The sequence below is a fragment of the Streptomyces sp. NPDC028711 genome, from assembly GCF_055565415.1.
In genome coordinates this window covers 331,168-444,423 of the sequence record NZ_JBVHUJ010000004.1, presented here as the reverse complement: position 1 = coordinate 444,423, position 113,256 = coordinate 331,168, and the positions used below count along the sequence as shown (strand labels likewise).

Annotated in this window: 95 protein-coding genes and 1 riboswitch; of the genes, 41 read left to right on the top strand and 54 right to left on the bottom strand. The window is 72.6% G+C overall.

From position 1 onward, the window contains the following. Positions 1-11: 11 nt before the first annotated feature. Both ACZ4VK_RS16560 and ACZ4VK_RS16555 read right to left on the bottom strand, forming a co-directional pair. On the bottom strand, positions 12-650 hold the full coding sequence (locus ACZ4VK_RS16560) for a DUF4328 domain-containing protein (RefSeq protein WP_468352771.1): 639 nt from the start codon (positions 648-650) through the stop codon (positions 12-14). 117 nt (positions 651-767) lie between these two features. Continuing rightward, positions 768-2,390, bottom strand: a complete 1,623-nt coding sequence (locus tag ACZ4VK_RS16555; protein ID WP_468352769.1) for a beta-N-acetylhexosaminidase — start codon at positions 2,388-2,390, stop codon at positions 768-770. Between the two features lie 140 nt (positions 2,391-2,530). On the opposite strand from ACZ4VK_RS16555, the gene ACZ4VK_RS16550 reads away from it, so the two are divergent. From ACZ4VK_RS16550 to ACZ4VK_RS16525, 6 genes are all read left to right on the top strand, one after another. Next, positions 2,531-3,172 (top strand): 2-oxo-4-hydroxy-4-carboxy-5-ureidoimidazoline decarboxylase, encoded by a 642-nt coding sequence (locus ACZ4VK_RS16550; RefSeq protein ID WP_468352767.1) that lies wholly within the window; start codon positions 2,531-2,533, stop codon positions 3,170-3,172. A 192-nt stretch (positions 3,173-3,364) separates the two neighbouring features. Then, entirely contained in the window at positions 3,365-3,745 is a 381-nt protein-coding gene (gene sdhC, locus ACZ4VK_RS16545) for a succinate dehydrogenase, cytochrome b556 subunit (RefSeq protein WP_073809812.1), read from the top strand. 8 nt (positions 3,746-3,753) lie between these two features. Next, on the top strand, positions 3,754-4,233 hold the full coding sequence (locus tag ACZ4VK_RS16540) for a succinate dehydrogenase hydrophobic membrane anchor subunit (protein ID WP_468352765.1): 480 nt from the start codon (positions 3,754-3,756) through the stop codon (positions 4,231-4,233). Positions 4,234-4,258: 25 nt separating this feature from the next. Beyond that, positions 4,259-6,013 (top strand): succinate dehydrogenase flavoprotein subunit, encoded by a 1,755-nt coding sequence (gene sdhA, locus ACZ4VK_RS16535; protein ID WP_468352763.1) that lies wholly within the window; start codon positions 4,259-4,261, stop codon positions 6,011-6,013. Then, complete coding sequence (locus tag ACZ4VK_RS16530) at positions 6,013-6,771, top strand: succinate dehydrogenase iron-sulfur subunit (RefSeq protein ID WP_015035718.1); 759 nt, start codon at positions 6,013-6,015, stop codon at positions 6,769-6,771. The genes sdhA and ACZ4VK_RS16530 overlap by 1 nt, the downstream gene beginning before the upstream one ends. A gap of 82 nt (positions 6,772-6,853) precedes the next feature. Then, positions 6,854-7,378: a hypothetical protein gene (locus ACZ4VK_RS16525; RefSeq protein ID WP_468352760.1), complete on the top strand. Its 525-nt coding sequence runs from the start codon at positions 6,854-6,856 to the stop codon at positions 7,376-7,378. A 21-nt stretch (positions 7,379-7,399) separates the two neighbouring features. On the opposite strand, the gene ACZ4VK_RS16520 is transcribed toward ACZ4VK_RS16525, so the two are convergent. Continuing rightward, positions 7,400-7,984 (bottom strand): MarR family winged helix-turn-helix transcriptional regulator, encoded by a 585-nt coding sequence (locus tag ACZ4VK_RS16520; RefSeq protein WP_468352758.1) that lies wholly within the window; start codon positions 7,982-7,984, stop codon positions 7,400-7,402. A gap of 84 nt (positions 7,985-8,068) precedes the next feature. Between ACZ4VK_RS16520 and ACZ4VK_RS16515 the strand changes: the two genes are divergently transcribed. From ACZ4VK_RS16515 to ACZ4VK_RS16500, 4 genes are all read left to right on the top strand, one after another. Beyond that, entirely contained in the window at positions 8,069-9,373 is a 1,305-nt protein-coding gene (locus tag ACZ4VK_RS16515; protein WP_468352756.1) for an MFS transporter, read from the top strand. Between the two features lie 67 nt (positions 9,374-9,440). After that, positions 9,441-9,875, top strand: coding sequence for a hypothetical protein (locus ACZ4VK_RS16510; protein ID WP_389680779.1), 435 nt, complete (start codon positions 9,441-9,443; stop codon positions 9,873-9,875). A 36-nt stretch (positions 9,876-9,911) separates the two neighbouring features. Further along, positions 9,912-10,304, top strand: coding sequence for a thiol-disulfide oxidoreductase DCC family protein (locus ACZ4VK_RS16505; RefSeq protein WP_468352754.1), 393 nt, complete (start codon positions 9,912-9,914; stop codon positions 10,302-10,304). Positions 10,305-10,314: 10 nt separating this feature from the next. After that, positions 10,315-11,112, top strand: a complete 798-nt coding sequence (locus ACZ4VK_RS16500; protein WP_468352752.1) for a TetR/AcrR family transcriptional regulator — start codon at positions 10,315-10,317, stop codon at positions 11,110-11,112. On the opposite strand, the gene ACZ4VK_RS16495 is transcribed toward ACZ4VK_RS16500, so the two are convergent. From ACZ4VK_RS16495 to ACZ4VK_RS16485, 3 genes are all read right to left on the bottom strand, one after another. Further along, a complete protein-coding gene (locus ACZ4VK_RS16495) occupies positions 11,099-12,652 on the bottom strand; it encodes an ABC transporter substrate-binding protein (protein WP_468352750.1) in 1,554 nt (517 codons plus the stop codon). The genes ACZ4VK_RS16500 and ACZ4VK_RS16495 overlap by 14 nt on opposite strands. Before the next feature lie 191 nt (positions 12,653-12,843). Next, positions 12,844-14,151 (bottom strand): metallophosphoesterase, encoded by a 1,308-nt coding sequence (locus tag ACZ4VK_RS16490; protein ID WP_468352748.1) that lies wholly within the window; start codon positions 14,149-14,151, stop codon positions 12,844-12,846. A gap of 17 nt (positions 14,152-14,168) precedes the next feature. Further along, complete coding sequence (locus tag ACZ4VK_RS16485) at positions 14,169-14,414, bottom strand: SCO4848 family membrane protein (RefSeq protein ID WP_468352746.1); 246 nt, start codon at positions 14,412-14,414, stop codon at positions 14,169-14,171. 109 nt (positions 14,415-14,523) lie between these two features. On the opposite strand from ACZ4VK_RS16485, the gene ACZ4VK_RS16480 reads away from it, so the two are divergent. Continuing rightward, complete coding sequence (locus tag ACZ4VK_RS16480; protein WP_468352744.1) at positions 14,524-15,795, top strand: D-alanyl-D-alanine carboxypeptidase family protein; 1,272 nt, start codon at positions 14,524-14,526, stop codon at positions 15,793-15,795. Here ACZ4VK_RS16480 and ACZ4VK_RS16475 read toward each other — a convergent pair. Further along, on the bottom strand, positions 15,719-16,630 hold the full coding sequence (locus ACZ4VK_RS16475; RefSeq protein ID WP_468352742.1) for a YihY/virulence factor BrkB family protein: 912 nt from the start codon (positions 16,628-16,630) through the stop codon (positions 15,719-15,721). The two genes, ACZ4VK_RS16480 and ACZ4VK_RS16475, sit on opposite strands and share 77 nt — an antisense overlap. 188 nt (positions 16,631-16,818) lie before the next feature. On the opposite strand from ACZ4VK_RS16475, the gene ACZ4VK_RS16470 reads away from it, so the two are divergent. Beyond that, positions 16,819-18,207 carry an FAD-binding protein gene (locus ACZ4VK_RS16470; protein WP_468352740.1) on the top strand — a complete coding sequence of 463 codons (1,389 nt, stop codon included), beginning with the start codon at positions 16,819-16,821 and terminating at the stop codon, positions 18,205-18,207. Next, a complete protein-coding gene (locus ACZ4VK_RS16465; RefSeq protein ID WP_468352738.1) occupies positions 18,204-18,959 on the top strand; it encodes a decaprenylphospho-beta-D-erythro-pentofuranosid-2-ulose 2-reductase in 756 nt (251 codons plus the stop codon). Before ACZ4VK_RS16470 ends, ACZ4VK_RS16465 begins: the two co-directional genes overlap by 4 nt. A gap of 35 nt (positions 18,960-18,994) precedes the next feature. Here the strand turns inward: ACZ4VK_RS16465 and ACZ4VK_RS16460 are convergent, their stop codons facing one another. Together ACZ4VK_RS16460 and trpS are read right to left on the bottom strand one after the other, a co-directional pair. Continuing rightward, positions 18,995-19,591, bottom strand: coding sequence for a 2'-5' RNA ligase family protein (locus tag ACZ4VK_RS16460; protein ID WP_468352736.1), 597 nt, complete (start codon positions 19,589-19,591; stop codon positions 18,995-18,997). A gap of 203 nt (positions 19,592-19,794) precedes the next feature. Then, positions 19,795-20,808 carry a tryptophan--tRNA ligase gene (gene trpS, locus ACZ4VK_RS16455; protein ID WP_468352734.1) on the bottom strand — a complete coding sequence of 338 codons (1,014 nt, stop codon included), beginning with the start codon at positions 20,806-20,808 and terminating at the stop codon, positions 19,795-19,797. A 56-nt stretch (positions 20,809-20,864) separates the two neighbouring features. Here trpS and ACZ4VK_RS16450 point away from each other — a divergent pair, with 56 nt between their 5' ends. Next, positions 20,865-21,461, top strand: coding sequence for an RNA polymerase sigma factor (locus tag ACZ4VK_RS16450; protein ID WP_468352732.1), 597 nt, complete (start codon positions 20,865-20,867; stop codon positions 21,459-21,461). After that, complete coding sequence (locus tag ACZ4VK_RS16445) at positions 21,454-22,317, top strand: hypothetical protein (protein WP_468352730.1); 864 nt, start codon at positions 21,454-21,456, stop codon at positions 22,315-22,317. Before ACZ4VK_RS16450 ends, ACZ4VK_RS16445 begins: the two co-directional genes overlap by 8 nt. A gap of 38 nt (positions 22,318-22,355) precedes the next feature. Here ACZ4VK_RS16445 and ACZ4VK_RS16440 read toward each other — a convergent pair whose 3' ends face one another. Further along, positions 22,356-23,633 carry a serine hydroxymethyltransferase gene (locus ACZ4VK_RS16440; protein WP_468352728.1) on the bottom strand — a complete coding sequence of 426 codons (1,278 nt, stop codon included), beginning with the start codon at positions 23,631-23,633 and terminating at the stop codon, positions 22,356-22,358. Positions 23,634-23,707: 74 nt separating this feature from the next. After that, positions 23,708-23,798: riboswitch (ZMP/ZTP riboswitch) on the bottom strand. A gap of 122 nt (positions 23,799-23,920) precedes the next feature. On the opposite strand from ACZ4VK_RS16440, the gene rocD reads away from it, so the two are divergent. Next, complete coding sequence (gene rocD / locus ACZ4VK_RS16435; RefSeq protein ID WP_468352726.1) at positions 23,921-25,126, top strand: ornithine--oxo-acid transaminase; 1,206 nt, start codon at positions 23,921-23,923, stop codon at positions 25,124-25,126. A gap of 29 nt (positions 25,127-25,155) precedes the next feature. On the opposite strand, the gene ACZ4VK_RS16430 is transcribed toward rocD, so the two are convergent. After that, entirely contained in the window at positions 25,156-26,340 is a 1,185-nt protein-coding gene (locus ACZ4VK_RS16430; RefSeq protein WP_468352724.1) for a glutathionylspermidine synthase family protein, read from the bottom strand. Positions 26,341-26,353: 13 nt separating this feature from the next. Further along, entirely contained in the window at positions 26,354-26,650 is a 297-nt protein-coding gene (locus ACZ4VK_RS16425) for a hypothetical protein (protein WP_468352722.1), read from the bottom strand. Between the two features lie 141 nt (positions 26,651-26,791). Here ACZ4VK_RS16425 and ACZ4VK_RS16420 point away from each other — a divergent pair, with 141 nt between their 5' ends. Continuing rightward, a complete protein-coding gene (locus ACZ4VK_RS16420) occupies positions 26,792-27,664 on the top strand; it encodes a hypothetical protein (protein ID WP_468353295.1) in 873 nt (290 codons plus the stop codon). A 19-nt stretch (positions 27,665-27,683) separates the two neighbouring features. Here the strand turns inward: ACZ4VK_RS16420 and pdxR are convergent, their stop codons facing one another. Continuing rightward, positions 27,684-29,105: a MocR-like pyridoxine biosynthesis transcription factor PdxR gene (gene pdxR / locus ACZ4VK_RS16415; protein ID WP_468352720.1), complete on the bottom strand. Its 1,422-nt coding sequence runs from the start codon at positions 29,103-29,105 to the stop codon at positions 27,684-27,686. Between the two features lie 46 nt (positions 29,106-29,151). Between pdxR and ACZ4VK_RS16410 the strand changes: the two genes are divergently transcribed. Next, entirely contained in the window at positions 29,152-29,667 is a 516-nt protein-coding gene (locus ACZ4VK_RS16410) for a carboxymuconolactone decarboxylase family protein (protein WP_468352718.1), read from the top strand. Beyond that, on the top strand, positions 29,664-30,410 hold the full coding sequence (locus tag ACZ4VK_RS16405; protein WP_468352716.1) for an isocitrate lyase/PEP mutase family protein: 747 nt from the start codon (positions 29,664-29,666) through the stop codon (positions 30,408-30,410). The genes ACZ4VK_RS16410 and ACZ4VK_RS16405 overlap by 4 nt, the downstream gene beginning before the upstream one ends. A 112-nt stretch (positions 30,411-30,522) precedes the next feature. On the opposite strand, the gene ACZ4VK_RS16400 is transcribed toward ACZ4VK_RS16405, so the two are convergent. The 7 genes from ACZ4VK_RS16400 to ACZ4VK_RS16370 form a co-directional block, all read right to left on the bottom strand. Continuing rightward, positions 30,523-31,578, bottom strand: a complete 1,056-nt coding sequence (locus tag ACZ4VK_RS16400; protein WP_468352714.1) for a hypothetical protein — start codon at positions 31,576-31,578, stop codon at positions 30,523-30,525. A gap of 1 nt (position 31,579) precedes the next feature. Next, a complete protein-coding gene (locus ACZ4VK_RS16395) occupies positions 31,580-31,972 on the bottom strand; it encodes a hypothetical protein (RefSeq protein WP_468352713.1) in 393 nt (130 codons plus the stop codon). After that, on the bottom strand, positions 31,965-33,710 hold the full coding sequence (locus ACZ4VK_RS16390; RefSeq protein WP_468352711.1) for a hypothetical protein: 1,746 nt from the start codon (positions 33,708-33,710) through the stop codon (positions 31,965-31,967). The genes ACZ4VK_RS16395 and ACZ4VK_RS16390 overlap by 8 nt, the downstream gene beginning before the upstream one ends. 281 nt (positions 33,711-33,991) lie before the next feature. Then, the gene (locus ACZ4VK_RS16385; protein WP_468352709.1) at positions 33,992-34,981 is read right to left on the bottom strand and encodes a malate dehydrogenase; all 990 of its coding nucleotides are present in this window, start codon (positions 34,979-34,981) and stop codon (positions 33,992-33,994) included. A gap of 221 nt (positions 34,982-35,202) precedes the next feature. Beyond that, entirely contained in the window at positions 35,203-36,201 is a 999-nt protein-coding gene (locus tag ACZ4VK_RS16380; RefSeq protein WP_468352707.1) for a helix-turn-helix domain-containing protein, read from the bottom strand. A 241-nt stretch (positions 36,202-36,442) separates the two neighbouring features. Continuing rightward, positions 36,443-37,060: a DUF3017 domain-containing protein gene (locus ACZ4VK_RS16375; RefSeq protein ID WP_468352705.1), complete on the bottom strand. Its 618-nt coding sequence runs from the start codon at positions 37,058-37,060 to the stop codon at positions 36,443-36,445. Next, positions 37,002-37,862 carry a bifunctional methylenetetrahydrofolate dehydrogenase/methenyltetrahydrofolate cyclohydrolase gene (locus ACZ4VK_RS16370; RefSeq protein WP_468352703.1) on the bottom strand — a complete coding sequence of 287 codons (861 nt, stop codon included), beginning with the start codon at positions 37,860-37,862 and terminating at the stop codon, positions 37,002-37,004. The genes ACZ4VK_RS16375 and ACZ4VK_RS16370 overlap by 59 nt, the downstream gene beginning before the upstream one ends. 250 nt (positions 37,863-38,112) lie before the next feature. On the opposite strand from ACZ4VK_RS16370, the gene ACZ4VK_RS16365 reads away from it, so the two are divergent. Further along, complete coding sequence (locus ACZ4VK_RS16365; RefSeq protein WP_468352701.1) at positions 38,113-38,712, top strand: hypothetical protein; 600 nt, start codon at positions 38,113-38,115, stop codon at positions 38,710-38,712. 85 nt (positions 38,713-38,797) lie between these two features. Here the strand turns inward: ACZ4VK_RS16365 and ACZ4VK_RS16360 are convergent, their stop codons facing one another. From ACZ4VK_RS16360 to purN, 3 genes are all read right to left on the bottom strand, one after another. Next, the gene (locus ACZ4VK_RS16360) at positions 38,798-40,252 is read right to left on the bottom strand and encodes a DUF2079 domain-containing protein (protein ID WP_468353293.1); all 1,455 of its coding nucleotides are present in this window, start codon (positions 40,250-40,252) and stop codon (positions 38,798-38,800) included. A gap of 211 nt (positions 40,253-40,463) precedes the next feature. Next, entirely contained in the window at positions 40,464-42,029 is a 1,566-nt protein-coding gene (gene purH / locus ACZ4VK_RS16355) for a bifunctional phosphoribosylaminoimidazolecarboxamide formyltransferase/IMP cyclohydrolase (protein WP_468352699.1), read from the bottom strand. After that, entirely contained in the window at positions 42,004-42,630 is a 627-nt protein-coding gene (purN, locus tag ACZ4VK_RS16350; RefSeq protein WP_468352697.1) for a phosphoribosylglycinamide formyltransferase, read from the bottom strand. The genes purH and purN overlap by 26 nt, the downstream gene beginning before the upstream one ends. A 298-nt stretch (positions 42,631-42,928) precedes the next feature. Between purN and ACZ4VK_RS16345 the strand changes: the two genes are divergently transcribed. After that, a complete protein-coding gene (locus ACZ4VK_RS16345; RefSeq protein ID WP_468352695.1) occupies positions 42,929-43,675 on the top strand; it encodes a hypothetical protein in 747 nt (248 codons plus the stop codon). A 198-nt stretch (positions 43,676-43,873) separates the two neighbouring features. Here the strand turns inward: ACZ4VK_RS16345 and ACZ4VK_RS16340 are convergent, their stop codons facing one another. Next, on the bottom strand, positions 43,874-45,889 hold the full coding sequence (locus ACZ4VK_RS16340) for a cell division protein PerM (RefSeq protein WP_468352693.1): 2,016 nt from the start codon (positions 45,887-45,889) through the stop codon (positions 43,874-43,876). Between the two features lie 119 nt (positions 45,890-46,008). Here ACZ4VK_RS16340 and ACZ4VK_RS16335 point away from each other — a divergent pair, with 119 nt between their 5' ends. Continuing rightward, a complete protein-coding gene (locus tag ACZ4VK_RS16335; protein WP_468352691.1) occupies positions 46,009-47,388 on the top strand; it encodes a sigma factor-like helix-turn-helix DNA-binding protein in 1,380 nt (459 codons plus the stop codon). Between the two features lie 153 nt (positions 47,389-47,541). Here the strand turns inward: ACZ4VK_RS16335 and sucD are convergent, their stop codons facing one another. The 6 genes from sucD to ACZ4VK_RS16305 all read right to left on the bottom strand — a co-directional run bounded on the left by sucD (position 47,542) and on the right by ACZ4VK_RS16305 (position 55,366). Further along, a complete protein-coding gene (gene sucD, locus ACZ4VK_RS16330; RefSeq protein WP_015035673.1) occupies positions 47,542-48,426 on the bottom strand; it encodes a succinate--CoA ligase subunit alpha in 885 nt (294 codons plus the stop codon). 19 nt (positions 48,427-48,445) lie between these two features. After that, the gene (sucC, locus tag ACZ4VK_RS16325) at positions 48,446-49,624 is read right to left on the bottom strand and encodes an ADP-forming succinate--CoA ligase subunit beta (RefSeq protein WP_389680812.1); all 1,179 of its coding nucleotides are present in this window, start codon (positions 49,622-49,624) and stop codon (positions 48,446-48,448) included. A gap of 421 nt (positions 49,625-50,045) precedes the next feature. After that, on the bottom strand, positions 50,046-51,305 hold the full coding sequence (locus ACZ4VK_RS16320; RefSeq protein WP_468352688.1) for a vWA domain-containing protein: 1,260 nt from the start codon (positions 51,303-51,305) through the stop codon (positions 50,046-50,048). Beyond that, on the bottom strand, positions 51,302-53,593 hold the full coding sequence (locus ACZ4VK_RS16315) for a DUF5682 family protein (RefSeq protein WP_468352686.1): 2,292 nt from the start codon (positions 53,591-53,593) through the stop codon (positions 51,302-51,304). Before ACZ4VK_RS16315 ends, ACZ4VK_RS16320 begins: the two co-directional genes overlap by 4 nt. Further along, positions 53,590-54,747 carry an ATP-binding protein gene (locus ACZ4VK_RS16310; RefSeq protein WP_468352684.1) on the bottom strand — a complete coding sequence of 386 codons (1,158 nt, stop codon included), beginning with the start codon at positions 54,745-54,747 and terminating at the stop codon, positions 53,590-53,592. The genes ACZ4VK_RS16315 and ACZ4VK_RS16310 overlap by 4 nt, the downstream gene beginning before the upstream one ends. 205 nt (positions 54,748-54,952) lie before the next feature. Beyond that, the gene (locus ACZ4VK_RS16305) at positions 54,953-55,366 is read right to left on the bottom strand and encodes a hypothetical protein (RefSeq protein WP_468352682.1); all 414 of its coding nucleotides are present in this window, start codon (positions 55,364-55,366) and stop codon (positions 54,953-54,955) included. 147 nt (positions 55,367-55,513) lie between these two features. On the opposite strand from ACZ4VK_RS16305, the gene ACZ4VK_RS16300 reads away from it, so the two are divergent. Both ACZ4VK_RS16300 and ACZ4VK_RS16295 read left to right on the top strand, forming a co-directional pair. Further along, positions 55,514-56,860 carry an SWIM zinc finger family protein gene (locus ACZ4VK_RS16300; RefSeq protein WP_468352680.1) on the top strand — a complete coding sequence of 449 codons (1,347 nt, stop codon included), beginning with the start codon at positions 55,514-55,516 and terminating at the stop codon, positions 56,858-56,860. Between the two features lie 41 nt (positions 56,861-56,901). Next, positions 56,902-58,584 carry a DUF5691 domain-containing protein gene (locus ACZ4VK_RS16295; RefSeq protein ID WP_468352678.1) on the top strand — a complete coding sequence of 561 codons (1,683 nt, stop codon included), beginning with the start codon at positions 56,902-56,904 and terminating at the stop codon, positions 58,582-58,584. 203 nt (positions 58,585-58,787) lie between these two features. Here the strand turns inward: ACZ4VK_RS16295 and ACZ4VK_RS16290 are convergent, their stop codons facing one another. After that, entirely contained in the window at positions 58,788-59,195 is a 408-nt protein-coding gene (locus ACZ4VK_RS16290) for a cobalamin B12-binding domain-containing protein (RefSeq protein ID WP_468352676.1), read from the bottom strand. A gap of 304 nt (positions 59,196-59,499) precedes the next feature. Between ACZ4VK_RS16290 and ACZ4VK_RS16285 the strand changes: the two genes are divergently transcribed. After that, a complete protein-coding gene (locus ACZ4VK_RS16285; protein ID WP_468352674.1) occupies positions 59,500-60,291 on the top strand; it encodes an esterase/lipase family protein in 792 nt (263 codons plus the stop codon). A gap of 220 nt (positions 60,292-60,511) precedes the next feature. Beyond that, positions 60,512-62,212 (top strand): M23 family metallopeptidase, encoded by a 1,701-nt coding sequence (locus ACZ4VK_RS16280; protein WP_468352672.1) that lies wholly within the window; start codon positions 60,512-60,514, stop codon positions 62,210-62,212. A 73-nt stretch (positions 62,213-62,285) separates the two neighbouring features. Here the strand turns inward: ACZ4VK_RS16280 and pcrA are convergent, their stop codons facing one another. Continuing rightward, positions 62,286-64,739, bottom strand: a complete 2,454-nt coding sequence (gene pcrA / locus ACZ4VK_RS16275) for a DNA helicase PcrA (RefSeq protein ID WP_468352670.1) — start codon at positions 64,737-64,739, stop codon at positions 62,286-62,288. 122 nt (positions 64,740-64,861) lie between these two features. Then, entirely contained in the window at positions 64,862-65,215 is a 354-nt protein-coding gene (locus ACZ4VK_RS16270) for a hypothetical protein (RefSeq protein WP_468352668.1), read from the bottom strand. Between the two features lie 341 nt (positions 65,216-65,556). Between ACZ4VK_RS16270 and ACZ4VK_RS16265 the strand changes: the two genes are divergently transcribed. Beyond that, positions 65,557-66,672, top strand: a complete 1,116-nt coding sequence (locus tag ACZ4VK_RS16265; RefSeq protein ID WP_468352666.1) for a C40 family peptidase — start codon at positions 65,557-65,559, stop codon at positions 66,670-66,672. An 8-nt stretch (positions 66,673-66,680) separates the two neighbouring features. On the opposite strand, the gene ACZ4VK_RS16260 is transcribed toward ACZ4VK_RS16265, so the two are convergent. Both ACZ4VK_RS16260 and ACZ4VK_RS16255 read right to left on the bottom strand, forming a co-directional pair. Then, a complete protein-coding gene (locus ACZ4VK_RS16260) occupies positions 66,681-67,397 on the bottom strand; it encodes a LuxR C-terminal-related transcriptional regulator (protein ID WP_389680825.1) in 717 nt (238 codons plus the stop codon). Next, the gene (locus ACZ4VK_RS16255) at positions 67,394-68,656 is read right to left on the bottom strand and encodes a PspC domain-containing protein (protein ID WP_468352663.1); all 1,263 of its coding nucleotides are present in this window, start codon (positions 68,654-68,656) and stop codon (positions 67,394-67,396) included. Before ACZ4VK_RS16255 ends, ACZ4VK_RS16260 begins: the two co-directional genes overlap by 4 nt. A gap of 156 nt (positions 68,657-68,812) precedes the next feature. Here ACZ4VK_RS16255 and ACZ4VK_RS16250 point away from each other — a divergent pair, with 156 nt between their 5' ends. Next, positions 68,813-70,159: a PspC domain-containing protein gene (locus tag ACZ4VK_RS16250; protein ID WP_468352662.1), complete on the top strand. Its 1,347-nt coding sequence runs from the start codon at positions 68,813-68,815 to the stop codon at positions 70,157-70,159. Positions 70,160-70,315: 156 nt separating this feature from the next. Here ACZ4VK_RS16250 and ACZ4VK_RS16245 read toward each other — a convergent pair whose 3' ends face one another. The 4 genes from ACZ4VK_RS16245 to guaA all read right to left on the bottom strand — a co-directional run bounded on the left by ACZ4VK_RS16245 (position 70,316) and on the right by guaA (position 74,910). Continuing rightward, positions 70,316-70,915 (bottom strand): DoxX family protein, encoded by a 600-nt coding sequence (locus tag ACZ4VK_RS16245; RefSeq protein ID WP_468352661.1) that lies wholly within the window; start codon positions 70,913-70,915, stop codon positions 70,316-70,318. Between the two features lie 91 nt (positions 70,916-71,006). Next, entirely contained in the window at positions 71,007-72,239 is a 1,233-nt protein-coding gene (locus ACZ4VK_RS16240; RefSeq protein ID WP_468352659.1) for a hypothetical protein, read from the bottom strand. 175 nt (positions 72,240-72,414) lie between these two features. Further along, positions 72,415-73,203: a class II aldolase/adducin family protein gene (locus ACZ4VK_RS16235; RefSeq protein ID WP_468352657.1), complete on the bottom strand. Its 789-nt coding sequence runs from the start codon at positions 73,201-73,203 to the stop codon at positions 72,415-72,417. A 105-nt stretch (positions 73,204-73,308) separates the two neighbouring features. After that, positions 73,309-74,910 carry a glutamine-hydrolyzing GMP synthase gene (gene guaA / locus ACZ4VK_RS16230; RefSeq protein WP_468352655.1) on the bottom strand — a complete coding sequence of 534 codons (1,602 nt, stop codon included), beginning with the start codon at positions 74,908-74,910 and terminating at the stop codon, positions 73,309-73,311. 333 nt (positions 74,911-75,243) lie between these two features. Between guaA and ACZ4VK_RS16225 the strand changes: the two genes are divergently transcribed. Further along, entirely contained in the window at positions 75,244-75,534 is a 291-nt protein-coding gene (locus ACZ4VK_RS16225) for a chorismate mutase (RefSeq protein ID WP_389680832.1), read from the top strand. Positions 75,535-76,284: 750 nt separating this feature from the next. Here the strand turns inward: ACZ4VK_RS16225 and ACZ4VK_RS16220 are convergent. The 6 genes from ACZ4VK_RS16220 to ACZ4VK_RS16195 all read right to left on the bottom strand — a co-directional run bounded on the left by ACZ4VK_RS16220 (position 76,285) and on the right by ACZ4VK_RS16195 (position 89,564). Next, entirely contained in the window at positions 76,285-78,123 is a 1,839-nt protein-coding gene (locus ACZ4VK_RS16220; RefSeq protein WP_468352653.1) for a GMC oxidoreductase, read from the bottom strand. Between the two features lie 39 nt (positions 78,124-78,162). Continuing rightward, positions 78,163-79,821 (bottom strand): succinic semialdehyde dehydrogenase, encoded by a 1,659-nt coding sequence (locus ACZ4VK_RS16215; protein WP_468352652.1) that lies wholly within the window; start codon positions 79,819-79,821, stop codon positions 78,163-78,165. Positions 79,822-79,974: 153 nt separating this feature from the next. Further along, positions 79,975-81,810 carry a serine/threonine-protein kinase gene (locus ACZ4VK_RS16210; protein WP_468352650.1) on the bottom strand — a complete coding sequence of 612 codons (1,836 nt, stop codon included), beginning with the start codon at positions 81,808-81,810 and terminating at the stop codon, positions 79,975-79,977. Between the two features lie 145 nt (positions 81,811-81,955). Continuing rightward, positions 81,956-85,000 (bottom strand): protein kinase, encoded by a 3,045-nt coding sequence (locus ACZ4VK_RS16205; RefSeq protein ID WP_468352649.1) that lies wholly within the window; start codon positions 84,998-85,000, stop codon positions 81,956-81,958. A 159-nt stretch (positions 85,001-85,159) separates the two neighbouring features. Next, on the bottom strand, positions 85,160-87,667 hold the full coding sequence (locus tag ACZ4VK_RS16200) for a serine/threonine-protein kinase (protein WP_468352648.1): 2,508 nt from the start codon (positions 87,665-87,667) through the stop codon (positions 85,160-85,162). A gap of 190 nt (positions 87,668-87,857) precedes the next feature. Next, positions 87,858-89,564, bottom strand: coding sequence for a glycerol-3-phosphate dehydrogenase/oxidase (locus tag ACZ4VK_RS16195; RefSeq protein WP_468352646.1), 1,707 nt, complete (start codon positions 89,562-89,564; stop codon positions 87,858-87,860). Between the two features lie 296 nt (positions 89,565-89,860). On the opposite strand from ACZ4VK_RS16195, the gene ACZ4VK_RS16190 reads away from it, so the two are divergent. The 3 genes from ACZ4VK_RS16190 (at position 89,861) to ACZ4VK_RS16180 (ending at position 91,685) form a co-directional block, all read left to right on the top strand. Then, on the top strand, positions 89,861-91,102 hold the full coding sequence (locus ACZ4VK_RS16190) for a nucleotide sugar dehydrogenase (protein WP_468352644.1): 1,242 nt from the start codon (positions 89,861-89,863) through the stop codon (positions 91,100-91,102). A gap of 68 nt (positions 91,103-91,170) precedes the next feature. Next, the gene (locus ACZ4VK_RS16185; RefSeq protein ID WP_468352642.1) at positions 91,171-91,371 is read left to right on the top strand and encodes a hypothetical protein; all 201 of its coding nucleotides are present in this window, start codon (positions 91,171-91,173) and stop codon (positions 91,369-91,371) included. Beyond that, positions 91,368-91,685 carry a type II toxin-antitoxin system PemK/MazF family toxin gene (locus tag ACZ4VK_RS16180; RefSeq protein WP_468352640.1) on the top strand — a complete coding sequence of 106 codons (318 nt, stop codon included), beginning with the start codon at positions 91,368-91,370 and terminating at the stop codon, positions 91,683-91,685. The genes ACZ4VK_RS16185 and ACZ4VK_RS16180 overlap by 4 nt, the downstream gene beginning before the upstream one ends. A 74-nt stretch (positions 91,686-91,759) precedes the next feature. Here the strand turns inward: ACZ4VK_RS16180 and ACZ4VK_RS16175 are convergent, their stop codons facing one another. The 4 genes from ACZ4VK_RS16175 to ACZ4VK_RS16160 all read right to left on the bottom strand — a co-directional run bounded on the left by ACZ4VK_RS16175 (position 91,760) and on the right by ACZ4VK_RS16160 (position 96,091). Then, positions 91,760-92,884, bottom strand: coding sequence for a GuaB3 family IMP dehydrogenase-related protein (locus ACZ4VK_RS16175; protein WP_403591120.1), 1,125 nt, complete (start codon positions 92,882-92,884; stop codon positions 91,760-91,762). A 106-nt stretch (positions 92,885-92,990) separates the two neighbouring features. After that, complete coding sequence (gene guaB, locus ACZ4VK_RS16170; protein ID WP_468352638.1) at positions 92,991-94,493, bottom strand: IMP dehydrogenase; 1,503 nt, start codon at positions 94,491-94,493, stop codon at positions 92,991-92,993. A 140-nt stretch (positions 94,494-94,633) separates the two neighbouring features. Continuing rightward, a complete protein-coding gene (locus ACZ4VK_RS16165; RefSeq protein WP_468352636.1) occupies positions 94,634-95,236 on the bottom strand; it encodes a sigma-70 family RNA polymerase sigma factor in 603 nt (200 codons plus the stop codon). Positions 95,237-95,479: 243 nt separating this feature from the next. Next, complete coding sequence (locus tag ACZ4VK_RS16160) at positions 95,480-96,091, bottom strand: response regulator transcription factor (RefSeq protein ID WP_003948568.1); 612 nt, start codon at positions 96,089-96,091, stop codon at positions 95,480-95,482. Between the two features lie 435 nt (positions 96,092-96,526). Here ACZ4VK_RS16160 and ACZ4VK_RS16155 point away from each other — a divergent pair, with 435 nt between their 5' ends. After that, complete coding sequence (locus tag ACZ4VK_RS16155) at positions 96,527-96,874, top strand: WhiB family transcriptional regulator (protein WP_468352634.1); 348 nt, start codon at positions 96,527-96,529, stop codon at positions 96,872-96,874. 80 nt (positions 96,875-96,954) lie between these two features. Here ACZ4VK_RS16155 and ACZ4VK_RS16150 read toward each other — a convergent pair whose 3' ends face one another. Beyond that, complete coding sequence (locus ACZ4VK_RS16150; protein ID WP_468352632.1) at positions 96,955-97,848, bottom strand: LysR family transcriptional regulator; 894 nt, start codon at positions 97,846-97,848, stop codon at positions 96,955-96,957. Between the two features lie 81 nt (positions 97,849-97,929). Here ACZ4VK_RS16150 and ACZ4VK_RS16145 point away from each other — a divergent pair, with 81 nt between their 5' ends. Continuing rightward, a complete protein-coding gene (locus ACZ4VK_RS16145; RefSeq protein ID WP_468352630.1) occupies positions 97,930-98,613 on the top strand; it encodes an MOSC domain-containing protein in 684 nt (227 codons plus the stop codon). Between the two features lie 20 nt (positions 98,614-98,633). Next, positions 98,634-99,407, top strand: coding sequence for an SDR family NAD(P)-dependent oxidoreductase (locus ACZ4VK_RS16140; protein ID WP_468352628.1), 774 nt, complete (start codon positions 98,634-98,636; stop codon positions 99,405-99,407). A gap of 12 nt (positions 99,408-99,419) precedes the next feature. Here ACZ4VK_RS16140 and ACZ4VK_RS16135 read toward each other — a convergent pair whose 3' ends face one another. Continuing rightward, positions 99,420-101,276: a DUF2264 domain-containing protein gene (locus ACZ4VK_RS16135; RefSeq protein ID WP_468352626.1), complete on the bottom strand. Its 1,857-nt coding sequence runs from the start codon at positions 101,274-101,276 to the stop codon at positions 99,420-99,422. A gap of 206 nt (positions 101,277-101,482) precedes the next feature. Here ACZ4VK_RS16135 and ACZ4VK_RS16130 point away from each other — a divergent pair, with 206 nt between their 5' ends. The 5 genes from ACZ4VK_RS16130 to ACZ4VK_RS16110 all read left to right on the top strand — a co-directional run bounded on the left by ACZ4VK_RS16130 (position 101,483) and on the right by ACZ4VK_RS16110 (position 106,852). Next, complete coding sequence (locus ACZ4VK_RS16130) at positions 101,483-102,586, top strand: LacI family DNA-binding transcriptional regulator (protein WP_468352624.1); 1,104 nt, start codon at positions 101,483-101,485, stop codon at positions 102,584-102,586. Positions 102,587-102,749: 163 nt separating this feature from the next. Continuing rightward, positions 102,750-104,066 carry an ABC transporter substrate-binding protein gene (locus tag ACZ4VK_RS16125; RefSeq protein ID WP_468352621.1) on the top strand — a complete coding sequence of 439 codons (1,317 nt, stop codon included), beginning with the start codon at positions 102,750-102,752 and terminating at the stop codon, positions 104,064-104,066. A 4-nt stretch (positions 104,067-104,070) separates the two neighbouring features. Next, positions 104,071-104,961: a carbohydrate ABC transporter permease gene (locus ACZ4VK_RS16120; protein ID WP_468352619.1), complete on the top strand. Its 891-nt coding sequence runs from the start codon at positions 104,071-104,073 to the stop codon at positions 104,959-104,961. Beyond that, the gene (locus tag ACZ4VK_RS16115) at positions 104,958-105,812 is read left to right on the top strand and encodes a carbohydrate ABC transporter permease (protein ID WP_468352617.1); all 855 of its coding nucleotides are present in this window, start codon (positions 104,958-104,960) and stop codon (positions 105,810-105,812) included. Before ACZ4VK_RS16120 ends, ACZ4VK_RS16115 begins: the two co-directional genes overlap by 4 nt. A gap of 17 nt (positions 105,813-105,829) precedes the next feature. Continuing rightward, positions 105,830-106,852, top strand: a complete 1,023-nt coding sequence (locus ACZ4VK_RS16110) for a hydroxyacid dehydrogenase (protein WP_468352616.1) — start codon at positions 105,830-105,832, stop codon at positions 106,850-106,852. Here the strand turns inward: ACZ4VK_RS16110 and ACZ4VK_RS16105 are convergent. Continuing rightward, the gene (locus ACZ4VK_RS16105) at positions 106,829-110,320 is read right to left on the bottom strand and encodes a hypothetical protein (RefSeq protein ID WP_468352614.1); all 3,492 of its coding nucleotides are present in this window, start codon (positions 110,318-110,320) and stop codon (positions 106,829-106,831) included. The two genes, ACZ4VK_RS16110 and ACZ4VK_RS16105, sit on opposite strands and share 24 nt — an antisense overlap. Positions 110,321-110,367: 47 nt before the next feature. On the opposite strand from ACZ4VK_RS16105, the gene ACZ4VK_RS16100 reads away from it, so the two are divergent. Beyond that, positions 110,368-111,069 (top strand): ester cyclase, encoded by a 702-nt coding sequence (locus ACZ4VK_RS16100; RefSeq protein WP_468352612.1) that lies wholly within the window; start codon positions 110,368-110,370, stop codon positions 111,067-111,069. 106 nt (positions 111,070-111,175) lie between these two features. Here the strand turns inward: ACZ4VK_RS16100 and groL are convergent, their stop codons facing one another. Next, on the bottom strand, positions 111,176-112,804 hold the full coding sequence (groL, locus tag ACZ4VK_RS16095; RefSeq protein WP_468352610.1) for a chaperonin GroEL: 1,629 nt from the start codon (positions 112,802-112,804) through the stop codon (positions 111,176-111,178). A 130-nt stretch (positions 112,805-112,934) separates the two neighbouring features. Beyond that, positions 112,935-113,243: a co-chaperone GroES gene (gene groES / locus ACZ4VK_RS16090; protein ID WP_384108098.1), complete on the bottom strand. Its 309-nt coding sequence runs from the start codon at positions 113,241-113,243 to the stop codon at positions 112,935-112,937. Between the last annotated feature and the right edge of the window lie 13 nt (positions 113,244-113,256).

The following is a 113,256-nucleotide window of genomic DNA, read 5'->3' as shown; positions in this document are numbered from 1 at the left end:
GCGCTTTTTCGTCACTGCGCGGCCGGAATCATGCCAGTGGCCTTGGCGTGCTGCATAGAGGTCAGACGCCGGACGAAGAGGATGGCGAGGACGGCGGCGGTGATGTCGAGGACGTAGCCCCCGAGGGACCAGGAGGACGCCGTGACGTACGCCTCGGGAGTGTCGGCCGTCTTGTAGAGCTGCGAGGCGATCCTGTCCACGATCATGTCGGCGGCCCAGAAGAGCCACCAGCTGTTGAGCAGCAGCAGCTCGCGGGCTCCGTCGGCGCCGTACGGCCGCCAGCGGCTGGCGCGCCAGATGTCGGCGGCGATCCCGCGCGGGATCCACAGGTTGGCGAGGGGGATGAACCAGCCGCCGATGGCCCAGCCGGGCTTCCGGCCCTGCAGGTCACCGGCCCAGACCTCGGCGTTCTTCCGCAGGCGGTGGAACCAGACTATGAAGACGATCCCGGTCGCCACGTACAGCGTGAACGCCATGCTGTATGCCACGTTCAGGTCGACAACGCCGAACACGGCCGGGTCGAAGAAGTCCGTGGCGACGTCGGTGAAAAGGAAGCGGAGCTCGATCCCGCCGAGCAGCAGATCGAAGGCGATGTTGCCGGCGAGCAGAGCGATGACGGCATACGAAAGCCCGTTCGGATTGCGGAGCATGGGTGTGCGTGTCCCCCCAGGGATGTGCGGCGCCCCTCCCCGAGGTGCCGGCGGCGGCCGAGTGGCCGCCGCCGGGGGAACGTACGCGACCCGGAGCGGTCGCGTCCATGGCGAATGTCAGCGCACCCTCGCCGCCAGGCCCCGGAACTGGTCCCAGGTCAGGGGCGGTTTCGCCGGGTCCCAGACCTTCTGGGCCAGGGCTGTCAGCGGCATCCGGATGCCCTCCGCCACCTGCGCCTGGGTCTGCGCGCGGGACAGATCGCACCAGACCGCGAAGCGGGCGCCGAGGATCTGGGAGTCGTACCGGGCGGGGACCGGCGTCGTGCCGCGCAGGACGAGCGGCGTCCACTGCTCGTAGATGCGGCGGCCCGTGGGGTACGTGAACTGGTTCGGCTCGCCGAGGACGTAGTAGAGGTACTCGTCGTTGAGGTTCACGACCTTCCGGCCCTCGGCCAGGTACTCGGCCGGCGGCCGGGCGCCGATCTCCTTGCCGGTCCAGTACTCGACCTCGACGCGCTGGTCGGCGCTGACGACCCCGCCCCGGAAGAACCCGTCGTTCCAGGCCTTCGCCACCTTGCCCGTGCCGCGCACCACCGCCGCGCGGTCGTTCAGCCAGCCCTCCGCCAGGTCCTGGACGCCGGCCTGGGGCCCGTACCTCTGCCGGGCCGCCGTGGCGAGCTGCGGATAGGAGGTGGACGGGCTGCGGACGGTCAGCGCCTGGTACTCGTCGGCGCCGACGTGGAACCAGCCGCCGGGGAAGAGCGCGGCGTACTCGCGCAGCAGCTCGTCGACGAGCCGCGCGGAGGCGGGCTTGGAGATGTCGATGGCGCCCTGCCGCGGGACCCCCTGGACGTTGCGGAGCTGGAGGTCCGGGTGGGCGCGCAGGACGGCGCCGAGGTGTCCCGGCGAGTCGATCTCGGGCACGACGGTGATGTGCAGGGTCCGCGCGAGGGCGAGGATCCGGCGCACCTCGGCCTTGGTGAGGTGCTCGGCCGAGACGACCTCGGGGTGGGTGTCCGAGGCGATCCGGAAGCCCTGGTCGTCGGAGAAGTGCAGACCGAACTGGTTGAGCTTGAGGTCGGCCATCTCGCGCAGCCGGGCCTCGATCCACTCGGCGGTGAAGAACTTGCGGGCGATGTCGAGGTTCAGTCCGCGCTGGGGCTTCGCGGGGGCGTCGGTGACGGTGCCCTCGGGCATCGCGCCCGAGCCCTTCACCGACTGCTTGAGGGTGCGGGTGCCGTAGAACACGCCGGCCTCGTCGGGGCCGCTGATCCGGACCCGGTCGTCCCGGACGGTGAGGGTGTACGACTCGGGGGCGCCCTTCGCCCCGAGGGCCAGCTCGACGTCTCCGGGCCCGGCGGCGACGGCGCCGCGGTACGGGATGCCGAGCTCCCCGGCGAGGAGCCTGCCCTCGTCGGCGAGGCCCGCGCTGTTCGCGGCGACGACGACCCCGCCCGTCGGCGCGGGCTTCCAGCCGGGGCCCCGGGCGGCCTCGTGGTCGCGGACCGCGGGGACGGTGCGGGGCGCGGTGGAGAGCGGGTAGGTCCGGGTCGGCGTGGGTGTCGGGCTGGGCTGGACGCTGGTGGGCGCCGCGCTCGCGGACGTGCCGCCGGTCGGCGCGGAGGGGGGCGTGGGCGCTCCGGACGGAGATCCGTTGGAACAGGCCGTCACGGTGACCAGGGTCACCGCGGTCGCCAGGAACGCGTGGCCCCGGAGGGACCCTCGTATGGAGTACCGCATGATTCGGAATCCTCCCGTACGGCGGGCGGTCCGGCCAATCGGGGGAACAGAACCCGATCATCCGTCACTTGTTCCGAAACTCTCCCTTCCGGGTGAAATTCGCGCATCCGTCGGACACTTCCCCCGTACCGTCGATAACGTTGCGTCACGTCCACCCCACCCGTCCCGGAGTACCGGAGCCCACGCTGACCAGCGACACCCATCTCCCCTGCCGGAAGCCGGGCTCCGCGGACACGCCTGCCACTCCCGCCATACCCGCCCAGAACAAGGGCCCGGCGGACCGGGGCCCGCGCGGGCCCCGCGGACTCACCGGGTTCAACGCCGCCACGCCCGCCGAGGCCGAGGCGCTGCTGCTCTCCTGCTGCCACAGCCGCCGTTGGGCCGAACGGGTGGCGGCGCACCGCCCGTACCCGACCGTGGACGCCCTGCTCGCCGCCGCCGACGAGGCCGGGTACGACCTGTCCCGCGCCGACCTGGACGAGGCCCTGGCCGCCGAGTCCTCCGCCCCGCCCCATCCGGACGCCCCGCCGGCCGCCCGGACGGCGCTGCGGGCCGCCCACGCCGCGTACGAGAGCAGCTTCGGGCACGCGTTCGTGATCAGTCTCGACGGAGTGAGCCCCGGGGAGCGGCTCGACCAGGTTTTGGCAGGCATCCGGTCACGTCTCGGCAACGAACCGGAGGAGGAAAGGGTCGTCGCGGCCGAGGAACTGAGGCGGCTGGCCCGCGCCCGGCTGGCCTTCCGGCTCTCCGAGGTGCTCACATCCCGACACACCGGACCGTGATTACGTCCGGAATGGGGCGATTCCGGCTCCCGCGATAGCCCGTCCGTGCCTCTTTGATCACACCTATGGACCCCGCGCGAGCGAACCGACAAGTCGTCGCTACGATGACCGGGGCCGGAGGACCGTACCCGGCCGGGTCAGACCGACAGAGAAGCCGGCCGACCCTGATCCCCGCTCCCGGAGGGTTTTTCCGTGCCGGCTGGAACGCTGTACCGCGGCCGGGAAGGAATGTGGAGCTGGGTGGCTCATCGAGTCACCGGCGTCCTCATCTTCTTCTTCCTGTTCGTACACGTGCTGGACACCGCTCTCGTCCGCGTCTCCCCCGAGGCGTACGACGAGGTCGTCGCGACCTACAAGACGCCGATCGTCGCTCTTCTGGAGTACGGCCTCGTCGCAGCCATCCTCTTCCACGCGCTGAACGGCCTCCGGGTCATCGCCGTGGACTTCTGGTCCAAGGGCCCGCGCTACCAGAAGCAGATGCTCTGGACCGTCGTGGGCATCTGGGTCGTCCTGATGGCGGGCTCGCTGTACCCCATCCTCGGCCACGCCGCACGTGAACTGTTCGGGAGCTGACGCCAGACATGTCTGCTGACACCACCTCCGCCACGATCGGTCCCGTCGAGGGCGGCGCCCACTACGACGTGGACAACCCGGCCCCGTACATCGAGGCCCCCCGCAAGCGCACCGGCAAGACGCCGAAGGCGACCCGCGGCAACTTCGAGATGGCCGCGTGGCTCTTCATGCGCCTCTCGGGCATCGTCCTGGTCGTCCTGGTCCTCGGCCACCTGCTGATCCAGCTCTTCCTCGACGGCGGCGTCTCCAAGATCGGCTTCGCCTTCGTGGCCGGCCGCTGGGCGTCCCCGTTCTGGCAGGTCTGGGACCTGCTGATGCTCTGGCTCGCCATGTTGCACGGCGCCAACGGCCTCCGTACCGTCATCAACGACTACGCGGAGCGGGCCAACACGCGCCTGTGGCTCAAGGGCCTGCTGTACACCGCCACGGTGTTCACCATCCTTCTGGGCACGCTGGTGATCTTCACCTTCGACCCGAACATCCGCTAGGCACGGGGCTGAGGTAATCCACGTCATGAAGATCCACAAGTACGACACCGTCATCGTCGGCGCCGGTGGCGCCGGCATGCGCGCCGCCATCGAGTCGACGAAGCGCAGCCGCACCGCCGTCCTGACGAAGCTCTACCCCACCCGCTCCCACACGGGCGCCGCGCAGGGCGGCATGGCCGCCGCGCTCGCCAACGTGGAGGAGGACAACTGGGAGTGGCACACCTTCGACACGGTCAAGGGCGGTGACTACCTGGTCGACCAGGACGCCGCCGAGATCCTGGCGAAGGAGGCCATCGACGCCGTCCTCGACCTGGAGAAGATGGGCCTGCCGTTCAACCGGACCCCGGACGGCACCATCGACCAGCGCCGCTTCGGCGGTCACTCCCGCAACCACGGCGAGGCCCCGGTCCGCCGGTCCTGCTACGCCGCGGACCGCACCGGCCACATGATCCTCCAGACGCTGTACCAGAACTGCGTCAAGGAGGGCGTGGAGTTCTTCAACGAGTTCTACGTCCTCGACCAGCTCCTGGTCGAGGAGGACGGCGTCAAGAAGTCGGCCGGCGTGGTCGCGTACGAGCTCGCCACCGGCGAGATCCACGTGTTCCAGGCGAAGTCCGTCATCTACGCGTCCGGCGGCACCGGCAAGTTCTTCAAGGTGACCTCCAACGCGCACACGCTGACGGGTGACGGCCAGGCGGCCTGCTTCCGGCGCGGTCTGCCGCTGGAGGACATGGAGTTCTTCCAGTTCCACCCGACGGGCATCTGGCGCATGGGCATCCTGCTGACGGAGGGCGCCCGCGGTGAGGGCGGCATCCTCCGCAACAAGGACGGCGAGCGCTTCATGGAGAAGTACGCGCCGGTCATGAAGGACCTCGCGTCCCGTGACGTCGTCTCCCGCTCCATCTACACGGAGATCCGCGAGGGCCGCGGCTGCGGTCCCGAGGGCGACCACGTCTTCCTCGACCTGACGCACCTTCCGCCGGAGCAGCTCGACGCCAAGCTCCCGGACATCACCGAGTTCGCCCGTACGTACCTCGGCATCGAGCCGTACACGGACCCGATCCCGATCCAGCCCACCGCGCACTACGCCATGGGCGGCATCCCGACCAACGTCGAGGGTGAGGTCCTCGCGGACAACACCACCGTCGTCCCGGGCCTGTACGCGGCCGGCGAGGTCGCCTGCGTGTCGGTGCACGGCGCCAACCGCCTCGGCACCAACTCGCTGCTCGACATCAACGTCTTCGGCAAGCGCTCCGGCATCGCCGCCGCCGAGTACTCCGCCAAGCACGACTTCGTCGAGCTGCCGGAGAACCCGGAGTCCCTCGTCGTCGCGCAGATCGAGAAGCTGCGCAACTCCACGGGCAACGAGCGGGTCGCCGACCTGCGCCGTGAGCTCCAGGAGACGATGGACGCCAACGTGATGGTGTTCCGCACGGAGCAGACCATCAAGACGGCCGTCGAGAAGATCGCCGAACTGCGCGAGCGCTACGAGAACGTGTCCATCCAGGACAAGGGCAAGCGCTTCAACACGGACCTCCTTGAGGCCATGGAGCTGGGCAACCTGCTCGAACTGGCCGAGGTCATGGCCGTCTCGGCCCTGGCGCGCAAGGAGTCCCGCGGCGGTCACTACCGCGAGGACTACCCCAACCGCGACGACGTCAACTTCATGCGCCACACCATGGCGTACCGCGAGGTCGGCGAGGACGGCTCCGAGACCGTCCGTCTCGACTACAAGCCGGTCGTCCAGACCCGCTACCAGCCGATGGAGCGTAAGTACTGATGGCTACTCCCGTACTGGACAAGGTGGAGAAGGACTCCGCCGCCTCCCCGTACATCACGGTCACGATGCGGATCCGCCGCTTCAACCCCGAGGTGTCGGACGCGTCGGTCTGGGAGGACTTCCAGATCGAGATCGACCCGAAGGAGCGTGTGCTCGACGCCCTCCACAAGATCAAGTGGGACGTCGACGGCACGCTGACCTTCCGCCGCTCGTGCGCGCACGGCATCTGCGGCTCGGACGCGATGCGGATCAACGGCAAGAACAGGCTCGCCTGCAAGACGCTGATCAAGGACATCAACCCCGAGAAGCCGATCACGGTCGAGGCCATCAAGGGCCTGACGGTGCTGAAGGACCTTGTCGTCGACATGGAGCCCTTCTTCCAGGCGTACCGGGACGTCATGCCGTTCCTGGTCACCAAGGGCAACGAGCCGACGCGCGAGCGTCTGCAGTCCGCCGAGGACCGCGAGCGCTTCGACGACACCACCAAGTGCATCCTGTGCGCCGCGTGCACGTCGTCCTGCCCGGTCTTCTGGAACGACGGCCAGTACTTCGGTCCGGCCGCGATCGTCAACGCGCACCGCTTCATCTTCGACTCGCGTGACGAGGCGGGCGAGCAGCGCCTGGAGATCCTGAACGACAAGGACGGCGTGTGGCGCTGCCGCACGACGTTCAACTGCACCGACGCGTGCCCGCGTGGCATCGAGGTCACCAAGGCCATCCAGGAAGTGAAGCGCGCGCTGATCACGCGTCGTTTCTGACTCCTCGTTCGGCCGTCGAGGCCCGCTTCTGTACGCTGCGGCGTGCAGGAGCGGGCTTTTTCTTTCTGGAGGACGGGGACTCATGAGCGAGCCGAACCCTTACAAGTCGGAGTCGGAGGGGTACGAGTGGGGCCCCGGGCAGCAGGCGGGGACGCCGGGCTACGGGTACCCGCAGACTCCGGCGTACCAGCCGACGCTCCCCGAGGGAGTGCCGCTGCCGGTGCCGCCGCAGCAGCCCGCGTACCCGCCGGTGCCGACGGGAGGCGCCCCGCTGCTGTCGCTGGGGGACATCACCGTCGTCGGTGACCAGATCCTCACACCGGCCGGCCCGATGCCCCTGAAGGGCGCCGTGTGGAACGCGATGGACATGTCGCGGACCGAGGAGAAGATGCCCACGGTCGCGATCGTGCTCGCGGTCATCTTCTTCATCTTCTGCCTGCTCGGGCTGCTCTTCCTGCTGATGAAGGAGAAGCAGACGACCGGCTTCATCCAGGTCACGGTGACCAGCGGCGGCAAGCACCACTCGACGATGATCCCGGCGCGGGGCCCGGACACCATCCACTGGGTGATGGGTCAGATCAACTACGCGCGGTCGCTCAGCATGTGAGTGCCGGCCGGCCCGTCGGCGTCAGCCGTGCCAGGAGGTGCGGACGGGCTCAGCGGACTCCGCCTCGACCATGACCCGGCGCAGCATGTCGTTGAGGAGGGACCGCTCCTCGGGGGTGAGGACGCCGAGCAGCCGGTACTCCTCGTGGCCGAGGACGTCCATCGCGCCGAGCCAGGTCTCGCGGCCGGCGGCGGTGAGTTCGACGACGACCCGGCGCCGGTCGGTCGTGGACTGGGTGCGGCGGACGAAGCCGCGCTTCTCCAGGGCGTCGAGGCGGCCCGAGACGGACGCGGGGGCCAGGTCGAGGTCCTGCGCGAGCTCGGAGGGGGCGGCGCTGCCGCCGCGCCCGGCGATCTTGTGGAGCGTGTCGAACTCGTGGCGCTCCAGGTCGAAGTCGACGAGGGACTGCTCCCTGACCCGGCGGAGGTGGACGGAGAGCTTCTTCATCCGGGTGACGGCGCCTTCGACGACGGGGTCGAGGGCGGGCAGGACGGGCTGCCAGCGGGCGACGTGCCCGTCGGTCCAGTCGCGCGGTACGCCTGCCGCGCCCGGCTCGCTCGGGGGGCCCGGCTCGCTCGGAGTACGCGGTTCCTCGGGGTGCTCCATGGGGCGATCGTACGTCGGTGAGGCGAGAACCTCCCGAGATATAGTTCGTTGACGAATTATTCGGTACCGAAATAGCCTCGGTCCATGACCGCTGCCGCCACCACGGCCACCCCGCCCGCCCCTCACCCCCTCCGCACCCGCTCCTTCCGCCTCCTCTTCGCCGGCCGCACCCTCTCCCTCCTGGGCGATGCCGCCATCCCCGCCGCCCTCGCCCTCGCCGTCCTCGAAGCCACCGGCTCCACCTCGGCGCTCGCCCTGGTCCTCGCCTGCGCGATGGTCCCCAAACTGCTCCTGCTGCCGCTCGGCGGCGTCGTCGGCGACCGCTTCGACGCCCGCACGGTCGCGCTCACCACGGATCTCGTACGGTGCGCCACCCAGCTCGTCGTCGGCGTCCAGCTCCTCGGCGGCGCCCCGAGCCTCGCCGTCCTCGCGGTGGCCGAGGCCCTCGGCGGCGCCGCCGGGGCCTTCGCGATGCCGACCGTCTCGCCCCTGGTCAAGGGCACGGTGCCCCTGGACGCCCTGCACCGCGCCAACGCGGCCATGGGGGTCGCCCAGAGCGCCACCCGGCTCGGCGGACCGGCGCTCGCGGGCGCCCTCGTCCTGACCGTCGGCCCCGGCTGGGCGTTCGTCCTGGACGCGGCCACCTTCGCCCTCAGCGCCCTGCTCCTGACGGCCGTACGGGTGGAGCGGGTACCGATCCCGCGCCGCTCGTTCCGCGCCGATCTGGTGGAGGGCTGGCAGGAGGTCCGCTCCCGGGACTGGTACTGGACGAGCCTGATCGGCCACAGCGCCTGGAACGGCGCCGCGGCCGTCCTGATGACCCTCGGTCCCGCCGTCGCCGTGCAGCGGCTCGGCGGCGGCGCCACCTGGGTCGCCCTGCTCCAGGTCGGCGCCGTGGGCTTCCTGCTCGGCGCGCTGCTCGCCGGCCGGGCCAGGCCGCGGCGCCCCGTCCTGACCGCGAACCTCGGGCTCGCCACGTACGCCCTGCCGCTGGTCCTCCTCGCGGTCGCCGCGCCCGCGCCGCTGACGATCGCGGCCTACGGCCTCGCGCAGGCGGGGCTCGGCTTCCTCTCCCCCGTGTGGCAGACCGCCGTCCAGCGGGCGGTGCCCGCCCACGCGCTCGCCCGGGTCACCTCGTACGACTGGCTGCTCTCGCTCGCCGCGATGCCCCTGGGGTACGCCCTCGCCCCGCTCGCGGCCGCCGCCTGGGGTCCCGAAGTGCCCCTCCTCGCCGCCGCGCTCACGGTCGGCGGCTGCTGCCTGGGGACGGCGCTCGTGCCGGGGGTGCGGAGGTTCGGGACGGGGAGCCGGGCGGAGGGCGGCGAGCAGACCGCCGCGAGGTCGGGGAGCCGGGCGGAGGAGGGCGATCAGGCCTCCCCCAGGACTTGAACACGTTCAAAGAGAGGTCTACAGTCATGACTGCCAGCTTTTGAACGCGTTCAAGGGAGGGTGGGGCATGGACCTCACTGTCATCGCGTACATCGTCTACCTGCTGATCAGCGTCGCCCTGACCGTCTGGGTCGCGCGCACGCTCAGCCGCAACGGAAGGATCTTCCTCGCGGACGTCCTCCACGGGAACGAGAAGCTCGCCGAGGCGGTCAACCACCTCCTGGTGGTCGGCTTCTACCTCGTCAACTTCGGTTTCGTGGCCCTCTATCTGAGCCAGGACGAAGCCGTCCTCGACGCCCGCGCGCTCTTCGAGGCGCTCTCCGTGAAGCTCGGGGTCGTCCTGCTCGTCCTCGGCGTGATGCACCTCGGGAACGTCTACGTCCTGAACAAGATCCGCCGCCGCGGCGTCATGGAGCGCGAACAGGTGCCGCCGGTCGGCCCGCAGGGCTGGACCACCGCCCCCAAGGCCGGCCCCTGGGCCCCGCCCGCACCCCAGGGCTGACCCGCCGTGCCGGCCCCGACCGTGCCGACGACCCCCGTGGGACGTCTGACCGTGCTCTACGACGCCGACTGCCCGCTCTGCGTGCACCTCAGGCACTGGCTGCTGCGCCAGCGGCAGCTCGTCCCGTTCGACCTCGTACCGGCCGGGTCGCAGGAGGCCAGGCGCCGCTTCCCGGACCTCGACCACACCGCCACCCTGCGGGAGATCACCGTGGTCGGGGACCGGGGCCAGGTCTACCGGGAGACCTCCGCCTGGATCGTCTGCCTCTGGGCGCTCGCCGAACACCGGCCCAGGGCCCACTGGCTCGCCACCCCCACGGGGCAGCCCTTCGCCCGGATGACCGTCCTCGCGGCGGCCAAGTGGCGCGAGGCCCTCAAGGGACCGGCCTGCGAGGACGGGCACTGCGAGCTGCCCGGTCCGCCCGGCTAGGCTCGGCCCCGTGAAGGACGTGACGGAAGAGAAGAAGACCGACGGGAAGCCGGCCGCCGAGAAGCAGGACGGCGACAAGAAGGCCCCGAAGAGCGAACAGACCCGCACCCTCATCCTCGAAACCGCGCTCCGGCTGTTCAGGGAGCGCGGTTACGACAAGACGACGATGCGGGCCATCGCCCAGGAGGCCGGGGTCTCCGTCGGCAACGCGTACTACTACTTCTCCTCCAAGGAGCACCTCGTCCAGGGCTTCTACGACCGGATCGCCGAGGAGCACCAGGCGGCCGTCGAGCCCATCCTGAGCGGCGGCGAGAAGGACCTCACGGCCCGGATCCGGGGGGTCTACCTCGGCTGGCTGGACATCGCGGAGCCGTACCACGAGTTCGCGGCCCAGTTCTTCAAGAACGCCGCCGACCCGGACAGCCCGCTCAGCCCGTTCTCGCCCGAGTCGGAGGGCCCGCGCGAGGCGGCGATCGAGGTGCACCGCCGGGTCATCTCCGGCGCCTCGGTGAAGGTCGACCCGGAACTGTCCGAGGCGCTCCCGCAGTTGCTCTGGCTCCAGCAGATGGGCCTGGTGCTGTTCTGGGTGTACGACCGCTCGGAGGGCGCCGCCAACAGCCGCCGCCTGGTGGAGCGGCTCGCGCCGGTCACCGCCCGGGCGATCTCGCTCTCCCGCTTCCGCATCCTCCGCCCGCTCGTCAAGGAGACGCACGAGCTGCTCGCGGACTTCATGCCGACGGCGGCCGGGATGGCGGCGTCGGGGAAGCCCAAGAAGAGGGCCCCGCAGACACCCCCTAGATCCAGCTGAGCTCCCACAGCCGCCAGATGCCCGTGCCGTCCGTCAGGTACTGGGAGCCGGCGACCGCCTCCGTGGCGAGGACGTAGTCCTTCTTCTGCCACAGCGGGACGAGCGGGACGTCCGCGGCGACCTCGCTCTGGATCTCCTTGAAGTCGGTGGCCGCCCGCGAGCGGTCGCTGAACTGCTGCGTCGAGGCGATCAGCGTGTCGATCCGCTTGCTGGAGAACCCGTTGTGCAGGGTGTTCCCGGTGCCGACGAGCGGTGCGGTGAAGCTGTCGGAGTCGGGGAAGTCGGGGAGCCAGCCGACGGTGTACGCGTCGTAGGTGCCCTTCGCGTACGCCTTCTGGAAGTCCGTCCACGCGACCTCGACGGTCTCGACCTCGAAGAGGCCGGTCCCCTCGAGCTGCCGCTTGATCTCGGCGGTCTCCGCCGCGTAGGTGGCGTCCTTGCGGTAGCCGAAGGTGAACTTCACCGGGGTCGCGACCCCGGCCGCCTCCAGGAGCCGCTTCGCCTTCGTGGCGCTCGGCGCCGGGTCGGCGTCGTAGAAGGCCGTGCTGTGCCCCAGGAAGCCCTGCGGGATCAGGGAGTACAGCGGCTCGACCGTGCCCTTGTAGGCGCCCGTGGTGATCGCCGGGCGGTCGAGGACGGCGGCGACGGCCTGCCGTACGGCCTTGTCGGCCATCGGCGAGCCCGGCCTGACGTTGAAGTTGAGGTTGCGGATCTCGGCGCTCTCCGCCTCGGTGACCCGCGTCCCGTCCTTGGTGTCCAGGTTCGCGATGAACTCCGGCGGGAGCTGCCGGTGCGTCACCACGACGTCCTTCGCCTTCCAGGCGGCGGCGAGCTCCGCCGACTGGGCGAAGTACTTCACGAGGACCGGGCCGCCGGTCCTGGTGACGGCGCCCCGGTAGTTCTCGTTCCGCTCCAGGAGCGCGGACTCGCCCTCCTTGTACTCCTTGAGGACGTACGGCCCCGAGCCGTCCACCGCGAAGCCCTCGCGCAGCCTGTCGGCCGGGTACTGGTCCTTGTCGACGATCGAACCGGCGCCGGTGGCCACCTTCAGCGGGAACGTGGCGTCCCGGCCGCTCAGATGGAAGGTGACGGTACGGCCCGCGGCCGAGACGCTCCTCAGGGTCGGGAAGAGGGCCTTCGGGCCGACGTCCGTCTTGATGCGCAGCATCCGCTCGAAGGAGTACTTCACGTCCTCGACGGTCACCTTGCGCCCGTGGGAGAAGGTGAGGTCGTCGCGGAGCGTGCACTGGTACGTCGTGAGCTTGGCGCCCGCGAACCTGCAGCTCTCCGCCGCGTCCGGCACGGGGGTCGTGGACCCCGGCTTGAACGTGAGCAGAGACTGGAAGACGTTGCTGTACAGGGCCCAGGAACCGGCGTCGTACGCGCCGGCCGGGTCGAGTGAAGTGACCGCGTCGGTCGTGCCGACCGTGATCGGATCGGTCCGGCCGCCGTCGGAGGGCAGGAGTTGCCAGCCCCCCGCTCCGGCGGCCACCAGTACTCCACAGGTGATGAGGATCCGCAGACGGACCGTCGACCGCATTGCCGTGCTTCCTTTTTTCGTCCACCCCAGCTGCGACGGCCCCCGGAACGTCGCGATCGCGGTCATCCCATCACACGCTTTTCACAAGTGGAAGAGAAAACCTTCACAGGGTAGCCATATGTCCGGGAAATGCGGATTCAAGCCGATGAGCGGTACGTATCGGTCTCCCGGCAGGGAGTGACCTGCCCCGATCAGGCCTGCTTCGAGGCGAGTTGGACGACGGTGATGTCGGAGGGCGCCCCGACCCGCACCGGCGGCCCCCACGCGCCCGCGCCCCGGGAGACGTACAGCTGGGTGTCGCCGTACCGTTCGAGCCCGGCGACCGTCGGATTCGCCAGCTCGGCGAGGTAGTTGCCCGGCCAGAGCTGGCCGCCGTGGGTGTGTCCGGAGAGCTGGAGGTCCACCCCGTGACGTACGGCGTCGTGGACGACGATCGGCTGGTGCGCGAGGAGCACCGCGGCGCGCGCCCGGTCACGGTCGCCGAGGGCCCGTGCGAAGTCAGGGCCCTGGCCCTCGCTCTCCCCCGCGACGTCGTCGACGCCGGCGAGGTCGAAGCCGGCCGCGATCTCCAGGCGCTCGTTGCGCAGCGGACGCAGGCCGAGGTCGCGGACGTGGTCGACCCAGGCGTCGGCGCCCGAGAAGTACTCGTGGTTGCCGGTCACGAAGAACGAGCCGTGCCGGGCGCGGAGCCGGGCGAGCGGCTCGGCGGCGGAGCCGAGGTTCTCCACGGTGCCGTCGACGAGGTCGCCGACGACCGCGATCAGATCGGGCTGGGTGGAGTTGATCGCGTCCACGATGCGCTGGGTGTGGGCGCGGCCCAGGATCGGCCCGAGGTGGATGTCGGACACGACGGCGATCCGGTAACCGTGCGCGGCGCGCGGCACCTTGGCGAGCGGGACGGTGACCCGCTTGATCCGGGGGCCGCGCAGCACGCCGTACGTGCCGTAGCCCACGGTCCCGACGGCGGCGGCGGCAGCGGCGCCGCCGACGACCCGGGAGACGAAGAGCCGGCGGGAGACCTCGGCGGGGGTGACGGCGTCGGGCGCCTCCGCGGCCACTGGGGCGGCCGGTGCCTGCGGCTCCCCGGGCGCGGCCGGGTCGGCCGGTCCGGCGGGCACGGGCTCCCGCACCGGTACGGGTACGGGTGCGGCGGCCGTCGCCGGCACCGCGACCGTCGCGTCGCGGCGGGCGAGCCAGGCGCGCAGGGCGGGACGGACGGCCTCGCCGACGACCAGGGCGAGCGTCACGTACAGGAGCAGGGCGAGCCACAGGAAGCCGGGCCAGGCGACCACCTGCTGGAGCGCGAAGGGGGCTCCGGCGCGCGAGGAGCCGAGGGCCGCGAACGAGAGCAGGGGCAGCACCACGACGGCTGCCGTGCCCAGGCGGCGCGGCAGGCTCCCGCGCGTCGTGACATCGCGCACGAGGCGCCGCCACACGTACCAGTGGACCGCGCCGAGCAGCGCGAGGACCACGATCAGGACCAGCAGAAAGACGACCACGCCCCGGAACCCCTCTTCTAACCGTTCGCGCGGCGCGCGGCACGCACCCCACGCAACCCGAGCACTCCGATCACCGTCCCCAGGACAAAGGACGTGACGGCAAGCAGCAGATGAACCCAGAAGTAGGCCGTCGGGTCGCCCGCGTCGTCGAAGGCGAGGCCGCTCCCGTCGTTCCAGAGGTTCTTGACGAAAGTGACCCAGATGAACCAGCTCCACACCCCGAACGCGAGCAGGAACCAGGAGACGCGGCGGCTGAGCTTCATGCCCCCAGTATCACCGCGTGCCTCACCGGCCCCGCGTCCGGGTGGACGAGCGAGGGTGAAGCGCCAGCCGGGGTTCGGATCCTTCGTGCGTACCTGTACGTTCACGACCGTGTCTGCTTCGAAGAAGACCGCTCGGGCGGTCGCCGCTGCCGTGCTCCTGTCGCTCGTCACCACCGTGCCCGCGCATGCGGATCCGAAGGACAAGACGGAGAAGCAGCCCAAGCCCCCGGCTTCGATGTCCTCGCTCGGCGGGCCCCTGCTCGGCGTCCCCGGCACCCAGGTGAAGCTGGGCCCCGGCGCGCCTGTGCTACCGAAGGAGCTCTCCGGCCGCTCCTGGATCGTCGCGGACGCGGAGTCCGGCGACGTCCTCGCCGCGCACAACGCGCACTGGCCCCTCGCCCCGGCCTCCACGCTGAAGATGCTCTTCGCGGACACACTGCTGCCGAAGTTCCCCAAGACGCAGAACCACCTCGTCACCAACGCCGACCTGGCCGGGATAGGAGCGGGCTCCAGCCTCGTCGGCCTCAAGGAGAAGCAGACCTACAGCGTCCACGACCTGTGGCTCGGCGTCTTCCTCCGCTCGGGCAACGACGCCGTGCACGTCCTGACGAACATGAACAACGGCCTCCGCCAGACCGTGAAGGAGATGAACGACCGCGCCGCCGAGCTCCAGGCGCTCGACACCCGCGTGGTCACCCCGGACGGTTACGACGCCCCCGGCCAGGTCTCCTCCGCGTACGACCTGACACTCATCGCCCGCAGCGGCATGCAGAACGCGGACTTCCGCGCGTACGCCGCCACGCCCCGGGCCGTGTTCCCCGGCGAGCTGAAGCCGGGCGGCAAGAAGCGCGAGTCCTTCGAGATCCAGAACACCAACCGGCTTCTCACCGGTGACTTCGGCGTCGCCCCGTACCAGGGCATCGCCGGGGTCAAGAACGGCAACACCACGCACGCGGGTGCCACCTTCACGGGAGTCGCGGAGCGGAACGGCAAGGTGCTGCTCGTGACCGTGATGAACCCGTCGTCGAAGGAGCAGCACGCGGTCTACCGCGAGACCGCCCGGCTGCTCGACTGGGGCTTCGCCGCCGCGGGGAAGGTGACCCCGGTCGGCGAGCTGGTGCCGCCGCGCTCCGCCCGTACGGGGACCACCGCCCCCGTCGACGGTTCGGCTCCCGCTCCGCCCGGGAAGACCGCCCCGGCCGACACCGTCCAGGCGGCCGCCACGGAGAGGTCCGGCGGCATCGGGATCGCGCTCGCCGTGGCGGGCGGAGCGCTCCTGCTCCTCGCCTGTGCCGTCTTCCTGGTCAACCGGCGCTGGCCGCTGACCGCGTCGGCGGTGCGTCGTCGCCGCTCGCCGCAGGATCCCGACGTGAATCCGTAGCGGTCCAGGCGGCGCAGAACAGCAGCAGCTTCGCGGTGAGGTTGATCCAGAGCAGCAGGGCGACCGGGACGCCGAACGCCCCGTACATCGACTTCGCCGCGACGCCCCGCATATAGCCGCCGAGCAGCAGCTTGAGCAGCTCGAAGCCGACCGCCCCCGTCAGCGCCGCCACGACGAGCGCGCGGCGGGGCGGCTGCACGCCGGGCAGCAGCGTGAGCACGTACAGCAGGATCAGGAAGTCGGCGACGACGGCGACGAGGACGGCCGCTCCCTGGAGGAGGATGCCGCCCGCCCCGCCGCCGGAGACACCGAGCCGGTCGGCGCTCCAGCCGACGGCGGTGGAGCCGAGCCAGGACGCGGCGAGCGAGGCGAGCGCGACACCGCCGAGGCCGACGAGGACGAGCGCGTCCTTGCCCTTGAGCACGAACGGATTGCCCTCGTCCACGTCGTCGAGCTTCCACACCGCGCGCAGGCAGTCCCGCATGGAGCCGACCCAGCCGATGCCGGTGACGAGCAGGAGGGCGCCGGCGACGAGCCCGACGGTGCCGGCGTTGGCGACCAGGCTCCCGATGTCGAGCTGGTCGGAGATCCCGGGGACCTGGTCGCCGATCTTCTCCTCGATCCGGCCGAGCTGCTCGTCGGAGAGGAGGGCGGCGCCGATCGCGGCGGCCACGGTGATCAGCGGGAAGAGGGCCAGGAAGGAGAGGAACGTGATCGCGGCGGCGAGCCGGCTCCAGTGGACCTCGTCGAGGGTCTCGTACGCGCGCCAGGCATGGGTCTTCATGAGGCGGGCGACCCAGGGGCCGATGACGGGGAGCTTGGTCAGCCAGTCCATGCGGTACCCCTACCCTCGATGCCGGTCCGTGCCGTACCCGTGCCCTCGATGCCGGTCCATGCGACATCCCTACCCCCGATCCGCGCGCTGGTCAGGGGCGCTTGCCTGAAAGTCCGCTCATCACCCATTTCGACGAACCGCCACGCAATACCGGCATAAGGCACAGAGGCGGCTATACGGTCACCTCCATGGCTGTCGAGACCCACGTCCTTGACGACGACTGCGTGACGCTCAGCGGCTGGGGGCGCACCGCCCCGACCCTCGCGCGCGTGTACCGGCCGCGCGGTCACGCCGAGGCGGCCGACGCCGTCCGCGCATGCGGTCCCCGCGGGGTGATCGCCCGCGGCCTCGGCCGCGCCCACGGGGACGCCGCACAGAACGCCGGCGGCACCGTCCTCGACATGACCGGCCTCGACCGGATCCTCGCCGTCGACACCACCGCCGGTCTCGTCGACTGCGAGGCGGGAGTCACCCTGCACCGGCTGACGGAGGCGCTGCTGCCGCTCGGCTGGTTCGTCCCGGTCACCCCCGGGACCCGGTACGCCACCGTCGGCGGCGCCCTCGCCGCCGACGCGCACGGCGCGAACCAGCACGTCTCCGGCTCCTTCGGCCGGCACGTGACCGCGCTCCGGCTCCTCACCGCCGACGGCGGGATCAGGACCGTACTGCCGGGCACCCCGCTCTTCGACGCCACCACCGGCGGCCTCGGCCTGACCGGCGTGATCCTCTCCGCCACCGTGCGGCTGCTGCCCGTCGAGACCTCCCTCGTGACCGTGGACACCGAACGGGCCCGCGACCTCGACGACCTGATGGACCGGCTCACCGCCGGCGACCACCGATACCGGTACTCGATCGCCCGGATCGACCTGCTCGCCCGGGGCGCCGCCACCGGCCGCGCCGTCCTCAGCCGCGGCGACCACACGCCGTACGACGCGCTGCCCCGCCGCCACCGGGCCCGCCGCGCGCCGCTCGCCTTCCGGCCGGCCCGGCTGCCCGCCCCGCCGCCGTACGTCCCCGGCGGGCTGCTCGGCCGTACCGGCGTCGGACTCCTCAACGAGCTCCGGTACCGCGCGGCCGCCCGCGAGAGCACCGGCCGCCTCCGGCCGCTCGACGGCTTCCTCCACCCCCTCGACGGCATCCCGCACTGGAACCGGCTCTACGGACGCGCGGGCTTCGTCCCGTACCGGTTCGTCGTCCCGTACGGGCAGGAGGAGGTCCTGCGCCGGGTGGTGCGGCGAATCGTGGACCGCGGCCTGCCCGCCTTCCCCGCCACCCTCCGGCGCCTCGGCGCGGGCGGCCCCGGCCCGCTCTCCTTCGCGCTGCCCGGCTGGACCCTCGCCCTCGGCCTGCCGACCGGCCTGCCCGGTCTCGGGGCCTTCCTCGACACGCTCGACGAGGAGGTCGCGGGCGCGGGCGGCCGGGTCTGTCTCGCCGAGGACTCCCGCGTACGGCCGGAGACGCTGACCGCGATGTACCCGCGGCTCGACGAGTTCCGGGCGCTGCGCGCCGCACTCGACCCCCGGTCCCTCTTCGCCTCGGACCTCTCCCGCCGCCTCGGACTCCAGGAGCCCTCATGAAGGACGCGTTCGGCGCCCCGCAGTCCCTGCTCGTCCTCGGCGGCACCTCCGAGATCGGGCTCGCCACCGCCCGCCGGCTCATCGCACGGCGCACCCGTACCGTCTGGCTCGCCGGACGGCCCTCCCCTGCCCTCGCCGCCGCCGCCGACTCGCTGCGCGCGCTCGGCGCGGACGTGCGGACGGTCCCCTTCGACGCGCTCGACACCGAGTCCCACGAGGAACGGCTCGGCAAGATCTTCACCGAGGGGGACATCGACATGGTCCTCCTCGCCTTCGGGGTCCTCGGCGACCAGGCCCGCGACGAGTCCGACCCGGTCGCCGCCGTGCGCGTCGCCCAGACCAACTACACCGGGGCCGTCTCCGCCGGCCTCGTGTGCGCGGGCGCGCTCCAGGCGCAGGGGCACGGCTCGCTCGTGGTGCTCTCCTCGGTGGCGGGCGAACGGGCCCGCCGCGCCGACTTCATCTACGGCTCCTCGAAGGCCGGGCTCGACGCCTTCGCGCAGGGCCTCGGGGACGCGCTGCACGGCACCGGCGTGCACGTCATGGTCGTGCGGCCCGGATTCGTGCGCTCGAAGATGACGGCGGGGCTCGCGGAGGCACCGCTCGCGACCACACCGGAGGCGGTCGCGAGCGCGGTCGAGCTGGGGCTGCGGCGCCGCTCGGAGACGGTGTGGGTGCCGGGGTCGCTGCGGCTGGTGATGGCGGCGGTACGGCATGCGCCCAGACCGCTGTTCCGGCGGCTGCCGGTGTGAGGGCGTGAGGCCGGTGAGCCTCACCTCGGCGTGTCTCAGCCGGTCGGGGTGGCCGTCGGCGCGTCGACCGGGCTGCCGCCCTGAGCCGGGACGGCCGCGATCGGGCGGCCGCTGCCGAACTCGTAGTCGTACAGCTTCCGCCACACCCCGTCCGCGCCCTGCTCGTACAGCGCGAAGGAGCGGCAGTTCCAGGCCGCCTCGTACCCGGCGAGCTCCTCGAACGCGCGGTCCATCCCCTCCTCGGAGATGCCGTGCGCCACGGTGACGTGCGGGTGGTACGGGAACTGGAGCTCGCGCACCAGCGGCCCGTTCTCGTCCCGGATCAGGCTCTGGAGCCGGTGGCAGCGGGAGACGCCGTCCCGCACCTTCACATAGACGACAGGGGAGAGCGGCCGGAAGGTCCCGGTGCCCTTGAGGCGCATCCGGAAACGCTGGTGACCGGCGGCGACGCCGGCGAGGTGCGCCTGGATCTCCGGCAGCCGCTCCTCCGGGACCTCGGTCGGCGGGACGAGCGTCACGTGCGTGGGGATGCCGTACGCGGCAGGGTCCCCGAAGCCGGCGCGCCGCTCCTGGAGCAGGCTGCCGTAAGGCTCCGGGACCGCGATCGAAACGCCGAGCGTTACGGTCCCCACGTCGTTCTCCTCCGTCGTCCGTCGTCGTGTGTGCGGTGGCTCAGCCGCCAGTGTGCGGCCTGTACCACCCTGGTGGCCAGGGTCCTCCGTCCCGGTGGCGGAGGACCGGAGGCCTCGTGCTCCGGCAGGCGGAGGCCTCGTGCTCCGGGCGGAGGCCGCGTGCTCCGGCGGGTCGAGGCCGCGTGCTCCGGCGGGCGGGGGCCTCAGTGCTTGGCGGGCAGGAAGCCGATCCGCTCGTACGTCCGCGCCAGCGTCTCCGCGGCGACCGCGCGGGCCTTCTCCGCTCCCTTGGCCAGGACAGAGTCCAGCGTCTCCGGGTCGTCCAGGTATTCCTGGGTGCGGGCCCGGAAGGGAGTGACGAAGTCCACCATGACCTCGGCGAGGTCCGTCTTCAGCGCGCCGTACATCTTGCCCTCGTAGCTCTTCTCCAGGTCCGCGACGGACGTGGAGGTGAGCGTGGACATGATCGTGAGCAGGTTGGAGACGCCCGCCTTGTTCTCCGGGTCGAAGCGGATCACCGTGTCGGTGTCGGTGACGGCGCTCTTGACCTTCTTCGCGGTGACCTTCGGGTCGTCCAGGAGGTTGATGAGCCCCTTCGGCGTGGACGCCGACTTGCTCATCTTGACCGCGGGGTCCTGGAGGTCGAAGATCTTCGCCGTCTCCTTCAGGATGTACGGCTTGGGGATCGTGAAGGTGTCGCCGAAGCGGCCGTTGAAGCGCTCCGCGAGGTCACGGGTCAGCTCGATGTGCTGGCGCTGGTCCTCGCCGACCGGGACCTCGTTGGCCTGGTAGAGCAGGATGTCCGCGACCTGGAGGATCGGGTACGTGAAGAGGCCCACGGTGGCGCGGTCGGCGCCCTGCTTCGCGGACTTGTCCTTGAACTGGGTCATACGGGAGGCCTCGCCGAAACCGGTGAGGCAGTTCATGACCCAACCGAGCTGCGCGTGCTCGGGGACGTGGCTCTGGACGAAGAGGGTGCAGCGGTCCGGGTCGAGACCGGCCGCGAGCAGCTGCGCGGCGGCGAGCCGGGTGTTGGCACGCAGCTCGGCCGGGTCCTGCGGGACCGTGATCGCGTGCAGGTCGACGACCATGTAGAAGGCGTCGTGGGTCTCCTGCAGGGCGACCCACTGGCGGACGGCGCCGAGGTAGTTGCCGAGGTGGAACGAGCCTGCGGTGGGCTGGATTCCGGAGAGCACACGGGGACTGTCAGAGGCCATGCACATCATTCTCTCAGGTGTGGGAACCGATCCCGGACTGCCGGTGTATCAAGAGTGTGAGGACACGGGAGGGGGGCCTGGTCGAGGACGAGGCCGTGGTGATCGCACGTGTGCGCGCCGGAGAGCCGGAGGCGTACGCGGAGCTGGTCCGCGCGCACACGGCGGTCGCCCTGAGGGCGGCGGTGGCGTGCGGCGCGGGCGCGGAGGCCGAGGATGTGGTGCAGCAGGCCTTCTTCAAGGCGTACCGCTCGCTCGGACGGTTCCAGGAGGGCGCGGCGTTCCGGCCGTGGCTGCTGCGGATCGTCGTCAATGAGACCAGGAACACAGTGCGCTCGGCGGGTCGGCAGCGGGCCGTCGCCGACCGCGAGGCGGACCTGCTCGGCGGTGAGCCGCTGATACCGGAGTCGGCGGATCCGGCGGTCGCGGCCGAGGGCCGGGAGCGGAGCCGGCGACTGTGGGAGGCCCTCGACGGTCTCGCCGACGAGCACCGGCTGGTGGTGATCCACCGCTATCTGCTCGAACTGGACGAGACGGAGACGGCCCTGGCCCTCGGCTGGCCGAAGGGGACGGTGAAGTCCCGGCTGAGCCGGGCGCTGAAGAAGCTGGGGCTCGTGTTGAAGGACGGCCGGGAAGGAGGTGAGGGGCATGGCTGACGAGCGTCTGCCGGACGAACTGAGGGAGCTGGGACGGCGGCTGCGGGTGCCGGACGTGGACGGGGAGACCATGGCCGAGCGGGTGCTCGCGCAGCTCCTCGCCGAGCGGGTCCCGACGCCGGTTCCGGGGTCCGCGCCGGAGGCCTCGCCCGAGGCCGTGCCGGTGTCCGCGCCGGATCGGACACCGGTGTCCTCGCCCGGCCGGCGCCGGTGGTGGGGATCGGTGCGGGCGTGGGCGCGCGAGCGGTGGCGGGCGCTGGTGGCGGGCCTGACCGGGGTGCTGATCGTCCTGGTGCTCACCCCGCCGGTGCGGGCGGCGGTGGCGGACTGGCTCGGCTTCGGCGGGGTCACCGTGCGGTACGACCCGGACGGGCGCGGTGTCCCGGCCGGGGGCGCGGTGCCGGGCTGCCCTGAGCCGGTGCCCCTGGCGGAGGCCGGGCGCAGGGCGGGCTTCGAGCCGCTGATACCGGAGGCGCTCGGCGCGCCGGACGCCGTCGCGGTGACGGGGTCGGCCGAGCGGGGCCGGGCGGTGATCAGCCTGTGCTGGCGGGACGGGGAGCGGACGGTCCGGCTCGACGAGTTCCCGGCCCGCCTGGACATCGGTTTCGCCAAGCAGGTCAGGACGCAGCCGGAGTGGGTGGACCTGCCGGACGGCGCGCAGGGCTACTGGTTCGCGGCTCCGCATCTGCTGACGTTCCCGATGACCGACGGGGCGGGCGCGGCGTGGACCCACGAGCTCCGGACGGCGGGCCCCACGCTCCTCTGGACGAGGAGCGGGGGCGCGCTCACCTTCCGCCTCGAAGGCATACCGGACCGCGAGGAGGCCCGCCGGACGGCGGAGTCGACGGGCGGATAGCCCCGGGTCCTCCGGTCCGGTCCGTGGGGTGGGGGTGATCAGACGGGGAGGCCCGGGGCCGGGTGCGCGGCCATCAGGTCGGCGACCTGGGCGCGGACGGTACGGAGGGTGTCCTCGTCGCCCTTGCCGGCCGCCGTGACGCCGCGGTCGATCCAGTCGGCGACCTGGGCCATGTGGTCGGTGGTGAGGCCGCGGGAGGTGAGGGAGGGGGTGCCGATGCGGATGCCGGAGGGGTCGAAGGGCTTCCGGGTGTCGTAGGGGACGGTGTTGTAGTTGACGACGATGCCCGCCCGGTCGAGGGCCTTCGCGGCGATCTTGCCCGGGACCTGCTTGGGCGTCAGGTCCATGAGGATCAGGTGGTTGTCGGTGCCGCCGGAGACCAGGTCGAAGCCGCGGGCGAGGAGCGCCTCGGCGAGGGCCTTGGCGTTGGCGACGACGGCGTGGGCGTAGTCGCGGAAGGAGGGCTGGGAGGCCTCGCGGAGGGCGACGGCGATGGCGGCGGTGGTCTGGTTGTGCGGGCCGCCCTGGAGGCCGGGGAAGACGGCCTTGTCGAGCGCCTTGGCGTGCTCCTCGCGGGACATGAGCATGGCGCCGCGCGGGCCGCGCAGGGTCTTGTGGGTGGTCGTGGAGATCACGTCCACGTGCGGGACGGGGGACGGGTGGGCGCCACCGGCGATGAGGCCTGCGATGTGGGCGACGTCGGCGACGAGCACGGCGCCGGCCTCGCGGGCGATCTCGCCGAAGGCGGCGAAGTCGATCGTGCGGGGCAGTGCGGTGCCGCCGCAGAAGATCACCTTCGGCCGCTCCTCGAGGGCCAGTTCGCGGACCTGGTCGAAGTCGACGAGGCCCGTGTCCTGGCGGACGCCGTACTGGACGCCGCGGAACCACCTGCCGGTGGCGGAGACGCCCCAGCCGTGGGTGAGGTGGCCGCCCATCGGCAGCGCCATGCCCATGACGGTGTCGCCGGGTTCGGCGAAGGCGAGGTAGACGGCGAGGTTGGCCGGGGAGCCGGAGTAGGGCTGGACGTTGGCGTGGTCGACGCCGAAGACGGCCTTGGCGCGTTCGACGGCGAGGGTCTCGATCCGGTCGATGTTCTGCTGGCCCTCGTAGTAACGGCGGCCGGGATAGCCCTCGCTGTACTTGTTCTGGAGGACGGTGCCGGAGGCTTCGAGGACGGCGGCGGAGACGTAGTTCTCGCTGGGGATGAGGCGCAGGGTCTCGGCCTGGAGGCGTTCCTCGGCGCCGACGAGGGCGGCGAGCTCGGGGTCGGCGGCGGCGAACGCGGGATGCCGCGGGGCGGGCTGCGGGGTGTTCATGGCGGGTGTCCTCCGGGCGTCGGCGGGTCCCGGGGCACTGCGTGGAAGGCGCGGCGCCACCCGGGACTTCGGTCCCGTGACGCCCAGGCGGGCGGCGTCTCGTGTGGTCTGCCGCGCACGGCTCCCCCGGGGTCGCTTCCCCGTACGCCAGTCGCCGTGCGTGATTTCAGAGTAGCGGGCGCGCCGCGAGCGAGGTTTCCCGGTCCGGCATCCGAGCGACGATAGAAACAGGGGCCACACCCCTTCGGCGGGTCCATCCCGCGAGCCGCAGGACGAACGGAGATCCCGTGTCGAGCACACAAGACGCGATCGCTTCGGCGGAGGCGCACAGCGCTCACAACTACCACCCCCTGCCGGTCGTCGTCGCTTCGGCGGACGGCGCCTGGATGACCGATGTCGAGGGGCGCCGCTATCTCGACATGCTCGCCGGATACTCGGCGCTCAACTTCGGGCACGGCAACCGGCGTCTGATCGACGCGGCGAAGGCCCAGCTGGAGCGGGTGACACTGACCTCGCGCGCGTTCCACCACGACCGGTTCGCCGCGTTCTGCTCGCAGCTCGCCGAGCTGTGCGGCAAGGAGGCGGTGCTGCCGATGAACACGGGCGCGGAGGCGGTCGAGACGGCCGTGAAGACCGCCCGGAAGTGGGGGTACGAGGTGAAGGGCGTGCCGGACGGGCACGCGAAGATCGTGGTCGCGGCGAACAACTTCCACGGCAGGACGACGACGATCGTCAGCTTCTCCACGGACCACGAGGCCCGGGACCACTACGGCCCGTACACGCCGGGGTTCGAGATCGTGCCGTACGGGGACCTGACGGCCATGGAGGCGGCGGTCACCGAGAACACGGTGGCCGTGCTGATCGAACCGATCCAGGGCGAGGCGGGGGTCCTGGTCCCGCCGGCCGGCTATCTGGCGGGGGTGCGGGAGCTGACGCGCCGGCGGAACGTGCTGTTCGTGGCGGACGAGATCCAGTCGGGTCTCGGCCGGACGGGACGGACGTTCGCGTGCGAGCACGAGGGTGTGGTGCCCGACGTGTACATCCTGGGGAAGGCGCTGGGCGGCGGGGTGGTGCCCGTGTCGGCGGTGGTCGCCGACCGGGACGTGCTCGGGGTGTTCCGGCCGGGTGAGCACGGGTCGACGTTCGGCGGGAACCCGCTGGCGTGCGCGGTGGCCCTCGAGGTGATCGCGATGCTGCGGACGGGCGAGTACCAGGAGCGGGCGGCGGAGCTGGGCGAGCACCTCCACGCGGAGCTGGGTCTCCTCGTGGGCGGCGGCGCGGTGGAGGCGGTGCGCGGGCGTGGCCTGTGGGCCGGCGTCGACGTCACGCCGTCCCGGGGTACGGGCCGGGAGATCTCGGAGAAGCTGATGGAGCGGGGTGTCCTGGTGAAGGACACCCACGGCTCGACGATCCGGATCGCCCCGCCCCTGGTGATCTCCAAGGAGGACCTGGACTGGGGTCTTGAGCAGCTGAGGGGCGTTCTGTCGGACTGACCGGCCCCCACGGGCAGGGGGCGGGACGGTCAGAGGATCACGTGCGGGAGGAAGCGGGCGTACTCGTCGGTGACGAGGCCCGCCGACTCCCGTATCCCGAGCCCCGCCGCCTCGTCCTCGACGACCCACGCGCCGAGCACCACCCGGTTGCCGTCGAAGTCGGGCAGCGGGGCCAGCTCCTGGTAGCAGCAGGGTTCCCCGTCCCGTACGAACGGCTCCGTGCCGGCCTCGTGCAGGGTGACGCCCGCGCCCTCGCGGCCGAGGAGCGGCTTCGCCACCCAGCCGGTGGTCGTGGCGAGGTCGCGCGGGCCGTCGAGGTAGGCGGGGAGCAGGTTGGGGTGGCCGGGGTACAGCTCCCACAGGATCGCGAGGAGCGCCTTGTTGGAGAGGAGCATCTTCCAGGCGGGCTCGATCCAGCAGGTCGTGCCGGTGCCGCCGCCGTTGTCGAGGGTGTCGAGGACGTGCCGGCCGAAGCGGTCGGTGGTCAGCCACTCCCACGGGTACAGCTTGAAGCAGCTGCGGATGAAGCGGAGCCGGTCGTCGACGAAGCGGCGGGAGAGCCGGTCCCAGCCGATCCGTTCGACGGAGAGCGCCTCGGTCTCCAGGCCGGCCTGCTGGGCGGTCTCGCGCAGGTACGCGACCGTCATCAGGTCCTCGCCGAGTTCGTCGCCGTCGGAGTGGACGAAGTGGAGGGGACCCGGCGGCAGCAGGTGCGCCTGTTTCCGCCAGGCGTCGACGAGCCGTTCGTGGAGGGAGTTCCACTGGTCGGCGCCGGGGAACCGTTCCTCCATCCAGAACCACTGCGGGCTGGCGGCCTCCACGAGCGAGGTGGGGGTGTCGGCGTTGTACTCCAGCATCTTCGCCGGGCCCGTACCGTCGTAGTGCAGGTCGAACCGCCCGTAGAGGGAGAGGAGTTCGGCACGGCGGCGCCAGGACTCGGCGACCCGGGCGGCGAGCTTCGGATCGGTGATCCCGAGCTCGGCGAACCGGTCCCGCTCGACGATGTGCGCGGCCGCCGCCAGGCACATGGCGTGCAGCTCCTCGACGACCTCCTCCAGGGCCTCGACCTCGGGCAGGGTGAAGGAGTAGTACGCGCTCTCGTCCCAGTACGGACGGAGCGAGCCGTCCGGGTACCGGGTCAGCGGGTAGACGAGCCCCTGCTCCTCCACCGTCTCCTGCCAGCCGGGGCGGGGGTCGATCGTGTGCCGTTCCATGTGCCGGGCCCTCTCAGCCGCCGCCGGAACCGGAGCAGCCGAAGCCGCCGGTGTCGACGGCGGTCTTGTCGAAGCTGCCGCCGCTCACCCGCTTGTCGCGGACGGAGCCGCCGTAGTAGTACGTGCCCCGGTGGGTCGTGTCGTCGTCGTCATCCCTGCCGCCGCCGCTCTCGCACTCGTAGCGGGGCAGTTCCTCCCGGGTCAGCGGGTCCACGCACCGCTTGTCCGGCTCGGAGCCGCACGCGGTGATCGTCGCCGCGAGCACACCCATCCCGCCGAGCACCACCGTGCTCGACCTCAGCCTGCGCATGTCCGTCGCCTCCCCTTCGCGGTCGCGACCTCCACGGTCACGGCCACGCTCACGCTTGTCGCGTTCACGTCTGTCGCGACCGCACAGTGTAGGCCGGTCATTTCAAGCCGCACCGCCTAGAGTCTTTTCGTGCTCCTCGGGATGGTTTGCGCGCTCGCTTCGTCCGTCTGCTTCGGCGCGGCCTCGGTTCTCCAGGCGATGGCGGCCCGCGCCGCGACACCAGGGACCGGCGGGGGCGTCGACGTCGCGCTGCTGTGGCGGGCAGTGCGGCAGTGGCGGTACGCCGTCGGTCTCGGCCTCGACGGTCTGGGCTTCGTCCTGGAGGTCGTCGCCCTGCGGACGCTGCCCATCTACGCGGTGGGCGCCGCCCTCGCCGCGAGCCTGGCGGTCACGGCGGTCGTCGCGTCACGGTTGCTGCCGGTGCGGCTGAGCCGGGTGGAGTGGTCGGCCGTGGGCGTGGTCTGCGCCGGGCTCGCCCTGCTCGCCCTCGCCTCCGGTGAGGAGGGCCACCGGGACGGCTCGGAGGCGCTGCGGTGGGCGCTGCTCGCGACCGCGTTCGGCGTGCTGCTGCTCGGTGTGGTGGGCGGCCGCCTCGCGGACCGGCCGCGCTCTCTCGTCCTCGGCCTGGGCGCGGGCTTCGGGTTCGGGGTGGTGGAGGTGGCGGTCCGGCTGGTCGACGGTTTCGATCTCACCGATCCGGTCTGGTACGCGCTTCTTGCCGGTGGCGGGGCCGCGTTCCTGCTGCTGACCTCGGCGCTCCAGCGGGGCTCGGTGACCACGGCGACGGCGGGCATGGTGCTCGGCGAGACGATCGGGCCTGCGGTGGTCGGGGTGGTCTGGCTCGGGGACCGTACGCGGGAGGGGCTCGGATGGCTGGCGATCGTCGGCTTCGCCGTCGCCGTGGCGGGCTCCCTGGCCCTGGCGCGTTTCGGCGAGGCACCGGCGGTGGACCCGGCCGGAGACCTGGGCGACGCGGCGGTCACGGAAGCGGGACCGGGGCGCGACGCGCCCTGAGCCCGCCGGAGGACACTCCCTAGGGCAGCACTCGGCAGAGGCTCTGGAGGGCGCCCTGCCAGGCGCTGTCCGGGGGTGTGGCGTAGCCGACGACGAGGCCGTCCAGGGTGGCGGGGACGGTGGGGCGGCGGAACTGGTTGACGCCCTGGACGGCGAGGCCGTGCCAGGCGGCGGACCGCAGGACGGCCTGCTCGGTGCCGGGCGGCAGGGTCAGGACGGCGTGGAGACCGGCGGCGATCCCGCTGACCCGCGTCTCGGGCGAGTGCGCGGCGACCGCCGCCACCAGCTGGTCGCGGCGGCGCCGGTAGCGCAGCCGCATGGCCCGTACGTGCCGGTCGTACGCCCCCGAGCCGAGGAACTCCGCGAACGCCAGCTGGTCCGGCGCGCTGGACGTCCAGTCCACGGCCCCCTTGGCCGCCGCGACCTCGCCGGCCAGGCTCTCCGGCAGCACCATCCACGCGAGCCTCAGCCCGGGGGCGAGGGACTTGCTCGCGGTGCCGAGGTAGACGACCCGCTCGGGATCGAGGCCCTGGAGCGCGCCCACCCGCTGCCGGTCGTAGCGGAACTCCCCGTCGTAGTCGTCCTCCAGGACGACGCCGCCCGAGGCCCGCGCCCAGTCGATGACGGCCGCCCGCCGGTCGGGGGGCAGGGCGCCGCCCAGCGGGAACTGGTGGGCGGCGGTCATGAGAACGGCGCCGACGGGGCCCGGGCCCGGCCCCGCCAGTTCCTCCACCCGGGTGCCGCGTTCGTCGAAGGGCAGGGCCGGGGTGCCGAGTCCCGCCCCGGTCAGGAGACCGGCGTGGAGGCCGAGCCCGTACGACTCGACCGCGACGTCCCGGACGCCCCGGCTCCGCAGCACCTGGCCGATCAGCATCAGCCCGTGCACGAAGCCCGCGCAGACGACGATCCGCTCGGGCCGGGCGTGCACGCCCCGCGCGCGGGCGAGGTACTCGGCGAGGACGGTGCGCAGTTCGATCCGGCCGCGCGGATCCCCGTATCCGAAGGCCTCGTTGGGGGCGGCGGTGAGCGCCCGCCGGTACGCCTTGAGCCACTCGGCGCGCGGGAAGGACGCGAGGTCGGGGGTGCCGGGCTTCAGGTCGTGCGCGGGCGCCGAGGGCCGGGGCAGGGAGAGCGCGGGGGCCGAGGCCCGGGGCGGCCGTACCTCCGTGCGGGGTTCGGCGCGGCGGGCGACGCGGGTGCCGGAGCCCTGGCGGGCCGTCAGCCAGCCCTCGGCGACGAGTTCGGCGTACGCGTCGGCGACGGTGTTCCGGGCCATGCCGAGGTCGGCGGCGAGCGACCGGGAGGACGGAAGCCGCGTGCCCGCCTCCAGGCGCCCGCTGCGCACGGCCTCCCGCAGGGCGTCCATGAGACCGGCACGGAGGCGTGGACCACGGAGTTCCAGATGGAGGTCGGTGCCGAAAGTGGCCCACTCGTTTGCCATGGGAATGGACCATACTCCTGCGCCACCCGGCTCGTACGGTGAGGACATGACCACCGACATCACCCTCACCGAGACCGCCGACCCCACCGCGTACGCCCACGAGCACGCCCCGCGCCTCCCCCTCGCGGAGCGCGTCCCCGAGTTCTACCGCGCGATGCTCCGGCTGGAGGCGGCCGCCGCGAAGGACATCGACCCGACGCTCTACCACCTGATCAAGATCCGGGCCTCCCAGGTCAACCGCTGCGCCTTCTGCCTCGACATGCACACCAAGGACGCCCTCGCGGAGGGCGAGACCGTCGAGCGGATCGTGCAGCTCTCCGCCTGGCAGGAGTCCCGGCACTTCTACACCGAGCGGGAACTCGCGGCCCTCGCGCTGACCGAGTCCGTCACCGTCCTCACCGACGGCTCCGTCCCCGACGAGGTGTACGCCCACGCCGCCGCCCACTTCGACGAGACCGAACTCGCCCGGGTCATCAGCGCGATCGTCGTCATCAACGCCTGGAACCGGATCGCCGTCTCCACCCGCATGACGCCCGGCCACTACACCCCCCGCTCCGCGTGAGCCGGGACGCGAGGGCCGAGGTCCTGCGCGCCCTCCACCGGGACCGGGCGGCCGGCGATCCGCTGGTGCTGCCAGGCCCGTGGGACGCGGTGAGCGCCCGCGCCTTCGAGGCGGCCGGGTTCCCCGCACTCGCCACGCCGAGCGCCGGGGTGGCGGCCTCCCTCGGGTACGAGGACGGGGCGACACCGGCGGCGGAGATGTTCGCCGCCGTGGCCAGGATCGTCCGCGCGGTCTCCGTCCCGGTCACGGCGGACCTGGAGGGCGGCTACGGGCTGCCCGCGGCGGAACTGGTCGAGCGGGTACGGGAGTCGGGCGCCGTCGGCGTGAACCTGGAGGACACCGGCGAGGACCGCGCGCTCAAGGACGCGGAGGCGCACGCCGAGTGGCTGGCGGAGGTACGCGCGGCGGCGGGGCCCGAGCTCTTCGTCAACGCGCGCGTGGACGTGTACATCCGCCGGGCTCCCGACCCGGTGGAGGCCGCGATCGCCCGTGCCCGGCTCTACGCGGCGGCGGGAGCGGACTGCGTCTACCCGATCGCGGCCCCGCCCGCGGACCTCCCGGCCCTGCGGGCGGCCCTCGGCGACCTCCCCCTCAACGCCCTGGCCGGCCCCGGTGATCCGCCCTTCGCGGAACTCGGCCGACTGGGCGCGACCCGGATCACCTTCGGCGACGGACTGCTCCTGAGGGCGCGGGACGACCTGACGGCGTCGGCCGTCGGGCTGAGGGAGGTCGGGGCGCTCTGAGGGCCTGGTGTCCGGCCGGCGTCGGGCGTCCGGTGTCCCGCCGGCGCCGGCTGTCAGGTGCCCGGCCGGCGTCAGACGCCCATCCGGCGTCTCACCGTCCTCCGGCCTCCCGTCAGTGCGCGCCCGGGCGGAAGAACCGCAGGGCCACGCCGAGCACTTCGCGCTGCTTCGGCCACGCGCTCTCCGGTCCTGCGGCCAGGATCGCGTAGTGGTTGCCGTCCGCGGCCGTGAAGGCCCGGTCGACGACCTTGCGGCGGCTGCCGTCGTCCCGGGTGTACACGTACACCAGTTCGGCGGAGTCGGCCGGGGCACCCGCCTCGCCGGTGACCCGTTCGAGGCTGACCTCCTGGTAGCCGGGCTTGTTGGCCCGACCGTCCTCGGAGGCCCCGCGCAGGGCCTCGTACGGCGTCAGGTCGCCCTCGGTGACCACGAAGATCTGGAGCAGGCTCTTGCGGTCCGGCGCGTTGTAGAAGACGCCCTGCTCGGACTCGGTGCGGTCCCAGCCCTCGGGGAACGCGACCGTGAAGCCCTTGAGGTCCTCGGCGGCGCGGTAGCCGGGCGGAGGCACGTCGTCGGTGGGAGAGGCGGACGTGCCGGAGGGAGACGGCGTGACGGAGGCGGGGCCGGTGGTGGTCCCGGTGGGGTCGGTGGTCCCGGTGTTCCCGGTCGGGTCGGTGGTCTCCGGGACCACCGGGACGGAGGCCGGCGGGCCGCCCGCCGCCGGAGGCTGCGCGTCGCCCCTGCCCCAGAGCAGCCAGCCGCCGACGGAGCCCGCCGCGAGGACGGCCACGGCGACTCCGGCCGCGACGGCCGCCCGCGAGCGGGACCGGGCGGCCCGCGGGACGGTGCCGGGCGCGGGGTGCTGCCAGCCGCCCGCCTCCGGCACGTACACGGAGACCTGCGCGGGAGCGCCCGTCGGGGAGTGCTCGGGGACGACCGGGGGGACGTGCGCGGGGACGACCGGCGGGACGCCCGTCGGGGCGGGCTCCGGGGCGCCGTCCGGCGCGTACTCCGCGTACCCCGGCGCGTACTCCGGCGGTGGCGGCGGCAGGGGTACGACGGGGCCGCCCCCCGCTCCCCTCGGCGGTCCAGGAACCGCCCCGCCGCTCTCCCAGCTCTGCGTCTCGTCGTTCCAGCGGGTCTCGCCGCCGCCCCCGTGACCGCTCATCTCACCCTCCGAGCAGCGTGCCGACGGCCTGTCCGACGGCCACTCCCGAGGCGAGGATCCCGGTGACCGCGCCGGCGTCCGTGAGGGCGCGGCGCAGCCTGGTCAGCCGCCCCGCGTCGGCCCGGCCCGTGCCCTCGATCTCGTCCTCGGCGTCGGAGAGTTCGGCGTCGAGGGCCGCCGTCTGCTCGGAGGGGACGATGCCGCCGAGGTCGGCGCGGAGCCGGCGGATGGCCTGGAGCAGCGCCTCCTGCTCCGGGTCGCGGTCCGGCTGGGTGCCGTTCACCGTGTGGGTGACGGTGTTGTGGTCGCCGATGGTGACGCTGCCCCCGGTGTTGGTGACGTGAATGCCGCCAGGAGCGCGGTTGTCAGGGGTGCCGTTCCCGGTCTCAGCCACGGTTGCCTCCGGTCGTCGCGGTGGTGAAGCTCTTGCTGGTGACGGTGTTGTGGTTGCCGAGGGTGACGTTGCCCTTGGTGTTCTCGATGAACGTGCCGCCCTCGGCGACGTGCACGATCTTCTGCTCGAACTCGGCGGTCTCGTAGCCCGCTTCGCGGAGTGCGACGGTCACGCCGTTCGCGACCCGGTCCTGGACGCTCTTCAGATAGCGGCTGATGTCCATCTCCTGGAAGAGCGAGGCCTCGTCGTCGGAGCCGAGCTCGCGGACGGAGACCTCGGGCCCCTCGGGGAGCGCGTTGGCGTGTCCCGCGGTGAGCAGCCGCCAGCCGTGGCCGAGCGCGCGCCCGACCGTGACCAGGGCCTGCCCGGCCGAGCGCGGGGTCTGGCCCAGGGCCCAGACCGCCTTGCCGAAGTGGTGGTTGTGCCGGTAGCGGTGGGCGATCCGGTCGGCGTACCGGAAGAGCGGCTTCACCGGCCGGAGCACGTGCGGCGCCACCTCCAGCATCAGCATCCCGCCCTGGGTGTGGACGCGGACGAAGACGGTGGTGACGATCTCCTCGCCCCAGCCGCCGACCCGGACGCGCAGGAAGTGGCGACGGCTCTCGCCGCCCTCCTCGACGGCGCCCGAGCGGTGGGCCTCGAAGCCCTCGGGGCTGTACGGGGCGGCCTCGCGGGACGGCAGTCCGTCGACGGGCAGGAAGACGACCTCGTCGATCTCGAGCTCGCGCAGCCGGTCCCGTACCGCCGCCTGGATCCGCGGGGAGCCGTGCGGCGAGGGGACGCGCAGCGCCTCCACGAGCGGGACGACGTGCCGCATGACGGCGCTGTTGTCGAGCGGTTCGGGCGTCGCCCCCTCCAGGTTCTCGCGGGGGCGCAGTTCGACGGAGAGCGACCAGGGCTCGTACGGCTCGCCGGCTCCGCAGAACGGGTCGTCGGCGCCGTACATGACGATCCGCGCGTGCTGTTCGGTACGGATCCGGTCGCGCAGGCGGCGGGACCGGGCGCCCTCGGTCCGCTCGGCCGGGTCGGACGCCTGGTCGGGGAAGCGGTCCCGGGACAGCTCCTGGGTGAGCGCGCGGGCGAACTGGCCGCGCTGGGCGGCCACCGCCCAGGCCACGAGGAGCGGCACCGCGACGGTGATCCACACCTCCAGCGGGCCGATGCCCCACATCTCCTGGGCGGTGAGGCTCACCGCGAGGTCGAGGACCTCGCCCGTCTCGGAGACCTCGCCGAGGAGTCCCCCGCCGGAGTCCTCGTCGCCGAGGGCGAGGAAGAGGAGGAGCAGGGCGGACTGGAGGAGCATGAACCGCCCGTACCAGCGCAGGACGAAGGCGGGGACGAGACGGTACGCGGGGGCGGTGGCCGACCGGCCGCGCACCCAGCGGGCGACGCCGAGGACCAGGAAGGGCGCGATGAGAAGGGCGATGAGGCCCTTGGTCAGCGGGATCGCGATGATCCAGAGGGCCAGGATCCCGGCGGCCCAGCCGAGTTCGACGCGGCGGGCGCGCAGCGCGTGGGCGAGGACGCGGCTCGCGTCGTAGCCGAGGGAGGGGGCGGCGAAGCGCTCCTCGTGGACGTACAGCTGGTCGATGACCGCGTCACGGAAGCCGTCGTCGAGGTACGTGCCGGCACAGAGCAGCCGGGTCGCCTCGCTGGAGGCGGGTAACCGGCGCGGGTCGACGGCCGGTGGCGCCTGGGGCGGCCGGCCTGGCTGCTGCGGTACGGACGACTGCGTCAAGGCTCCCCCGATGGTGTGTGACCGCCGGTTCCGACAGCCCGTTCGGCTGCGAACCGGTGGGTCAGCATAGGGGAGTTCGGGGTTCCTGTCGGCAGGAAAAACGGCGCCCCCGGGACGTACGGTCGGTCGTACGTCCCGGGGGCGCCGAGAGTGTGGAGCCGGACTCACGTGATTCCGGCTCGGGCGAGCCGGGTTCAGGTGAGGTCGGCTCGGGCGAGCCGGACTCGGACGATCCGGCTCGGTGAGCCGGGATCAGGCGGGCCGGCTCAGGCGGGCCGGGCTCAGATGAGGCCGAGCTCGCGGACCGCGTCGCGCTCCTCGGCGAGCTCCGCCACGGAGGCGTCGATGCGGGTGCGGGAGAAGTCGTTGATCTCCAGGCCCTGGACGATCTCGTACTTTCCGTCCGTGCAGGTGACGGGGAAGGAGGAGATGAGGCCCTCGGGGACGCCGTAGGAGCCGTCCGACGGGATGCCCATGGAGGTCCAGTCGCCGGCGGCGGTGCCGTTGACCCAGGTGTGGACGTGGTCGATGGCGGCGTTCGCGGCGGAGGCGGCGGAGGACGCGCCACGGGCCTCGATGATCGCGGCGCCGCGCTTGGCGACGGTCGGGATGAAGGTGTCGGCCAGCCACGCCTCGTCGTTGACGACCTCGGCGGCGTTCTTGCCGGCGATCTCCGCGTGGAAGATGTCCGGGTACTGGGTCGCCGAGTGGTTGCCCCAGATGGTGAGGCGCTTGATGTCCTCGACGGAGGCGCCGGTCTTGGCGGCCAGCTGCGAGAGCGCGCGGTTGTGGTCCAGGCGGGTCATCGCGGTGAAGCGCTCGGCCGGCACGTCCGGGGCGGCGGCCTGGGCGATCAGGGCGTTGGTGTTCGCCGGGTTGCCGACGACGAGGACCTTGATGTCGTCCGCGGCGTGGTCGTTGATGGCCTTGCCCTGCGGCTTGAAGATGCCGCCGTTGGCGGCGAGCAGGTCGCCGCGCTCCATGCCCTTGGTACGCGGGCGGGCGCCGACGAGCAGCGCGACGTTGGCACCCTCGAAGCCCTGGTTCGGGTCGTCGAAGATGTCGATGCCCTTGAGCAGCGGGAACGCGCAGTCGTCGAGCTCCATGGCGGTGCCCTCGGCGGCCTTCACGCCCTGCGGGATCTCGAGGAGGCGCAGCTTGACCGGCACGTCCGCGCCGAGCAGGTGGCCGGAGGCGATGCGGAAGAGCAGCGCGTAGCCGATCTGGCCGGCCGCGCCGGTCACGGTGACATTCACGGGAGTGCGGGTCATGGCGATCTCCGTAAGACAGCTGGCGGTGGGGGTCCCTGCCCCTGGTGCGGGATAGCTCTCTTGATCGATCGGTGTCTCGACATGAAGAGATATCCAGCGGTCAGGCTATCCGACCCGGGCCCCCCTGAATCCCCGACCCCTTGTGGTCCGGCTCACTGCCGCCCGTCCGCGCGCCCCCGGCCACCCCTCCGGCGGAGGGCGCGTGGACCTCTGCCGGTCCGTCACCGGCCCGTGGTGCAGCCCTCGCGGCCGTCCGCGAGCGTGCCGCACGCGCGTGCGTCGGCGCCGGAACCTACGGCGACCATCGGCGTGTACGCATCGGTCTCGACCCTCGTGGTGTCGGCGCCCGGGGCGACGGTGGCGCGCCGCTCGGTGCCGCCGGCCTCGACGGTCACGGTGTCCCCGGGGGCGGCCCCGGTGAGCCGGGCCCAGGCCGCCGCGCAGGTCGCGCTGTAGCGGACCTCGACCTGGGCGGTGCCCACGCGCGCGCGTGCGACGGTGGTGGCGCGGGGCCCGCCGCACCCCATGGCCTCCGGGTCCTGGCCGGCACAGTCGGCCCCCACGCACATCACCCCGGCGGGGAGGGTGGCGGGCCGCGTGACGGGCGGGGCGGTCGTGGGGGTGGGGGCGGCCACGGGTTCGCCCTCACCGTCGGAGCCGCCCAGATCGACGAGGAGCAGGGCGGCGGTGACGACGAGCAGGGCGCCGACGATCCCGGCGGCGTAGAGCAGCACGGCCCGGCGGCGGGGGGCGGGGGGACGGGGGTGGGGCGCGGCCGTGTCCGAGGCCTGCGTACGGGGTTCGGGGTCGGCCGCCTCCGGAGTCGGCCCCGGGAACGGCGCGTCGAGGCGCCGGATCTGCAGGGTCCGGTCGCCCCCGCCACTGCCCGCACCCGCGTCACCATCCCCGTCCCCGTCCCCGGCAACGGCGAAGGCCCCGGCAACCGCCGTCGAGCGTGTCCACGCACGTTCCGCGCGCTCCCCGTGGGCGGCGAGTTCCGAGGGGTCGGTTCCGGTCACGTCGGCGAGTGCCGCCACGGCGCTCCGGGGCGCGGGCAGACGGGCGTTCAGATAGGTGTCCCAGGCGGACCGTTCGTGGCCGGTGCGCTCGGCGACGGCCGTGACGCCGAGGCCGCTGCGGTCGATAAGCCGGCGGAGCCGTTCCGTGAACGCGCGGACCTCCGGGTCGAGTTCGTCCGGCAGCGCCTTCCAGCCAGGCATGTGCGGTCCCCCTTGTCCCGTGCTCCCTCGACTCCCTCGACTTCCGAAGGATGGCAGGTCCGGGGGTGATACGTGCCCCGGATGCGCAGCCCAGGTAGCGGAATGGTCACTTCCGTGCCACAGCGCGCCGTCGGGCCTTGAACCGCCTTGGCACGTACATGACCCTTGATCACGACGGCGCCCGCCCTCCCACGGGGGAGAGGGCGGGCGCCGTCGCTCACACGATCCGGTCGAGGCCGGTCTAGGTCACCGTCAGATGGAGGATGTCCTCCAGGAACGGGATCTTCAGCCAGGGCGACGGCTGCACCATGAGCGCGAGCAGCACGATCAGGCCACCCATCACCCCGTACGTGATCATGTCGGTGAAGCGGGACCGTACGGCCAGCATGCCCACGGAGGGCAGCACCCGGCGCATCACGGCCCCCACGAGGAGCGCGGATCCGATCAGGATCGCCCCGACCCTGAAGGCCTGCGGGAACGGGTCCGTCCCCACGATCAGCAGACCGAGCCCGGCGAGACCGAGCACGGTGAGCAGCGGCCACTGACGGGCGGGCGCGGAGGCGTCGCCGGGGGCCGCACGGCCGCCGCCCTCGGGACGGGCCGTATCGGTCGTGAGGCGGGGCGGCGGCCTCCGCGGCCCACCACCGGTGGCTGCGGAGGCGGTGACGGCGGGACCGACAGAGGCGGAGGCGGGGGCGGAGGCGGAGGCCTCGGGCTCCGTGGTGTCCGCCCCGGCCGTCCCGGCCGTCCCATCCACCCCGTCCGGGTTCCCGGATGTCGCCGGGGTCCCGGAGGTCACGTCAGAGCGCCGCGGCCGCGCGCTCCGCGGCCTCGACGACGTTGACGAGGAGCTGCGCACGGGTCATCGGTCCGACACCGCCGGGGTTCGGGGAGATCCAGCCGGCCACCTCGGCGACGTCCGGGTGGACGTCTCCGAGGATCTTGCCCTCGGCGTTGCGCGAGACGCCGACGTCGAGGACGGCCGCGCCCGGCTTCACGTCCTCGGGCTTGATCAGGTGCGGCACGCCGGCCGCGGCGACGATGATGTCGGCGTTCCTCAGGTGCGCGGAGAGGTCGCGGGTGCCGGTGTGGCACTGGGTCACGGTCGCGTTCTCGGAGCGGCGGGTGAGGATGAGCGGCATCGGGCGGCCGATGGTGACGCCGCGTCCGACGACCACGACCTCGGCGCCGTTGATCTCGACGCCGTGCGCGCGGAGCAGGGTGATGACACCGTTCGGCGTGCAGGGCAGCGGCGCGGGCTCGTTGAGGACGAGCCGGCCGAGGTTGGTCGGGTGCAGCCCGTCCGCGTCCTTGGCCGGGTCCATCAGCTCCAGGATGCGGTTCTCGTCGATGCCCTTGGGCAGCGGGAGCTGGACGATGTAACCCGTGCAGGCCGGGTCCTCGTTGAGCTCCCGTACGACCGCCTCGATGTCCTCCTGGGTGGCGGTGGCGGGCAGCGTGCGCTGGATCGAGGCGAGGCCGACCTGCGCGCAGTCCCGGTGCTTTCCGGCCACGTACTTCTGGCTGGCCGGGTCGTCGCCGACCAGGACGGTGCCGAGTCCCGGTGTGACGCCCTTCTCCTTGAGGGCCGCCACACGGACGGTCAGATCGGACTTGATCGCGGCTGCGGTGGCCTTGCCATCGAGAATCTGGGCGCTCATGGAGACATCCTCCCGGATGACCCCCGCCTTGTTCCAATTCGCTCGTTCCGAGGCACCGGCCGTGCGGAGCGACAGGTTGCACTTGCACAACTCCGACAGGTGCCGACTGGACAAGAAGTCGACGGTGCGACGACGATGATCGGCGAAGTACCGCGGAAAGTGCCGGGGGGAATCCGCTCACATGCCGTGAAGAGTCCTCCGCGCGGGCCGCGTCGTCCCCGCACAGAGAGATTCACGGAGGAATCCCGCGATGAGCTTCGGTGACCCGAACAACCCCTACGGCCAGCCGCAGGGCCAGGGCCAGCAGCCCGGTTACGGCTACCCGCAGCAGGCCCCCCAGGGCGTGCCCCCGCAGCAGGGCGGCTACGGCTACCCGGCCGCGCCGCCGGTCTCCCCATACGGCGGCGGTGGCTACCCCGGCGCGGTCATGGAGATGCCGGGCGGGGTGAAGGCCGCGCGCGTGATGATGTGGATCAGCGGCGCGTTCAACCTCATCGGCGGTATCGCCCTGATCGGCATGTCCTTCGCGATCGACAGCGAGCTGAACAAGTCCGGCGTCTCGTCCTCCGACGCCGACGCCTTCGCCGACCTCGGCCAGGGCATCCTGATCGGCGCCGGTATCTTCTCGCTGATCTTCGCCGTCGTCGGCATGGTGCTGGCCGCCAAGTTCCGCTCCGGCGGCAACGGCGTCCGGATCGGCACCATCGTCTACGCCTCGATCAGCGTGCTGTTCAGCCTCTTCTCGCTGCCCCTCGGCATCGTGGGCCTCACCCTCGGCGTCCTGGTCATCGTCTTCGTGGCGAAGGCGGACGGCTCGGCCTGGTTCAACCGCAACAAGCAGCAGTACTGAGCCTCGAACGGCAGGGGGCCCGGTTCCGTACGGAACCGGGCCCCCTGCCGTTCGTCCGGCGACACACACCTGCCTGAGCCCGGCGTCACACCCTCTTCAGGACCGCGAAGCCGTCCGAGCGGTACGTGATCTCGTACCGAGCCTCCGGATGCAGTTGCGAAGCCAGCTGCACCGGGTCCGAGACCTGCTGCGACCAGCCGCGCAGGTCGTAGGCGAGGTAGTCCGGGGTGGCGCCCTTCGACGTGCCCACCCAGTAGACCCGGTGGTCCGCCGTGAGGTGCGCGAGGAGCGAGACGTCCGCCTCCACGCTCGCGCCCTCCGGCACCGCGGCGACCGCCGCCCGCGCCTGCTCGGTCCGGGTGTCCGTCCGGTACGTCTCCGGCTTCAGGAGCTCCCGCAGCGGCAGGTTCGCGGCGAGGACGAGCGCGACCGCCGTGGCGACCGGGACGACGACCTTCCCGTACGAGACGAGCCACGCGCGCGGGGAGGTCCGCACCGAGCGGACGCCGTCCACCAGGGCCAGGAAGACCACCGGCATCAGGATCGCGCTGTAGTGCCAGTGCATGCCCCAGTGGTTGGCGTCCTGGGAGAGGAAGCGCCAGCCGAGGGTGGGCAGGACGAGCAGGACCAGCGGGGAGCGCAGCGCGAGGAAACCGGTGATCGCGAGGAGGAAGAGCACCATCTCCCAGCGTTCGCCGGAGGCGAGGGCGTCGCCGACGACCTGACCGAAGGAGGTGTCGGCGCCCTCCCCGGTCTTCTCGATCTTGGACCAGTAGTCGTACTCACCGACCCGGCTCGCCGCCGGGATGAGGACGAGGACCGTCAGGGCGAAGGCCGCCGCGCCGAAGCCGGCCAGGGCCGCGCCGAGCCGCTTCTGCCCCTTCAGGAAGAGGACGACGCCGACCATGGACACGGTGAGGCCCATGTCCTCCTTGACCAGGACGAGCGGCGCGGACCAGGCGACGGCCGCGGTCCAGCGCCCCAGGAGCAGGGCGCGGCAGGTCAGGGCGAGCAGCGGGACGGCGAAGGCGATCTCGTGGAAGTCGGACTTGACGGCTTCCTGGAGTCCCCAGGAGAGCCCGTACGCGAGGGCGAGCCCGATGCCGGCGGCCCGGCTGCCGAGGACCTGCTGGGTGGTGCGGCCCACGATGACGGCGCCGGAGGCGAAGAGCGCGGCCTGGGCGAAGAGCAGGGCGACCGGCGAGGGCCAGAGCCAGTAGAGCGGCGCGAGCAGCGCGGTGACGGGGCTGAAGTGGTCGCCGAGTATGTGGAAGCCGGGGCCCTTGATGTCGGCCACCGGGGCCCGGAACTCGGCGTACGCCCGGACGGACTGCCCGAAGATGCCGAGGTCCCACGAGGGCGTGCGGAAGTGCGTGTACTGCACCCAGGAGTAGAGGAAGTACAGGCCGCACAGGACGACCGCGAGGATCAGATAGGGGCGGAGCGGAGCGGGCGCGAGGCCGTCCGGGGACTCGGTGCCGGCGGCGCCCGGAGAGCCGGTGGCGGCCTCCTCGGCGGACCTGTTCTGTACGTCCAACACCACGCCCCCACTACCAGTGGTCGACAAAAGAGCAACCCATTAGACCAGAGTCCACCCGATCGGGCGGAGACGTCGCCACCGGCTTGCCGGCGGGCCGTCCGTGGCACGGCAGCGGGGCGGCTCGCCGGTACCCGCGAGGTACCGGCGGGCCGCCCCGCTGTCCGTACGACTCAGTGAGTCCGTGTCACGTCAGTGGAAGGGCTGGCGCGTCTCAGTGGAAGAAGTGACGCGTCCCCGTGAAGTACATCGTCACGCCGGCCTTCTTCGCGGCCTCGACGACCAGCTCGTCCCGCATCGAGCCGCCGGGCTGCACGACCGCCTTCACGCCGGCCGCCGTGAGGATCTCCAGGCCGTCGGGGAAGGGGAAGAAGGCGTCGGATGCGGCGTAGGCGCCGGCCGCCCGCTCCTCGCCCGCGCGCTCGACGGCGAGCTTCGCGGAGTCGACGCGGTTGACCTGGCCCATGCCGACGCCGACCGAGGCGCCGTCCTTGGAGAGCAGGATCGCGTTGGACTTGACCGCGCGGCAGGCCTTCCACGCGAAGGCGAGCTCGGCGAGCTCCTCGGCGGAGAGGGCCTCGCCGGTCGCCAGGGTCCAGTTCGCCGGGTCGTCGCCCTCGGCCTGGAGGCGGTCGGTGACCTGGAGCAGCGCGCCGCCGTCGATCGGCTTGACCTCGACCGGGTTGGCGGGGGCGCCGTCGGCGCGGAGCACGCGGATGTTCTTCTTCTTGGCGAGGATCTCGACCGCGCCGTCCTCGTAGCCGGGGGCCACGATGACCTCGGTGAAGATCTCGGCGACCTGCTCGGCCATCGCGACCGACACCGGGCGGTTGACGGCGATGACACCGCCGAACGCGGACAACGGGTCGCAGGCGTGGGCCTTGCGGTGGGCCTCGGCGACGTCGGCGCCGATCGCGATGCCGCACGGGTTGGCGTGCTTGATGATCGCGACGCAGGGCTCGGTGTGGTCGTACGCGGCCCGGCGCGCGGCGTCGGTGTCCGTGTAGTTGTTGTACGACATCTCCTTGCCGTGCAGCTGCTCGGCCTCGGCGAGGCCGCCCGTGCCGTCGACGTAGAGCGCGGCACCCTGGTGCGGGTTCTCGCCGTAGCGCAGCACGTTGTTCCGCTCGTACGTGGCGCCCAGGAACTCGGGGAGGCCCGAGTCGTCGAAGGCGGCGTAGTCGGCTGCGAACCAGGAGGCGACGGCCACGTCGTACGCGGCGGTGTGCTGGAAGGCCCGGGAGGCGAACAGCTGACGCACGCCCAGCGTGGTCCCGCCCTCCTTGACCGCCTGGAGGACCGCGGCGTACGCCCCCGGGTCCGTGACGACCAGCACCGACGGGTGGTTCTTGGCGGCGGCGCGGACCATCGACGGGCCGCCGATGTCGATCTGCTCGACGCACTCGTCCGGGGTGGCGCCGGAGGCGACCGTCTCGCGGAACGGGTAGAGGTTCACGACGACCAGGTCGAAGGGCTCCACGCCGAGCTCGGCGAGCTGCTCGCGGTGCGACTCCAGGCGCAGGTCGGCGAGGATGCCGGCGTGCACGCGCGGGTGGAGCGTCTTGACGCGGCCGTCCAGGCACTCGGGGAAGCCGGTGAGCTCCTCGACCTTGGTGACCGGCACCCCGGCCGCGGCGATCTTCCCGGCCGTGGAGCCGGTGGAGACGAGCTCGACACCGGCCTCGTGCAGACCGCGGGCCAGCTCTTCGAGCCCCGTCTTGTCGTAGACGCTGACCAGCGCGCGGCGGATGGGCTTAACGGTGTCCGTGTTCACCGACATGAACCTTTCGTCCCTCAATGCGGTAGCCGTGCCGGGCGAGACGCCCCACGACGTCGACGAGCAGCGAGCGCTCGACTTCCTTGATGCGCTCGTGCAGAGCGGCTTCATCGTCCTCGTCCCGCACCTCGACCACGCCCTGGGCGATGATCGGGCCGGTGTCGACACCGTCGTCGACGAAGTGGACGGTGCACCCGGTGACCTTCGCGCCGTAGGCGAGGGCGTCACGCACCCCGTGGGCACCGGGAAAACTGGGCAGCAGGGCCGGGTGGGTGTTGACGACCCGGCCGTCGAAGCGGGCGAGGAACTCCTTGCCGACGATCTTCATGAAGCCGGCCGAGACGACGAGGTCCGGCTCGTACGCGGCGGTGGCCTCGGTCAGCGCCCGGTCCCACTCCTCGCGGGTGGCGTGGTCCTTGACGCGGCAGACGAAGGTGGGCAGCCCGGCGCGCTCGGCGCGCTCCAGACCGGCGATGCCGTCGCGGTCGGCGCCCACCGCGACGATCTCCGCGCCGTACTCGGGGTCCGCGGCGATCCCGTCGAGGAGGGCCTGCAGATTGGTACCGGAACCGGAGACCAGGACGACGAGGCGGGCGGCAGCCACTGGGTCACTCTTTCCGTGGTGTTTGTGCGGTCGTACGAACGAATCGTGCCGCTCGATACGGGGAACCCTACGAATGGCTCGACCGTCAGCAACGATACCGGCACACGGGACGGCCCCCACGGGACGGGGGCGGAGCAGGGCGGTAGCGTCAGGGTCCGACGCCGACGCACACCCCGGCCGACACCGGTCGGACACCCGGACGGCGTAGCGGACGAGCAGCACGCAGCAGCAGACGAGACAGCAGCGGAGACCACGGGTGCGGCCGTGGTCGAGACGACAGAGGGAAGACGTTCAGCAGATGCCGGAACGCCAGTCCACGGACGACAACAACCCGTTCGCACCGCCGCCCGAAGGCCGGCCGGATCAGCCGTGGCAGCCACGGCGGCCGGAGGGCACGGACGGCGACGCGTCCGGGGCCCCGGACTCCTCGGGGCCGTCCGACGGCCGCTGGAGCCCGCGCCAGCCGGGCCCCTCGAACGACGGCTTCGGCCGGGGGCCCGAGCGCCAGGGCGGCGGCCGGGGCGGCCCTGAGGGCGGCCCCGGGCAGGGCGGCAACGGGCGCCAGGGGCTCCGCTGGGACCCGAAGGACCCGGCGCAGCGGCGCGCGCGGTACGCGATCCTCGCCGGCATGTGGGCCTTCTTCTTCGCCATCTTCGAGATCCCGGAACTGGCGCTGCTCCTCGGCGCCCTCGGCCTCTACTGGGCGATCAGCTCCCTGCGGACCAAGCCGAAGCCGGCGGCGGATCTGTCGCCGACATCACAGCCGGCTTCCCCGACGGCGTCTCAGCCCTCGGGACAGCCGACGGGCCGGCCCTCCGGACAGGGCGCCACGGCGGTCCCGCTCCGCTCGATGCGCACGGCCGCGATCAGCGGTCTGGTCGCGGCGAGCGTGGCCCTGATGATCGTCGCGGTGGGCTTCACGATGCAGCTCGTCTACAGCGACTTCTACGAGTGCCGCGACGACGCCCTCACCCACGCGGGCCAACTGGCCTGCAACGACCTCCTGCCGAAGCCGCTCCGCGCGGGCTTCGGGGTCCGCGAGTAGCGGGCCCGGACACGCTCCTGAACGGCCGCGCCGCATAGGGCGCGGCCGTTCGGCGTATGCGGGGGTGGGCGGATCGGGCAGGGCCTTTGGCCGCCGTCGGCCGGGTGCGGCTGTTCGGTGCGGGGCGGGTGGGCCAGACCGGCCGCGGCCGGGGCGGCGCTTCGGGCGCGGCCGTTCCGTGTGTGCCGGACGGGCAGGTCAGGCAGGGCCTTGGCCGTCGGCCGGGGGTGGCGGCGGGGAGGGTTCCCAGGCCGCCGGGAGGTAGTCGTACGGCTCGAAGGCGGAGTCGCCGTACGGGTCGTCGTCGAGACCGAGCTCGGAACCGGACCGGGCGGCGGGACCCGACGGGGACCGGCCGGGCCCGGGAGCGGCGCCCGGCCAGGACCCGGCGAAGGGTGAGGGGCCGGGAGGGGACGGGGGTACGGCACCGAAGCCGGGCCAGGCGCGAGGGCTGGAGTCGGGGCGGGGGCCGGGGCCGGGGGCGGAGTCGGGGCCCGGGCTGGAGCCGGAGCCGCCGGAGGCCGGGCCGAGGCCGGATCCCGTGTCGAGGCCGAGGCCGGATCCCGGGCCGAAACCGGAGCCCGGGTCGAGATTCGAGTCCGGGTCGAGGCCGAGGCCAGAGCCCCCGCCGAGGCCGGAACCCGGGCCGGGACTCGCGCCCGGGCTGGAGCCGGAGCCCCCGCCGAGGCCGGAACCCGGGCCCGCGCCCGGGGTCGAGAGGTCGGACGCCTGCCCGGAGCCCGTGGCCCGCCCTGGCCGGAAGACGCCGACGAGGCGGCCGGAAAGGCGGCCGAGCCTGGAGGCGGCCGCACCGAGAGCGGACTCCGAACCCTGCGCGGCGGGGAGCCCGGTCTCCGGGCCGTTCGCGGCCGCCACCGCACCCGCTGCTGCCGCACCGGCCCCCGCCAACGGCACCGGCGGGGCCTTCGGGCGGAGCGCGCGGCGGCCCCAGGCCCGTACTCCCCAGGCCGACGCACCCTCTGCCGCACCGGCCCCCGCCGACGGCACCGGCAGGGACTTCGGGCGGAGTGCGCGGCGGCCCCAGGCCCGTACTCCCCAGGCCACCGGGACGCCCAGACAGGCACCCCACAGGACCGTCGCCGCGCCCGTCTGCCACCACACGGGTCCGAACGCCGACAGGCGGTCGGCGCCCAGCGGGCCGCCCGCCGCGCCCGTGAGGACCGCGACGGCCACCCCGCACCCCCAAGCCGCGCCCAGCGCCGTGAGCGTCGTGTCGCGGACCGTCCAGGTCCGCGCCGAGCGACCCACCCGGTGGCCCTGAACCACGGCCGCGGCCAGGGGGGCCGCCACCGCCGCCCAGTGGACCCAGGTCCCGCGCCCCTCGGCCGGCAGCGCGGCGAGCAGCGGGAAGGGCGGCACGGCCGGGTCGCCGACGAGACCGAGCGGGGTCGCGAGCGCGCCCGTACCGAGGGCGAAGCCAGGCCCGAGGCCGTACGCGGCCCCCCACACGGCCATGTTCGGCAGCAGCGCGAGGACGAGCAGCAGGACCGCCACCCGCCCCGACCACTCCCCCGCGAGACCCGCGTACGCGGCCTGCGCCTCGCGCGCGTGCCAGGCCAGCGACACCGCCGCGGCCACCGCTCCGCCGCCAAGCAGCGTCACGAGCCCGAGCACCGCCGCGCGCAGGGCGGCGGCCGCCTGGCGCTGACCGGGCAGCGGACGGCCGAGGGCCGTCCAGACCCCGGCGCCCGCCGCGCCGACGGCGACGGCGGGCAGCCAGAACCCGGCGGTGATCAGGTCGGCGGGCAGCGGGCCGCTCGCGCTGTAGACCACGACCCCGGCGGCGACAAGCAGATATCCCCCGGCCACGGCGGCGACGGCGGCGCTCGCGGAGAGCCGCGGCCGGTCCGTGGCATCCCCCGGGTCGAGGGTGTCGCGGGCGGCCCGGTGGACGAGCCAGACCGGCAGGGCGGCCAGGAGCAGCGGCACGATGCCGAGGGGCGCGGGCAGGCCGGACAGCGTGTCCGTACGGACCAGGTCCACGCCGTGGGCGAGCAGCCAGAGCCCCGCCGCGAGGTGGAGGGCGCCGCCGGGGCCGCTGTCGGGGTACGGGGAGCTGATCCAGGCGGCGACCACCAGGACGGCGAGGGCGCCGAGACCGAGTCCGGCGGCGACCCCGCCACGGACACAGGCGGTGGCGAGCAAGGCGGAACGGCCGCCCTGGACCAGCGGGTACTCGGTCACATGGGTCACGGGGTCATGCTGCCAACGACACGCGCTCCCACCGCGTAACAGGCAAACCTCCGTTGTGTCGCTCAATATACGTTTATGTACTTTTCCGCCCAGAGCAGCTCTGCGGGAGGTCGACACCGATGAGCCGGAGCACAGCGGATTCCGCACCCTCCGTCACCCTGCCGACCCCGAAGGAGCGGCGCAGGTTGCGTGAGGCCCTCGCGCTGAGCGAGGAGCAGGTCGCCGAGGCCATGGGCGTCACGAAGGCCACGGTCAGGTCGTGGGAGACCGGGCGCTCGGCGCCACGGGGCCGCAAGCGCGAGGCGTACGCGAAGCTGCTCGGCTCGTACGAGCCGGACGGCGCCGCTCGCTCACCCGAACGGCCGGACCGCCCCGCGCCCTCACCCGAACGGCCGGACCGCCCCGCGCCCTCACCCGAACAGCCGGACGGCGCCGCGCCCTCAGCCGAACAGCCGACCGGGTTCACGCCACCGAGGCCAGGGGCCCACACCCACGCCCAGCCGAAGCGGGAGGGGCCCGCCTCCACCTCCGCCAACGTCCGGCCCAAGGCCGCCGCCAAGCGGGCCGCCAAGCCGCCACGAGTCCTCTCCCCCTCCCCGGCCGTCGCCCCGGGCCCCGCGCGCAAGGGCACGCCCAAGCCTCAGGAGCGCCTGAAACCGGTGAGGGCGGAGGCGCCGGCGACTCCGCCCGCCGTACCGGAACTCACCCCGGAGGAGGCCTTCGACGCGCTCTACACGCACGCCGCGCCCGGTCTCGTCCACCAGACGTACCTGCTGACCGGCCGCCGGCGGCTCTCCCGCGAGGCCGTCGAATACGCCTTCCACCACGCCTGGCAGCACTGGCCCGAGGTCGCCGTCGACGCGGACCCGGTGGGCTGGGTGCGGGCCACGGCGTACGAGTACGCCCTGTCCCCCTGGCACCGGCTGCGGCGGGCGCACAAGCACCCCGACGCCCCGCCGACCGAGGCGAACCGCAGGGCGCTGCTCACGGCGCTCCTCGAACTGCCGCCGCCGTACCGCCGTACCGTCCTGCTCTACGACGGGCTCGGCCTCGACCTGCCGGAGACGGCGGCCGAGACCGAGGCGAGCACCCCCGCCGCCGCCCATCGGCTGCTGCACGCCCGCACGGTCCTCGGACAGCGGATCCCCGAGCTCGCCGAGCCGGAGGCGCTGCACCGGCGGCTGGGCGCGCTCGTCACGGAGGCGCCGACGGCGACCCTCCCGGCGGCCCGCGCGGTCCGTACGGGCAGCGAGCGGCTCGCCCGTACGTGGACGCGCGCGGTGCTCGGGGTGACGGCGGTCCTCATCGGCGTGACGGGCTTCACGGCGGTGACCGCCCCGACCCGGTACATCCCGGTGAACGCCCCCGGCGAGACCGTCAACGGAGTGCCGGTGCGCGGCGGCCCCGAGAAGCTCCTCCCCGAGGACCTGGAACTCCGCGACCGCCTCCGCTCCGAGCCGAACCCGGGCCCCGAACGGCTGATCCCGGCGGCCGAATAGGCCCGCGCCATGCCCGGCGTACGCGAGGGGCCGTCCCGCCGTACGCGAGGTGGCCAGCAAGTACGTGAGAGGGCCCCGCTCCCACCCGGTCTCCCGGGAGGGGCGGGGCCCTCTCACGTACTGCCTGTCAGGCTGCTGTGCGTGTCAGCCCGTTCAGCCCGCGAGGATGGCGCGCGCCAGCTTGGCCGTCTCGGTCGGCGTCTTGCCGACCTTGACGCCCGCGGCCTCGAGGGCCTCCTTCTTCGCCTGGGCGGTGCCGGAGGAGCCGGAGACGATGGCGCCGGCGTGGCCCATGGTCTTGCCCTCGGGCGCGGTGAAGCCCGCGACGTAGCCGACGACCGGCTTGGTGACGTTGGCCTTGATGAAGTCGGCCGCACGCTCCTCGGCGTCGCCGCCGATCTCACCGATCATGACGATCAGGTCCGTGTCGGGGTCCGCCTCGAACGCCGCGAGGGCGTCGATGTGCGTGGTGCCGATGACCGGGTCGCCACCGATGCCGACGGCCGACGAGAAGCCGATGTCACGGAGCTCGTACATCATCTGGTACGTCAGCGTGCCGGACTTCGAGACCAGGCCGATGCGGCCCGGCTTCGTGATGTCGCCCGGGATGATGCCGGCGTTGGACTGGCCCGGGGTGATGAGACCGGGGCAGTTCGGGCCGATGATGCGGGTCTTGTTGCCCTTCGCCTGCGCGTACGCCCAGAAGGCGGCGGAGTCGTGGACGGCGATGCCCTCGGTGATGACGACGGCCAGCGGGATCTCGGCGTCGATCGCCTCGACCACGGCGGCCTTCGCGAAGGCCGGCGGGACGAAGAGGACCGAGACGTTGGCGCCGGTCTCCTTCATCGCCTCGGCGACGGAGCCGAAGACCGGGACCTCGGTGCCGTCGAAGTCGACGGTCGTGCCGGCCTTGCGCGGGTTCACGCCACCGACGATGTTGGTGCCGTCGCCCAGCATGAGCTTGGTGTGCTTCATGCCCGTGGCACCGGTCATGCCCTGGACGATGACCTTGCTGTCCTTGGTCAGGAAGATAGCCATGGTGTTCTGACCTCGTCCCTTACTTCGCAGCCGCGAGCTCGGCGGCCTTGTCGGCCGCGCCGTCCATGGTGTCCACGCGCTGCACGAGCGGGTGGTTCGCGTCCGACAGGATCTTGCGACCCAGCTCCGCGTTGTTGCCGTCGAGGCGCACGACCAGCGGCTTGGTGACCTCTTCGCCCTTGGAGGCGAGGAGCTCCAGGGCCTGGACGATGCCGTTGGCGACCTCGTCACAGGCGGTGATGCCACCGAAGACGTTGACGAACACGGACTTGACGTCCGGGTCGCCCAGGATGATCTCCAGGCCGTTCGCCATGACCTCGGCGGAGGCGCCGCCGCCGATGTCGAGGAAGTTGGCCGGCTTCACGCCGCCGTGGTTCTCACCGGCGTACGCGACGACGTCCAGGGTCGACATGACCAGACCGGCACCGTTACCGATGATGCCGACCTCGCCCTCGAGCTTGACGTAGTTGAGGTTCTTGGCCTTGGCGGCAGCCTCGAGCGGGTTGGCTGCGGCCTTGTCCTCGAGCGCCTCGTGCTCGGGCTGACGGAAGTCGGCGTTCTCGTCGAGAGACACCTTTCCGTCGAGCGCCAGGATGTCGCCGGAGGCGACCTTGGCCAGCGGGTTGACCTCGACGAGGAGCGCGTCCTCGGCGACGAAGGTCTTCCACAGGGTCACGAGGACCTCGGCGACCTTCTCGGCCACCTCGGCCGGGAACTGCGCCAGGGCCACGATCTCGCGGGCCTTCTCGATGTCGACACCGGTGTTGGAGTCGACGGGCACCTTCGCGAGCTTCTCGGGGGTCGTCGCGGCGACCTCCTCGATGTCCATGCCACCGGCGACGGACGCCATGGCGAGGAAGGTGCGGTTGGTGCGGTCGAGGAGGTACGAGACGTAGTACTCCTCGAGGATTTCCGGAGCGGTCTCCGCGATCATCACCTTGTGGACCGTGTGGCCCTTGATGTCCATCCCGAGGATGTCCGTCGCGCGGGCGACGGCCTCGTCGGGGGTGGCGGCCAGCTTGACGCCGCCGGCCTTGCCTCGGCCACCGACCTTCACCTGCGCCTTGACGACCGACTTGCCGCCAAGACGCTCGGTGGCCTCGCGCGCCGCCTCAGGCGTGTCGATGACTTCACCGGCCAGCACCGGTACACCGTGCTTGGCGAAGAGGTCCCTCGCCTGGTACTCGAACAGGTCCACGCGCGTCCGTCCCTTTTCTGATGATCGCGGTTCGTTGTCTGCGTGGGCGTGCCGCGAAGGGCAACGTGACTGCTCTGTCACAAGGGAGGCGTTCACGGTGTCCGTGGACGCGGCATGTCCGTCTCGCAGGTTATCGCCGAGGGACGTGGGTCCCTAAATCGCAGATCACAACAGAGCGGTGATACGGGTCACAGATCGTAGGGGCCGGGAGGCGGTCCGTAGGGGGCGAAGGGTGGGGACGTGCGGTGTTCGCCGTAGGCGGGGCTTGGCCTTCCGGCCCCTCACGACGCGCCGGGAAAGTGAGTGAGGGGCATTCCAGCGCCGGTGTGATATGGGCCTCAGTGGGGTCGCGGACACCCGTGCGAGTGGTCCCGCGACGACGGATTCCGCACCTTCGGCGCCGGCCGCGCGCGGCGGGGCGTCAGTCGGCGGGTATCGGCAGGGGGCGCTTCTCCAGGGCGGCCGCCATGACCTCGGGGAACAGGTCCGGGGTGCAGGCGAAGGCCGGAACCCCGATCGCGGCGAGCGCCGCCGCGTGGTCGCGGTCATAGGCCGGGGCGCCCTCGTCGGAGAGGGCGAGCAGCGTGACGAACTGGACGCCCGAGGCCTTCATCGCCGCGACCCGCTTCAGCATCTCGTCACGGATCCCCCCTTCGTAGAGGTCGCTGATGAGGACGACGACGGTGTCGGCCGGACGGGTGATCCTCGACTGGCAGTGGGCGAGGGCGCGGTTGATGTCGGTGCCGCCGCCGAGCTGGGTGCCGAACAGGACGTCGACGGGGTCGTCGACCCGGTCGGTGAGGTCCACGACGGCCGTGTCGAAGACGACGAGCCGGGTGGCGATGGACCGCATGGAGGCGAGCACCGCACCGAAGACGGAGGCGTGGACGACGGAGGCCGCCATGGAGCCGGACTGGTCGACGCAGAGCACCACCTCCTTCCGTATCCCCCGAGAGGCGCGCCCGTGGCCGATGAGCCGCTCGGGGACGACCGTGCGGTGCTCGGGCAGGTAGTTCTTGAGGTTGGCGCGGATGGTGCGGTCCCAGTCGATGTCCCGGTGGCGGGGCCGGCTGATCCGGGCGGAGCGGTCGAGGGCTCCGGTGAGCGTGGCGCGGGTGCGGGCGGCGAGGCGCTTCTCCAGGTCGTCGACGACCTTGCGGACGACGGCCCGCGCCGTCTCCCTCGTCGTCTCGGGCATGGCCTTGTGGAGGGAGAGCAGGGTGCCGACCAGATGGACGTCCGGCTCGACGGCCTCCAGCATCTCCGGCTCCAGGAGGAGGGTGGCGAGGCCGAGGCGGTCGATCGCGTCGCGCTGCATGACCTGGACGACGGAGCTGGGGAAGTACGTCCGGATGTCGCCGAGCCAGCGGACGACGGAGGGCGCCGAGGCGCCGAGCCCGGCCGTACGGTCCCGGCCGGTGCGATCGCCCTGGCCCTTGCGCCCGTAGAGCGCGGCGAGGGCTCCGTCCATGGCGGCGTCGGTGCCGGTGAGCGCCCGGCCGGTGCCGTCGGCGTCGCCGCCGCCCAGAACGAGCCGCCAGCGGCGCAGCCGCTCGTCGTTCCCGTCGCTGATGTCGGGGCCGGCGACCGCTTCGGTGCCGGTGATCACGCTGGTGCTGGTGTTGATGCCGGTGGCGGGGTTGATGCCGGTGCTGGTGTCGATGCCGGTGGCGGTGCTCATGCCATGACCTCCGTGCCGAGGACGAGGTGGAGGAGGGGCAGCACGGCGTCCGCCCGGTCCCGGTCGGGCGTGGCGGCGAAGCCGGGGACCCCTGCCGCGGCGTGCCCCGGGCCCCGGGTCCCCGGGCCGCGGGCTACCAGCTCGCCGAGGGCGCGGCGTACACCCGGCTCGTACGCGGAGAAGGTGCGGCGCAGCAGCGGCAGCACATCGGTGAACGCCTCGGCCGGAACGCTCGTGAGCCAGGCGTCGACCAGGCCGAGGAGCCGCTCGTCGTGGACGAGGAGCAGTCCGCCGCCGGAGGCCCCGCCGACGAAGCCGTCGATCCAGGCGGCGGCGTCGGGCGGCGGGGTGCCGGGCGAGAGGGCGCGGCTCATGAGCAGGGCGGCCTCTCCGTCGGCGATCCGGCCCTCGTCGAGGAGGAGCCGGGCCGCGCGGCCTCTGAGGACGCCCGGGATCCGGTCGCGGTCGGCGAGCCGGCGCAGGACGCCCGCCCAGCGCTCGGTGAGGCCGTCCGCTCCCGGCAGCAGGCCGACGGCCTGGTGGACCTCGTCGATCCGCTCGCGCATGGCGGTGGCCGCGTCGGTGTCGAGCCCGGCGCAGGTGGGCGGGAGGCCGACGCAGATCCGCTCGGCGAGGCCGGCGGCGACCTCGGTGAGGGCCGCCGTGCCGGTGCCCCGCACGTCGCCGTAGCGCAGGGAGCGGGCGAGGGCGGGAAGGGCCTGGGCGAGGTGGGCGACGTCGGTGTCGAGCGCCGCCCGGTCGGCGAGCGCCCGCATCACGGCGGGGAGCGCGTCGGCGAGCCCGGCGAGGAGGCACTGCTCGGCGAGGGCGGTGATGTCGCCGAGGGAGGTCGCCGACGCGGCCCGGGAGCGGGCCCTCGCGGTGGCGGCGGCCTCGACGGTGGTGCCCCACACGCCGGCCTCGGCGACCTGGACGTGCTGCTCGGGTTCCCAGCGCAGCCGCCAGGTCTCCCGGAAGGTGCCGGTGCCGGCGCGTCCGGTGGCCGGTTCGCCCCAGTGGACGCCGAGGAGCCGCAGCCGGTGCAGCAGCCTGCTCCGGTCGCCGTCCATCTCCTTGCGGAGGTCGAGTTCGAGGTCGCGTTCGGTGGCCTCGGGCTTGAGGCGCAGGGTGCGCCGGCGGCGGGCCAGGTCCCGCTGGAGGGGTACGGCGGGGGCGTCGGCCGGGACCTCGCCGAGGACGTCGCCGACGACGAGGCGGTCCCTGACGAGGTCGAGCGGCACGTCGGAGCCCTCGCACAGGACGGCGCGGACGGCGTCGGTCGTCTCGTCGAGGCCGGGGTGTGGCCGGCCGCGCAGACCGGCGAGGGTCTCGGCGAGCCGGACGGCCTCGATGACATGGGCGGAGGAGACGGGATGGTCCTCGGCCCTGAGAAGTCCGGCGACCTTGGTCATCCAGCGCTCGACGGGCCGGTCGGGGGCGGCGAAGAGGTGCGCGTACCAGCCGGGCGAGTCGATCCCGGCGCCGTACCCCGAGCGGCGGGCGAGCCTGCGGTGGGTCCAGGGGACCCAGGTCATCTCGGTCTTGACCTTGGGCAGGCCCTTGAGCAGGGCCCGGTCGGCGGCGACGGTGGTCCTGCGGGTGAGGGCGGGGACGTGCCAGGCGCCGCAGACGACGGCGACGGCGTCGCCGAACTCCTTGCGGGCGGCGCGCAGCTGGATCCGCATGTGGGCCTCGCGGACGAGGTCGCGGGGGTGTCCGCCGTGCCCGTACGCCTCGCGGAGGGCGCCCATGGCCTCGGCGAGGGCCTCGAACGGTGCGGTGGGGTCGCCGTCGCCGCGCAGTTCGACGACGTCCTCCCACCAGCGCTCGGCGTCCCCGGGTCCGGTGGCTCCCGCCGCGCCGGCGAGTTCGGCGACCGGGTCGATCCGCGGGCCGCCTCCGGCGACCTCGTCCTCGCTGTCGTCCCAGGTGGGGTCGGAGGCGGCGAGGGTGTGTGCGGCGGGCAGGTCGATGAACCGGACGGCGGCGCCCCTGTCGAGGGCCCAGCGGATCGCGACCCACTCGGGTGAGAACGCGGCCATCGGCCAGAACGCGGCCCGCCCGGGGTCGTCCACGGCGTGGGCGAGCAGGGCGACCGGCGGCCGCATGTCGGGGTCGCCGGCGAGCGTGACGAGGGCGTCGGCCTCGGCGGGACCCTCGATGAGGACCGCGGCGGGCTGCTCCGCCTCCAGGGCGGCCCGCACTCCACGCGCCGACCCGGGCCCGTGGTGCCGCACCCCGAGGAGGAGCGGCCCGCCGGCGGCCCGGGCCGTGGTCGGGGGCGTCATACGCTCACCTCGCGGCAGGCGCGGTAGAAGTCCTTCCAGCCGTCCCGCTCTCTGACCACCGTCTCCAGGTACTCCTGCCAGACGACCCGGTCGGCCGCCGGGTCCCGGACGACCGCGCCGAGGATGCCGGCCGCGATGTCGGAGGGGCGCAGGACGCCGTCGCCGAAGTGGGCGGCGAGGGCGAGGCCGCCCGTGACGACGGAGATGGCCTCGGCGGTGGAGAGCGTCCCCGAGGGGGACTTGATCCTCGTCCGTCCGTCGGCGGTGACCCCGTCGCGCAGCTCACGGAAGACGGTGACGACTCGTCGGATCTCGTCGACGCCTTCGGGGACGGCCGGGAGTTCCAGGGAGCGCCCCAGCTGCTCGACGCGGCGGGCGACGATGTCGACCTCCGCCTCGGGGGTCGCGGGCAGGGGCAGGACCACCGTGTTGAAGCGGCGGCGCAGTGCGCTGGAGAGTTCGTTGACGCCGCGGTCGCGGTCGTTGGCCGTGGCGATCAGGTTGAAGCCGGGGACGGCCTGCACCTCCTCGCCCAGTTCGGGAACGGGGAGGGTCTTCTCGGACAGGATCGTGATGAGCGTGTCCTGGACGTCCGCGGGGATGCGGGTGAGCTCTTCCACGCGGGCGGTCAGGCCCTGTGCCATCGCCCGCATCACGGGGCTGGGCACGAGGGCGTCCCGGCTGGGGCCGTGGGCGAGGAGCCGGGCGTAGTTCCAGCCGTACCTGACGGCTTCCTCGGGCGTGCCGGCGGTGCCCTGGACGAGGAGGGTGGAGTCGCCGCTGACGGCTGCGGCGAGGTGCTCGGAGACCCAGGTCTTGGCGGTGCCGGGCACGCCGAGGAGGAGCAGCGCCCGGTCGGTGGCGAGGGTGGTGACGGCGACTTCGACGATGCGGCGCGGTCCCACGTACTTGGGGGTGATCACCGTCCCGTCGGGGAGGGTGCCGCCGAGGAGGTAGGTGGCGACGGCCCACGGCGAGAGGCGCCAGCGGGCGGGGCGGGGCCGGTCGTCGGCCGCACGGAGTGCGGCGAGTTCGTCGGCGAAGGCGTGCTCCGCGTGCGGCCGCAGGACCTCGGTCGCAGGCTGCGGCGGCGCCTGTCCGGTGTCCGTCTCGACACCGGAACCGGGCTGCGCGATGGTTTCGGGCACGGGCATGGATCCCCCTCCAGATCGTTCGACCTGCTGTGAGATCCACCGTGCACCATGCCACTGACAATCGGATGTCTCCGCTGGTCAGGGGTGGTTGGAGGGGTGAGGGAGGGTCAGCTCACCCGGGTGTGGCCAGGGGTGTGGCCGGGGGCCTGCGCGGCCACGGGAGCGGACGGGGCCGGCTCCGCGTGGCCACGCGAGCGGACGGGTCTCAGCCCACGACCGGGGAGACGGCGACGCAGCCGCCGGCCATCGCCTGCTCGGCCTTGGCCTCCTTGATGACCTTGCCCTGGTAGATCACCTTGCAGGTGAGGTCGGCGGGGGTGAGGGAGACCGGCATGACGGCCGGCGGCATGATTCCCCTGAGCTTCACCGTCTTCTTCCACGGGGTGGTCGGCTTCTTCTCCGACTCGACCTTCGGTTCCATCGCGGTGCCGTCACCGGCGTGGTAGTCGATGGACTCGATGCCCGTGCCCGAGACCTCGTACGTGACTTCGTAGGACTCGGTCACCGACTTATCGACCTGGTCGACGGCCTTCTCTGCGGCCTCCGAGCAGGCGCCGAGGCCGAGGGCGAGGCCGGCGACGGCGAGGGCCGAGACGGCGGTGCGGACGGTGCGCTTCATGGGGTTCCCCCTGGACGCGTTGCGGATCGACTGGTCCGGGCAGGGAATCGTAAAGGGAGGGTAAAGTCAAATTGCCTCCTGGTCGGGCCTCGTGCCCGAACTCCCAGGCCAACGGCGTTGTCAGTGGCGGCATCTACCGTCGGAGACATGAATGCCATGGGGGTGCGCTTCACGACCGAGCAGGTGCTGGCACTGGCTCCTGACGACGCGTCGCGCAGAGCGGGAAGCAGGCTCGGCACGGCCGGGCCGTGGTCCGGCACGGGCTGCGGCGAAGGCGCCGTCTGGGGCGAGTGCAAGGGCAGCGGCAGCGCGCCGTACCGGACGGCCGTCGACACCACGGGGCCGGCGTACACGTGCACCTGCCCCAGCCGTAAGTTCCCGTGCAAGCACGCGCTCGGCCTGCTGCTGCTCCGGGCGTCGGACGGGGCGGCGTTCGAGGAGTCCACCCCGCCCGACTGGGCCGGGCACTGGCTCACGGCACGGCGCGGGCGCGCCGGGAGCGCCGCCCGGCGGACTGGGGACGGCGCCCCCGAAGGCCCCGCGGACCCCGAGGCGGCGCGCCGGAGGGCCGAGCGGAGAGCCGCCCGGATCACCTCGGGCGCCCAGGAGTTGGAGCAGCGGCTCGCCGACCTGCTGCACGGCGGTCTCGCGGCGGCCGAGCAGCCGGGGTACGGGCTGTGGGAGGAGACGGCGGCCCGCATGGTCGACGCCCAGGCGCCGGGACTCGCGGCCCGGGTCAGGGAGTTGGGGTCGATACCGGGCTCGGGGCCGGGCTGGCCCGTGCGGCTCCTGGAGGAGTGCGCGCTGACCCACCTCCTCGACCGGGCCTGGCTGACCGCCGACCGGCTGCCCGCTCCCTTCGCGACGACCGTACGGACCCGGGTGGGCCTCACCGCCCCCGTCGACGGCCTCCCGGTGCGCGACCACTGGCTCGTCCTCGCGCAGTACGACGCGGCCGACGCCCGGCTGACCACCCGTCGCATCTGGCTGCACGGCACGAGGAGCGGGCGCACGGCACTGCTGCTCTCCTTCGGAGCGGCCGGCCGGACTCCCCACCTGGCGCTCCCCGTGGGCGCGGTTCTCGAAGGAGAGGTCACTCCGCACGGGGGCTCCGGCCAGCTGCGGGCGGAGCCGGGCGAGGAGTTCGTCCCCGTCGCCGTCCCGGCCGCCCCGCCACCGGGCGGCGCCGTGGGCGACGCCCTCGACGCGTACGGCCGCGCGCTGGCCGAGGACCCGTGGCTGGACTCCTGGCCCGTGACGCTGAGCGGGGTCGTTCCCGCGCGCGCGGAGTACGGCTGGCAGCTCGCCGACGCGGACGGCCGCGAGGCCCTGCCGCTGACGCCCGCCGCCCAGTCCCGGTCCGGGCTCTGGCGCCTCGTCGCCCTGTCGGGCGGCGCGCCGGTCACGGTCTTCGGGGAGTGCGGGCACCGGGGTTTCACGCCGCTCGCCGCCTGGTCCCGGGAGGCCCCGGGAGAGACGGTCCCGCTCATATGACCCCGCCCACGGCCCACACCCCTCCCGGAGGACCGATGGAGATGGACACGACGAACCCCACCGCGCCCGTTCCCACCGTCGGCGAGGGCGCCGGGGATGACGGCGTCTGGGAGGAACTCGTCACCTCGGCGCTGCTCGGTACGGACCGGCGGGCGCCCGCCGCGTTCGCCGGCCTCGCGGGCCGCGACCTGCCGGGCGCCCTGCTCGACGCCGCCGCGCTGCACACCGTACGGCGCAGGGCGGGGCTGCGCCCCGGGCCCGCGGCGGCGCTGCCGGAGCCCGCCCCCGAGGACCCGCGCGGACCGCTGCCCGAGGCGGCCGGGCGGCGGCTCGACCAGCTGCTCGCCGGCCGGGCCGCACCCTCGCCGGCGGGGCGTCGCGGGGCGGCCCCCGACCTCGCCGAACTGCTCCCGCAGTGGCTGGCACTCGCCAACGAGCTCGGATACAAGGCGCCCGCCGCCGCCCTGCCCGCCCTCCTCGACGCGGCGCGTGCCCGCACCGATCTGCGCCCCCAGGCCCTGCGTCTGGCGGGACCGCGTGGCCTGTGGCTGGCCCGGCTCAACCCCGAGTGGAGGTTCGCCCTCCGGGGTGCGGGCGCGGGCGGCTCCCTGCCGGCCCTCGACGACCGGGAGGGCGTGCGGGACCTGTGGGACGAGGGCCTGTTCGCCGAGCGGGTCGCCCTGCTCGTCGCCGTACGGACCGAGGACCCGGCGGCCGGACTCGCCCTCCTCGCGTCCACCTGGTCCGCCGAGCGGGCGGAGGACCGGCTGATGTTCCTGGACTCGCTGCGTACCGGACTCTCCGGCGCGGACGAGGAGTTCCTCGAGGCGGCCCTGGGCGACCGCAGTCGCAACGTCCGGGCCACCGCCGCCGAGCTGCTGTCCGCCCTGCCGGCCTCGGCCCTCGCGGGCCGGATGGCGGGCCGGGCGGTCTCCTGCGTCGGCCTCGACCGGACGGCGCGGACACCGACGATCGTCGTGGAGGCCCCGCACGAGTGCGACGCGGCCATGCAGCGGGACGGTCTCACCGCGACGCCTCCGGCGGGCCGGGGCGAGCGGTCCTGGTGGCTGGGCCAGCTCGTCGAATCCGCTCCGCTGTCCTGCTGGCCGCCCCGCTTCGGGGGACGCGGCCCGGAGGAGATCGTGGCCCTCCCGGTCGCCGACGACTGGCAGGGCGAACTGCACGCGGCCTGGTGCCGTGCGGCCGTACGGCAGCGGGACGCCGCGTGGTCGCGCGCGCTCCTCGGCTCCCCCGCGACCCCGCCCGCGACGGGCCCCGGCACCTCCTCGCTGGCCGAGCGGGCCCAGCTCCTGTCGACGCTGCCCCCGGAGGAACGGGCGCTCTGGGTCGCCTCGTTCGTCGCGGCGCACGGTCTGTCGGAGGCGTTCCAGCTGCTCGGCGTCTGCGAGGTGCCGTGGGCGGAGCCGCTCGGCGGGGCGGTGATCGACGCCCTCGACATCGCGCGGGACGCGGGCAGTTACCCGTGGAGCTTCAGCGGGGTGATGGGCCTGGCGGAGCGCTGCCTCGCCCCGGAGGCGGCACGACAGCTGGAATCCCTGACGGCCCTGCCGGACGAGGCGGAGCACGCCTCCCCCGGCGCGGGCGGCTACTGGTCCGAGGCCTTCCAGCGCCTGGTGTTGACCCTCCGCCTGCGCGAGGCGATGAGAGCCGAACTCCTGGAGCGGCCGAAAGCGCAGGAAGGGATAGCCGTACGAAACGGGTGACCGCACGAGCGGGCGAGCCCGTGCCACAGCGGCCCCGACCTGAGCACCCCCGCAGGACGGGCCGCCACGACGACGGCCCGGCACGACGGCACCGGCACCGGCACCGGCACCGGCACCACAGCGCGAAGGGCCCTCCCCCGGGATTCGTCCCGGGGGAGGGCCCTGAAGGCGTGATCGTGAGGTGCGGGCCGGGCCGGCGCGTGTTAGACGGCCACCCGGACGTTCGCGTTCACCCAGTCGACGATGGACGCCGTCGTCGCGCCCGGCGTGAAGATCTCGGCCACACCCTTCTCCTTCAGCGGCGCGATGTCCCCGTCCGGGATGATGCCGCCGCCGAAGACCTTGATGTCCTCCGCCTCGCGGTCCTTGAGGAGCTCAAGCACCTTCACGAACAGCGTGTTGTGCGCTCCGGAGAGGATCGAGAGGCCGATCGCGTCGGCGTCCTCCTGGATCGCGGTGTCGACGATCTGCTCCGGTGTCTGGTGGAGCCCGGTGTAGATGACCTCCATACCGGCGTCGCGGAGTGCCCGCGCGATGACCTTGGCCCCGCGATCGTGACCGTCGAGACCCGGCTTGGCGACGACCACGCGGATCGGACCGCTCACACCCATCACTGCCTCCACATGCGACCCCCGCGCCTGATTGCCGGGGAGGTGAACGAACGTTATCTCCAGCATCATGCACCCGGCCGTTTCGCGGAGGCGAGCGAGGGGGAAATCACATGTGGGACATGTTCGCTCTGCGCCGTTCCCCGCTTTCGGGCCCTCCCCCTGGGCCCACCAGCCGCAAGCGGGGCCCGGTCGCAAAGGGAGCCGCGACGAGGTCCGCCGCGTCTCCGCGCCGCCGTCCGTGCGGCGCGGGGGCACGGCGGACCGGCGTGACGTCCGGCCCCGCGTACCGTTCGGGAGGCCGGCCATGGAGCTCACCAAGGTCACCGCCCTGATGAAGGCCACCGCCCTGGAGCTGGCGATCCTCACCGGACACCTCGTCCTGTACCCGTCCGGAATCGTGGCCGAGCGCCTCGCCCCCGCCGTTCCCCCGGCGACGGACCTCCCGGGCCGGCGCCCGGTCGTCCTGCTGCACGGCTTCGTGGACAACCGCTCGGTCTTCGTCCTGCTGCGCCGCGCGCTCGCCCGCAGCGGCCGTGACTGCGTCGAGTCGCTCAACTACTCCCCGCTCACGTGCGACCTGCGGGCCGCCGCCGAGCTGCTCGGGCGCCGGGTGGAGGAGATCCGCGCCCGTACGGGACACGCCGAGATCGACGTCGTCGGGCACAGCCTGGGCGGGCTGATCGCCCGTTATTACGTACAGCGTCTCGGCGGTGACAGCCGGGTACGGACCCTGGTCATGCTCGGCACCCCGCACGCGGGCACCACCGTGGCCCCGCTCGCCGACGCGCATCCGCTGGTGCGGCAGATGCGGCCGGGTTCGGAGGTGCTGCGGGAGCTCGCCGATCCGTCGCCGGGGTGCCGCACCCGGTTCGTGAGTTTCTGGAGCGATCTCGACCAGGTGATGGTCCCCGCGGAGACGGCCCGTCTCGACCACGCCGATCTGCTCGTGCACAACGTCCGGGTCAGCGGGATCGGCCATCTCGCGCTGCCCGTGCACCCGACGGTGGCCGCGGGGGTCCTGGAAGCCCTCGACGCCGACGGGACGGGGGCCGTGGCAGCCCGTCCTGAGGAGCCCGGCGCCGGCTCCGTCGCCTGACACTCCGACACCGTTCTTCGAACGTTCATCGAACACAAGGCCAAAGCTCAGCCCGTGAGCTGGCGAAACACGGCCGATTGCCCGTTTCCTGCGGCCCCCGGCCCCTCCGAAGATTGTCGGCTGCGCATACCGCCGGGTACAGTCGCGCCACTGCTTACCCCCGGGACGCCCCTCGTCGGGATCTCCCCGGACTGGTCCTGCTGCCGAGGCGAGAGAGACGTTGGTGAACGACCAGCACCCCCACGCCGGGTACGTCGGAGACGGCACCCACTCCACCGGCAGTTTCGCCACCGACCCCCTGTTCGGCGCCTACGCCGACGGCTCGTCGGACCACAGCGGCCAGTGGAATCTCGGCGGATACGACGCCTCCGGCGCGTACGGCACGACGGGGACGGGGCAGTACGACACCACGACGTACGACAGCACCCAGTACGGCACGACGGACCAGTACGGCACCGCCACCGCGCAGTACGACACGACCGGCCAGTACGACACCACGGGGCAGTGGGACACCACCGGCGCCTACCCGGCCCCCGGCTCGTACGCGACGACGACCGGGCAGTACGAGACGACCGGGTCGTACGACACGAACCCGCCGCAGTACGACACGAACCCGCGGTACGACGCCACCCCGGCGTACGACGCCACCGGCCAGTGGGACGCCTCCGCCTGGACCGAGGCCCAGCAGCCCGGCCAGTACGAGACCGTCCACTCCGGCGCCTTCGCCGCCCAGGGCGCGTACGGCTACGACGCCACCGGCCAGTGGGCCGCCCCCGCCTTCGCGACCGACACCGGCGCCTACGACGCGACCGCCTGGAACCAGGCCGCGGAGGCCGAGCCGGTCGTCCCGCACCAGTACGTCCCGGGGGCCGAGCACACCGCCGAGTTCCCGTTCGAGTACGTCCCCGAGACGGGCGCGGCCGCCGCCGAGGACCACGGCCAGGCGGAGTACGCGTACGACGAACACCCCGCGGAACACGCCGAGCACACCGGTGAGAACGCCGGCGCCGAGGACCTCGCTGACGCCGAAGGCGAAGACGCCGCGTACGGCCAGATCGACGACCGCCACGAGAGCCCCGACGGCCCCGGCGACGAGCCCGTCGCCGAGGTCCGTGCGGACTCCCCCCTGGCCGGCCGCCCCGTGCGCCGTTCCTCCGGTGGCAGCCGCGGCCGCCGCCGTACCCCCGCCAAGCGGTCCGCGCTGCTGACCGTCGCCGTACCCTCCGCCTGCGTCATGGGGGTGGCCGGCATCGCCGCCGCCTCCGTCGGCGGACTCACCGGAGCCGGCGGCGACGGCGGGCAGAAGGAGGACACCACCTCGCTCGCCGCCGCCGACCGGGCCTCCGTCAAGCAGGTCGCCGCGAACAACGCGCTCGACACCCAGCTCGCCGCGCTCAGCGCCGACGCCCGCGACTTCGGCGACCGCGCCAGCCGCACCCAGGAGCGCATCGACCTCAAGGCCCGCCAGGTGGCCGAGAAGAAGAAGCGCGAGGAGGAGGCGGCCCGCAAGGAGGCGCTGCGCCCCAAGTTCAGCCTGCCGGTGGAGCTCCACCAGCTCAGCGCCCGCTTCGGCCAGTCCGGCGTCAACTGGATGTCCGTGCACACCGGCATCGACTTCCCCGTGCAGACCGGCACCCCCGTGCGCGCCGCGACGGACGGCACCGTCCGCACCCAGATCAACAGCGCCTACGGCAACATGGTGATCGTGACCGCCCCCGACGGCACCGAGACCTGGTACTGCCACCTCAGCAGCGCCAAGTACCGCTCCGGTTCCGTCAAGGCCGGTGAGGTCATCGCGTACTCCGGCGACTCGGGCAACTCCACCGGCCCGCACCTGCACTTCGAGGTCCGGCCGGGCGGCGGCTACGCGATCGACCCGCTGGACTGGCTGCGCAGCCACGGTCTCGACCCGACCAGCTGACCCGCACCTTCACGCACGGTCGAAAGAGGCCCCGGACTTCCGTCCGGGGCCTCTCCCGTACCCGCTCTACTCTCTACAGCTTCTCGACCGGCGCGTACCGCAGCAGCAGCCGCTTCGGCTTCTCGTCACCGAAGTCGATCGTCGCCTCGGCGTCGGCGCCCGCGCCCTTCATCGCCATGACCGTGCCGAGTCCGAACTGGTCGTGCGTGACCCGGTCGCCGACCTGGAGCGAGATCACCGGCTTGTCCCCGCCGGCGCGTCGGGTGGCGAAGCCCGAGGGGCCGGAGCGCGCCCGCGAGGAGGAGAGCGAGGAGGTGATCCCCGAGGTCGGCCCGGCGGGCTTCGCCATCGGACCGGTCCGCTTCCACTCCAGGTACGTGGGCGGGATCTCCTCCAGGAAACGCGAGGCCGGGTTGTACGAGGGCTGCCCCCAGGCGCTGCGCATCGACGACCGCGTGAGGTAGAGCCGCTCACGCGCGCGCGTGATGCCGACGTACGCGAGGCGGCGCTCCTCCTCCAGCTCCTTCGCCTGCCCGAGGGCGCGCATGTGCGGGAAGACGCCGTCCTCCATGCCGGTGAGGAACACCACGGGGAACTCGAGGCCCTTGGCGGTGTGCAGCGTCATCAGGGTGATGACGCCCCTGCCCTCCTCGTCCTCGTCCGGGATCTGGTCGGAGTCGGCGACGAGCGCGACCTTCTCCAGGAACTCGGCGAGGGTCGCGGGCTCCTCGCCGCGCTCCTGCTCGAACTCGAGGGCGACGGCGGCGAGTTCCTGGAGGTTCTCGATCCGGGTCTCGTCCTGCGGGTCGGTCGAGGCCTGGAGCTCGGCCAGATAGCCCGTGCGCTCCAGGACGGCCTCCAGGACGACGGCCGGTCCCGCGCCGGACTCGACGACGGTGCGCAGCTCGTCCATCAGCACGTTGAACCGCTTGACGGCGTTCGCCGAGCGGGCGGCCATGCCGTACGCCTCGTCGACCCGCTTGAGGGCCTGCGGGAAGGTGATCTTCTCGCGGAGCGAGAGGGCGTCGATCATCGCCTCGGCGCGCTCGCCGATGCCCCGCTTGGGGACGTTGAGGATGCGGCGCAGCGGGACGTTGTCCTCGGGGTTGGCGAGGACCCGCAGGTACGCGAGGACGTCCCTGACCTCCTTGCGCTCGTAGAAGCGCACGCCGCCGACGACCTTGTAGGGCAGTCCGACGCGGATGAAGATCTCTTCGAAGACACGGGACTGGGCGTTGGTCCGGTAGAAGACGGCGACGTCCCCGGCCTTGGCCTCGCCCGCGTCCGTCAGCCGGTCGATCTCGTCGGCGACGAACTGGGCCTCGTCGTGCTCGGTGTCCGCGACGTAGCCGGTGATCTGCGCGCCCGCGCCCGCGTTCGTCCACAGGTTCTTGGGGCGGCGGGACTCGTTGCGCTCGATGACGGCGTTGGCGGCGGAGAGGATCGTCTGCGTGGAGCGGTAGTTCTGCTCCAGGAGGATCGTGGTCGCGTCCGGGTAGTCCTCCTCGAACTGGAGGATGTTCCGGATGGTCGCGCCGCGGAAGGCGTAGATCGACTGGTCGGCGTCACCGACGACGCACAGCTCGGCCGGGCCGAGGTCCTCGTAGCCGGTGCCGACGAGCTCCCGTACGAGGGTGTACTGGGCGTGGTTGGTGTCCTGGTACTCGTCGACGAGGACGTGGCGGAAGCGGCGGCGGTAGTGCTCGGCGACGTCGGGGAACGCCTGGAGCAGGTGGACCGTCGTCATGATGATGTCGTCGAAGTCCAGGGCGTTGGCCTCGCGCAGCCGCGCCTGGTACATCCGGTACGCCTCGGCGAGCGTCTTCTCGAAGCCGTCGACGGCCTGGTCGGCGAAGGTCTCCTCGTCGATCAGCTCGTTCTTGAGGTTCGAGATCTTGGCGCTGAACGACTTCGGCGGGAACTTCTTCGGGTCGAGGTCCAGGTCACGGCAGACCAGGGACATCAGCCGCTTGGAGTCGGCGGCGTCGTAGATCGAGAAGGAGGAGGTGAAGCCCAGCTTCTTCGACTCGCGGCGCAGGATGCGGACGCAGGCGCTGTGGAAGGTCATGACCCACATCGCGTTCGCCCGCGGTCCGACGAGCTGCTCGACGCGCTCCTTCATCTCGCCGGCGGCCTTGTTCGTGAAGGTGATCGCCAGTATCTGGCCGGGGTGCACGTGCCGTGTGCCCAGGAGGTGGGCGATGCGGTGGGTGAGCACCCGGGTCTTGCCGGAGCCGGCGCCCGCGACGATGAGCAGCGGGGTGTCGGTGTGGACGACGGCGGCGCGCTGCTGCTCGTTCAGCCCGTCCAGGAGCGCGGCGGGGTCCACGACGGGGCGCGGGGCACCGTCCCGGTAGTACGGGTCCCGGGCGGGCGGGGGCACGTCGAAGTGCTCCCCGAAGAGGTCGTGCGGGACCTCCTCCGCACCCGGTGAGCCGTGCTCGTGGTCCTCGGGATGGGGCGGGGGCTCCTCCGAGGAGTGGTTCTGGAGGCCGGCCAGGAAGCTGTCGTCAAAGAGGCTGCTCATCGCCTCACGAGTCTAGGACGCCCCACCGACATCCGGGCCCGCCTTGGGGACCCGCCTTCCTCACAGGCCTGCGGAACCGGTCACACCCGGGGGCTCCCCCGTCGCCGCCCGGGTGCCGCGCGTCACGTCCAGAGGGTCGCGATGAAGATGTTCGCCGTGGTCAGAGCGCCGACGGTGGCGAAGAGGCCCTTGTCGATCCTCTCCTCGTCGCGCTTGACGTAGACGAGGCCGAGGATGACGACGAGCACCGCCAGCTTGACGCCGATCTTGATGTTGTTCACGGTCTGGTCGTCGGCCTGGTTCAGACCGACGAGCGCGACGCCCGTGACCAGCATGAGCAGCGCGCCGTGCAGCATCGCGGGGCTGAAGCGGGCCGTACCGGCGCCCATCGCCTTCATCTGGGTGAGGAATCCGCCCAGCAGGGAGGCGATACCGATGATGTGCAGGGCGACGAAGACATTGATGAGTACGTCCATGGAGCGGAGCCTAACCGGGGCCTTAGCACCGTCCTGGGGCCGGGTGCACGCACTCCGGCGCTTCGGTCGGCCGACCACCGGATTGTCCCCCGGCCCGTCCTCCCGGGCGAAAGAGTCCGGTCTCCGGCCGTCAACTCTCGCCAATAGCGGTCAACTCACCGCCGGGGCGTGACCCCAGGTTTAGCGTCCTCCACCAGGTGGCCGGCTCCCCACCACCGTCGGCGCTCCGGCGGCTGTCGGTCACCCCCGCCGAGAAACCCGGCGGCGGACCGTCCCCCTGTGCGGCCCGCCGTCGGCCCGGTGGGCCCGTTCCCCCCAGGCAGAGGATGTGACCCGCCCTCGTGGCAGCACACCGAAAACCCAAGCAGTCGCCCCGCGGTGGTCAGGCGGTCCGCACCGCCGCCACGCTCGCCCTCGCCTCCGCCGCGACCGCGACGCTCTTCGACGGGTCCGGACACGCGGACCCCCGGCCCACCACCGCTCAGATCAAGGCGAAGGTCGACCGCCTCTACGAGGAGGCCGAGGTCGCGACCGAGCGGTACAACGGGGCCGAGGAGAAGGCGGACGAGGCCCGCGCCGCCTTCGACCGGCTGCGCGACGAGGCCGCCCGCAGAACCCAGCGGCTCAACACCGCGCGGGACGCGCTCGGCGCCATGGCCGCCGCCCAGTACCGCTCCGGAGGCCTCGACCCCGCGGTACAGCTCGCTCTCACCTCCGCCCCCGACGAGTACCTGGAGCGGGCCGCGCTCGCCGAGAGGGCCGGGGACCGGCAGGCGGTCGCCGTCGGCGCCGCGCGGCGGGAGCTCGCCGCGATCCGGCAGCTGCGCGAGGAGTCGGCGGGACGCCTGACGGCGCTGCGCGGGCACGAGGCGGAGCTGCGGCGCCAGAAGACGGCCGTGCTCGACAAGCTGCGGGCGGCGCGGACCCTGCTCGCCCGGCTGACCGCGGAGGAACGGGCCCGGTACGAGGCCGCCACCGCCGCCCGGGACGGCTCCGCCACCTCGGCGGGGAACGGCGGCACCGCCGCTCCGACCCCCTCCGGCGGCTCCACCACGGTGCGGGCCGACCGCTCCGCGGGAGGCGAGCGGGGACCGGTGACCGCCCCGAACACCCGGGCCGCCGAGGCCATCTCCTTCGCCCGCGCCCAGCTCGGCAAGCCGTACGTGTGGGGGGCGACGGGTCCCTCCGGGTACGACTGCTCGGGCCTCACCCAGGCGGCCTGGCGCGCGGCCGGCGTCTCCCTGCCCCGCACCACGTACACCCAGATCAACGCCGGCCGGCGTGTCTCCCGCTCCGAGCTCGCCCCCGGCGACCTCGTCTTCTTCTACTCCGGGATCAGCCACGTCGGGCTCTACATCGGCGGCGGCCAGATGATCCACGCTCCCCGGCCGGGCGCCCCGATCCGGATCGCCCCGATCGACGAGATGCCCTTCGCCGGAGCGACCCGAGTGGGCTGAGGACGGGCTCAGACCAGGCGGCGGGCGGTGGCCCAGCGGGTCAGCTCGTGGCGGTTGGAGAGCTGGAGCTTCCGCAGCACCGCCGAGACGTGCGACTCGACCGTCTTCACCGAGATGTAGAGCTGCTTGGCGATCTCCTTGTACGCGTATCCCCGGGCGATCAGCCGCAGCACCTCCCGCTCCCGCTGGGTCAGCCGGTCCAGGTCCTCGTCCACCGGCGGCGCGTCCGTCGACGCGAAGGCGTCCAGGACGAACCCGGCGAGCCGGGGGGAGAAGACGGCGTCACCCTCCTGGACCCGGAAGATCGAGTCGACCAGATCGGTGCCGGTGATCGTCTTGGTGACGTAGCCACGGGCCCCGCCCCGGATCACCCCGATCACGTCCTCCGCCGCGTCCGAGACCGAGAGGGCCAGGAAGCGGACCGGGTCCTCCGCCGCACCCATCAGGCTCGCGCAGCGCCGCAGCACCTCCACCCCGCCGCCGCCCGGGAGGTGCACGTCGAGGAGGACGACCTCGGGGCGGGTCGCCGTGATGACGGTGACCGCCTGGTCGACGTCGGCGGCCTCTCCGACCACCTCGACGCCGGTGACCTCGGTCCTGCCGATCTCGGCCTGCACGCCCGTACGGAACATCCGGTGGTCGTCGACGAGCACCACCCGCACCCGGCGCTCCGTGCCCGCCGCCCCCGCATCGGTCCCGGTAGCTGCCCCGGTCTCGTCGCTCATCCGTCCGCCCTCTCCATCTCAAGCTCCACTTCGGTGCCCCCGCCCGGCACGGACCGCAGCCGGGCGGTGCCGCCGTTGCGCTGCATCCGGCCGATGATCGATTCTCGTACGCCCATCCTGTCCTCGGGCACCGCGTCCAGATCGAAGCCCGGCCCCCGGTCCCGCACCGAGACGAAGACCGTGCGGCCCTCCACCTCCGCGTACACCTGCACGGCGCCGCCCTCGCCACCGTACTTGGCGGCGTTGACCATCGCCTCGCGCGCGGCCTGCATCTGCGCGACCAGTCCGTCGTCGAGCGGGCAGTCGCCGACGACGACCACTTCGAGAGGGACTCCGTGTTTGTCCTCGACCTCGGCCGCGGCCTTCTTCACCGCCTCGGCGAGGGTGTCGGGCTCCTCGTCCCTGCCGGTGCCCTCGGGCTTGTAGAGCCAGTTCCGCAGCTCCCGCTCCTGGGCCCGGGCGAGGCGGCGCACCTCGCCCCCGTCGTCGGCGTTGCGCTGGATCAGGGTGAGCGTGTGCAGCACGGAGTCGTGGACGTGGGCCGCCACCTCGGCGCGCTCCTGGGCACGGATGCGCATGGTCCGCTCCTCCGTGAGGTCCTGCGACATCCGCACGAGCCACGGACCGGCGAGCAGGGCTATCCCGGTGAGCACCGCGACGGCGGCGGTGAGGGCCGTGCCGAGCTGGGCGACGGAGCCGCGGACCACCACGAAGACCGCGAGACCGGTGCCGACCAGGGCGACGCCGGCGAGGCCGCGTGCGAGATGGAAGGCGCGGCTGTGGCGCCCGCCGTCGGTCCAACTGGCCCGCCGGGCGTTGTCCGCCTGGCGCCAGACCAGGGTGACGCCGCCGCAGACGAGGATCAGGGGCCAGATGTACCTCCCGGACTCGTTCTCGAAGCTGATGCTCCCGACAAGGACCGCGCCGCCGATCGCGAGGGCCATCAGCGCGACGACCTGTCCGCGATCGGGCTTGCGCAGTCTTCGGCGCCCGTCGGGGGTGATCTCGAAGACGGGCCGCGGGGCGGTCCGGCCGCCGACGCCGAGCGGGACGACGATCCAGAACGCCGCGTAGAGCAGGAGGCCGAGGCCGTCCGCGAGGAAGAGGGCGACAAAGACCACCCGCACCCAGACAACGGGCAGCCCGAGGTGTCCGGCGAGTCCGCGGGCGACACCGCCGAGCCACCGCCCGTCGGCGCTCCTGTAGAGCCTGCGCACGGGCGGTTCGTCGGTCTCGGTGACACGAGCGGCTGCGGACATGCACCGATCGTCACACGTGGGGCGGGCCCGGGGCATCAGGGTCTGCCCTGAGATCGTCCCTGGTACCGCCTCGGGGAGGGAGGGGTGCCGAATATCAGGGTCGGGCCAGGGTCGGCCCCGGTGCCTTTCGACGTCACCGGCCGTCACCATGGAGGCATGACGAGTTCGATGCCTTCGCAGCACGTGGCCCCGCCGCCGGCGGAGGCCGTCACCGCCCCGCCCCTGCGGCGCTCGCGCGGCAGCAAGGTCGTGGGCGGAGTCTGCGGTGGCCTCGGCCGGCACTTCGACATGGACCCGGTGATCTTCCGCGTCGCGGTCGGTGTGCTGTCGGTGCCGGGCGGCCTCGGGCTGATCTTCTACGGCTTCGCGTGGCTGCTGATCCCGCTCGCGGACGAGGAGGAGAGCGAGGGGCGCAGACTGCTGACCGGCCGGGTCTCCGGCGGTTCGCTGGCCGCGGTCCTCATGGCCCTGGTGGGCTGCGGGATCTTCCTGTCGATGCTGCACAGCGGGACGATGCTGGGGTCCGCTCTCCTGCTGTCGTTCGCGGTGTGCGCGGCGGCGGTCTGGTCGCGGCGCCGGCAGGTCGGCGCGGTGGAGCCCGAGGGCCGGGTGGAGTCGGCCGCGGCGGCCCTCGCGGTCGCGGAGGCCCCGCCCGAGACGAAGGCCCCACCGCTGGTCGAGTTCCCCTCGTGGTGGAAGGACCCGATAGTCAAGGACGGCTCGACGGGCAAGGTGGCCGTGGGCTACCTGTGGGGGCCGCACGGTCTCCTGGACGAGGACGGCCGGGTGGACGGCGAGGTGCCGAAGCCCGGCGGCCAGTGGGGTCCCGATCGTTCGGCCCCCGGGCGTCCCACGCCCTCGGTCCGGCGCAGTCCGCTCTCCATCGGCGGTCTCGTCCATCTGCTCGCCATGGTCGCGGCCGTTCTCGGCACCGCGCTGACCTGGGAGACCGAGCCGCTCGGCACGAGCGTGCAGACCGGTCTGGTCGCCGCCCTCGCGGTGTTCGGTCTCGGTCTTGTCGTCAGCAGCTTCCTGGGCCGGACGGGGTTCGGCACGATCTTCCACACCGTGCTCACGGCGGGCCTGCTTGCGCTGGCCACGGCCCTGCCCGACCGGATCTCCACGGAATGGATCCGCGAGACATGGGAGCCGGCCGCGATCACCGCCGTGCAGCCCCACTACGAGGTGGGCACCGGAATCGGCACGCTCGATCTGTCCCGGCTCTCGGTGCCGGCGGGCACGACGATCTCGACGTCGGCCGGGGTGGGCGCCGGGCAGCTCAAGGTGATCGTCCCGAACGACGCGGTCGTGAAGGTGCGCGCCGAGGTGGGCCTCGGTGATCTGCAGATGCCGGGTCAGCCCCCCAACGACATCGACATCTCGCCGGACCGTACGGAGAACCGCACGCTCAACCCGCCGGCCGGGACCACCCCGGCGGGCACCCTGGACCTCTCGCTCGAGGTCGGCATCGGACAGGTGGAGGTCACCCGTGCTGCTTCATGAGTTCCGCCCCGGCCGGCTGCTCGTCGGCCTCACCGCCCTCGCCCTGGCCGCCGTGTACGCGGGGGACGCCACCGGGTCCTGGACGACCCCCTGGTACGTGGTGATCCCGGTGCTCTGCGGTGGCCTGGGAGCGGCCGGCTTCGCGACCTGGGTCGCCTATCGAATACGGCGCCGTTCGGCGAGGAGCCTGTCCAGCGACAGTACGGACGCTCCTGCCAGCAGCAGCGGGAGCCAGGCCATCAGATAGGCGAGGTCGTTGCCGAGGTAGTACGGCTGCACCTGCCAGCTCACGGTCAGCCAGAGGCTCAGCGAGATCAGCGCGCCCCCGAGGGCCGCCAGTCGCGCGAAGAGGCCCAGCAGGGTTCCGATCCCGACGGCGAGTTCTCCGATGGAGATGGCGTAGCCGAATCCGGTGGGGTTCCTGAGGGCGAGGTCGACCAGGGCGGGGATGGCTGAGCTGTCCCGGACGCCGCGCATCGTCTCGCCGATGGAGCCGCTGCCGGTGTCGGCGAGGAAAGCGGCGTCGGTGAGTTTGTCCAGACCGGCGTAGATGAAGGTGATGCCGAGGAAGAGGCGGAGCGGGAGGAGTGCGTAGCGGGAGGCGACCGCCTTCCACCGGTCGAGGACGGCTGTCCAGCGGGCACGGGCGGCCCCGCGCCGGTCGGGGTGGGTCTTCTCCTCGGCGGAGCGGCCGGTGTCACCGGGGCCCTGGGGGCCGTCACCCGTGTCGTCCGTCCGGTTCGCCTGTCCCGTCATCGTCGGTCACCTCTCCACGCCCCGTACGACTGTTCGCGGAACGATTCTCCTCGCCCACGAGCTCCGGGGATACGGGAAGGGGGCCGGACGCTCAGTCCACGACGTCGATCGTGACCCGGTTGGTCTCCACGCCCGCCGCCGTCACGACCGAGACCTCCACCCGGCCCGGTTCCACGTCGGCCGGCAGGGGGACGGTCAGGGAGGTGTCGGTGGGGTTGGCGAAGCCGCCCGGGACCGGGACCAGCGGCACATGGGCGTGGACGGGGCCGATGCGGACGACGAGCCGGGTCAGCGGGTCGGGGGCGCAGGCGCCGGGCGGGACGAAGCCGCAGCCGCGGATCTCGATGTCGTCGCCCGTCCGGATCGGGGCGTCGAGGTCGCCCGCCTCCCGGGACCGGACCACCGAGTGGATGGCGGGGCGGACGCCCTCGGTGCACTTGGCGGCGAGGTGCCAGGCCGCCGAGCCTCCGAGGAGGAGCACCAGGGACCAGGGCACCTCGGGGAGCCCGGAGGGGTGGCGGGCGAGTCCGGTGGCCGCCAGGACGAGGACGGAGCAGGAGACGAGGAGGTACTGGACGTCGGCGAGGTCGGCCCGGCCGTTGTCGTCGCAGAGGAGATCGGCGGCTCGCGGGCGGTCGGCGCGCACCTTCTGGAGGCGGCGGGCCGCGATTCCCGCCGTCACCACGAGGCGGGCGGCCACCGTGACGGCCGACACCAGGGCCAGGGCGGTCAGCAGACCGGCGCCCCGGGCCAGACCGAAGGCGGTCGCGCCCGGCGATCGGAAGGCGAGGAAGAGGAGGGTGTAGCCGAGGAGCAGGAGCCAGGCGGCGGCGACGGCGCGGGTGGTGGAGAGCCGGTTGTCCTCGCCGATGAGAGGGGCGAGGAGCCCGCCTCGGGAGCGGTGGGTGTGGGCCGCGACGCTGAGGAGGACGGCGAGGACCAGGGCAGTGCAGAGGCCGGCTGTGCGGGCGCCGGTCCAGCCGTCCCCGACGGCGGTGAGGGCCTGGCCTAGGAGGAGGGCGAGGGCGGCGCCCCAGACGACGCCGAGGCCTCCGCGCCGTACGCGGTCGAGCCAGGCCGCGCCGGCCTCCCGGTCTCGTACGGCCACCGCGCGGGCGGACTGGGCGAGCTCGTCGGAGACCCACTGGCGGGCGGCGACCGGGGAGTGCGCGACGGCGGCGGGGACGCCGTGTCCGGCGGCCAGTTCGTCGCGCCGGGCGAGGAAGGCGGCGACGGCGCGGCGGTGGCCGGCCTGTCCGCAGTGGGCGCAGCCGGCACAGGCCGTCGCGTGCTCGCCGTACTGTCTCGCCTCTTGAACCGCCACGGTGCTCACTTCCCGAGCTCACTGCCCGACATGGACCGGGCGCCCAAAGGGCCAACCGGTCGTCGGTTCCCCGGAATTGTGCCGCACCGGCGGCTTCCGCGCCTGCCGCGCGCGCCCCGCCGAAGAGTGATAGCCGCGCCATCTCATTGACGTACAGAAAGGTGAAGCGATGGTGTTACGACAGGAGTTCGGGCTCCGCTCGGCTGATCCTGCGCCACAGGGGCTGGTAGTTGATCCAGGCGACGAGGTCGCCGCCGAGCTGTTCGCGGGTGGCGACGGCCTCGCGGTGGTCGATCAGGACGGGTTTGCCGGCCGCCCGCGCGGCCAGCTGCACCTGCGCGCAGCGCTCGACGGCGATGAACCACCAGGCCGCCGCGTCGACGGAGGTGCCGACGGTGAGCACCCCGTGGTTGCGGAGCACGATCGCCTTGAAGGCGCCGAGGGCGACGGCGATCCGGCGGGCCTCCTCGGCGTCGACGGTGACGCCGGTGTAGGCGTCGTAGAGGGCGTGGTCCTGGTAGAAGGCGCAGGCCTCCTGGGTGATCGGGTCGAGGAGTTCGCCGAGCGCGGCGAGGGTCCGCCCGTGGAGGGAGTGGGTGTGGGCGACGGCGACGACGTCGGGCCGGGCCCGGTGGACCTGGGCGTGCACGGTGAACGCGGCCTGGTTCACGTGCCGGCCGCCCCGGAGGACCTGTCCTTCGCCGTTGACCAGGATGAGGTCGCTCGCGGTCACCTCCTCGAACGGCGCCCCGAAGGGGTTCACCCAGAACGCGTCGGGGTACTCGGGGTCGCGAGCGGTGATGTGGCCCGAGACGCCCTCCTCGTAGCCGAACCGTCCGAAGAGCCGGAGCGCGCCCGCGAGCCGCTGCTTGCGGTGGACGCGTTCCTCCTCGGCCGTCGCGTGGACGGGCGGCAGGGCGAAGTGGAGCCGGTCGACGGGGACGGGTTCGGGTATCGCGCTCATGCGCCGGAAGGTAACGCCCGGTCGGGCAAGTCACCAGAGCCCGGACACGACGAAGCCGCCGCCCCGGGCTACCGGGACGACGGCCTCACACCTCAGCGGGAGCGACTACTCCCACTCGATGGTGCCCGGCGGCTTGCTGGTGATGTCGAGGACGACGCGGTTGACGTCCTCGACCTCGTTGGTGATGCGGGTCGAGATCTTCGCCAGCACGTCGTACGGCAGGCGCGACCAGTCCGCCGTCATGGCGTCCTCGGAGGAGACGGGGCGCAGCACGATCGGGTGACCGTAGGTGCGGCCGTCGCCCTGGACGCCCACGGAGCGGACGTCGGCGAGCAGGACGACCGGGCACTGCCAGATCTCGCGGTCGAGGCCGGCCGCGGTGAGCTCCTCGCGGGCGATGGCGTCGGCCTCGCGCAGCAGGTCCAGGCGCTCCTTGGTGACCTCGCCGACGATGCGGATGCCGAGGCCGGGGCCGGGGAACGGCTGGCGCTGGACGATCTCCTCGGGCAGGCCGAGCTCCTGGCCGACCATGCGGACCTCGTCCTTGAAGAGCTGGCGCAGCGGCTCGACGAGCTCGAACTCCAGGTCCTCGGGGAGGCCGCCCACATTGTGGTGGGACTTGATGTTGGCGGTGCCGGTGCCGCCGCCGGACTCGACGATGTCCGGGTACAGCGTGCCCTGGACGAGGAAGGCGACGTCCTCGCCGGTGCCCGCCGACTCGGCGACGATCTCGGCCTGGGCCTGCTCGAAGACGCGGATGAACTCGCGGCCGATGATCTTCCGCTTCTCCTCGGGGTCGGAGACCCCGGCGAGGGCGGCGAGGAAGCGGTCCTGCGCGTCGACGACCTTGAGGTTGACGCCGGTCGAGGCGACGAAGTCCTTCTCGACCTGCTCGGTCTCGTTCTTGCGCATCAGGCCGTGGTCGACGTAGACGCAGGTGAGCTGCGAGCCGATGGCCTTCTGGACGAGCGCGGCGGCCACGGCGGAGTCGACGCCGCCGGAGAGGCCGCAGATGGCGCGCTTGTCGCCGACCTGGGCGCGGATGGCCGCGACCTGCTCGTCGATCACGTTGCCCGTGGTCCAGCTCGGCTCGATGCCGGCGCCGCGGTAGAGGAAGTGCTCCAGGATCTGCTGGCCGTGCGTGGAGTGCATGACCTCGGGGTGGTACTGGACGCCGTACAGCTTCTTCTCGTCGTTCTCGAAGGCGGCGACCGGCACGACGTCCGTGGACGCGGTGACGGAGAAGCCCTCGGGAGCGGCGGAGCAGGCGTCGCCGTGCGACATCCACACGGACTGCTCGACCGGCGTGCCCTCGAAGAGGGTGGAGCCGGCCTTGGAGACGTGCAGCGGGGTCCGGCCGTACTCGCGGGCACCGGTGTTGTCGACGGTGCCACCGAGGGTCGTCGCCATCAGCTGGAAGCCGTAGCACATGCCGAAGACGGGGACACCCGCCTCGAAGAGCGCGCGGTCGAGACGGGGGGCGCCCTCCGCGTACACGGAGGACGGGCCGCCGGAGAGGATGATCGCCTTCGGGTTCTTGGCCAGCATCTCGGCCACCGGCATGGTGGACGGGACGATCTCGCTGTAGACCCGGGCCTCACGGACACGGCGGGCGATGAGCTGGGCGTACTGGGCGCCGAAGTCGACAACGAGGACTACGTCCGGGTTGGAGACGTCGGGCGCGGCAGCGGGAGTCGCTGATGACACTACGGCGGCCTTCCGGCGGTAGGGAGGGTCCCCCGAAAGAGGGGGGGCTATATGTCGATTCTACCGGCGCGCCAGTGACGCTTTTCGTCTCACCATCCGAACCCGGTTTGGCTCCGGCTCGGCGGCGGGGTCCATACTGTCGTCATGCGCGAGCTCACGACCTTCGTCTTTACCTATGGCAACCGGCCCACCGGCTGCCATGGTCGTGCTGCTTGAGCAACTGACAAGCGACTTCCCAGGCGCCCCGGGCCGACAAGGCCCGGGGCGTTCTGCTGTTTCCGGGCCGGACCGGCCCAGGGTCTCCCGACACCCCTACCTCACGAGGAGCCCACCATGACCGCACTGACCGAGACCGAGAAGACCGGCGCCCGCACCGACGAGGCGGCGGCGCTGATCGGCGACTCCCGTGAGCGCATCGACGCGCTCGACGACCGGATCATCGGGTTGATCCAGGAACGGATGGCCGTCTCGGCCGTGATCCAGGAGGCCCGGATCTCCTCCGGCGGCCGCCGGGTGAACCTGGCGCGCGAGATGGAGGTCCTCGGCCACTACCGGGACGCGCTGGGCAAGCCGGGCACGACGCTGGCGATGACGATGTTGGAGCTGTGCCGGGGGCGCATCTGAGAGCCCGGGCGACGAGGAGGCCGCCTCGCGGCTACCAGCCGGGTGCGCCTTTGCCCGGCTTCGGGGTCGCTCGGGCAGCTGCGGGGGCCCCTACGTCCCCGCGCGGCTTCGGGGTGGGTGCCCGCATCTGAGTTCGGGCCCGCTCTCACCCGTACGGCGCGTGACCGGCTCGGACCCGGCTTCGTTGGTCCTGGTGTCCGTGCCAGCCAGGGGCGGGCCCGTAAGAAACCACGCGTGGCTTCGCTGGGGCGTGTGGCGTACTCCGGTACGTCGTGGGACCTCGCACCAGCGCTTGTGACCGGACAGCAGGGGACAGCAGCCCGGTCACCCAAAAGGGCGGTCGGTCCCGGGGACGCCCGGGGCCGGCCGCAACCGGCCGATCTTCCGATCCTCCCCGCCTTCCCCGTCCTCCTGTCCTTCCTCCCCACGCGGCGCGACCTCCCGGCGCCGCCCCGCTCGGCACCGCCGCTGCCCTGTCACCGGTGCCGACCCCTGAGGGCCCCGTGCCGCCGCGACCGGAAGTCGCGGGCGCGGGGCCCTTCTCTGTGCGCGCCCCGAAAGAAGCCCGGAGAAGACCCCGAAGAGAACGTGACGCGCGTCACACAAAGATCCCATGCAACCGCTACAACCAATCCCGGCGGTCACGGGTCATCTATGCAGCATCACCAGAACTGGTAAGGGCGCTGCACTCGGAGGGGGGTGCAGCGCCCTTTCCTGTGTCCCGTCCCGAACCGGGTCGGCCCGGCCGTGTCAGGCCGTCCCGGCAGCGTCGGCCTTCCTCGGCGGGACCGCGGGCATTCCGAGGAACGGCAGCCGCAGGGCGCCGAAGGCCTCGGCCGGGACCGCGGGGGACTTCGGTTCGATCGCCGCGAGCCGTACGTACGCCTCCCCCTGCCGCGGGCGGGTGTCCTCCTCGCCCTTGTTCGGCCAGAAGGACATGGCCCGCTCGGCCTGGGCCGTGATCGTCAGGGACGGGTTGACGCCGAGGTTGGCCGAGACGGCGGCCCCGTCGACGACGGAGATCCCGGGGTGGCCGTAGAGCCGGTGGTACGGGTCGATGACGCCGGTCTCGGCGTCGGCGCCGATCGGGCAGCCGCCCAGGAAGTGGGCGGTGAGCGGGGTGCCCATCAGTTCGCCGATGTTGGAGCCGGCGAAGCCGTTGATCTCCTCGGCGAGGAGGGTGGCGGCCCGGGTGGCCTCCGGGATCTGCACCGGGTTCGGCGCGCCGTGCCCCTGGCGGGCTGTGAGCAGGCCCTTTCCGAGGCCGCCGGGCTTGCGGTAGGTCGTCAGGGAGTTGTCGAGGGACTGCATGACCAGGCCGATGATGGTCCGCTCCGACCAGTGCCAGTTGGAGAGGGAGCGGGCGGCCAGGGCGGGGTGCTTGATCAGGTTGAGGAACCAGTTGCGCACCCGGTGGGCCCCGTAGGGCACCTGGAGGACGGTGAGGCTGCCCATGGAGTTGGAGCCCTTGCCGTAGCGCACCGGTTCGATGTGGGTGTTGGCGTCGGGGTGGACCGAGGAGGTGATGGCGACGCCGCGCGTGAAGTCGGCCTTCTCCTTGCCGAACTTCTTCCGGTAGCGGCGGTCGGTGGTCTGCGCGCCGACGAGGCCCTCGGAGTTGGTACGGGTGAGTTCGCCGAGCCGGTGCGAGATCCGGGGCAGCAGCCCGCTGTCCTTCATCCGGTGCAGCAGGGTCTGGGTGCCGTACGTGCCTGCCGCGATCACCACCCGGCGGGCCGTGAACGTCCGCCCCTGTCCCTTTCGCCGCCGGTCGGTGGGGAGGGTCTTCACGGCGAAGCCGCCCCGTGAGTCCTCGGTGACGGTGACGACCGTGGTCATCGGGTGGACGGTGGCGCCCGCCTTCTCGGCGAGGTGGAGGTAGTTCTCGTTGAGGGTGTTCTTGGCGCCGTGACGGCAGCCGGTCATGCACTCGCCGCATTCCGTGCAGGCGCGCCGGGCGGGTCCGGCGCCGCCGAAGTACGGGTCGGCGACCTCGCTGCCCGGCTTCGCCTTCGCCGTTCCGTCGGCGTCGTCACCGTCCCCGAAGAAGACGCCGACCGGTGCCATGTGGAAGGTGTCGCCGATGCCCATCGCCTGGGCGGCGGCCTTGAGGTGCACGTCGGAGGGGGTCGTCGTCGGGTTGAGCCGGACGCCGAGCATGCGCTGCGCCTGGTCGTAGTACGGCCGCAGCTCGTCCTGCCAGTCCGTGATGTCCTTCCACTGCGGGTCGTCGAAGAACGGCTTGGGCGGTACGTAGAGGGTGTTGGCGTAGTTGAGGGAGCCGCCGCCGACGCCGGCGCCCGCGAGCACCATGACGTTGCCGAGCAGGTGGATGCGCTGGATGCCGTAGAGACCGAGCGCGGGGGCCCACAGGAAGTTCTTCACGTCCCAGGAGTTCTTCGGCAGGCTCTCCCGGGTGAAGCGGCGACCTGCTTCGAGGACGCCGACCCGGTAGCCCTTCTCGGTGAGACGGAGGGCGGTGACCGAACCGCCGAAGCCGGAGCCGACGACGAGGACGTCGTAGTCGTACGCGGCGTCGTCGGCGCTCTCGGTGTTCTCCTGATTTTGGGTAGGGGGTACCGCGGCCATGGCTCTCCTCGTACGAAAAGGTGTGAAAAGGAAAGGGCGTCAGCGCAGGCGCAGGGCCTTCATCGCCTTCAGGGACACGCTCATGAACGCGGCGTACTTCTCGTCGTCCATCCCGAAGGAGGGCGCGAGGGGCATGAGCCGCTGCTGGGCGACGGTCTGGGCCTCGGTGTACTTGAGGATGCCCTCCGAGCCGTGGCGCCGGCCGAGCCCGGAGTCCTTCATGCCGCCCATCGGGGACTGCACGCTGCCGTAGGCGGGGGCGTACCCCTCGTTGATGTTGACGGTGCCGGTGCGCAGGCGGGCCGCGACGGCGTGGCCGCGGCGCGAGTCCTTCGTCCAGACGGAGGAGTTCAGGCCGTACGGGGTGGCGTTGGAGAGGGCGATGACCTCGTCCTCGTCGGTGAAGCGGTAGACGGAGACGACCGGACCGAAGGTCTCCTCGGTGCAGACGGCCATCGGGGCCTCCACGCCGTCGAGGATGGTCGGCTCGTAGAAGAGGGGGCCGATGTCGGGGCGGGCGACGCCGCCGGCGACGAGCGTGGCGCCCTTGGCGACTGCCTCCTCGACGTGCTTCGTGACGGTCTCCAGCTGGCGCTCGCCGACGAGGGAGCCCATGTCGGCGCCGTACGCGAGCGAGTTCCCGAGCCGCATCGCCTTCGTACGGGCGGCGAAGCGGGCGAGGAAGTCGTCGGCGACGGACTCGTGGACGTACAGGCGCTCGATGGAGATGCAGAGCTGGCCGGCGGAGGAGAAGCAGGCGCGGACGGCGCCGGCGGCGGCCTTCTCGATGTCGGCGTCCTTCAGGACGAGCATCGCGTTCTTGCCGCCGAGTTCGAGGGAGACGCCGACGAGCCGGGCGGCGGCACCCTGGGCGACCTCGCGGCCGGTGCGGGTGGAGCCGGTGAAGGAGACGTAGTCGGCGTGCTTGACGACCTCGGGCCCGACGACCGGTCCCTCGCCGAGGACGACCTGGAAGACCTCGGCGGGCAGGCCGGCCTCGATGAGCAGGTCACGGGCCCAGAGCGCGGTGAGGGCGGTCTCCGTGTCGGGCTTCATGACGACGGCGTTGCCCGAGACGAAGGCGGGGAGCGCGTCGCCGACGGAGAGCTCCAGCGGGTAGTTCCAGGGGGCGATCTGGCCGACGACCCCGCGGGGCTGGCGCAGTTCGGTGACCTTGGTGAGGGTCGGGACGACGCCGGTGTGGTGACGGGGGCGCAGATACGAGGGGGCCTTGCGGCCGTAGTGGCGGGCGGCGACGGCCACCGCCTGCACCTCCTCGTGGGCGTGCAGGCGGGCCTTGCCGGTCTCCAGCTGGATGAGGTCGAGGACCTCGGCCTGACGCTGGAGGACCAGGTCGTGGAAGCGGAGGAGGACGGCGGCGCGGGCCTTGACCGGGGTGGCGGCCCAGGCCTCCTGGGCGGCGCGGGCGCGCGCGAAGGCCTCGGCGACGTCCTCCGGGGTGGACTCGGGCAGGTCCGCCAGCTTCTCCCCGGTGAACGGGGTGTGGTTGGCGGTACGGCCGGAGCCGACGACACCGCGGGTGAGCCGGGCGACCACCTCGGGCGTCACGACGTCGGCGGCGGTACGCGCGCCGGCGGGCGAGGGCGCGACCGGGTTGGTCGCCGCGGCGGGTGCTCCGGCCTTCGCGGCGGGGGCGTCGGGAACCGAGGGGGCGGCGGGGGCCTGCGAGTCCGTCATGAGGGCGAGCGTAGGCGGCGTTCCGCCCTTTGGGTACCCGTCGGTAACGCGTTTTCACCGGGTACACACATCGCGCCAGCGATCACTGGCACATAAGCCCTGATCAGGGGCTCATGACGGAAGGAGGCCCTCCTCCGAGATTGTCCGAAGGGGTCAGTCGCCCGGCGCCCGCCAGTGCTGGGTGACGATGTCGAACTGCTCGCGGGTGGTCTCCCAGCTCGACTCCGGCGAGGACATGTAGAGGGCGTACTCGGTGCCGTCGTCCTCGTAGTACATGAGGTCGATCGCGTGCCGCGGCCCGGGGAAGTCCTTCTTCTCGGTCCAGGTGAACTCCCACTGGGCGGAGCTGACCTGGTCGCGGTAGGTGACCTGATTGAGCTTGATCCGGGTGTAGTCCATCCGCTTCTCCAGGACGCGCTCCAGGTCCAGGGCGTGCATGTACGGGTTCTCGAAGTCGGGGCTCCGGTCGATGCTGATCCGGATGCGGTGGTTGCCGTTGTCCGGGGTGTAGTCGATCTGGTCGCCCTCCGTCTGGCGCTTCCAGCCCTGCGGTACGAGCAGGCTGAAGCCCTCTGGGTCGTGGACGCGGTGCCAGCCGGCCGGTACGTCGTTCGACGTGCCGTCGGCGGTGGTGGAGGGGGCGGGGCCGGTGGCCGAGGTCCGCCCGCCGTCACCGCCCTGGTCGCCGCCCGCGTAGTTCATGGCGACGAAGACGGCGCCGCCCGCGACGAGCCCGGCGAGCACGGCCGCGAGGACGGAGGTACGCCAACGGCCCCGGCCGGCGGCCGACGCGGGAGAGGCGGGGGGCGTCACCGCAGTGGGCGGGGAGGAGGCGGGGTGGGGCAGATGGGGGTTGTGGGGCTGATGCTGCTGATGGGGCTGGTACGACGAATGGACCCCATGGGTCTGGTGGGTCTGGTGGGTCTGGTGGGTCTGGTCGGGCCTCTGCGGCGGGTGGGGCCACTGGGCCGTACGCGCCGGTACGGATGCGCGGGAGGTACCCGTCGGTCCGGTGGCGTCCCGCGCCCTCTCCCCGTCATCCTCCTCGCTCAGCTCCACCAGACCGTGGCCGAGACCGGGCCCGTCCCCCACCGGGTCCAGGTCCTCCCTGGCCACGCGCTGGGTCGGTACGTACGCCTGCGCCGCCTCCGACGTCCGGCCCTCCATCGCGTCGAGCAGCATCCGCCCGGCCTCGTCGGCCTGCGGCCGCTGCTCCGGGTCCTTGCGCAGCAGGGCGACGATGACGGCGGCCAGCGGCCCCGCCTTCTCCGGGTACGGCGGCTCCTCGGCCACCACGGCCTGCATGGTGCTGATCGGCGAGGTGCGGCGGAACGGCGACGCGCCCTCCACCGCCGTGTACAGCGTGGCGCCGAGGGACCAGAGGTCGGAGGCCGGTCCCGGGTCGCCGCCCCGTACCCGCTCGGGCGCCAGATAGTCGATGGAGCCCACGAGTTCACCGGTCCGGGTGATCGTCGCGTCCCCCTCGATCGCCGCGATCCCGAAGTCGGTGATCAGGACGCGCCCGTCGCGCGCGAGGAGCACGTTGCCCGGCTTGACGTCCCGGTGCAGCACTCCGGCCGCGTGCGCGGCGCGCAGCGCGCCGAGCACGTGCAGCCCGATCCTGGCCGCCTCCCGCGGCTCGATCGCACCCGTCTCCTTGGCGGCGTCGGCGAGCGAGGGCCCGTCGACGTACTGCATGACGATCCACGGCCGGTCGTCGTGCTCCAGGACGTCATGGACGGTCACCACACCCGGGTGGGTAATCCGCGCGGCGGCCCGCGCCTCCTTCTGCGTACGGGCGTGCAGCACGAGGCGGTCGGCCTCGGCAACGAACCGGCCCGCCGTCAGCTCCTTGACCGCCACCACGCGGTGCAGCACCTCGTCGTGCGCACGCCAGACCTTGCCCATGCCGCCGCGTCCGATGGACTCGCCCAGCCGGTAGCGACCGGCGAGCAACAGCCCCGCCCCTGTGCTCTGAGAATGTTCCACTAGCCCCCGCCCGTTCCTTCGGATGCCAGGTTACGGAGGGGGGTACGGGCGGCGGAACCTCGGGGCGGTCATAGGAACAGCACTGTGACCGGGGGCTGATGACGCTCCGGCGCTCAGGTCGGGGCTCATGGATGCCCCGCCCTGTTCAGCGCCCCGGTCGGAACGCCTTCGTGGCCTCGCCGTAGATCTCGGAGACCTTGTCGCGCTCGCCCTCCGGACCGATGACGAGGACGACGTGGTACCTGCCGCCGTCGATCATGGCGAGATTGCGCACGAACACCTCACGGCCCGTGCTGTCCAGCCAGGTGTAGTGACCCTCGGCCGTCGGCGTCCGGCCGATGTCCACCCTGCGGGCCTTCTCCACCTTCGACCAGCTCGACGCCCGCCACGGCTCCAGCTCGCGCTCCTTGACGCTCTGGTACTCCAGCGGGTCGGAGCCGTGGTCACGGACGCTGTCCCGGCCGGGGACGACGATCATCGTGAAGTCCCCGCCGGTGTAGCGGACTTGCCCGGCATCGTTGATCGGGCTGCGCCGCCAGCCGTTCGGCACCCCGATCCGGAAGCCCTCCGGGTCCTGGCGCACCGTGTACCCGGCGGCGAGCGCGGGGGCCGAGGGATCCGCGGCGGGCGGAGTGGTGCGCGGGGCGGTGGGCGGTGCCGTGCTCGCGGACGGACGGCCCGTGGGCGGGGGCGGGGTGGTACGCGGGCTCTCGGCGGCGGTGGGTGCCCCCGGCCCGGTGGGTGTCCCGGTAGGTGTCCCGGTGGGTGTCCCGGTGGGTGTCCCGCTCTCGCCGGGCATGAAGAGGACGGCGTACGCGACGGCGCCGCCGAGCAGGAGGAGGACGAGGATCAGGAGCGTACGGCCGAGGGCGCGCGGGGAACCCGGGGGCCTGGAGGACGACGGGCGCGGCGCACGGGGCGACCGGGGCGCGCGCTGAGGGATCTCCTCGTGGAACGACTCCTGGTACGACTCCCTGTGCGGCTCCCGGTACGACTCCCGTTCCTGATACGACTCGCGGAACTCCCCGCGGGGGCCGGCCCCTACGGGTGCGGCCTCGCGCGCGTCCCCGCGGTGGGCCGTGGGGCGCGGGTCCTTGCCGCGCTTGTGGCGGTGGCGGCCGGCGCCCGCTCCCCCGCGCCAGCGGCGCACCAGCTCGCCCCGCCGTCGCACGATCGGCAGCCGCGTCTCGTCGAAGGACGGCGGCGGTACGGCTCCGGCGCCGAACTCCGGCTCCGGGGCGGAGCGCACGAGGGAACGCAGCCAGCCGCGCAGCTCCTCGAAGTCCGGCCGCTCGGTGGGGTCCTGGCGCAGCAGGGACTCGACGACCGGGCGGAGCGGACCGCACTCCTCGGCGAAGGCGGGCGGCTCGGCGCAGACCAGCTGGACGAGCTCGGCGGCGCTGTCCTCCGGGTAGGGGGCGTGCCCCTGGACGGCGCGGTAGAGGAGCGCCCCGAGCGCCCACAGATCGGTGGCGGGGCCGATGGGCGGGGCGAGCCGCCAGTTCTCGTGGACGGGACCGGCCTGTTCGGGTGCCCAGCGTTCGGTGACGGCGCCGACGACCGCGATACGGGTCTGCCGGGCCCGCTCGGCCGCGAGCCGGGTGGTGGGGCCGCGGTCGGCCTGCGCGGGGATGACGACCGGCGCCTCCTCCCGGGCGCCGGTGGGGACCGGGAGGCGCGCGGGATCCGGGGTCGCGGCCGTGTACCCGGCGGGCAGGGCCGGTCGCCCCGAGCCGGGCAGCACGGGGCCGCCACCGGCGGGGATCGGCGGGGAGCTGTCCCGCGAGGCATGCGGGCCGTCGCTCCAGCTGCCGGCCAGCATCACGCGCGGCGGCGGACCGGCCTGCGGGCCACCGCCGTACGGCTCGTCGCCGTCGTCCTCGTCGTCCTCGTCGTCCGCCACCCGTGCCCACCACTGGGGCTCGGGCGCGCCCGCCGCCTGCGCCGTCGGTGCCGGGGGCGGCTCGGGCGGGTCCGTCGGCGCGGGGCGCTGGACGGGCAGCGCGCCGCTCTCGCCGAGCCGGGCGGCCGCGCGGGCCCCGGCCCGGTAGGCGGCGATGGCCCCGGCCCGCGCGGCCCGCACGTCGGCGGTGGGCGGCGTGGCGGCGGGCCGCGTCTCGGCGGCGGGGTGGCCGGAACGGCCGTAGGGGTCGGTGCCGGTCCCGTAGGGGGAGGCGGCGCCGGGCGGGCCGGGGTCGTCGTCGGGTCCGGGGTCGGTGTCGGGGTCGTAGGCGTCGGAGCCGTACGGCTGCTCGGAGGTGTGGGCGGCGTACGCGTCGGCGGCGTACGGCTCGGCGTCCCCGCCCTGGTCCCCCTCGGCCGGTTCCTCGACCGCCTCCGCCCCGTAGGGGGTGTGCTGGTCCGCCTCCTCGTAGACCTCCGCCTCGTAGGGCTCGGCCCCGTACGCCCCGGAGCCGTACTCGTCCTGCTCGTACGCCCCGGAGCCGTACCCCTCCTGGACGTACCCCTCCTCGACGTACGCCTCCTGGACGTACCCCTCCTGGACGTCGTCCGAGTCGTACGCCTCCGCCCCGTACTCCTCCACCGGCGGGCGCCACGGGGTCTCGTGTGCCTCCTGCTCCAGCTCCGGTACGGGCGCGTACCCGCAGAGGGCCTCCTCCGCGGCGCCCACCGCGAGGCCCGTGAGGACCACGCGGCCGTCGTCGCAGACGAGCACGGTCCTTGAGGTGATGTTGCGGTGCACCCAGCCATGGGCGTGGAGCGCGCGCAGGGCGGTGAGGACGTCGGCGCCGATCTCGGCCGCCCGGTACGGGTTCAGCGGGCGCTCGGCGAGGAGCGCGGCCAGCGGCCGGGCCGCCACGCGTTCGCTCACTATCCACAGCGAGCCGGCCTCCGCGAAGACGTCGAAGACCTGGTCGAGGAGGGGGTGGTCGGGGATCTGCGCGGCGGCCTGGGCCGCCTCGATGGCCCGGCGGACGACGGGCTCGGCCGGGCGGCGGGTCGCCCCCCGCCCCGCGCCGCCGTGGGGACCGGCCCGGCCGCCCTCGTCGTCGAGCACCTCGGCGTCGACGAACTCCGGCAGCGGCACCTGGCGGACCAGGACCTCCTGCCCGCTGTACGTGTCGAAGGCGCGCGTCTCGGCCAGGGCGTCGGCGTCGGCGTCCGCGTCCCCCGGCGGCAGCGGCAGGCGGTAGCGGTCGGCGAGCACCCTTCCCGCGTAGTCGTCCACGACGCCTCCCCACGCGCGCACGCTGTCCCCCGTGGGCCCGCGGATCCCTCCGGATCGTGCGGGATCACGCGAGACCGTCAATTCCGGTCCGGCACCGTGCAGTTATCGGCACTGTTCGACTGCGTACGGTCCTCGAACTCTCACGATACGTGGCGCGGGTCAGTCCTTGGGGCTGAACGTGGCGAACGCCGTCTCCCGCAGCGTCCGGCACTCCGCGCCGTTCCACTCCTCCGCCTTGCAGCTGATCATGAGGGAGTAGCCGTGCCTGGCGTCCACCTTGAAGCCGCGGTTGAGCACATGGACGCGCATGCCCTGCTGGACGCGCTCGAACTCCCAGTCGGCGACGGTCGGGTAGCCCTTGTACGAGACGGTCCTGATGCCGAAGTGCTTGTAGCCCTTGCTGGTGGCGGCCACGCCGATCTTGCCCAGCTCCCAGGCGGCCGCCGCGTCGTCCTTCGGGCTGGCGTTGAAGTCGACCTGGATGCGCGGGAAGCCGCCGCTCTCGCTGAAGATCCCGCCGCCGCTGTATCCCGGGATCGCGCGCATCCGGAAAGTCGAGGGCATCGCCATGGAGAAGTGGAAGCGCTCGTTCGTGACGAGGGTGTAGCCCGCGGGCAGCTTCGCGGCGGCGTCGCCGCCGGGCGTGCCGGACGGCGTGACGTCGTTGCCGTTCGACGCGCCGGTGGAGCCCGTCGCGCCGTCGGCGCCCGTCGAACCCGTGGAGCCGTTGTCCCCGGGCTGGACGCCGCCCTGCTGGCCCTTGTCCCCGCCGGAACCTCCGGAGCTTCCGGAACCGTCGGAACCGTCACCGCCGGCCGAGGCACCGGCCGAGGCCGTGGTACCGCCGCTCTCCTTGCCCTGGTTCCCCTCGTCCCCGCCTCCGCCGAGGGAGACCGCGAAGATCGTCCCGAGCAGGGCGAGCACGGCGACGGCGGCGATGATCACCAGCGTGCGGCGCGGTACGACATCGGTCAGCGGCGCACGGGCCGGAGCCTGCCGGCCCGAGCCCCGCGGCGCCGTGGAACCCGCGCCTGCGCCCGTGGCCGTCTGCGGACGCGCCTTGGGCTCGGCCTTCACGGAGGCCGCCGCGTTGCGTACGGACTTGAGGGCGCCCCGCATCCGGTCGGCGGCCGGGTCGGTCGCCTTGTCCCGGTCGGCGGCGGGGGCCACCGGTGTCCGCTCGGGGCGCGGCGGCAGCGGTACGACCATCGTCGCCTCGGGGGAGACCGGGGGCGCCACCTCGGGCGCGTCGAGCACGGCCCGCAGCAGCACGCGCGCGCCGGCGTCGTCGAGCCGCTGCGCCGGGTCCTTGGCGAGGAGGCCGTAGATGACCTTCTCGAGCTCGGGTCCCGCGTTCTTCGGCGGGTCGACCGGCTCGGTCATCACCGCGGTGAGGGTGGCGATGGCGGAACCCTTGTCGTACGGCGGGCTGCCTTCGACCGCCGCGTACAGGAGCCCGCCGAGCGACCACATGTCGGCGGCGGGGCCCGGCTTGTGGCCGCGGGCGCGCTCCGGCGAGATGTACGAGGGGGCGCCGACGAGCATGCCGGTGGAGGTGATCGAGGGGTCGCCCTCCACCTGGGCGATGCCGAAGTCGGTGAGGACGGCCCGGCCGTCCTCGGCGATCAGCACGTTGGACGGCTTCACGTCGCGGTGCAGGATGCCCTCGCGGTGCGCCGAACGCAGCACGTCGAGGATGGCGAGGCCGACCTCGGCGGCGCGCCGGGGCGTCAGCGTGCCGTCCTCGCGCACGGCGTCCGCGAGCGACTTGCCCTCGATGAGCTCCATGACGATCCACGGGCGGTCGTCCTCGTCGACGACGTCGTACACGGTCACGGCGCCGTTGTTGCGGATCCGGGCGATGGCCTTCGCCTCGCGCAGGGTCCGGGTGATGAGGCGCCGCTTCTCGTCCTCGTCGATGCTGGTGGGGAAGCGGAGTTCCTTGACGGCGACGGTACGGCCGAGGGTCTCGTCGACCGCGCGCCAGACGGTGCCCATGCCGCCGCGGCCGAGGACCGCGCCGAGCCGGTAGCGGCCCGCGAGCAGACGCCCTTCTCCGGCCGGGGCCTTGCGCGGTCTGTCACCGCCGGTGCCGCGCGCGGCGCCCGGTGCCGGCCGGCGGCGATCGCTCTCGCCGTCGCCGTCACCCGCGCCGAACCCGGCCCGGCCGGTCGACGGCTCGGTCCCGCGCAGCCGGCCGGGCCCGGCGACGTCGTCGCCACGGCTCCCGCCCGGACCCGCCGGCCCGCCGGGCGGCACTCCTGCGGAGTCCTTCTCGCCCGGGAGACCCGCGGCATCCTGAATGCGCGCGGCATCCTGAACGTCCGTCACGTCCCGTACGCCCGAATCCCGTACGTCCGCGTCCCGCGCACCGGCCCCCGGGACGCCGGCCGCGCCGGCGGGATCCGCCGAGCCGCCCACGCCGCCCGAGCCGCCCCGATCCGCGGGTCCCACGGCGTCCGCCGGGCCCCGCGCATCCCGCGCGTCGCCCGCGTCGGCCGGCGTGCCGGCCGGGTCCGTACCCTGCTTGACCTGCGTGTCCTTGGTGTCCCGCTCCGGCTCACGCGCGGCTGGGACCACTCCTCGGTCGCTGTCGGTCGCGGCCCCCGCGGCGGCGTCCCGCCCGGGGTCCTTCGCCGTGTCCCGCGACTGCTCCGCCTCCGACATGCGTCCCCTCTGCGATCCCTGATCTTCGCCGCGTCTGCCGCTTCCCGCGCGATGCGGTAACCCGCCCTGGAAGAGAGGCCATTGTCTCTCACCTTGGGACGGGCGGCGCCCCCGGGTCCGTACTCCGGGATGACGACGCCCCCGGGCGCCCCCCAGGTTCCCACCGGACACACGCGACCCGGAGGCCCTGTCAGATCGGCACGATGTCCGGCGCGCCGAGCCGCGCGGCGTCCGCCGTCAGGTCGTCGGGCTGCCGCTGCGACTCGCGCTCCGCCTCGACCCGCTTCTCGTAGTGCTCGACCTCCTTCTCGATCTGGTGGTCGTCCCAGCCGAGGACCGGCGCCATGAGCTCCGCGCACGGGCGGGCGCTGAGCGTGCCCCGGTCGAAGGTCTCGATGGAGATCCTGGTCCGCCGGGTGAGGACGTCGTCGAGGTGGCGGGCGCCCTCGTGCGAGGCGGCGTAGACGATCTCGGCGCGCAGGTAGTCGTCGGCCGCCGCGAGCGGTTCGCCGAGCGACGGGTCCTCCGCGACGAGTTCGAGGATCTCCTCCGTCAGGGAGCCGTACCGGTTGAGGAGATGCTCGACCCGGACGACGTGGAGGCCGGTTCTCGCGGCGATCCTCGCCCGTGCGTTCCACAGGGCCCGGTACCCCTCGGCGCCGAGGAGCGGGGTGTCCTCGGTGACGCAGGGGGCCACGCGCTGATCAAGGGCGTGCACCGCCTCGTCGACGGCGTCCTTCGCCATGACGCGGTACGTCGTGTACTTGCCGCCGGCCACCACGACCAGGCCGGGGACCGGGTGGGCGACGGTGTGTTCGCGCGAGAGCTTGCTCGTGGCGTCCGACTCGCCGGCGAGCAGGGGCCGCAGGCCCGCGTAGACGCCCTCGACGTCGTCGCGGGTGAGCGGGGTGCCGAGCACCGTGTTCACATGCTCGAGGAGGTAGTCGATGTCGGCGCTCGACGCGGCGGGGTGGGCCTTGTCGAGGTCCCACTCGGTGTCGGTGGTGCCGACGATCCAGTGGCGCCCCCAGGGGATGACGAAGAGCACGGACTTCTCGGTGCGCAGGATGAGCCCGGTGGTGGAGTGGATGCGGTCCTTGGGGACGACGAGGTGGATGCCCTTGGAGGCGCGGACGTGGAACTGGCCGCGCTCGCCGATGAGTGCCTGGGTGTCGTCGGTCCACACGCCGGTGGCGTTGACGATCTGCCGGGCGCGGATCTCGTACGCCACACCCGCCTCGACGTCCTGGACGCGGGCGCCGACGACCCGCTCGCCCTCGCGCAGGAAGCCGACGACACGGGCCCGGCTCGCGGCCAGGGCGCCGTAGGAGGCGGCGGTGCGCACGAGCGTGGTGACGAAGCGGGCGTCGTCCATCTGGGCGTCGTAGTACTGGAGGGCGCCGACGAGGGCGTCCTTCTTGAGGCAGGGGGCGACGCGCAGGGCGCGGCGCCGGGAGAGGTGCCGGTGGACGGGGAGGCCGCGGCCGTGGCCCGAGGAGAAGGACATCGCGTCGTACAGCGCGACGCCCGAGCCCGCGTAGAACCGCTCCCATCCCTTGTGCTGGAGCGGGTAGAGGAAGGGGACGGGCTTCACCAGGTGGGGGGCGAGCCGCTCCAGGAGCAGTCCGCGCTCCTTGAGGGCCTCTCTGACCAGGGCGAAGTCGAGCATCTCCAGGTAGCGCAGGCCGCCGTGGATGAGCTTGCTGGACCGGCTGGAGGTCCCTGACGCCCAGTCGCGCGCCTCGACGAGGCCGGTGGAGAGCCCTCTGGTGACAGCGTCGAGGGCGGTTCCGGCGCCGACCACTCCGGCGCCGACGACCAGCACGTCCAGTTCGCGTTCCGCCATGGCCGCGAGCGCTTCGGCGCGCTCGGCGGGTCCCAGTGTCGCTGTCCTCACGCTGCCGCCTTCCGTCGTCCCCCGTCTGTCCGCACGCGTCGTCCGCGCACGAGCTCCGCGTACACGTGCCGTGAACCGGGCCGTGTGGTCCGGCTCACAGCTCGATTCTGGCCCGCCCCCGCGACTTCAGCCACTGCCTCGCCACCGACCTGTGGATAACACTCGGCGACCTGCGGTCACACAATCCCGCATATCGGTCATATTTACGCCTAGTCTGACATTGCGCTCGACCCGTTCTGTCCACCGGGCTTGCGCGTCGCGCTCCCTCCGGCTACTGGGAAGGACGGCCCACCCCCATGCCCGCTGATCTCGCCGTCATCGGCCTCGGCCACCACGGACTCCCCCTCGCCCAGGCCGCCACCGCCGCAGGCATCGACACCGTCGGCTACGACACCGACCCCTGCCCCGTCGCCGAACTCGCCGCCGGCCGCTCCCCGGTCGACGGCTCGCTCACCGTCCCCGAGATCCGCCGGATGCTCGCGGGGGGCTTCCGGCCCACCGCCGACCCCGCCGAACTCGGCCGGGTCCGCACCGCCGTCCTCTGCGCCCCCACCCCCCTCGGCCCCGACCGTGCCCTCGACCTCGGCGCCGTCACCGACGCCGCGCGCGTGCTCGCCGCCCGGCTGCGCCCCCACACCACCGTGCTCCTCGAATCACCCGTCCCCCCCGGCACCACCGAGGGCCTGCTCCGGGACCTCCTCGAAACGGGCTCGGGCCTCCGGGCCGGACGCGACTTCCACCTCGCGTACTCGCCCGGCCGCCTCGACCCCGGCAGCCGTACCCACGGCTTCGCCGGCACCCCCAAGGTCATCGGCGGCCTCACCCCGGCCTGCACGGAAGCGGCGGCCGCCTTCTACGGCCGGCTCACCGACAAGGTGGTACGCGCGCGTGGCCCCCGCGAGGCGGAGACGGTCAAGCTCCTGGAGACCAACTTCCGGCACGTCAACATCGCCCTCGTCAACGAGATGGCGGTCCTCTGCCACGAACTCGGCGTCGACCTGTGGGACGTCATCCGCTGCGCCGAGACCAAGCCCTTCGGCTTCCAGGCCTTCCGCCCGGGCCCCGGCGTGGGCGGGCACGGCGCCCCCGTCGACACCGTCGGAGCCCACCGCCCGCTCCGCCTCGTCGAACTCGCGGGCCAGGTCAACGAACGCATGCCGGCGTACGTCGTCCAGCGCGCCGCCACCCTCCTCAACGAGCACGGCAAGTCGGCCCGCGGCGCCCGGATCCTCCTCCTCGGCATCACGTACAAGCCGGACCTGCCCGACCGTCAGGGCTCCCCCGCCGACGAGATCGCCCGCCGCCTCATGGACCTCGGCGCGGCCGTCAGCTACCACGACCCGCACGTCCCCGACTGGCGCGTCCGCGAACTCCCCGTCCCGCGCGCGGACTCCCTCTACGAGGCCGCCGCCCACGCCGACCTGACGGTCCTGCTCCAGCACCACCGCACGTACGACCTCCAGGGCCTGGCAGTGAAGGCCCAACTCCTCCTCGACACCCGCGGTGCCACCCCGGGCGGCGCGGCCCACCGCCTGTGAAAGGGCGCCCAGACGACTCTGTGCAACATCTGTTGCACAGGTGTGCAACACGGCGGTAGCCTCGCCCTATGGCGACGACCATAGGATTCCGGCCTACCCCGGAGGACGACCGCATCATCAGGACCGCGATGCGCGAGGGCGAGGGGACCAGCGACGTGATCCGCCGCGCCCTGCGCCTGCTGGAGCGCGAGGAGTGGCTCACGCAGGCCCGTGCGGACGCCGAGCGGCTCGCGGACGAGGACCTGGCTTCCGAAGAGGACGCCTGGTGATCCGCGGCGCCGTCTACCGGATCGACCTCGGGGACGCGAAGCGCGGGCACGAACAACGCGGCAAGCGGTACGGCCTCGTCCTGAGCCCCAGCGCCATGCCGTGGAGCGTGGCCACGATCATCCCCACGTCGACGAGCGCCCAGCCGTCCGTCTTCCGGCCCGAGCTGGAGATCGCGGGGACACTCACCCGGCTGCTCGTGGACCAGATCCGTACGGTCGACGTCCGGTTCGTCCACGGCGATCCGGTGCACTTCCTCGACCACCACGAACTCGGCGTCGTCGAGCACGCCGTGACCCAGTACCTCGGCTTGTGAATCCCACGACCCATGCACGCCGAAGGGGCCCCGCACCACCCGGTGCGGGGCCCCTTCGGCGTACGGGACGGTCGTCAGCGCTTGTGCTGGGCGTCCGCGACCGTGACCTCGACGCGCTGGAACTCCTTGAGCTCGCTGTAGCCCGTCGTGGCCATCGCGCGGCGCAGGGCGCCGAAGAAGTTCATCGAGCCGTCCGGGGAGTGCGACGGGCCCGCGAGGATCTCCTCGGTGGTGCCGACGATGCCCAGGTCGACCAGCTTGCCGCGCGGCACGTCCTCGTGGACGGCCTCCATGCCCCAGTGGTGGCCCTTGCCGGGCGCGTCCGTGGCGCGGGCCAGCGGGGAGCCGATCATGACCGAGTCGGCGCCGCAGGCGATGGCCTTCGGCAGGTCGCCGGACCAGCCGACACCGCCGTCGGCGATGACGTGCACGTACCGGCCGCCGGACTCGTCCATGTAGTCACGGCGGGCCGCGGCCACGTCGGCGACCGCGGTCGCCATCGGGACCTGGATGCCAAGCACGTTACGGGTGGTGTGCGCGGCGCCGCCGCCGAAGCCGACGAGGACACCCGCCGCGCCGGTGCGCATCAGGTGCAGGGCCGCCGTGTACGTGGCGCAGCCGCCGACGATGACGGGGACGTCGAGCTCGTAGATGAACTGCTTCAGGTTCAGCGGCTCGGCCGCGCCCGAGACGTGCTCGGCGGAGACCGTCGTACCGCGGATGACGAAGATGTCCACGCCGGCGTCGACGACGGCCTTGGAGAACTGCGCCGTGCGCTGCGGGGAGAGCGCGGCGGCGGTGACGACACCGGAGTCGCGCACCTCCTTGATGCGCTGCCCGATCAGCTCTTCCTTGATCGGGGCCGCGTAGATCTCCTGCAGGCGGCGGGTCGCGGTCGCCTCGTCCATCTCGGCGATCTCGTCGAGCAGCGGCTGCGGGTCCTCGTACCGGGTCCAGAGACCCTCCAGGTTGAGTACGCCCAGGCCGCCCAGCTCGCCGATGCGGATGGCGGTCTGCGGCGAGACGACCGAGTCCATCGGCGCGGCCAGGAACGGCAGCTCGAACCGGTAGGCGTCGATCTGCCAGGCGATCGAGACCTCCTTCGGGTCCCGGGTGCGCCGGCTCGGGACGACGGCGATGTCGTCGAACGCGTACGCCCTGCGGCCGCGCTTGCCGCGCCCGATCTCGATCTCAGTCACGATGTGTGGCCTTTCCCTCTACGTCTGCGCCTACCAGTATCCCCGACACAAGCGCGGGGGGCGGCTCCGGCCACATGCCGGAACCGCCCCCACGCGTCGCGCTGTGTTACTTCCTGCTGTAGTTCGGTGCCTCGACCGTCATCTGGATGTCGTGCGGGTGGCTCTCCTTGAGGCCCGCGGACGTGATCCGGACGAAGCGGCCCTTGGACTCCATCTCCTCGATGGTGGCGGCGCCCACATAGCCCATGGTCTGGCGCAGGCCGCCGACGAGCTGGTGCAGCACGTTGGCCAGCGGGCCGCGGTAGGGCACCTGGCCCTCGATGCCCTCGGGGACGAGCTTGTCGTCCGAGGCCACCTCGGCCTGGAAGTAGCGGTCCTTGGAGTACGACCGGCCCTGGCCGCGGGACTGCATCGCGCCGAGCGAACCCATACCGCGGTACGACTTGAACTGCTTGCCGTTGATGAACTGCAGCTCGCCGGGGGACTCCTCGCAGCCGGCGAGCAGGCTGCCCAGCATGACCGTGTCGGCGCCGGCGGCGAGCGCCTTGCCGATGTCGCCGGAGTACTGCAGACCGCCGTCGCCGATGACCGGGACGCCGGCCGCGCGGGCGGCGAGCGCCGCCTCGTAGATGGCGGTGACCTGCGGGACGCCGATGCCGGCGACCACGCGCGTCGTGCAGATGGAGCCGGGGCCGACACCGACCTTGACGCCGTCGACACCGGCGTCGATCAGGGCCTGCGCGCCGTCACGCGTCGCGACGTTGCCGCCGATGACGTCGACGCCGACGCTGGACTTGATCTTCGCCATCCAGTTCAGGGCGTTGCTGTTGTGACCGTGCGACGTGTCGACGATCAGGAAGTCGACGCCCGCGGCGGCGAGGCCCTGGGCGCGCTCCAGCGCCTCGGGGCTGGCGCCGACGGCCGCGCCGACGAGCAGCCGGCCCTCGGCGTCCTTGGCCGCGTTCGGGTACTTCTCGGCCTTGACGAAGTCCTTGACCGTGATGAGGCCCTTGAGGATGCCGGAGTCGTCGACCAGCGGCAGCTTCTCGATCTTGTGGCGGCGGAGCAGCTCCATGGCGTCGACGCCGGAGATGCCGACCTTGCCGGTGACCAGCGGCATCGGGGTCATGACCTCGCGCACCTGGCGGCTGCGGTCCGACTCGAAGGCCATGTCGCGGTTGGTGACGATGCCGAGCAGCTTGCCGGCCTGGTCGGTGACCGGAACGCCGCTGATGCGGAACTTGGCGCACAGCGCGTCGGCCTCGGCCAGCGTGGCGTCCGGGTGCACGGTGATCGGGTCGGTCACCATGCCGGACTCGGAGCGCTTCACGAGGTCGACCTGGTTGACCTGGTCCTCGATCGACAGGTTGCGGTGGAGCACGCCCACGCCGCCCTGTCGCGCCATGGCGATGGCCATGCGGGACTCGGTGACCTTGTCCATCGCTGCGGAGAGCAGCGGAATGTTCACGCGCACGTTGCGGGAGATGCGGGACGAGGTGTCGACCGCGTTCGGGAGGACCTCGGACGCGCCCGGCAGCAGCAGCACGTCGTCGTAGGTCAGCCCGAGTGTCGCGAATTTCTCGGGCACTCCGTCGACGTTGGCAGTCATGACACCTTCCCAAATGGCCTTGATCGGTGCGGGATGTCCATGCTAACGGGCTGAAGCGGTGTCTCATTCCACGATCAAGATCAGCGGAGAGCTTTGGACGTTCCCACGTGTACGAAAGGGACGACAAGCCCCCGTGGCTCTTACTGCTCGGCCAGCGCCCTGAGCCGGCTGAGCGCGCGGTGCTGTGCGACCCGGACGGCGCCGGGGGACATGCCGAGCATCTGTCCGGTCTCCTCGGCGGTCAGTCCGACCGCGACGCGGAGCACGAGCAGTTCGCGCTGGTTCTCGGGGAGGTTGGCGAGCAGCCTCTTCGCCCACTCGGCGTCGTCGCTGAGCAGCGCGCGCTCCTCGGGGCCGAGGGAGTCGTCGGGCCGCTCGGGCATCTCGTCGGAGGGCACGGCCGTGGACCCCGGGTGCCGCATGGCGGCCCGCTGGAGGTCGGCGACCTTGTGTCCCGCGATGGCGAAGACGAAGGCCTCGAAGGGCCTGCCCGTGTCCTTGTAGCGCGGCAGCGCCATCAGGACGGCGACGCAGACCTCCTGGGCCAGGTCCTCGACGAAGTGCCGGGCGTCGCCCGGGAGCCGGTTGAGGCGGGTGCGGCAGTAGCGGAGGGCGAGCGGGTGCACCCGTGCGAGCAGGTCGTGCGTGGCCTGCGCGTCGCCCTCGACCGCGAGGTGGACGAGCGCGCCGATCTCCCCGTGCCCGGCAGGCATGGGTGAACCCACGGTCTCGTCGTCGCGCATCGCTCCATGGTGCCCCGACGCTTCCGCGTTCGTGGCACCGCGTCCGTAGTTGTGCACCGAAGCGTTATGAGCAGGTGCGCCGGAACTCATCTCCCGCGCCCTCCCCTCCCGCTCGATCGACTCGTCCCCGAGGAACTCCACATCTCAAGGATGCGGCATACGGCGGGGAAGTGAGACAAGCCCACCCCGTCCACCCCGCGAAGGACGCGGACGAGGACGGGGATGTGGCGGGTGACCTGCGATTCAGCGGACCAGGCCCCAGCGGAATCCGAGGGCGACGGCGTGCGCGCGGTCCGAGGCGCCCAGCTTCTTGAAGAGCCGCCTGGCGTGGGTCTTGACGGTGTCCTCGGAGAGGAAGAGCTCGCGCCCGATCTCCGCGTTGGACCGGCCGTGGCTCATGCCTTCGAGGACCTGGATCTCGCGCGCGGTGAGGGTGGGCGCGGCGCCCATCTCGGCCGAACGGAGCCGGCGCGGGGCGAGCCGCCAGGTCGGGTCGGCCAGCGCCTGCGTGACCGTGGCCCGCAGTTCGGCGCGCGAGGCGTCCTTGTGCAGATAGCCGCGGGCACCCGCGGCGACCGCGAGGGCGACGCCGTCGAGGTCCTCGGCGACCGTGAGCATGATGATGCGGGCGCCGGGGTCCGCGGAGAGCAGCCGGCGGACGGTCTCCACGCCGCCCAGACCGGGCATGCGTACGTCCATCAGAATGAGGTCCGAGCGGTCCGCGCCCCAGCGGCGGAGGACTTCCTCGCCGTTGGCCGCGGTGGTCACGCGCTCCACACCGGGCACGGTCGCGACCGCGCGGCGGAGCGCCTCTCGGGCGAGCGGGGAGTCGTCGCAGACGAGGACGGATGTCATGCGTGACCTCCGCGGCTCTCGCAGCTGTAGCGCGTCACCTTGAGCCTCCAGGGCTGTACGTAATCGTCACCTGTGCGATTGACGCTCTCGGACACCTGCCCGATCGCTTCTTCCTTCAACCGCCTCCGCACACTCAACGACGGTCACTCGAAAGAGTTACGGGTCGGACGGCAGCGTTCGGCACTCTACGTGAGGGTGCGCGTACGGAGGAGAGCGACGCGAGCCTTCTGTCCGTGATCGAAAGGTACTGCCCCATTTAGCGGGTTTTCTTCCCTTTTCGCGGTGTCTGTGGCTAGATTCGCAATGAGTCATATTTACATCTACTTAGACAGTAGGTGTACCGACCCGGACCCGGCGGGGCCCCGAGGAGCCCCGGCCATCAGCCATCCACCCGCCCACCTATCCGTTCGACACGGTTTCAAGGGGACAAGCGCAATGGCAGATTTCTCCCGCCTTCCCGGACCCAACGCCGATCTGTGGGACTGGCAACTGCTCGCGGCCTGCCGCGGGGTCGACAGCTCCCTGTTCTTCCATCCCGAGGGAGAGCGCGGCGCGGCACGGAGTGCGCGTGAGAACTCGGCGAAAGAGGTCTGCATGCGGTGCCCGGTGCGCGCGGAGTGCGCGGCACACGCACTCGCCGTACGGGAGCCCTACGGCGTATGGGGCGGCCTCACCGAGGACGAACGCGAAGAGCTCATGGGACGCGCGCGCAATCGCCTGATCGCGGCGGCGCCGACGACATCGGCCTCGGCGGTCGGCCGGCCGATTGTGGAGCACATGTGAAGGAACGTTTCTCCAACTATTGACGGAACAGTCGGAGTGAGCAGGCCGCAGTACCGCGCCCACGCGCGTGTCGCGCGTTCCTACGCGCGCGTGGCGGCGCGGCTCAGTTCGTCGAGCGTGGCGGCGACGGCCGGGACCTGAGCGAGGTCAGGCAGCGTCAGGGCCACGATCTCCCGCTCCACGGCCGGCTCCACGGCCACGGTCCGCGCGCCTCTGCGCCGTACGGACTCGATGGCGAGCTCCGGCAGGACGGCCACGCCGAGGCCTGCGCCGACCAGGCCCACGACGGCCGGGTAGTCGTCGGTCGCGAAGTCGATGCGGGGCGTGAACCCCGCCTCCTCGCAGACGTCCACGAGCTGGCTGCGACAGCGCGGGCAGCCCGCGATCCACGACTCCTCCGCGAGTTCCGCGATGCCCACCGACCCGGCCCCCGCGAGCCGGTGCCCCTCGGGGACCAGGCCCACAAGGCGGTCGGCGAGGATCGGCCGTACGACCAGGTCGTCCCACTCGGCCCGGCCCGCCCCGTACCGGAAGGCGAGGGCCACGTCGCAGTCGCCCTCGCGGAGCATCTCGATCGAGCGCGGCGGTTCGGCCTCGACGAGCGAGACGCGGGTGCCCGGGTGCGCGGCCCTGAGGGCGGCGAGGGCGGTGGGGACGAGGGTGGAGCTGCCGCTGGGGAAGGAGACCAGGCGGACCCGGCCCGCCCGGAGACCGGCGATGGCGGCGACCTCCTCCTCGGCGGCGGTGAGCCCGGCGAGGATGCCGGACGCGTGGCGGACGAGGACCTCGCCGGCCTGGGTGAGGCGCATCTCGCGGCCGGTCCTGATCAGCAGCGGGGTGCCGGCGGAAGCTTCGAGGGCCTTCATCTGCTGACTGACGGCGGGCTGGGTGCAGCCGAGTTCGCGCGCGGCGGCCGAGAAGGAGCCGGTGGCGGCGACGGCGCGCAGAACGCGGAGATGGCGTGCCTCGATCATGCGTCCCAGCATAAGCGAGTCTTGGGTGAAGCCGCACATATTCGCCCGCGCCTTTGAGATGGCTGCCCGTAAAGTGCCCACATGACCTTGCTGAGTGTGAATGTGGGCCGCGAGAAGGCCGTGGACTACACCGAGGCCGCCTCGGGCCTCACCGCCATCGACAAGCGTCCCGTCGAGGGGCCCGTACGGATCGAGGCGCCCGGGGCGCCCGGCGTCGGCAGGAGCGGGCTCGCCGGGGACACGGTCTGCGACCTGCGCTTCCACGGCGGGAACGACCGGGCCGCGTACGCCTTCGCCCGCGAGGACATGGACGTCTGGGAGCGGGAGCTCGGCCGCGAGCTCGCCAACGGCTCGTTCGGCGAGAACCTCACCACCCGCGGCCTCGATGTGAACGGGGCCCTGATCGGCGAGCGCTGGCGGATCGGCGAGGACGTGGTCCTCGAGGTCACCGGCGGCCGCATCCCCTGCCGTACGTTCGCGGGCTTCGTGGAGGAGAAGGGCTGGGTCCGGCGGTTCACGCAGTCCGAGGCGGGCCCCGGCGCGCTGCTGCGGGTGATCGTGCCGGGCGAGATCCGCGCCGGTGACCCGATCACGGTCGTCCACCGGCCCGGGCACGACATCACCGTCGCCCTGCTCCACCGCGCCGCGACCGCCGAACGCGCGCTGCTGCCCCGCACCTTGGTCGCCGCCGAGTGGATGGAGTCCGGACTGCTCGCGCTCGCACGCCAGTACGCGGACAAGTACGCCCGGGCGGAGGCGCCGTAAGGGGGCACTACCGTGCCCGTATGACGACTGCACTGATTACGGGCGCCACCGCGGGCATCGGCGCCGCCTTCGCACGGAGACTCGCGGCGGACGGTCACGACGTCGTGCTCGTGGCACGGGACGTGAAGCGGCTCCGCGAGCAGGCGACCGAGCTGCACGACCGGCACGGCGTCGAGGCGGAGGTGCTCGCGGCGGACCTGTCCGAGGAGAAGGGCATCGCCGCCGTCGAGGCCCGGCTCTCGGATCCGAAGCAGCCGGTGGACCTGCTCGTGAACAACGCGGGCTTCGGCAACAAGGGCCGCTTCCTCGAAGTGTCCATGGCCGACGAGTTGACGATGCTCAAGGTGCACTGCGAGGCGGTGCTGCGGCTGACCTCGGCCGCCGCCGCCTCGATGAAGGCGCGGGGGCGTGGCGGGGTGGTGAACGTCGCCTCGGTGGCCGCCTTCCTGCCCCGTGGCACGTACGGGGCGTCGAAGGCCTGGGTCGTGCAGTTCACCCAGGGCGCGGCCCGTGACCTGACGGGCAGCGGGGTACGCCTGATGGCGCTCTGCCCCGGCTTCGTACGGACCGAGTTCCACGAGCGGGCCGGGATGGGGACGGACAACATCCCGGGCTGGATGTGGCTCGACGCGGACAAGCTGGTGACGGCGGCGCTCTCGGACCTGGAGCGGGGGAAGACGCTGTCGATCCCCGACCCCCGTTACAAGGCCCTGATGGGCGTGGTGAAGCTGGCGCCGCGCGGCCTTCTGGGCGGCGTGTCGTCGAAGGCGGGACGCAAGTACGGGCCGAAGTAGTCGCCCGTACGGTCACGGTCCCGTCGTTTCGAGGGCGGCGAGGGCGGCGAGGTCCAGTCGGGTGACGCCGCCGTTCGGCCAGGTCACGGTCGTGCGGAGGCCGTGGATCCGGACGTCCGCGAGATCGGCGAGATCGGCGAGGTCCGCGGGGTCCGCTGCCGGTGCCGGGGCGGGTTCGGCGGTGAGTGAGGCGAGGGCGACGAAGAGGGACGCCGGGCCGCTCGTGGTGCCGTGGAGGGCGAGGGTCAGGCTGTCGGGACCCTGAAGGGTTTCCCCGGTGGGGAGTTCGGTCGTCTCGGGGTGGTACCCGTGGATCGCGTGGAGTTCGGCGCGCGGCCCGTCGGGGGTGGTGGCCCAGCCCGTCTGCCGTACGGAGGTCCCCTCCGGGGCGCCGAGCACGAGGTGGGCGCGGACCTCGGCGCGGCCGTGGGCGAGCGTCGCGGAGATCACCCGGACACCGGGCAGCGGACGGTGGACGGAGGCGGCCCAGTCCGGGCCGGTGCCGAGCGGGGTGGCGGGTCCGCGGGTGGTGGCCCGGCCGCCGTCCGTGAGCAGGGCGAAGTGGTTGTCGGCGGGCGCGGTTCCCGTACTGGGTCCCGTACGGGTCGCGTAGGCGTGGCGGGCGTATCCGGAGTCGTCCTCGTCCGAATCGGCGCTGTGCACATGGTTGCTGCCGTGGTTGTGGAGGCGTACGAGTCCGTCGGCGGCGGTGGTCTGGACGAGCAGCCCGGCCGGGGCGAAGGGGCGGACGGTGTCGGCGCGTTCGGCGGGCAGGGGTTCCTCGGGGTCGGTCCAGGCGGGGTGGTCCGCGGGCAGGAGAAGGCCGAGGAATCCCTTGGACGCCCAGTAGGGGGAGCCGGGGCCCGAGTACTCCTGGACGAGCGGCGGGTAGGGGCCGTGCCAGCCGAGGGTGAGGAGGCCGTCCGGGTCGGTGGCGCCGCGGTCGAGGAAGTACCGCAGGGTGCCGGAGGCCAGGCGGCGGGTGGCCCCGGCGGTGAGGGGGGTGTGCCCGGTGAGGGTGCCGAGCCAGGGTGCGGCGGCCGCGGCGAAGCGGTAGATCAGGGACCTCCCGTACGGGAGGGGAGAGCCGTTCGCGTCGAAGAGGTGGACGTAGTCGTCGAGATGGGCCCGGAGGCGCGGCCCGTATCGGTCGAGGAGCGTCCGGTCGCCGGCGAGGTGGGCGTGGAGCACGGGGTAGAAGTGCAGCGCCCAGGCGTTGTAGTGGTCGAAGGCGCGGTTGTCGCCGTCGCTGTACCAGCCGTCGCCCAGGTACCAGTCCTCGACACGGGCGAGGGAGCGGTCGATCGTGGCGGCGGCCCGGTCGGTGTCGGCGCCGGCGTCCTGGAGGAAGCCGGCGACGGTGAGGCCGAAGAGCCACCAGTTGTTGTCGACGGGGGACGGGCCGAGGGCGGGGCGGAGCCAGTCGACGACCTGCTCGCGGGTGCGGTCGTCGAGCCGGTCCCAGAGCCAGGGGCGGGTGAGGCGGAGGCCGAGGGCGATCGAGGCGGCTTCCACGATCGCCTGGCGGGTGTCGGTGGTGAGGGGCCAGGAGTCGGGCCCCTCGGGGTCGCGCCCGGCCGTGCCGGCCGCGAGCCCCTCCGCGTACCGCTCCAGGTGGCCGTGCGGGTCGGCTCCCCCGGCTCCGGCGACGCGGAGCGCGGCGAGGAGGAACGTGCGGGCCCAGCCCTCAAGGCCGTCGGAGCGGGCTCCGGACCAGCTGGGGCGTGGTCCTGGCAGCGCGACGAGCCCGTGGCGCGGGGAGGCGAAGGGGCGGACGGCCAGGAGGAGTCGGTCGGCCGCGGCCTCCCAGTGGGCACGGGTCCAGCCGGTGTACGGGCTGAGCTCACGGTTCTCGGGCGGCGTGGGCATGATGCTCCCTGTGGCTCCCTGTGGCTCCCTGGCGCTCCCTGTGGCTTCCAGGCGGTGACGTCTGCGTCGCCGGGAATCCTGGACAGGCTCCGATCGAACGTCAAGAGAATCGGAGCGAATGATCGAAATTTCTACCGTTCGATCATTCGGGGCCATGGGTGAACTAAGGTCGGGGAACCACCACCACCGCGAGGGGGAACTGCGCCGTGCGCGAGAGTGCTGCCGAACGACACGACCGACTGCTGGCCCTGGTCCGCGAGCGCGGCACCGCCCGCGTCGCCGACCTGGCCGAACGGCTCGGGGTCTCCCCCGTCACCGCCCGCCGTGACGTCGAAGTCCTGTCCGGCCGGGGTCTGCTGGACCGGGTGCACGGCCAGGTGTCCTGGCCCGAGCAGCGGAGCGGCCCGGCCGGCGGGCGCCCCGGCGAGGGCCTGGTCATCGGCCTGCTCGCCCCCTCGGCCACGTACTACTTCGCCGAGGTCATCCGGGGTGCGCACGAGGCGGCCGCCCGCGCCGGCGCCCGGCTTGTGCTCCGCGTCTCGGACTACCGGCCGGAGGAGGACAGGGCCCGCACCGAGGGGCTGCTCGCGGCGGGCGCCGAGGGCGTGCTCGTCGCCCCGGGCTGGCGGGGCCCCGAGGACCGGCTCGCGTACGGGGACTGGCTGGCCGAACTCCCGGTGCCCGCCGTGCTCCTGGAGCGCCGGGCGGAGCCGGGCAGCCCGCTGGACGGCCTGGACCGGGTCGCGTCCGACCACGGCCATGGCGTCCTGCTCGCCCTGCGCCACCTGCTCTCGCTCGGCCACGCGACACCGCTGCTCGTGGCGCGCCGGGACTCCCCGACCGCGCTCGCGGTGCGCGCCGGCTACATCGAGGCCCTGGAGACGCTCGGGCTCGGGGAGCCGCGGCCCGTCATCGACTCGGTGCCGGCGGAGGCGGATCCCGAGGGCTTCGAGCGGGCGGTCCGCGCCCTGCACGAGGCGGTCGGCTCGGGCCTCGCGAGCGCGGCCCTCGTCCACAACGACGTGGACGCGATCGAGATCGTGCAGCGCCTCGCCGAGCTGGGCGTACGGGTGCCGCAGGACCTGGCCCTGATCGCGTACGACGACGAGGTCGCCGCGCTCGCCGACACCCCGCTGACGGCGGTCGCCCCGCCCAAGCGGCAGGTGGGGCGGCATGCGACCGAGCTGCTTGTGGAGCGGCTCGCCGAGCGCGGCGCGGGCTCCGACGAGGACGCGGCCCGCCGTCACCTGGGACTCCTTCCGAGACTGCGGGTGCGTGCCTCGTGCGGGGCGCACCCGGCCTCTCCCTGAACGACCGGGTGCGGGCCTCGGGCAGGGCTCGCCCGGGCTCTCCCTGAACGACCGTCATCTGATCTTTTTTCGATCAATCAATCTTTCGCTCTTGACTTCGGTCAGGAACGGTCACAGGATCACGGCCACAACCTCCCAGCCGCCCGCCTTCAGGAGCCGTGCCGTGACCCGTAGTTGGAGCAGAACGTCCCGTGTCATAGCCGGCACCGCCACCGCCCTCGCCGTTCTCACGGCCTGCGGCGGCGGCGGTGACGACACCGCGAACAAGCCGAACGAGCCCGTGACCATCACCTTCTGGGGCTGGGCCAAGGGATCCAAGGACGTCGTCGACGCCTTCAACGCCTCCCACACCGACATCCGGGTGAAGTTCGAGGAGATCCCCTCCGGCACCGCCGGCGGCTACGCCAAGATCTCCAACGCCGTGAAGGCCGGCAACGCCCCCGACCTCGTCTCCATCGAGTACTCCTCGCTGCCCGAGTTCGTGAGCTCCGGCGCCCTCCAGGACATCGGCGGCGAGTTCACCGAGGCCGACCGCGCCAAGCTGCTCCCGCAGACCGTCGACCTCACCACCCTCGGCGGCAAGTCCTGGGCCGTCCCCTTCGACGCCGCCCCGCAGGCCTTCTTCTACCGCAAGGACCTCTTCGCGAAGTACAAGGTCGAGGTCCCCGCCACCTGGGACGAGTTCAGGAAGGCCGCCGAGCAGGTCAAGAAGGCCGACGCCAAGGCCCGTATCGCCACCTTCTTCCCGGACGACCCGACCACCTTCGAGGCCATGGCCTGGCAGGCCGGCGCGCAGTGGTTCAAGGCCGAGAACGACACCTGGAAGATCAACACCACCGACGCGGCCACCACCAGGGTCACCACCTACTGGCAGGGCCTCCTCGACGCAGGACTCGTCCACAAGAACGCCTCCTTCAGCCCCGAGTGGACCGGCTCCCTCAAGAACGGCACCACCATCGGCTACCTCGGCGCCTCCTGGGGCGCCGGCGTCCTCAAGGGCACCCTGCCCGAACAGGACGGCAAGTGGGCCGTCGCCCCCATGCCCAGCTGGGACGGCAAGCCCGCGAGCGGCATGCTCGGCGGCACCTCCTTCGCCGTGACCAAGGACAGCAAGCGGAAGGCCGCCGCCGTCACCTTCGCCGAGTGGATGTCGACCACCGAGGACGGCGTCAAGGCCCGGATCGCCTCCGGCACCTCCTCCGCCTTCCCGGCCGCCACCGCACTGCGCCCCGTCGCCAAGAAGGCCTTCGACGCGAGCTACTACGGCGGTCAGGACATCTACGCCCTCTTCGAGGCCTCCGGCGCCTCCATCAGCCCCGACTGGGCCTGGGGTCCCACCACCGGCACCACCAACACCACCATCAAGGACCACTTCGGCAAGATCACCCAGGGCGGCCCCGGCATCGCCGACGCCGTCAAGGCCGGTCACGACGCCACCGTCGCCGAACTCACCAAGCGCGGCCTGAAGGTCGAGGGCTGACCGCATGAAGGCCCGCACCCGCGCCGCCACGATCCTGCTGACCCCCTTCTTCCTGCTCTTCACCGCGGTGATGGTGGTGCCGATCGGATACGCGGTCTGGCTCAGCCTCTTCACCGAGAAGCAGTCCGGACTGGGCTTCGGCGGCACCGAGACCGTCTTCACCGGCCTCGACAACTACACCGCGGCGCTGGGTGACCGGGCCTTCCGCGAGGGCTTCGGCGTCCTGCTCGGATACTGCCTGCTCTACATCCCGCTGCTGCTCGCCGGAGCCCTCGGCCTCGCCCTCCTGCTCGACTCGGCCCTCGCCCGCGCCCGCCGCTTCTTCCAGCTCGCGCTCTTCCTGCCGCACGCCGTCCCCGGCATCATCGCCGCCCTGATCTGGGTCTACCTCTACACGCCCCAGCTCAGCCCGGTCGTCCAGGCCATGGAGGCCGGAGGCATCGGCTTCGACTTCTTCTCCCCCGAAGGCGCCCTGCCCTCCGTGGTCAACATCGCCCTGTGGGAATGGCTCGGCTACAACATGGTCATCTTCTACGCGGCCCTCCAGGCCATCGACCGCTCCGTCCTCGAAGCGGCCACCGTCGACGGCGCCGGTGCCTGGCGCATCGCCTTCTCCGTCAAGATCCCGCTCGTCAAGGCCTCCCTCGCGATGGTCGGCCTCTTCACCGTCATCGGCTCGCTCCAGCTCTTCACCGAGCCGCTGATCCTCAACAAGGGCACGGGCTCCGCCGTCACCTCCACCTGGACGCCGAACATGTACGCCTACACCGCGGCCTTCGACCGCAACGACTACGGGCTCGCCGCCGCCGCCTCCGTACTCCTCGCCCTGACCGCGGCGCTGCTCTCCTTCGCCGTGACCAGGTTCACCGGCCGCCGGAAGGCGAGGACGGCATGAGCAGGCCCCGCACCCCCTCCGTCTGGCTGTCCAAGGCGGCCGTCAACGGCGCGCTCCTCCTCGCCGTCGTCTACATGCTCTTCCCGCTCGTCTGGCTGCTCACCGCCGCCACCAAGGACGCCGGCGGCCTCCTCGCCGGAAACGCCTTCTCCTTCGAGGGCTTCGACCTGGGCGGCAACCTCACCCGGCTCGCCGAGTACAACGACGGCATCTACTTCCACTGGTACCTGAACAGCCTCCTCTACGCCGGACTCGGCGCCCTCGCCTGCTCGTTCGTCAGCGTCGCCGCCGGATACGCCTTCCACGTCTACGACTTCAGGGGCAAGGAGAAGCTCTTCGGCCTCGTCCTGCTCGGCGTGCTCGTCCCCACCACCGCGCTCGCCCTGCCGATGTACCTCCTGGCCAGCGAGATCGGCGTCGTCAACACCTACTGGGCCGTCCTCATCCCGGTCCTGGTGAACCCCTTCGGGGTCTACCTCTCCCGGGTCTTCTGCGCCGGCTACATCCCCGACGAGGCCCTGGAGGCCGCCCGTATCGACGGGGCCGGCGAACTGCGCGTCTTCTGGTCCATCGGTCTGCGCATGGTCATGCCCGGCTTCGTGACCGTCTTCCTCTTCCAGTTCACCGCCGTCTGGAACAACTTCTTCCTCCCCCTGGTGATGCTGTCGGACCAGAAGCTCTACCCGCTGAGCCTCGGCCTGTACGCATGGAACAGCAACGCCCACGCCGAACCCGACTTCTACCCCCTCGTCGTCACCGGATCCCTGCTCGCCGTCGTCCCCCTCGTCGTCGCCTTCGTCTCCCTCCAGCGCCACTGGAAGGCCGGTCTGACGGCCGGCAGCGTCAAGTGAGGAGCTCAGGTACAACGATGCACCCGACCACTGACAACCGCCCCTCCCTCCTTCTCGCGATGGGCGAAGGCGTCGCCGAACGCCTCCTCACCGACGGCCACCGCACCCGCCTCGCCCGGCTCACGCGCACCGACGCGCACCTGGTCGCCCACGACCTGACCACCCCGGACCCCCGGACGGCCGCCGCCCTCTCCGAGGCCGAGATCCTCCTCACCTGCTGGGGAGCGACCCCGCTCACCGCCGAGGTCCTCGACCGCGCGCCGCGCCTGCGGGCCGTCGTCCACGCCGCCGGCTCGGTCAAGCACCACATCACCGACGCCTGCTGGGACCGCGGCCTCCGCGTCACCTCGGCCGCCGCCGCCAACGCGCTCCCCGTCGCCGAGTACACGCTCGCCGCGATCCTCTTCGCCGGAAAGCAGGTACTCGGCTCGGCCCAGCGGTACGCCGAACTCCGCGCCGACCACACCTGGCTCACCGAGTCCGCGGCCTGGGGCAACTACCGCCGCACGGTCGGCATCGTCGGCGCCTCCCGCATCGGCCGCCGGGTCATCGACCTGCTGCGACCCTTCGACATCGACATCCTGCTGTACGACCCGTACGTCGACGTCCCGCCCTCCGGCGTGGAACTGGTGACGGACCTCGACGAACTCTGCGCCCGCAGCACGGTCGTCTCGGTCCACGCGCCCCAGCTCCCGTCGACCCACCACATGATCGGCGCGGCGCAACTGGCGGCGATGCCGGACGGGGCGACCCTGATCAACACCTCCCGGGGCTCCCTGATCGACGAGACGGCCCTCCTCCCCCACCTCCTGACGGGCCGCCTCCACGCCACCCTGGACGTCACGGACCCGGAACTCCCGCCCCCCGACTCCCCCCTCTACACCCTCCCGAACGTCCTGCTCACCCCACACGTGGCCGGCTCCCTGGGCAACGAACTGCACCGGATGGCGGACCAGGCGATCGGGGAGATCACGCGGTACGCGCGCGGTGAGCCGTTCGCGGAGGAGGTGCGGGCGTCAGATCTCCAGCGTTCGGCGTAGGCGCAGGCGCAGGCGCTCGGCCTCGGCGAGGACGACGGTCAGGGCGTCCGGCGCACAGCGCAGAACGGCCGGCAGCACGTCGTACCAGTGCCCCAGGTGCAGGGCGACCGCGACGGCCTGCCGGGCCCGAGCGGGCTCCGGTTCGACGACGGCGAGCCGGGCGAGGCCCTCGGCGCAGCGCCGGCCGAGGCCGTACAGCTCGCCGAGCACGTCCCGGGCCCGCTCGTACTGCCCCGCCACCGTCAGATGCCGCACAAGGCCGAGCAGTGTTTCCGGGACCTCCGCCGGGTCCAGGGAGCGGGCGACGGCGATCGCCTCCTCGTACCGCCCGAGGAGCACCAGGGCCTGGGCCACGGCACCGCCCTCGCGCGCTCCGCCGACGACGGGCGCGAGCGCCCGCGCCAGAGCGACGGCCTCCTCCCGCCACCCGAGGACGAGGTACGCCCGCACGACGTCGGGCAGCGCGTCCGCGTTCACTCCGGTCCGGGCGCAGTTCCCGTACTGCTCCAGCGCCTCCTCCACCCGGCCGGCCCGCACCAGGACCTCCGTCAACAGCGCGTACGTCTCGGCCTTCCGCCACGCCGGCGCGGTGGACGCGAGCGCGAGGGCGGCCTCCGCCACACCTGCCTCCGCCAGGGCGCGCAGCGCTTCGAGGTACGCCCCGTCGAAGACGACGTCCCCGGAGTCCGCCACGAGGTGGACCACGGCGCCGTAGGCGCCTTCGGCGGCCCGCCCGCGCACCACGCCGACCAGCGCACGGTCACGGAGGTAGCCCGACAGGCCGAGCGCGACGGCCTCCGCGCGGTCCGTCTCACCGGCCGCAACCAGCGCCTCGCACAGTCGGATGGCGGCGCCGCCACCTTCGCGCACCACCTCCTCCGCCAGGAACCCGCGTGCCGTCTCCCGCAGGCCGGGCACCGACGCGAGCCCTTCGGCGACGGCCGCGATCCGGTGGACGACCTCCTCCCGGGGCGGCTCGCGGTAGCGCCCCTCGGCAGCCGCGAGCAGCTCCACCGCCGTCGCCCTGTCCCCGCACAGCAGGAGCTCGTCCGCCACGGCCACCGACACCGCCGCGTCCCGGGGCTCTCCCGTACGGGTCATGGCAAGGGCCTGGTCGCGACGGCCCTCGCGCACGAGCCGCCTGGCGTACGCGCCGACGACCCGGTCCCGGCCGCCCGCGCCCATACGGTCCAGGAGGGCGAGGGCGCCCCCGGGGTCGCCGTTCCCGAGCCTCGCCAGGGCCAGGGCCTCCCAGCGGGGCTCCGCTTCCTCCGTGGGCAGTGCCGCCACCAACGGCTCCGCCTCCGCCGTACGCCCGACGGCGGTCAGCTCGTCGGCGAGCACACCCCGCAGGATCCTGCCCATGGGCTGCTCGGGCAGCCGACCGAGCGCGGCCCCTGCCCGGTCCCAGACGTGCGCCCGCGCGAGCTGAACCGCGAACAGCTCGTCGCCGGGCAGACCGGACGTCCGCAGGCCGAGGCGCGTGAGTCGGTCGTACTCCCCCGCCTCAGCGAGGGCCCGCGCCACCACGTTCGTGTCGAGCCCCTCCGGGTGCAGCGCGTCGACGGCGCGCAGCGCCGCCTCCCGCAGGGCGGCTGCCCGCCCCTCGTGTCCCGCGTCCCGCAGGACGAGCGCGCCGTGCAGGAGAAGCGCCGCACGGGTGCCGGAGTGCCACGGCCCTTCCGTCACGGCGTTCTCGGCCTCGGCGACCCGCCCGGCAGCCAGCAGGGACCGGCACACCGTGACGGTCATGCGGGCGACCAGCGTCTCGCCCTCGGTCCCGCCGCCGGCCACGTCGCGCGCGACACGGAGCGCGGCCGTGTGCTCGCCCACCCGGCACAGCCCCTCGACGAGCACCGGCACGGACTCGTCCCGGAAGAGGACGTCCATGGCACGGACCGTCTGCTCGGCCCGCTCGTACGCGCCCGTCTCCAGCAGCAGCGGCACGAGGCACCTGGCGGCCTCGAAGCGCTCGTACGTGCTCTGCGTCCGCCCGGACAGGCGCTCGATCCCGTCGATCAGCTCTTCCGCGCGGGTCCTGTCCCCCGCGCGGAGCAGTCTGGCCGCGACCTCGGCGAGGACCCGGACGGTCCGGAGCGCGCTGTCGCCGCCGGCCAGGGCGATGGCGCGGTCGACCTCGCCGGCCGTCGCCCAGGCGCCCGCGAGTTCCGGCGGTACGGTGCCGCTGCGCAGGGCGAGGGCGTCGCGGCGTATCGCGAGGCGGAGCATGGTGGGGACGAGGCCCGGCCCGTCGCCGCGGGCGAGGGCCGCGTCCCCGGCCGCGCGGATCTCGGCGACCGCGGCGCCGTCTCCGCCGGTGGCCTCGCGGAGCCGGTCCTGCCGTGCGGTGTCGAGCGCGCACGCCAGCATTCCGTCGAGGTCGCCGGCGGCCCGGAGCACCGGGAACCAGCCGTACAGAAGATGGGCCGGCGTGTCCTCCGGCCAGCCCCGCTCCCGCCATGTCTCCGCCCAGGCGGACAATCGCCGCCGCTGGCGGTCGAGTTCCCGGGTGCCGAGCATCTCCCGTGCCCGCGCCGCGAGTTCCTCGTGGGCCAGCAGGTACGCCTCGCCCCGCAGCGCGAACGTCCGCCCCGGGCCCGTACGCAGAACGTCCCTGACCCGGTACGGCACTTCGCCCGTCAGCTCCGCGAGGTCGTCCGCCGTCAGGCCGCCGCCCGCCGCCGCGACCAGGGCGAGCAGCTCGTACGGGAGGCCGCCCGCCTCCAGGAGGCGCTTCAGTTCGCGCTCGGCCTCGACGCGGATCACACGGGCCTGCGGCGACGGGGTCAGGAAGCGGACGGCCGACGGGTCCCGCAGCGGGTGGTTCTCGGGGACGTCGGCCGGGAGGGGCGGGTGGAGGCGCCCGGAGACGATGACGGGCAGGTCGTACGGGAGGAGGGACGCGATCGAGTGGGTGTCCGGGCCCGTCGTCACGCCCCGGTCCTCGTCCAGGCCGTCGACGAGGAGGACCAGGCGCTCGCCGCGCGCCGCGCAGGCCTCGGCGGCCTCCCCGTACAACCGCAGGAGGTGGGCCTCCCTGGTCGCGGCCGTGAGCAGCGCCGGGGGGCCCTCGCCCGCCAGTCCCGCCAGCTGCTCCAGGACGACGTCCACGTACGCGACGACGTCGTTCTGGGCGCCGAGGCGGGCCGTGATGAAGAAGGGGACGATCCTCACCCCCGGCGGCGGGTTGCGGGCGAACCAGGAGAGGAGGGCCGTCTTGCCCGCCCAGGCCTCGGCGCGCCACCAGAGGTACGCGGGGCCGGAGTCGGCGCGGCAGAAGGCCGCGAGCTCCGCCAACTCCGCTTCGCGGCCGATGAGTTCCGTCGGGGCGATCCGGCGGACCTGTTCGCCGTATCCGGAGCGGACGGCCGGCGGATCCGGTCTGCCGATCCGGTTGTCGTCGCCGATCACCACGACGCCCGCTCGGTTCCGGACCGTGATCGACCGCTCTCCCCCTGCCCGCTCCATGCGCCCAACCTAGACTGGAAGGGTCCTACCACGGGTCGGGAGGCGCCATGAGCTTTGTACAAATCATCGACTGCAGGACCAGCCGGGTCGACGACCTGAACCGCCTCATGGATCAGTGGGTCGAGCAGACCAAGGGCAAGCGGACCGCCACCCACAGCATCGTGGGCAAGGACCGTTCGGACTCGTCCCACGTCGTGGAGATCGTCGAGTTCCCCTCGTACGACGTGGCCATGCGGAACTCGCAGCTCCCCGAGACCGACCGGATCTTCCGGGAGATGGTCGCGCTCTGTGACGAGATGCCGACCTTCACCGACCTCGACGTGGTGCGCGACGAGGCGCTGTACAAGACGAACGCCCGCCGTCTCCTGGAGATGTTCGCCGGCGAGCCGGAGCTCGCGCTGCTCGACGAGGTGCTCGCCGAGGGGTACCACGACCACGATCCGACCAACGCCGAGCAGGACGTCATCGGCATGGACGCGGTCCGGCGCGAGGTGCGGATGTGGCGGCAGGGCTTCGACTTCTCCTTCGCCGTCGACGACCAGATCGCGGAGGGCGACCGGGTCTGCACCCGCTGGACCTGGACGGGCTCCCACACCGGCGACTTCATGGGGCTCCAGCCCACCGGCATGGAGGTGACCATGACCGGGACGGTCATCCACCGGGTCCGGGACGACGGGAAGATCGCGGAGGGCTGGTGGCAGTACGACATGCTCGGCCTGATGGGGCAGCTCGGCGCGGTGGAGGCGTGAACCCGGGGGAGAAACGCGGTGGAGGCGTGAATCCGGCGGAGAAACGCTGAGGCCCGGTGCCCCCGCGACGGGGGCACCGGGCCTCGGCGATCAGTTACGACAGGCCTCAGTGCGAGTGGCCGTGACCGTGGCCGTGGCCGTGGTCCGCCGGCTCCTCTTCCTTCTTCTCCACCACGAGGGTCTCGGTGGTGAGGAGGAGGGAGGCGATCGAGGCGGCGTTCTCCAGGGCGGAGCGCGTCACCTTCACCGGGTCGATGACGCCGGCCTTGACCAGGTCGCCGTACTCGCCGGTGGCGGCGTTGAAGCCCTGGCCCTTGTCGAGCTCCGCGACCTTCGAGGTGATGACGTAGCCCTCGAGGCCGGCGTTCTCGGCGATCCAGCGCAGCGGCTCGACGGCGGCGCGGCGGACGACCGCGACACCCGTGGCCTCGTCGCCGGTCTTGCCGAGGTTGCCCTCGAGGACCTTGACGGCGTGGACGAGCGCGGAGCCACCACCGGAGACGATGCCCTCCTCGACCGCGGCGCGGGTCGCGGAGATGGCGTCCTCCAGACGGTGCTTCTTCTCCTTCAGCTCCACCTCGGTGGCGGCGCCGACCTTGATGACGCACACGCCGCCGGCCAGCTTCGCGAGGCGCTCCTGGAGCTTCTCGCGGTCCCAGTCGGAGTCCGTGGACTCGATCTCGGCCTTGATCTGGTTGACGCGGCCGGAGATGTCCTCGGCGTTGCCGCCACCGTCGACGATGGTGGTGGCGTCCTTGGTGATGGTGACGCGGCGGGCGGTGCCGAGCACGTCCAGGCCGGCCTGGTCGAGCTTGAGGCCGACCTCCTCGGCGATGACGGTGGCACCGGTGAGGGTGGCCATGTCGCCGAGCATCGCCTTGCGGCGGTCGCCGAAGCCGGGGGCCTTGACGGCCACGGCGTTGAAGGTGCCACGGATCTTGTTGACGACCAGGGTCGACAGGGCCTCGCCCTCGACGTCCTCGGCGATGATCAGGAGCGGCTTGCTGGCGCCGGCCTGGATGACCTTCTCCAGGATGGGCAGCAGGTCCTGGATCGAGGAGATCTTGCCCTGGTTGATCAGGATGTACGGGTCGTCGAGGACGGCCTCCATACGCTCCTGGTCGGTGACCATGTACGGGGACAGGTAGCCCTTGTCGAAGGCCATGCCCTCGGTGAAGTCGAGCTCAAGGCCGAAGGTGTTGGACTCCTCGACGGTGATGACACCGTCCTTGCCGACCTTGTCCATCGCCTCGGCGATGAGCTCGCCGACCTGCTGGTCCTGCGCGGAGAGCGCGGCGACGGCGGCGATGTCGGACTTGTCCTCGATCGGACGGGCGGTCGCGAGGAGCTCCTCGGAGACGGCCTTGACGGCGGCGTCGATGCCCTTCTTCAGGGCGGCCGGGGAGGCACCGGCGGCGACGTTGCGCAGACCCTCGCGGACCAGGGCCTGGGCGAGCACGGTGGCGGTGGTGGTGCCGTCACCCGCGATGTCGTTGGTCTTGGTCGCCACCTCCTTCACCAGCTGGGCGCCGAGGTTCTCGTACGGGTCCTCGAGCTCGACCTCGCGGGCGATCGTGACACCGTCGTTGGTGATGGTGGGGGCGCCGAACTTCTTGTCGATGACGACGTTGCGGCCCTTGGGGCCGATCGTCACCTTCACCGTGTCGGCAAGCTTGTTGACGCCGCGCTCAAGGGCGCGACGGGCGTCCTCGTCGAACTTCAGGATCTTCGCCATGGGAGCGGTTCAGCCCTCTCGGAATCGGGTGGAACGAACCGCGCCCCGGGGCGCCTGGAAGGGGCCTCGGGGCGCAGCTCTGAGCATCTGGTTCAGTGCTCGTACTTCGGTACTTCAGTACTTCGGTGAATTACTTCTCGACGATCGCGAGCACGTCGCGAGCCGAGAGGACGAGGTACTCCTCGCCGTTGTACTTCACCTCGGTGCCGCCGTACTTGCTGTAGAGCACGACATCGCCGGTCTGGACGTCGAGCGGCAGGCGCTCGCCGTTCTCGAAGCGGCCCGGGCCGACGGCCAGGACGACGCCCTCCTGGGGCTTCTCCTTGGCGGTGTCCGGGATGACCAGGCCAGAGGCGGTGGTCTGCTCGGCGTCGAGCGGCTGGACCACGATGCGGTCCTCGAGCGGCTTGATGGCAACCTTGGAGCTGGTGGTCGTCACGATCCGACCTCCC

What these genes read in the sequence shown, in the direction of transcription:
- ACZ4VK_RS16185 (WP_468352642.1), top strand. Translation starts at nt 91,171, where the DNA reads ATGGCGACGACCATAGGATTCCGGCCTACCCCGGAGGACGACCGCATC.
- ACZ4VK_RS16115 (WP_468352617.1), top strand. Translation starts at nt 104,958, where the DNA reads ATGAGCAGGCCCCGCACCCCCTCCGTCTGGCTGTCCAAGGCGGCCGTC.
- ACZ4VK_RS16470 (WP_468352740.1), top strand. Translation starts at nt 16,819, where the DNA reads ATGGCTGTCGAGACCCACGTCCTTGACGACGACTGCGTGACGCTCAGC.
- ACZ4VK_RS16345 (WP_468352695.1), top strand. Translation starts at nt 42,929, where the DNA reads ATGCCGGAACGCCAGTCCACGGACGACAACAACCCGTTCGCACCGCCG.
- ACZ4VK_RS16200 (WP_468352648.1), bottom strand. Translation starts at nt 87,667, where the DNA reads ATGTCGGAGGCGGAGCAGTCGCGGGACACGGCGAAGGACCCCGGGCGG.
- ACZ4VK_RS16310 (WP_468352684.1), bottom strand. Translation starts at nt 54,747, where the DNA reads ATGCCCGTGCCCGAAACCATCGCGCAGCCCGGTTCCGGTGTCGAGACG.
- ACZ4VK_RS16290 (WP_468352676.1), bottom strand. Translation starts at nt 59,195, where the DNA reads ATGGGTGTGAGCGGTCCGATCCGCGTGGTCGTCGCCAAGCCGGGTCTC.
- ACZ4VK_RS16260 (WP_389680825.1), bottom strand. Translation starts at nt 67,397, where the DNA reads ATGAGCGACGAGACCGGGGCAGCTACCGGGACCGATGCGGGGGCGGCG.
- ACZ4VK_RS16420 (WP_468353295.1), top strand. Translation starts at nt 26,792, where the DNA reads ATGGTTTGCGCGCTCGCTTCGTCCGTCTGCTTCGGCGCGGCCTCGGTT.
- ACZ4VK_RS16145 (WP_468352630.1), top strand. Translation starts at nt 97,930, where the DNA reads ATGACCTTGCTGAGTGTGAATGTGGGCCGCGAGAAGGCCGTGGACTAC.
- pcrA (WP_468352670.1), bottom strand. Translation starts at nt 64,739, where the DNA reads ATGAGCAGCCTCTTTGACGACAGCTTCCTGGCCGGCCTCCAGAACCAC.
- ACZ4VK_RS16540 (WP_468352765.1), top strand. Translation starts at nt 3,754, where the DNA reads ATGTCTGCTGACACCACCTCCGCCACGATCGGTCCCGTCGAGGGCGGC.
- ACZ4VK_RS16150 (WP_468352632.1), bottom strand. Translation starts at nt 97,848, where the DNA reads ATGATCGAGGCACGCCATCTCCGCGTTCTGCGCGCCGTCGCCGCCACC.
- ACZ4VK_RS16105 (WP_468352614.1), bottom strand. Translation starts at nt 110,320, where the DNA reads ATGGAGCGGGCAGGGGGAGAGCGGTCGATCACGGTCCGGAACCGAGCG.
- ACZ4VK_RS16165 (WP_468352636.1), bottom strand. Translation starts at nt 95,236, where the DNA reads ATGCGCGACGACGAGACCGTGGGTTCACCCATGCCTGCCGGGCACGGG.
- sucD (WP_015035673.1), bottom strand. Translation starts at nt 48,426, where the DNA reads ATGGCTATCTTCCTGACCAAGGACAGCAAGGTCATCGTCCAGGGCATG.
- ACZ4VK_RS16295 (WP_468352678.1), top strand. Translation starts at nt 56,902, where the DNA reads ATGGACACGACGAACCCCACCGCGCCCGTTCCCACCGTCGGCGAGGGC.
- ACZ4VK_RS16515 (WP_468352756.1), top strand. Translation starts at nt 8,069, where the DNA reads ATGACCGCTGCCGCCACCACGGCCACCCCGCCCGCCCCTCACCCCCTC.
- ACZ4VK_RS16410 (WP_468352718.1), top strand. Translation starts at nt 29,152, where the DNA reads ATGACCACCGACATCACCCTCACCGAGACCGCCGACCCCACCGCGTAC.
- ACZ4VK_RS16315 (WP_468352686.1), bottom strand. Translation starts at nt 53,593, where the DNA reads ATGACGCCCCCGACCACGGCCCGGGCCGCCGGCGGGCCGCTCCTCCTC.
- ACZ4VK_RS16400 (WP_468352714.1), bottom strand. Translation starts at nt 31,578, where the DNA reads ATGAGCGGTCACGGGGGCGGCGGCGAGACCCGCTGGAACGACGAGACG.
- guaB (WP_468352638.1), bottom strand. Translation starts at nt 94,493, where the DNA reads ATGACTGCCAACGTCGACGGAGTGCCCGAGAAATTCGCGACACTCGGG.
- ACZ4VK_RS16190 (WP_468352644.1), top strand. Translation starts at nt 89,861, where the DNA reads ATGCCCGCTGATCTCGCCGTCATCGGCCTCGGCCACCACGGACTCCCC.
- ACZ4VK_RS16160 (WP_003948568.1), bottom strand. Translation starts at nt 96,091, where the DNA reads ATGACATCCGTCCTCGTCTGCGACGACTCCCCGCTCGCCCGAGAGGCG.
- ACZ4VK_RS16245 (WP_468352661.1), bottom strand. Translation starts at nt 70,915, where the DNA reads ATGACGGGACAGGCGAACCGGACGGACGACACGGGTGACGGCCCCCAG.
- ACZ4VK_RS16555 (WP_468352769.1), bottom strand. Translation starts at nt 2,390, where the DNA reads ATGCGGTACTCCATACGAGGGTCCCTCCGGGGCCACGCGTTCCTGGCG.
- ACZ4VK_RS16495 (WP_468352750.1), bottom strand. Translation starts at nt 12,652, where the DNA reads ATGCGGTCGACGGTCCGTCTGCGGATCCTCATCACCTGTGGAGTACTG.
- ACZ4VK_RS16335 (WP_468352691.1), top strand. Translation starts at nt 46,009, where the DNA reads ATGAGCCGGAGCACAGCGGATTCCGCACCCTCCGTCACCCTGCCGACC.
- ACZ4VK_RS16525 (WP_468352760.1), top strand. Translation starts at nt 6,854, where the DNA reads ATGAGCGAGCCGAACCCTTACAAGTCGGAGTCGGAGGGGTACGAGTGG.
- ACZ4VK_RS16155 (WP_468352634.1), top strand. Translation starts at nt 96,527, where the DNA reads ATGGCAGATTTCTCCCGCCTTCCCGGACCCAACGCCGATCTGTGGGAC.
- purH (WP_468352699.1), bottom strand. Translation starts at nt 42,029, where the DNA reads ATGTCGGTGAACACGGACACCGTTAAGCCCATCCGCCGCGCGCTGGTC.
- ACZ4VK_RS16520 (WP_468352758.1), bottom strand. Translation starts at nt 7,984, where the DNA reads ATGGAGCACCCCGAGGAACCGCGTACTCCGAGCGAGCCGGGCCCCCCG.
- ACZ4VK_RS16285 (WP_468352674.1), top strand. Translation starts at nt 59,500, where the DNA reads ATGGAGCTCACCAAGGTCACCGCCCTGATGAAGGCCACCGCCCTGGAG.
- ACZ4VK_RS16440 (WP_468352728.1), bottom strand. Translation starts at nt 23,633, where the DNA reads ATGAACACCCCGCAGCCCGCCCCGCGGCATCCCGCGTTCGCCGCCGCC.
- ACZ4VK_RS16140 (WP_468352628.1), top strand. Translation starts at nt 98,634, where the DNA reads ATGACGACTGCACTGATTACGGGCGCCACCGCGGGCATCGGCGCCGCC.
- ACZ4VK_RS16215 (WP_468352652.1), bottom strand. Translation starts at nt 79,821, where the DNA reads ATGACGGACTCGCAGGCCCCCGCCGCCCCCTCGGTTCCCGACGCCCCC.
- ACZ4VK_RS16370 (WP_468352703.1), bottom strand. Translation starts at nt 37,862, where the DNA reads ATGAGCGCCCAGATTCTCGATGGCAAGGCCACCGCAGCCGCGATCAAG.
- ACZ4VK_RS16305 (WP_468352682.1), bottom strand. Translation starts at nt 55,366, where the DNA reads ATGAAGCGCACCGTCCGCACCGCCGTCTCGGCCCTCGCCGTCGCCGGC.
- ACZ4VK_RS16365 (WP_468352701.1), top strand. Translation starts at nt 38,113, where the DNA reads ATGAGCTTCGGTGACCCGAACAACCCCTACGGCCAGCCGCAGGGCCAG.
- ACZ4VK_RS16510 (WP_389680779.1), top strand. Translation starts at nt 9,441, where the DNA reads ATGGACCTCACTGTCATCGCGTACATCGTCTACCTGCTGATCAGCGTC.
- ACZ4VK_RS16530 (WP_015035718.1), top strand. Translation starts at nt 6,013, where the DNA reads ATGGCTACTCCCGTACTGGACAAGGTGGAGAAGGACTCCGCCGCCTCC.
- ACZ4VK_RS16300 (WP_468352680.1), top strand. Translation starts at nt 55,514, where the DNA reads ATGAATGCCATGGGGGTGCGCTTCACGACCGAGCAGGTGCTGGCACTG.
- ACZ4VK_RS16255 (WP_468352663.1), bottom strand. Translation starts at nt 68,656, where the DNA reads ATGTCCGCAGCCGCTCGTGTCACCGAGACCGACGAACCGCCCGTGCGC.
- ACZ4VK_RS16135 (WP_468352626.1), bottom strand. Translation starts at nt 101,276, where the DNA reads ATGCCCACGCCGCCCGAGAACCGTGAGCTCAGCCCGTACACCGGCTGG.
- ACZ4VK_RS16385 (WP_468352709.1), bottom strand. Translation starts at nt 34,981, where the DNA reads ATGACCCGCACTCCCGTGAATGTCACCGTGACCGGCGCGGCCGGCCAG.
- ACZ4VK_RS16445 (WP_468352730.1), top strand. Translation starts at nt 21,454, where the DNA reads ATGGCTGACGAGCGTCTGCCGGACGAACTGAGGGAGCTGGGACGGCGG.
- ACZ4VK_RS16120 (WP_468352619.1), top strand. Translation starts at nt 104,071, where the DNA reads ATGAAGGCCCGCACCCGCGCCGCCACGATCCTGCTGACCCCCTTCTTC.
- ACZ4VK_RS16320 (WP_468352688.1), bottom strand. Translation starts at nt 51,305, where the DNA reads ATGAGCACCGCCACCGGCATCGACACCAGCACCGGCATCAACCCCGCC.
- ACZ4VK_RS16380 (WP_468352707.1), bottom strand. Translation starts at nt 36,201, where the DNA reads ATGCCTGGCTGGAAGGCGCTGCCGGACGAACTCGACCCGGAGGTCCGC.
- ACZ4VK_RS16220 (WP_468352653.1), bottom strand. Translation starts at nt 78,123, where the DNA reads ATGGCCGCGGTACCCCCTACCCAAAATCAGGAGAACACCGAGAGCGCC.
- trpS (WP_468352734.1), bottom strand. Translation starts at nt 20,808, where the DNA reads ATGGCCTCTGACAGTCCCCGTGTGCTCTCCGGAATCCAGCCCACCGCA.
- ACZ4VK_RS16250 (WP_468352662.1), top strand. Translation starts at nt 68,813, where the DNA reads ATGACGAGTTCGATGCCTTCGCAGCACGTGGCCCCGCCGCCGGCGGAG.
- ACZ4VK_RS16225 (WP_389680832.1), top strand. Translation starts at nt 75,244, where the DNA reads ATGACCGCACTGACCGAGACCGAGAAGACCGGCGCCCGCACCGACGAG.
- sdhA (WP_468352763.1), top strand. Translation starts at nt 4,259, where the DNA reads ATGAAGATCCACAAGTACGACACCGTCATCGTCGGCGCCGGTGGCGCC.
- ACZ4VK_RS16485 (WP_468352746.1), bottom strand. Translation starts at nt 14,414, where the DNA reads ATGAAGCTCAGCCGCCGCGTCTCCTGGTTCCTGCTCGCGTTCGGGGTG.
- ACZ4VK_RS16475 (WP_468352742.1), bottom strand. Translation starts at nt 16,630, where the DNA reads ATGGACTGGCTGACCAAGCTCCCCGTCATCGGCCCCTGGGTCGCCCGC.
- ACZ4VK_RS16430 (WP_468352724.1), bottom strand. Translation starts at nt 26,340, where the DNA reads ATGGAACGGCACACGATCGACCCCCGCCCCGGCTGGCAGGAGACGGTG.
- ACZ4VK_RS16100 (WP_468352612.1), top strand. Translation starts at nt 110,368, where the DNA reads ATGAGCTTTGTACAAATCATCGACTGCAGGACCAGCCGGGTCGACGAC.
- ACZ4VK_RS16465 (WP_468352738.1), top strand. Translation starts at nt 18,204, where the DNA reads ATGAAGGACGCGTTCGGCGCCCCGCAGTCCCTGCTCGTCCTCGGCGGC.
- pdxR (WP_468352720.1), bottom strand. Translation starts at nt 29,105, where the DNA reads ATGGCAAACGAGTGGGCCACTTTCGGCACCGACCTCCATCTGGAACTC.
- ACZ4VK_RS16110 (WP_468352616.1), top strand. Translation starts at nt 105,830, where the DNA reads ATGCACCCGACCACTGACAACCGCCCCTCCCTCCTTCTCGCGATGGGC.
- ACZ4VK_RS16270 (WP_468352668.1), bottom strand. Translation starts at nt 65,215, where the DNA reads ATGGACGTACTCATCAATGTCTTCGTCGCCCTGCACATCATCGGTATC.
- ACZ4VK_RS16235 (WP_468352657.1), bottom strand. Translation starts at nt 73,203, where the DNA reads ATGAGCGCGATACCCGAACCCGTCCCCGTCGACCGGCTCCACTTCGCC.
- groL (WP_468352610.1), bottom strand. Translation starts at nt 112,804, where the DNA reads ATGGCGAAGATCCTGAAGTTCGACGAGGACGCCCGTCGCGCCCTTGAG.
- ACZ4VK_RS16425 (WP_468352722.1), bottom strand. Translation starts at nt 26,650, where the DNA reads ATGCGCAGGCTGAGGTCGAGCACGGTGGTGCTCGGCGGGATGGGTGTG.
- ACZ4VK_RS16560 (WP_468352771.1), bottom strand. Translation starts at nt 650, where the DNA reads ATGCTCCGCAATCCGAACGGGCTTTCGTATGCCGTCATCGCTCTGCTC.